The sequence below is a fragment of the uncultured Mailhella sp. genome (assembly GCF_963931295.1).
In the GTDB taxonomy this organism is placed as follows: domain Bacteria; phylum Desulfobacterota; class Desulfovibrionia; order Desulfovibrionales; family Desulfovibrionaceae; genus Mailhella.
Window position 1 is genome coordinate 1,725,465 of record NZ_OZ007001.1, and the last position, 115,343, is coordinate 1,840,807.

The 115,343-nt window shown below is 61.6% G+C and carries 92 protein-coding genes, 2 tRNA genes and 2 pseudogenes (1 of these 96 only partly in view); 33 read left to right on the top strand and 63 right to left on the bottom strand.

Going from position 1 to position 115,343, the window contains the following annotated elements; all coding sequences use genetic code 11:
* The 5 genes from panF to ABGT79_RS07120 all read left to right on the top strand — a co-directional run.
* A protein-coding gene (gene panF / locus ABGT79_RS07100) for a sodium/pantothenate symporter (protein ID WP_346665609.1) crosses the window boundary here: on the top strand, positions 1-765 show its 3' portion. Its footprint begins 705 nt before the window's first position; the window shows 765 of its 1,470 coding nt (coding positions 706-1,470); its start codon lies beyond the left edge, outside the window; it ends in the stop codon at positions 763-765.
* Between the two features lie 331 nt (positions 766-1,096).
* On the top strand, positions 1,097-1,825 hold the full coding sequence (locus ABGT79_RS07105; protein ID WP_346665610.1) for an amidohydrolase family protein: 729 nt from the start codon (positions 1,097-1,099) through the stop codon (positions 1,823-1,825).
* Between the two features lie 45 nt (positions 1,826-1,870).
* On the top strand, positions 1,871-2,812 hold the full coding sequence (locus ABGT79_RS07110; protein ID WP_346665611.1) for a LysR family transcriptional regulator: 942 nt from the start codon (positions 1,871-1,873) through the stop codon (positions 2,810-2,812).
* 2 nt (positions 2,813-2,814) lie between these two features.
* Complete coding sequence (locus ABGT79_RS07115; protein WP_346665612.1) at positions 2,815-4,290, top strand: SLC13 family permease; 1,476 nt, start codon at positions 2,815-2,817, stop codon at positions 4,288-4,290.
* A 66-nt stretch (positions 4,291-4,356) separates the two neighbouring features.
* Positions 4,357-5,199, top strand: a complete 843-nt coding sequence (locus tag ABGT79_RS07120) for an amidohydrolase family protein (RefSeq protein ID WP_346665613.1) — start codon at positions 4,357-4,359, stop codon at positions 5,197-5,199.
* Positions 5,200-5,276: 77 nt separating this feature from the next.
* On the opposite strand, the gene ABGT79_RS07125 is transcribed toward ABGT79_RS07120, so the two are convergent.
* From ABGT79_RS07125 to ABGT79_RS07150, 6 genes are all read right to left on the bottom strand, one after another.
* The gene (locus ABGT79_RS07125; protein WP_346665614.1) at positions 5,277-6,311 is read right to left on the bottom strand and encodes a beta-eliminating lyase-related protein; all 1,035 of its coding nucleotides are present in this window, start codon (positions 6,309-6,311) and stop codon (positions 5,277-5,279) included.
* A gap of 5 nt (positions 6,312-6,316) precedes the next feature.
* Positions 6,317-7,078 (bottom strand): ABC transporter permease, encoded by a 762-nt coding sequence (locus ABGT79_RS07130; protein ID WP_346665615.1) that lies wholly within the window; start codon positions 7,076-7,078, stop codon positions 6,317-6,319.
* Entirely contained in the window at positions 7,075-7,830 is a 756-nt protein-coding gene (locus ABGT79_RS07135; RefSeq protein WP_346665616.1) for an ABC transporter ATP-binding protein, read from the bottom strand. Before ABGT79_RS07135 ends, ABGT79_RS07130 begins: the two co-directional genes overlap by 4 nt.
* Positions 7,827-8,780, bottom strand: coding sequence for an ABC transporter substrate-binding protein (locus ABGT79_RS07140; protein WP_346665617.1), 954 nt, complete (start codon positions 8,778-8,780; stop codon positions 7,827-7,829). The genes ABGT79_RS07135 and ABGT79_RS07140 overlap by 4 nt, the downstream gene beginning before the upstream one ends.
* Positions 8,781-8,889: 109 nt before the next feature.
* On the bottom strand, positions 8,890-9,318 hold the full coding sequence (locus ABGT79_RS07145) for a C-GCAxxG-C-C family protein (protein ID WP_346665618.1): 429 nt from the start codon (positions 9,316-9,318) through the stop codon (positions 8,890-8,892).
* A gap of 12 nt (positions 9,319-9,330) precedes the next feature.
* Positions 9,331-10,419 (bottom strand): LacI family DNA-binding transcriptional regulator, encoded by a 1,089-nt coding sequence (locus ABGT79_RS07150; RefSeq protein ID WP_346665619.1) that lies wholly within the window; start codon positions 10,417-10,419, stop codon positions 9,331-9,333.
* A 326-nt stretch (positions 10,420-10,745) separates the two neighbouring features.
* On the opposite strand from ABGT79_RS07150, the gene ABGT79_RS07155 reads away from it, so the two are divergent.
* Both ABGT79_RS07155 and ABGT79_RS07160 read left to right on the top strand, forming a co-directional pair.
* A complete protein-coding gene (locus ABGT79_RS07155) occupies positions 10,746-12,077 on the top strand; it encodes an MFS transporter (RefSeq protein ID WP_346665620.1) in 1,332 nt (443 codons plus the stop codon).
* Positions 12,078-12,313: 236 nt separating this feature from the next.
* Positions 12,314-13,138: a phosphodiesterase gene (locus ABGT79_RS07160; protein WP_346665621.1), complete on the top strand. Its 825-nt coding sequence runs from the start codon at positions 12,314-12,316 to the stop codon at positions 13,136-13,138.
* A gap of 138 nt (positions 13,139-13,276) precedes the next feature.
* Here the strand turns inward: ABGT79_RS07160 and ABGT79_RS07165 are convergent, their stop codons facing one another.
* From ABGT79_RS07165 to ABGT79_RS07200, 8 genes are all read right to left on the bottom strand, one after another.
* The gene (locus tag ABGT79_RS07165; protein WP_346665622.1) at positions 13,277-13,888 is read right to left on the bottom strand and encodes a hypothetical protein; all 612 of its coding nucleotides are present in this window, start codon (positions 13,886-13,888) and stop codon (positions 13,277-13,279) included.
* Positions 13,885-14,964: a LacI family DNA-binding transcriptional regulator gene (locus ABGT79_RS07170; RefSeq protein ID WP_346665623.1), complete on the bottom strand. Its 1,080-nt coding sequence runs from the start codon at positions 14,962-14,964 to the stop codon at positions 13,885-13,887. Before ABGT79_RS07170 ends, ABGT79_RS07165 begins: the two co-directional genes overlap by 4 nt.
* A 147-nt stretch (positions 14,965-15,111) precedes the next feature.
* A complete protein-coding gene (locus ABGT79_RS07175; protein ID WP_346665624.1) occupies positions 15,112-16,797 on the bottom strand; it encodes an FAD-binding protein in 1,686 nt (561 codons plus the stop codon).
* Positions 16,794-17,045 carry a ferredoxin family protein gene (locus tag ABGT79_RS07180; protein ID WP_346665625.1) on the bottom strand — a complete coding sequence of 84 codons (252 nt, stop codon included), beginning with the start codon at positions 17,043-17,045 and terminating at the stop codon, positions 16,794-16,796. The genes ABGT79_RS07175 and ABGT79_RS07180 overlap by 4 nt, the downstream gene beginning before the upstream one ends.
* A 60-nt stretch (positions 17,046-17,105) precedes the next feature.
* Positions 17,106-18,788, bottom strand: a complete 1,683-nt coding sequence (locus ABGT79_RS07185; protein WP_346665626.1) for an FAD-dependent oxidoreductase — start codon at positions 18,786-18,788, stop codon at positions 17,106-17,108.
* Between the two features lie 9 nt (positions 18,789-18,797).
* On the bottom strand, positions 18,798-19,028 hold the full coding sequence (locus tag ABGT79_RS07190) for a ferredoxin family protein (protein WP_346665627.1): 231 nt from the start codon (positions 19,026-19,028) through the stop codon (positions 18,798-18,800).
* A 24-nt stretch (positions 19,029-19,052) separates the two neighbouring features.
* Positions 19,053-20,960, bottom strand: coding sequence for a TRAP transporter large permease subunit (locus ABGT79_RS07195; protein WP_346665628.1), 1,908 nt, complete (start codon positions 20,958-20,960; stop codon positions 19,053-19,055).
* A gap of 201 nt (positions 20,961-21,161) precedes the next feature.
* A complete protein-coding gene (locus ABGT79_RS07200) occupies positions 21,162-22,247 on the bottom strand; it encodes a TRAP transporter substrate-binding protein (protein ID WP_346665629.1) in 1,086 nt (361 codons plus the stop codon).
* Positions 22,248-22,480: 233 nt separating this feature from the next.
* Between ABGT79_RS07200 and ABGT79_RS07205 the strand changes: the two genes are divergently transcribed.
* Positions 22,481-24,049 (top strand): sigma-54 dependent transcriptional regulator, encoded by a 1,569-nt coding sequence (locus ABGT79_RS07205; RefSeq protein WP_346665630.1) that lies wholly within the window; start codon positions 22,481-22,483, stop codon positions 24,047-24,049.
* Positions 24,050-24,102: 53 nt separating this feature from the next.
* Here the strand turns inward: ABGT79_RS07205 and ABGT79_RS07210 are convergent, their stop codons facing one another.
* The 9 genes from ABGT79_RS07210 to ABGT79_RS07250 all read right to left on the bottom strand — a co-directional run bounded on the left by ABGT79_RS07210 (position 24,103) and on the right by ABGT79_RS07250 (position 32,570).
* Positions 24,103-25,092 carry a metallophosphoesterase gene (locus ABGT79_RS07210; protein WP_346665631.1) on the bottom strand — a complete coding sequence of 330 codons (990 nt, stop codon included), beginning with the start codon at positions 25,090-25,092 and terminating at the stop codon, positions 24,103-24,105.
* A gap of 556 nt (positions 25,093-25,648) precedes the next feature.
* Positions 25,649-26,164, bottom strand: coding sequence for a TonB family protein (locus ABGT79_RS07215; RefSeq protein ID WP_346665632.1), 516 nt, complete (start codon positions 26,162-26,164; stop codon positions 25,649-25,651).
* A 4-nt stretch (positions 26,165-26,168) separates the two neighbouring features.
* The gene (locus ABGT79_RS07220) at positions 26,169-26,582 is read right to left on the bottom strand and encodes a biopolymer transporter ExbD (protein WP_294485630.1); all 414 of its coding nucleotides are present in this window, start codon (positions 26,580-26,582) and stop codon (positions 26,169-26,171) included.
* On the bottom strand, positions 26,579-27,166 hold the full coding sequence (locus ABGT79_RS07225) for a MotA/TolQ/ExbB proton channel family protein (RefSeq protein ID WP_346665633.1): 588 nt from the start codon (positions 27,164-27,166) through the stop codon (positions 26,579-26,581). The genes ABGT79_RS07220 and ABGT79_RS07225 overlap by 4 nt, the downstream gene beginning before the upstream one ends.
* Positions 27,167-27,241: 75 nt before the next feature.
* Positions 27,242-28,975 (bottom strand): CobW family GTP-binding protein, encoded by a 1,734-nt coding sequence (locus ABGT79_RS07230; protein ID WP_346665634.1) that lies wholly within the window; start codon positions 28,973-28,975, stop codon positions 27,242-27,244.
* 48 nt (positions 28,976-29,023) lie between these two features.
* Positions 29,024-30,175 (bottom strand): twin-arginine translocation signal domain-containing protein, encoded by a 1,152-nt coding sequence (locus ABGT79_RS07235; RefSeq protein WP_346665635.1) that lies wholly within the window; start codon positions 30,173-30,175, stop codon positions 29,024-29,026.
* A gap of 8 nt (positions 30,176-30,183) precedes the next feature.
* The gene (locus ABGT79_RS07240) at positions 30,184-31,584 is read right to left on the bottom strand and encodes a hypothetical protein (RefSeq protein WP_346665636.1); all 1,401 of its coding nucleotides are present in this window, start codon (positions 31,582-31,584) and stop codon (positions 30,184-30,186) included.
* A gap of 15 nt (positions 31,585-31,599) precedes the next feature.
* Positions 31,600-31,929: a hypothetical protein gene (locus ABGT79_RS07245; RefSeq protein ID WP_346665637.1), complete on the bottom strand. Its 330-nt coding sequence runs from the start codon at positions 31,927-31,929 to the stop codon at positions 31,600-31,602.
* Positions 31,926-32,570, bottom strand: coding sequence for a GntR family transcriptional regulator (locus tag ABGT79_RS07250; protein WP_346665638.1), 645 nt, complete (start codon positions 32,568-32,570; stop codon positions 31,926-31,928). The genes ABGT79_RS07245 and ABGT79_RS07250 overlap by 4 nt, the downstream gene beginning before the upstream one ends.
* A 308-nt stretch (positions 32,571-32,878) precedes the next feature.
* Here ABGT79_RS07250 and ABGT79_RS07255 point away from each other — a divergent pair, with 308 nt between their 5' ends.
* On the top strand, positions 32,879-34,060 hold the full coding sequence (locus ABGT79_RS07255; RefSeq protein ID WP_346665639.1) for a hypothetical protein: 1,182 nt from the start codon (positions 32,879-32,881) through the stop codon (positions 34,058-34,060).
* Between the two features lie 201 nt (positions 34,061-34,261).
* Positions 34,262-34,337: transfer RNA gene (locus ABGT79_RS07260), tRNA-Ala, on the top strand.
* Positions 34,338-34,550: 213 nt separating this feature from the next.
* Here ABGT79_RS07260 and ABGT79_RS07265 read toward each other — a convergent pair.
* The 11 genes from ABGT79_RS07265 to ABGT79_RS07315 all read right to left on the bottom strand — a co-directional run bounded on the left by ABGT79_RS07265 (position 34,551) and on the right by ABGT79_RS07315 (position 51,064).
* A complete protein-coding gene (locus ABGT79_RS07265) occupies positions 34,551-36,086 on the bottom strand; it encodes a carboxylesterase family protein (RefSeq protein WP_346665640.1) in 1,536 nt (511 codons plus the stop codon).
* A gap of 404 nt (positions 36,087-36,490) precedes the next feature.
* Positions 36,491-37,771, bottom strand: a complete 1,281-nt coding sequence (gene serS / locus ABGT79_RS07270; RefSeq protein WP_346665641.1) for a serine--tRNA ligase — start codon at positions 37,769-37,771, stop codon at positions 36,491-36,493.
* Positions 37,772-37,941: 170 nt separating this feature from the next.
* A complete protein-coding gene (locus tag ABGT79_RS07275) occupies positions 37,942-39,324 on the bottom strand; it encodes an SLC13 family permease (protein ID WP_346665642.1) in 1,383 nt (460 codons plus the stop codon).
* Positions 39,325-39,549: 225 nt separating this feature from the next.
* Positions 39,550-41,220, bottom strand: a complete 1,671-nt coding sequence (locus ABGT79_RS07280; protein ID WP_294485657.1) for an FAD-binding protein — start codon at positions 41,218-41,220, stop codon at positions 39,550-39,552.
* Between the two features lie 77 nt (positions 41,221-41,297).
* Positions 41,298-41,552, bottom strand: coding sequence for a ferredoxin family protein (locus ABGT79_RS07285; RefSeq protein WP_346665643.1), 255 nt, complete (start codon positions 41,550-41,552; stop codon positions 41,298-41,300).
* A 1,032-nt stretch (positions 41,553-42,584) separates the two neighbouring features.
* On the bottom strand, positions 42,585-43,310 hold the full coding sequence (locus ABGT79_RS07290) for a Crp/Fnr family transcriptional regulator (protein WP_346665644.1): 726 nt from the start codon (positions 43,308-43,310) through the stop codon (positions 42,585-42,587).
* 184 nt (positions 43,311-43,494) lie between these two features.
* Complete coding sequence (locus tag ABGT79_RS07295; protein WP_346665645.1) at positions 43,495-44,967, bottom strand: SLC13 family permease; 1,473 nt, start codon at positions 44,965-44,967, stop codon at positions 43,495-43,497.
* A gap of 29 nt (positions 44,968-44,996) precedes the next feature.
* Positions 44,997-46,721 carry an FAD-binding protein gene (locus ABGT79_RS07300; protein ID WP_346665646.1) on the bottom strand — a complete coding sequence of 575 codons (1,725 nt, stop codon included), beginning with the start codon at positions 46,719-46,721 and terminating at the stop codon, positions 44,997-44,999.
* Positions 46,714-46,986 (bottom strand): ferredoxin family protein, encoded by a 273-nt coding sequence (locus ABGT79_RS07305; protein WP_294485667.1) that lies wholly within the window; start codon positions 46,984-46,986, stop codon positions 46,714-46,716. Before ABGT79_RS07305 ends, ABGT79_RS07300 begins: the two co-directional genes overlap by 8 nt.
* Before the next feature lie 589 nt (positions 46,987-47,575).
* A complete protein-coding gene (locus tag ABGT79_RS07310; RefSeq protein ID WP_346665647.1) occupies positions 47,576-49,267 on the bottom strand; it encodes an FAD-dependent oxidoreductase in 1,692 nt (563 codons plus the stop codon).
* Between the two features lie 129 nt (positions 49,268-49,396).
* Positions 49,397-51,064, bottom strand: a complete 1,668-nt coding sequence (locus tag ABGT79_RS07315; protein ID WP_346665648.1) for an FAD-binding protein — start codon at positions 51,062-51,064, stop codon at positions 49,397-49,399.
* A gap of 211 nt (positions 51,065-51,275) precedes the next feature.
* Between ABGT79_RS07315 and ABGT79_RS07320 the strand changes: the two genes are divergently transcribed.
* The 5 genes from ABGT79_RS07320 to pbpC all read left to right on the top strand — a co-directional run bounded on the left by ABGT79_RS07320 (position 51,276) and on the right by pbpC (position 63,136).
* Complete coding sequence (locus ABGT79_RS07320) at positions 51,276-52,253, top strand: LysR family transcriptional regulator (RefSeq protein WP_346665649.1); 978 nt, start codon at positions 51,276-51,278, stop codon at positions 52,251-52,253.
* 211 nt (positions 52,254-52,464) lie between these two features.
* Complete coding sequence (dnaX, locus tag ABGT79_RS07325) at positions 52,465-54,393, top strand: DNA polymerase III subunit gamma/tau (protein ID WP_346665650.1); 1,929 nt, start codon at positions 52,465-52,467, stop codon at positions 54,391-54,393.
* A gap of 48 nt (positions 54,394-54,441) precedes the next feature.
* Positions 54,442-54,753, top strand: coding sequence for a YbaB/EbfC family nucleoid-associated protein (locus ABGT79_RS07330; protein ID WP_294485677.1), 312 nt, complete (start codon positions 54,442-54,444; stop codon positions 54,751-54,753).
* Between the two features lie 423 nt (positions 54,754-55,176).
* Complete coding sequence (locus ABGT79_RS07335) at positions 55,177-60,753, top strand: MG2 domain-containing protein (RefSeq protein WP_346665651.1); 5,577 nt, start codon at positions 55,177-55,179, stop codon at positions 60,751-60,753.
* 55 nt (positions 60,754-60,808) lie between these two features.
* Entirely contained in the window at positions 60,809-63,136 is a 2,328-nt protein-coding gene (gene pbpC, locus ABGT79_RS07340) for a penicillin-binding protein 1C (protein WP_346665652.1), read from the top strand.
* Between the two features lie 261 nt (positions 63,137-63,397).
* Here the strand turns inward: pbpC and ABGT79_RS07345 are convergent, their stop codons facing one another.
* Positions 63,398-64,360, bottom strand: coding sequence for an RluA family pseudouridine synthase (locus ABGT79_RS07345; RefSeq protein WP_346665653.1), 963 nt, complete (start codon positions 64,358-64,360; stop codon positions 63,398-63,400).
* 216 nt (positions 64,361-64,576) lie between these two features.
* On the opposite strand from ABGT79_RS07345, the gene ABGT79_RS07350 reads away from it, so the two are divergent.
* The 4 genes from ABGT79_RS07350 (at position 64,577) to ABGT79_RS07365 (ending at position 69,306) form a co-directional block, all read left to right on the top strand.
* Positions 64,577-66,283, top strand: a complete 1,707-nt coding sequence (locus ABGT79_RS07350; RefSeq protein ID WP_294485685.1) for a 30S ribosomal protein S1 — start codon at positions 64,577-64,579, stop codon at positions 66,281-66,283.
* A gap of 128 nt (positions 66,284-66,411) precedes the next feature.
* Complete coding sequence (locus ABGT79_RS07355; protein ID WP_346665654.1) at positions 66,412-66,912, top strand: CYTH domain-containing protein; 501 nt, start codon at positions 66,412-66,414, stop codon at positions 66,910-66,912.
* A 136-nt stretch (positions 66,913-67,048) separates the two neighbouring features.
* The gene (gene hcp / locus ABGT79_RS07360; protein WP_346666658.1) at positions 67,049-68,590 is read left to right on the top strand and encodes a hydroxylamine reductase; all 1,542 of its coding nucleotides are present in this window, start codon (positions 67,049-67,051) and stop codon (positions 68,588-68,590) included.
* Positions 68,591-68,793: 203 nt separating this feature from the next.
* Complete coding sequence (locus ABGT79_RS07365; protein WP_346665655.1) at positions 68,794-69,306, top strand: DUF721 domain-containing protein; 513 nt, start codon at positions 68,794-68,796, stop codon at positions 69,304-69,306.
* Between the two features lie 147 nt (positions 69,307-69,453).
* Here the strand turns inward: ABGT79_RS07365 and lptB are convergent, their stop codons facing one another.
* From lptB to ABGT79_RS07385, 4 genes are read right to left on the bottom strand one after another with little or no spacing between them, the layout of a single operon-like run.
* Positions 69,454-70,182 (bottom strand): LPS export ABC transporter ATP-binding protein, encoded by a 729-nt coding sequence (gene lptB / locus ABGT79_RS07370; RefSeq protein WP_294485694.1) that lies wholly within the window; start codon positions 70,180-70,182, stop codon positions 69,454-69,456.
* Position 70,183: 1 nt separating this feature from the next.
* Entirely contained in the window at positions 70,184-70,720 is a 537-nt protein-coding gene (lptA, locus tag ABGT79_RS07375; RefSeq protein WP_346665656.1) for a lipopolysaccharide transport periplasmic protein LptA, read from the bottom strand.
* Entirely contained in the window at positions 70,717-71,421 is a 705-nt protein-coding gene (lptC, locus tag ABGT79_RS07380) for an LPS export ABC transporter periplasmic protein LptC (RefSeq protein ID WP_346665657.1), read from the bottom strand. The genes lptA and lptC overlap by 4 nt, the downstream gene beginning before the upstream one ends.
* Positions 71,418-72,005 carry an HAD hydrolase family protein gene (locus ABGT79_RS07385; protein ID WP_346665658.1) on the bottom strand — a complete coding sequence of 196 codons (588 nt, stop codon included), beginning with the start codon at positions 72,003-72,005 and terminating at the stop codon, positions 71,418-71,420. The genes lptC and ABGT79_RS07385 overlap by 4 nt, the downstream gene beginning before the upstream one ends.
* Before the next feature lie 211 nt (positions 72,006-72,216).
* Here ABGT79_RS07385 and ABGT79_RS07390 point away from each other — a divergent pair, with 211 nt between their 5' ends.
* On the top strand, positions 72,217-73,155 hold the full coding sequence (locus tag ABGT79_RS07390) for a hypothetical protein (RefSeq protein ID WP_346665659.1): 939 nt from the start codon (positions 72,217-72,219) through the stop codon (positions 73,153-73,155).
* Positions 73,156-73,322: 167 nt separating this feature from the next.
* Here ABGT79_RS07390 and ABGT79_RS07395 read toward each other — a convergent pair whose 3' ends face one another.
* The 5 genes from ABGT79_RS07395 to ABGT79_RS07415 form a co-directional block, all read right to left on the bottom strand.
* Positions 73,323-74,942 carry a polysaccharide biosynthesis/export family protein gene (locus ABGT79_RS07395; protein ID WP_346665660.1) on the bottom strand — a complete coding sequence of 540 codons (1,620 nt, stop codon included), beginning with the start codon at positions 74,940-74,942 and terminating at the stop codon, positions 73,323-73,325.
* A gap of 76 nt (positions 74,943-75,018) precedes the next feature.
* Positions 75,019-75,369: a DVU3141 family protein gene (locus ABGT79_RS07400; RefSeq protein WP_346665661.1), complete on the bottom strand. Its 351-nt coding sequence runs from the start codon at positions 75,367-75,369 to the stop codon at positions 75,019-75,021.
* Between the two features lie 335 nt (positions 75,370-75,704).
* Positions 75,705-76,694: a UDP-glucose 4-epimerase GalE gene (gene galE / locus ABGT79_RS07405; RefSeq protein WP_346665662.1), complete on the bottom strand. Its 990-nt coding sequence runs from the start codon at positions 76,692-76,694 to the stop codon at positions 75,705-75,707.
* Between the two features lie 306 nt (positions 76,695-77,000).
* Positions 77,001-78,326 carry a glycosyltransferase N-terminal domain-containing protein gene (locus ABGT79_RS07410; RefSeq protein ID WP_346665663.1) on the bottom strand — a complete coding sequence of 442 codons (1,326 nt, stop codon included), beginning with the start codon at positions 78,324-78,326 and terminating at the stop codon, positions 77,001-77,003.
* A gap of 185 nt (positions 78,327-78,511) precedes the next feature.
* The gene (locus tag ABGT79_RS07415) at positions 78,512-80,230 is read right to left on the bottom strand and encodes an FAD-dependent oxidoreductase (RefSeq protein WP_346665664.1); all 1,719 of its coding nucleotides are present in this window, start codon (positions 80,228-80,230) and stop codon (positions 78,512-78,514) included.
* A 965-nt stretch (positions 80,231-81,195) separates the two neighbouring features.
* On the opposite strand from ABGT79_RS07415, the gene ABGT79_RS07420 reads away from it, so the two are divergent.
* The 6 genes from ABGT79_RS07420 (at position 81,196) to ABGT79_RS07445 (ending at position 90,316) form a co-directional block, all read left to right on the top strand.
* Positions 81,196-82,200, top strand: coding sequence for a TRAP transporter substrate-binding protein (locus tag ABGT79_RS07420; RefSeq protein ID WP_346665665.1), 1,005 nt, complete (start codon positions 81,196-81,198; stop codon positions 82,198-82,200).
* Between the two features lie 61 nt (positions 82,201-82,261).
* Complete coding sequence (locus ABGT79_RS07425) at positions 82,262-84,127, top strand: TRAP transporter large permease subunit (RefSeq protein WP_346665666.1); 1,866 nt, start codon at positions 82,262-82,264, stop codon at positions 84,125-84,127.
* A 141-nt stretch (positions 84,128-84,268) separates the two neighbouring features.
* Positions 84,269-86,782, top strand: coding sequence for a pyruvate formate lyase family protein (locus tag ABGT79_RS07430; RefSeq protein ID WP_346665667.1), 2,514 nt, complete (start codon positions 84,269-84,271; stop codon positions 86,780-86,782).
* 142 nt (positions 86,783-86,924) lie between these two features.
* Positions 86,925-87,854, top strand: coding sequence for a glycyl-radical enzyme activating protein (locus tag ABGT79_RS07435; protein ID WP_346665668.1), 930 nt, complete (start codon positions 86,925-86,927; stop codon positions 87,852-87,854).
* A gap of 41 nt (positions 87,855-87,895) precedes the next feature.
* Positions 87,896-88,735, top strand: a complete 840-nt coding sequence (locus ABGT79_RS07440) for an amidohydrolase family protein (protein WP_346665669.1) — start codon at positions 87,896-87,898, stop codon at positions 88,733-88,735.
* A gap of 180 nt (positions 88,736-88,915) precedes the next feature.
* Complete coding sequence (locus ABGT79_RS07445; RefSeq protein WP_346665670.1) at positions 88,916-90,316, top strand: sigma 54-interacting transcriptional regulator; 1,401 nt, start codon at positions 88,916-88,918, stop codon at positions 90,314-90,316.
* A 7-nt stretch (positions 90,317-90,323) separates the two neighbouring features.
* Here the strand turns inward: ABGT79_RS07445 and ABGT79_RS07450 are convergent, their stop codons facing one another.
* Positions 90,324-91,193, bottom strand: coding sequence for a DMT family transporter (locus ABGT79_RS07450; RefSeq protein WP_346665671.1), 870 nt, complete (start codon positions 91,191-91,193; stop codon positions 90,324-90,326).
* 272 nt (positions 91,194-91,465) lie between these two features.
* Here ABGT79_RS07450 and ABGT79_RS07455 point away from each other — a divergent pair, with 272 nt between their 5' ends.
* Positions 91,466-92,194 carry a sulfite exporter TauE/SafE family protein gene (locus ABGT79_RS07455; RefSeq protein ID WP_346665672.1) on the top strand — a complete coding sequence of 243 codons (729 nt, stop codon included), beginning with the start codon at positions 91,466-91,468 and terminating at the stop codon, positions 92,192-92,194.
* A gap of 141 nt (positions 92,195-92,335) precedes the next feature.
* Here ABGT79_RS07455 and ABGT79_RS07460 read toward each other — a convergent pair whose 3' ends face one another.
* From ABGT79_RS07460 to ABGT79_RS07475, 4 genes are all read right to left on the bottom strand, one after another.
* Positions 92,336-93,487, bottom strand: coding sequence for an alanine--glyoxylate aminotransferase family protein (locus tag ABGT79_RS07460; RefSeq protein ID WP_346665673.1), 1,152 nt, complete (start codon positions 93,485-93,487; stop codon positions 92,336-92,338).
* A gap of 431 nt (positions 93,488-93,918) precedes the next feature.
* Positions 93,919-95,106: a class I SAM-dependent rRNA methyltransferase gene (locus tag ABGT79_RS07465; protein ID WP_346665674.1), complete on the bottom strand. Its 1,188-nt coding sequence runs from the start codon at positions 95,104-95,106 to the stop codon at positions 93,919-93,921.
* A 264-nt stretch (positions 95,107-95,370) separates the two neighbouring features.
* Positions 95,371-95,745, bottom strand: a complete 375-nt coding sequence (locus tag ABGT79_RS07470) for a diacylglycerol kinase (RefSeq protein ID WP_346665675.1) — start codon at positions 95,743-95,745, stop codon at positions 95,371-95,373.
* Between the two features lie 2 nt (positions 95,746-95,747).
* The gene (locus tag ABGT79_RS07475) at positions 95,748-96,311 is read right to left on the bottom strand and encodes a hypothetical protein (RefSeq protein ID WP_346665676.1); all 564 of its coding nucleotides are present in this window, start codon (positions 96,309-96,311) and stop codon (positions 95,748-95,750) included.
* A gap of 212 nt (positions 96,312-96,523) precedes the next feature.
* On the opposite strand from ABGT79_RS07475, the gene ABGT79_RS07480 reads away from it, so the two are divergent.
* From ABGT79_RS07480 to ABGT79_RS07500, 5 genes are all read left to right on the top strand, one after another.
* Complete coding sequence (locus tag ABGT79_RS07480) at positions 96,524-96,901, top strand: hypothetical protein (protein WP_294489275.1); 378 nt, start codon at positions 96,524-96,526, stop codon at positions 96,899-96,901.
* On the top strand, positions 96,901-97,206 hold the full coding sequence (yjgA, locus tag ABGT79_RS07485) for a ribosome biogenesis factor YjgA (protein ID WP_346665677.1): 306 nt from the start codon (positions 96,901-96,903) through the stop codon (positions 97,204-97,206). The genes ABGT79_RS07480 and yjgA overlap by 1 nt, the downstream gene beginning before the upstream one ends.
* A gap of 81 nt (positions 97,207-97,287) precedes the next feature.
* A tRNA-Ala gene (locus ABGT79_RS07490) sits at positions 97,288-97,363 on the top strand.
* Positions 97,364-97,423: 60 nt separating this feature from the next.
* A complete protein-coding gene (locus tag ABGT79_RS07495; protein WP_346665678.1) occupies positions 97,424-98,098 on the top strand; it encodes a phenylalanine--tRNA ligase beta subunit-related protein in 675 nt (224 codons plus the stop codon).
* Positions 98,098-98,973 carry an EamA family transporter gene (locus ABGT79_RS07500; protein ID WP_346665679.1) on the top strand — a complete coding sequence of 292 codons (876 nt, stop codon included), beginning with the start codon at positions 98,098-98,100 and terminating at the stop codon, positions 98,971-98,973. The genes ABGT79_RS07495 and ABGT79_RS07500 overlap by 1 nt, the downstream gene beginning before the upstream one ends.
* A gap of 66 nt (positions 98,974-99,039) precedes the next feature.
* Here the strand turns inward: ABGT79_RS07500 and mgtE are convergent, their stop codons facing one another.
* From mgtE to der, 14 genes and pseudogenes are all read right to left on the bottom strand, one after another.
* Entirely contained in the window at positions 99,040-100,425 is a 1,386-nt protein-coding gene (gene mgtE, locus ABGT79_RS07505) for a magnesium transporter (protein ID WP_346665680.1), read from the bottom strand.
* A gap of 800 nt (positions 100,426-101,225) precedes the next feature.
* Positions 101,226-101,963: a 1-(5-phosphoribosyl)-5-[(5-phosphoribosylamino)methylideneamino]imidazole-4-carboxamide isomerase gene (hisA, locus tag ABGT79_RS07510; RefSeq protein ID WP_294489258.1), complete on the bottom strand. Its 738-nt coding sequence runs from the start codon at positions 101,961-101,963 to the stop codon at positions 101,226-101,228.
* A complete protein-coding gene (locus ABGT79_RS07515; RefSeq protein WP_346665681.1) occupies positions 101,960-102,595 on the bottom strand; it encodes a nucleoid-structuring protein H-NS in 636 nt (211 codons plus the stop codon). Before ABGT79_RS07515 ends, hisA begins: the two co-directional genes overlap by 4 nt.
* Positions 102,595-103,197 carry an imidazoleglycerol-phosphate dehydratase gene (locus ABGT79_RS07520; RefSeq protein WP_346665682.1) on the bottom strand — a complete coding sequence of 201 codons (603 nt, stop codon included), beginning with the start codon at positions 103,195-103,197 and terminating at the stop codon, positions 102,595-102,597. The genes ABGT79_RS07515 and ABGT79_RS07520 overlap by 1 nt, the downstream gene beginning before the upstream one ends.
* Entirely contained in the window at positions 103,197-104,474 is a 1,278-nt protein-coding gene (tatC, locus tag ABGT79_RS07525) for a twin-arginine translocase subunit TatC (protein WP_346665683.1), read from the bottom strand. The genes ABGT79_RS07520 and tatC overlap by 1 nt, the downstream gene beginning before the upstream one ends.
* Positions 104,475-104,559: 85 nt before the next feature.
* A pseudogene (gene tatB, locus ABGT79_RS07530) lies at positions 104,560-104,760 on the bottom strand (Sec-independent protein translocase protein TatB); the annotation flags it as partial.
* Positions 104,761-104,871: 111 nt separating this feature from the next.
* Entirely contained in the window at positions 104,872-105,186 is a 315-nt protein-coding gene (locus ABGT79_RS07535) for an MGMT family protein (protein ID WP_346665684.1), read from the bottom strand.
* Complete coding sequence (locus ABGT79_RS07540) at positions 105,183-105,704, bottom strand: GNAT family N-acetyltransferase (protein ID WP_346665685.1); 522 nt, start codon at positions 105,702-105,704, stop codon at positions 105,183-105,185. The genes ABGT79_RS07535 and ABGT79_RS07540 overlap by 4 nt, the downstream gene beginning before the upstream one ends.
* A 34-nt stretch (positions 105,705-105,738) precedes the next feature.
* Positions 105,739-107,100, bottom strand: a complete 1,362-nt coding sequence (locus ABGT79_RS07545) for an MATE family efflux transporter (RefSeq protein WP_346665686.1) — start codon at positions 107,098-107,100, stop codon at positions 105,739-105,741.
* Between the two features lie 244 nt (positions 107,101-107,344).
* Positions 107,345-108,904 carry a glutamine-hydrolyzing GMP synthase gene (gene guaA, locus ABGT79_RS07550; protein ID WP_346665687.1) on the bottom strand — a complete coding sequence of 520 codons (1,560 nt, stop codon included), beginning with the start codon at positions 108,902-108,904 and terminating at the stop codon, positions 107,345-107,347.
* Positions 108,905-108,964: 60 nt separating this feature from the next.
* Complete coding sequence (gene guaB, locus ABGT79_RS07555) at positions 108,965-110,422, bottom strand: IMP dehydrogenase (RefSeq protein WP_294487750.1); 1,458 nt, start codon at positions 110,420-110,422, stop codon at positions 108,965-108,967.
* A gap of 475 nt (positions 110,423-110,897) precedes the next feature.
* Positions 110,898-111,380, bottom strand: a pseudogene (locus tag ABGT79_RS07560) (DUF1269 domain-containing protein); the annotation flags it as partial.
* A gap of 162 nt (positions 111,381-111,542) precedes the next feature.
* On the bottom strand, positions 111,543-111,980 hold the full coding sequence (locus tag ABGT79_RS07565; protein WP_346665688.1) for a GNAT family N-acetyltransferase: 438 nt from the start codon (positions 111,978-111,980) through the stop codon (positions 111,543-111,545).
* A 308-nt stretch (positions 111,981-112,288) separates the two neighbouring features.
* Positions 112,289-113,713, bottom strand: a complete 1,425-nt coding sequence (gene der, locus ABGT79_RS07570) for a ribosome biogenesis GTPase Der (RefSeq protein WP_294487745.1) — start codon at positions 113,711-113,713, stop codon at positions 112,289-112,291.
* A gap of 297 nt (positions 113,714-114,010) precedes the next feature.
* Here der and ABGT79_RS07575 point away from each other — a divergent pair, with 297 nt between their 5' ends.
* The gene (locus ABGT79_RS07575; RefSeq protein WP_077071475.1) at positions 114,011-115,276 is read left to right on the top strand and encodes a phenylacetate--CoA ligase family protein; all 1,266 of its coding nucleotides are present in this window, start codon (positions 114,011-114,013) and stop codon (positions 115,274-115,276) included.
* Positions 115,277-115,343 lie beyond the last annotated feature (67 nt).

The window sequence follows — 115,343 nt, forward strand, 5'->3', positions numbered from 1 at the left end:
ATTCCGGCTCCCATGCTCTTTTCCTTCTGGATTCTGGTGGGACTCGGCATTCTCGGTCTGCCGCAGACCACGCAGCGCTGCTTCGGATACAAGGATTCGCGCTCCATGCACGACGCCATGATCATGGGCACGCTCATCATCGGCTTTCTGCTGCTGTTCATGCATCTGTCGGGCGTGCTGGGGCGCGCCGTCATGCCCGGGCTTACGTCCGGCGATCTCATCATTCCGTCGCTCATTCTCGAACTTCTGCCGCCGTTCTGGGCCGGCGTGTTTGTGGCCGGTCCGCTTGCGGCCATCATGTCCACGGTGGACACCATGCTGCTTCTGGTTTCGGCGTCCATCATCAAGGATCTCTACATCCGCTATCGGCTCAGGAACGACGCGTCGAAGATATCGGCCTCGAAAATAGGACGCATGAGCTTCTGCTGCACTCTGGCCGTGGGCGTGCTGGTGTTTCTCGCCTCGTTTGATCCGCCGGATCTTCTGGTATGGATCAATCTGTTTGCCTTCGGCGGCCTGGAAGCCGTGTTTCTCTGGCCCATCGTGCTCGGTATGTACTGGAAGAAGGCCAACGCGTCGGGCGCGCTCTGGTCCATGGTGATCGGGGTGACGACGTTCGTGCTGCTTTCCGTGTTCAAGGTTCCGCTGGGCGGGGTACACGCTATTGTGCCGACCTGCGTTGTTTCTCTGCTGGCGTTCTGGCTGGGGAACCTTCGGGGTCGTGCCGTGCCCGACGAGGTGACGCGGCTGTTCTGGGAAGACTGATTCTCGAAAATTTTTTCGGATGTCAGGATGGGGGCGTTTTGCAGAGAGTGCTGCAAAACGCCCCCTTGCGCGTTAAAGCGTTGCGGATGGCTCTTGTAATGCCGTCTCCGGTTTATGCGGCAACAAATAATTTTTGTAGCTTGCTCCATCATTAATAAAAATATTTGTTGGACTTTATTTCTCCGTATGGGCATTGCTGAAATATTATATTGGTTAATGCGGAGGAATCATGAGTATAGATTTCAGGGTGAGGCCGCCTATTCCAAGCTATAGGACGGCAGAGTTCTACAACAATATTGAGGATGTCACGCAGCGTGCGGCGCGTTTCGGCATGCATATTTCTCCCTGCGCGCGCACCTTTTCCATGGAAGATCTCATAGCGGAAATGGACGGCTGCAACGTGACGCAGGCCGTGGTTCCCATCCGCAAGGGATGCGGGGGGAACAACGAAGACTTGCTGGACCTGTTTGAACGCTGGCCCGGACGCTTCATCGGTCTTGCAGGCATTGCTCCGCTCATGGGCATGGACGAGGCCATGGAAGAGCTCGACCGGTATGTGATCCACGGTCCCTGTGCGGGCATTGCGCTGGAGCCCGCCTTTGATCCCGAGCACTGGAAGGTGGACGATCCCAGGGTGTTTCCTCTGTATGAGCGCTGTCAGGAAGCGGGAGTGCCCGTGGTGTTCACCTACGGCGGCATTTTTACTCCCGGTCTTGAGTACTATACGCCTCTGGCTCTGGACAAGGTGGCCGGAACCTTTCCCCGCATGCGCATGGCGCTCAGCCACGGCGGCTGGCCGTTTGTGACGGAAGTGTGCGAAATTGCATTCAATCGCGGCAACGTCTATATTGCTCCGGATATGTACATGCTCAATGCCCCCGGCAGCAGCGATTACATTACGGCGGCCAACGGACTGCTTTACGACAGAATGATCTTTGCTTCCGCCGCGCCCATCATTTCCATGGCGGACGCGGAGCGGCACTGTCGTTCCTGCGGCGTGAGGGCGGAGCGGCTTCCGTACCTCATGGAGGAAAACGCCCGTCGTTTTCTCGGGCTGTAGTTCCTTTTCCCGAAGCGCTGGTGTCCGGCAGGAAAAGGAGAATCCATGAGACTGGAACAGCTTTCTTCGTTTCTTGAGGTTGCCAAGCACAGTTCTCTGGCCAGCGCCAGCAGAAATCTGCACATGACGCAGCAGGCGCTGAGCGCCTCCATCAAAAACATGGAGGCGGAACTCGGCGTGACGCTGCTTCGCCGCTCGTCGCGGGGCGTGGCCCTCACGTCGGAGGGGCGGCAGCTTCTGGCCTTTGCGGCGGACGTCATTCCCCGATACCGGGAACTGACCGCCGGATTCACGTCCGCAAGCGGCGACTGCCTTCGCGGCACGCTGCGCGTGTACGTGAACACGGCGTTTTATCTGGCAAGGCTTTTCAGCATTGTGGAGCGTTATTGCGCGCGTTATCCGCGCGTGCGGGTGGTGACCTCAACGCTCAACGCCGACGGCATCCGCGAACGGATGCTGAGTCCCGCGGAACCGGACACATACAGCATAGGCATTCTTAATGTTCCCGTCACCGCGGAGGGGCGTCCGGATCCGTCGTTTCTTGCCGACGAGCGTCTGACGTTCCACCCTCTGGCCGAGGGCGGGTATCACGCCTGCGTGGGGCAGACGCATCCGCTGGCGCGGCGTCGCTCCGTTTCTCTGCGCAGGCTCATTCGGGAACCGATCATAGGCGGGGCGGCCGACGAAATGTGCAACACCCCTCTCTATTCTCTGCTTTCCCGCTACGGCAGGCCCAACATCGTGCTTGCCACGACATCGCTGAATCTTTGGAGTCACTCCATAGCCAACAACGTGGGCATAGGCTTTCTGCACGACATCTTCCTTGACGGCGCCGAACCCTTCCGGACCTACCTTCAGGGAATAACGACCATCGACATCAGAGAAAGCATGACCGCCGTGACGGGCTATCTTCTGAACGGAGAGCCTGGAGAGATTCTCAAATCGTTTATTTCGTTCCTCCCGAGAGGAAACGAAGAGGAGACATGATTGTGCATGCATCTGCAGTGAAATCCAGAGACAATTACTGGATTCATACCGTCATATATTTTCTGCTGACCTTCGGCTTTCATTATATTCCCTTCGACGGCATTTCGCCGTTCGGCATGTCCATTCTCGGGGTGTTCATCGGCCTGCTGTACGGCTGGACGTTTATAGGCTTCATCTGGCCCAGCATGCTGAGCATTTTTTCTCTGGGCCTGTGCGGATTCTTCAAAACCCCTCAGGACGCCTTTGCCAGCGCCTTCAGCAATCATCTGGTCATCTTCATGCTGCTCGTGCTGGTGTTCACGTCGTTCTGCGAAAAAAGCGGCATCAACAGAAAGATGTCGAGCTGGTTTCTGAGCCGCAAATGTCTGGTGGGACGGCCGTGGACGTTCACGTTCATGGTGCTTATCGGCTCTTTTGTGGTGAGCTTCCTTGTGGACGGCAACGCCGTGGTCTTCCTCGTGTGGAACCTGCTGTACAGTATTTTTGAGGAAACGGGCTACAGGAAGGGCGAACGCTATCCCGCGTTCCTTTGCGCGGGCGTGGCCATCACCGCCGTGCTTTCCTTCGGCTGCAAGCCCTGGTGCAACGTGTGCATTCTGGCCATCGGCGCGCTGGAATCCTCGTCCAAGGGCGCGCTGACACTTGACTATCTCACCTTCATGGCCGTGACCATTCCGCTGTGCCTGCTCTTTGTCGTGGCGTATTTCCTGGTGATGAAGTATATCTTCCGCCCGGACGTGAGCAAGCTCATGAACCTTTCCGAAGAATATCTGGAAAGCATGCGCCGCGAGCTCAAGCTGAACACCAAAGAGAAGGTTGCCGCGGTCGCGCTGGTGGTGTTCATGGCGCTCATGCTCATTCCCAACCTTATGCTGGGCAATGCCGGCGCTCTGGGCATGCTCGGCAAGTTCAACTTCCTTTCGGCCGTGGCGGTGGTGCTCATTGCGCTTTGCGTCATGCGCCTGGAAGGCCGGCCCATTCTGGATTTCGACGTCTGCGCCCGCGACGGCATACACTGGAACGTGTTCTGGATTACGGCGGCGGCCATTCCCGTGTCTGCGGCGGTGAGCAGCGACGCGGCGGGCATTACCGCGTGGCTTGCCTCCGTCATGAGCTCGAGCCTTGAAGGCACGAGCGTGGTGGCCTTCCTGATTCTGTTCTCTCTCATCATCAACGTGGCCACGCAGTTCACGCACAACGTGAGCCTTGTGCTCATCGCCGTGCCCATCGGCTATCAGGTGAGCCAGATGCTCGGCCTCAATCCCGTGGCGCTCACGGTGCTGGTCATCATTGCCGCGGCCTGCGCCTACGCCACGCCCGCGGCGTCCACCTGCGCGGCCATCATGTTCTCGAACGTGGAATGGATAGGCGTGCGGACGGCCTTCAAGGCCGGATCGTTTGCCGTGCTGGCCGGACTTCTGTTCCTGTTCGTGTTCGGCTTCCCCGTCATCGGCATGGTGTACGGTTTCAGCATGTAGCGTGTACGCCGGAAGCGGCCTGTTTCGACGGCTTCCGGCAACGACAAACGACGCAGAGGTGCGACCATGAAAATATTCGACATGCGCATTCGTCCGCCCTTCCGCAGCATCTGCGAAGGGATGTTCAACAATCCCGGCCGGGAGCTTTTCGAGCCGGAATCCTTTGCCCGGCGTTTCGGCATGACCATAGGCGAATCGGCGAGGCAGAAGTCCATGGATCTTTTCATCAGGGAAATGGACGAGGCCGGCATCTCCTCGGGCGCGGTGCTGATACGCAAGTCCACGGGCATGGACAATGCGGATCTTGAAGAACTGAACCGTCTCTGGCCGGGACGCTTTGTCGGCGTGGCGGGCATTGATCCGCACGACTCCGGAGCCCTTGACGAAATCGACCGCTTTGTGCTGCGCGGCTCGGCCCGGGCCGTGCTGGTGGAGCCGGGCTTCTGCCGTCCGGCGCTCCGGGCGGACGACAGAGCCGTGTATCCCATCTACGAAAAGTGCCAGGCGGAGAACATTCCCGTGTTCATTTCGTTCGGCGGATTCGTGGCCCCGGATCTCAGCTACACCGATCCCATGATCATCGAACGGGTGGCTCTGGACTTTCCCAAACTGAAGCTGGTCATTGCCCACGGCGGCTGGCCCAACGTCGGCGGCATCTGCCATGTGGCCTTTGAGCGCGAAGGCGTGTACCTGGCCCCGGACCTCTACACCATGAACGTGCCGGGCAACCGGGAATATCTGGATGCGGCCAACTACCTTATTCCGGAAAAGTTTCTGTACGGTTCGGCGTATCCGTGCGTGGATGTGCGGCAGGCCGTGGAATACTATAAGCACTGGGGGCTGCGCCCGGAAGTGATGGAAGGCGTCATGTACGGCAACGCCGCGCGTCTTCTTGGTCTGGACGATTAGCGTTTTTGTTTCGGAGCACAAAAGGGCCGGATGTTCTATGAGGAACATCCGGCCCTTTTGTGTGCGATGCGGGAGGCTCAGAGCGCGCGGATGTCGCTGATGAGCGCCTCGACGGCCTCTTCGGACGTGGCCCAGCTCGTGCAGAAGCGCACGGCGCTGTGCGTTTCGTCCATGGTCTGCCAGAAGCCGAAGGAATATTTGTCGGCGAGGCGTTTGAGCCCGGCGTCGGGCACTATGGGAAACTGCTGATTGGTGAAGGAATCGTAGAGCAGCGGCCAGCCCTTTTCCGTGAAGGCCTGCCGCAGACGCATGGCCAGCTTGTCGGCGCGCCCGGCAATGCGGAAGTACAAATCGTCCCGGAACAGGGCGGCGAACTGGATGCCGAGAAGTCTTCCCTTGGCAAGCATGGCACCGCGCTGCTTCATGAGGTAGCGGAAATCCTTTTTCAGGGCGGGGGAGACGATGATCACGGCTTCGCCGAAGAGCGCGCCCACCTTGGTGCCGCCTATGCTGAAAACGTCGCACAGGCGGGCGTAGTCGGCAAGGGTCAGGTCGTTCGCCTGGGACATGAGGCCGTAGCCCATGCGCGCGCCGTCCACGAACAGGGGCAGGCCGAGTTCGCGGCAGGCGCGGCTGATTTCTTCCAGTTCGGCTTTGGAGTACAGCGTGCCGAATTCCGTGGGCGAGGAGAGGTACACCATGCCCGGCTGCACCATGTGCTCGTGGGAGTCGTCGGCAAAGTGCCGGGCGCAGGCTTCGCGAATCTGCCGGGCGTTTATTTTGCCGTCTCTGGCGGACAGCGCCAGCACCTTGTGGCCGGTGGCCTCCACGGCGCCGGTTTCATGCACGTTGATGTGGCCGTTGTCGGCGCAGAGCACGCCCTGCCAGGGCCGGAGCGCGGATTCGATGACGATGAAGTTCGTCTGCGTGCCGCCGACCAGAAACTGCACGTCGGCCCCGGGCGCGGCGCAGGCGGCGCGAATGAGGTTACGGGCCTCGTCGCAGTAATGATCTTCGCCGTAGCCGGGCGTCTGTTCGAGATTGCTTTGGGCGAGAAGTTCCAGAATGCGCGGATGCGCGCCTTCTTCGTAGTCCGATTCAAAACGAAGCATGGGTGTCATCTCCTGTTTTCCAGTCGCTTCCAGCGGCAGAGCACCCTTTCGGCGACATGGCAGATTTCATAGACGGCTAGGCCGAGCAGGCTCATGGACAGAATGCCGCAGAACATTTCCAGCTGATCGCCGCGACCCCAGGCGTCCATGATGAGAAAGCCGAGACCGCGCTGAGTGGCGAAGGATTCGGCCATGAAGAGCACGGCCACGGCCGTGCCGCTGCTGACCTTGAGGGCCGTCATGGCGCTGGGCAGGGCGGCGGGCACGAGCACGTGGCGCACCAGCTGGGCCGCGGTGCCGCCGAGGGTTCGGAAGGCGTCGAGATAGCGGGCGTCGAGCTGGCGGATGCCGTCGCGCGTGACCACGAGAATCTGATAGCCGGTGGTCAGGGCGATGATCAGAATTTTGGAAAGGTCTCCCAGGCCGAACAGCGTGAGGAACACGGGCAGCAGCACGATTTTGGGCAGGGGATAGGTGAGGAAGACCATGGGAGAAACGTAGCGGTCGATGCGTCTGCGGTAGCCGAGCAGAATGCCCAGCGGAAAGGCGACGAGAAAGGCCAGCGCCATGGCCGCGGCCACGCGGAAGGCGCTGCTTCGGATGTGCTCCTGCATGACGGCATCGCCGAGGGACTGCACCCAGGCGTCAAGCACGTCGAGCGGCGCGGGCAGAAGATACGGGCCGAGCGCCCACGCACCCGCCTGCCAGAGCAGCAGAAGGGCGAAAAAGGCCACGACGTAGCGGAAAAGAATGTCGAGAATCTTCATGACTGCGCCGCCTCCGCGCTGCGGGAGTCCGGATCTTCCAGCACCTCGTGAACGCTTCGGATGAGAGAGAAGTAGGCGTCGCTGTTCCGGCAGGAGGCGTCGCCGAAACAGGGATTTTCCAGCCACAGCTTTTTTGTGGCCGGGCGGCCGCCGAGCACCATGATGTAGCGGCCGAGAAAGACGGCTTCCGCCACATTGTGGGTGACCAGCATGAAGCTCATGCGTCGGCGCTGCCAGACGTGAAGAAGCAGATTTTGCAGGTGCTCGCGGGTGATGGCGTCGAGCGCGGCGAAGGGTTCGTCCATGAGCAGAAGGTCGGGGCGGGAGACGAGGGCGCGGCCGATGGCCACGCGCTGACGCTGTCCGCCGGAAAGCTGCACCGGAAAGCGCTGCTCCAGCCCTTCCAGACCGAGTTCCTTCAGCATGTCGGCCACGGCGGCGGCCCGTTCCTTTCTTCCTGCGCCGCGAAGCTGCAGGGGCAGCGCCAGGTTGTCGCGCACGGTTTTCCAGGGAAAGAGACCGTAGTCCTGAAGAATGAAGGCCGTTTTCCACTGCGGGGGCAGCGAGGCGCTGCCGCAGCTTGCCGGAGTGAGCCCGGCAATGACGGAAAGCAGCGTGCTCTTGCCGCAGCCGGAAGGCCCGATGATGGCCAGAGACGCCCCGGCGGGCAGGGCAAAGGAAACGTCGTCGAGCACGACGTTGTTTCCGAAGCTCTTGCCCAGCGAGGCGACGCGCAGCATCTCTTCGCTCATTTCTTTTCCTGAAACACGATGTCGCTCAGGGCGGGAAGGCCCTTTTTGAGCAGTCTGTTCTGCTGCATCCACTCGGCGTAGCGCTGCAGATCCTCTTCCGAGGGCAGGCCCAGCGGCGTGAAGGGTTCTTCAAAACGGAGCATGGCGTAGTGTTCCGCGGCTTTGGGCGCGAGCAGACCGAGCTGCTGCATCATGGCCTTGTAGGCGTCGGGCGCGGCGTTGATGCGCTCGGCCTCTTCCTTGAGCGATGCGCGGAAGCGCTGAATGCGGTCGGCAAAGGCCGGATCGTCGGCATTGCCCGGCTTTCGCAGCGCAATGACGGCAAGCGGCAGATCGAGCTTTCTGTCGTCGAGGAGCACGCGCGCGCCCTGACCTTCCACCAGGGAGAGCAGAGGTTCGGGCAGGAGCGCGGATTCTATCTGCCCGGAGAGCAGCATCTGAAGCCGCACCGGAATCTGCCGGATGTCGCGCTTTTCCAGCGAACCGGCCGCGCCTTCCTGCGCGAGCAGCGAGTCGAGCACGAAATCCACGATGGTGGCCCGGCCGATGGAACAGGTTTTGCCCTTGAGATCGGCCAGCGACTCGGCGGAAGATTTCGGGCTGACGGCCAGGCCGAAGAAGCGCGCCTTCGGCGAAGAGTGGGAGGTGGTGGCCACGATGATCTGCGGCGCGCCGTTTTCGTTCTGCATGAGCACGTTGATGATGTCGCCGAAATGGCCGTCGAGCGAGCCTGCGCGCATGGCGGCGCCGAGTTCCAGAGCGCTCTGGAAGGACACGACTTCCACGTCGAGACCGTGGGCGGCGAACACGCCGTCTTTTTGCGCGGCGTGCAGAATGAGCGAGTCCGCGGCGGGCAGGGAGCCTATTTTCAGGGCGTCGGCGGCCGGGGCGGAATGGACGCAGAACAGGGCGAGCGTCAGGGCGAGGGCGGCTTTTTTCAGTATGGACATGGGCGTTCCCTTGAGTGTTGAAGGTTGAGCGGAACAGGGCGGAGTCGGCAAAAAGGGGACGTGCGCGGCCGTCGGCAGGCCGGGCGAAGTTTTGCCACGTGTGCGGAAGTCAGTCCTGCTGAGGGCGGAATCCGGCGTCGGCAAGAAAGCGTTTGGCAAAGTCCACGGCTTCCACGGTGACGCCTTCGCAGGCGTGGGGCGGATCGGAAGGCTGAAAACCTCCGGGCCGCAGATCGCGGCAGAGCAGGGAGCCGAAACGCGCCGTGAAGGCTTCGGCAAAGCTGCGGCAGAGCGTTTCTATGTCCTTTTCCGTCTTGCCGCGCTCTGTGCCGAGAATGCCGATGAACATGAGCGCGCCTTCCACGAGGCCGCACTGGGCGCGGAATCTGCCTGCGCCGTGCATGCCGACGGCGGCGTGGAAGGTCTGCGGAGCCACGGTCACGCCGAAGGCCTCGCCGAGACAGGCGAGCATGGCGCGTGCGCAGTTGATGTTGCTGTTCCAGTAGAGGTCGTGAACGCGCTGCACGGTCGTGGTCATGGAGCCTTCCTTTTAAAGGACGGAATCAGTTTTTTCCCGGGAGGGATGGAAGGGCGCGGTGGAGCGGTTTTCCAGCAGATGATGGGAAAATTCCACGCGCGTGATGTTGTTGGGCGTGCTGTTGCCGGTCATGCGCTCGTAGAGAATGGTGAAGGCGTTTCTGCCTTTTTCCTCGATGTGATGTTCCACGGACGTGAGGCCGACGTTCCAGAAGCGGGAGGCGGAGAGATTGTCGAAGCCGCACACGCTGTAGTCGTCCGGCACTTTGAGCCCCTTGTCCTCCAGCGCGTCGAGCACGCCGTAGGCCACGAAGTCGTTGACCGCCACGATGCCGGAAATGTTCGGGCAGCGCTTCAGGCAGTCCATGGTGAGTTCGTAGCCCGTACGGTGTTCTATGCCGATGTCGTTCAGTTCCTCAAGAGGCGTGATTTCGCGGGCGAACACCTGCACGGATGTGTCCGGCTCCTGGGCATAGACGGCCCGCACGCCGTCGAGCCGGCGTATGCGTATGGCGTTGGCATTGTTGAGCGTGGTGGAAATGAAGGCGATGTGCCTGTGCCCGAGCCCGAGCATGTGACGCCCCACCAGCATGCCTGCGCTGTAGTTGTCGAGCTCCACGGTATCCACGTTGAGGCTGGTGTTCCTGTCGCCGATGACCACGATGGGCAGGCTGCGGTTGACCTTTTCCAGCTGCTCCACGCTTTGCGGCATCATGGTGAACACCATGCCCGAAGCGCCCATTTCCAGCGCCATGTCGAGGATTTCCTTTTCCTTTTCGGCGTCGCGGTAGGTGGTGAAGATGAGCGTGGAAACGCCGTGCTGCTCCGCAGACTGCTGAATGGCCTGCACCATGTTGGCATAGTAGGCGTTGCCGACGTTGGGGCTGACGATGAGCACGAGCTTTCTGGAAGACCGCGGACGGCTTCTGCGCCGCACGGGCGCGCGATAGCCCAGAACGTCGGCCGTGCGGCGCACGTTCTGCACTGTTTCGGGGGAGAAGGACACGTCCGGCCTTCCGCTGAGTATCATGGAAGCAGTGGTCAGCGAAACGCCGGCCGTCCGGCTCACGTCTTCCAGGGTGATTCTTTTTTTCGTCGTCATGGGAGCTCTCTCCAGGCAGCAGGCTAACGGCAAGGCGGAATTTCGTCAAACGAAGGAAGAGAGTTTTACTAAAATTTTAAAAATAATTTTTGAAAAATGAAAAGACTCGATTTAAAATATTAAATTTTTAGCTTTTAGAAAAAATGATAATTTCCCTTGATTAATTGCTGGAATAGCCGTACAAGGAAAAAACATGAACCGCAGCTGTGTGGAAATTTTATTAAAATTTTAATTAAAATATCAGAAAACTTTTAATTAAAATTTTAATAAAATTCTCTGCAAGGCCCGGGGAAAAACTTTCCTCAATCTTCATCAGGAGCTTTATTATGAGCGCGCCCAGCAAAAAAGAAATCCGCAAGGTGGTACTGGCCAGCCTTCTCGGAGCCACCATTGAATGGTACGACTTCTTCCTGTACGGCGTTGTCGCGGGCATCGTCTTCAACAAGCTGTACTTCCCCACGGAAGATCCCTTCATCGGCACGCTTCTCGCCTACAGCACCTTTGCCATCGGCTATCTGGCCCGTCCCTTCGGCGGATTCGTGTTCGGCCACTTCGGCGACAGGCTGGGCCGCAAGAGCATGCTCGTGCTCACCATGCTCATCATGGGTCTTGCCACCATCGGCATCGGTCTTGTACCCACCTACGCGCAGATAGGCATTGCCGCGCCCATCATTCTGCAGACGTTCCGTCTCTGCCAGGGCCTCGGCCTCGGCGGCGAATGGGGCGGCGCCGTGCTCATGACCTATGAATACGCCAGCAAGAAGGAACGCGCCTTCTACGCCAGCATCCCGCAGATGGGTCTGGCCACGGGCCTGTGCCTGTCTTCCGGCGTGGTGGCCCTGCTCTCCTGGGGCCTCACCGACGAACAGTTCCTCGCCTGGGGCTGGAGACTGGCCTTCCTCGTGAGCGTGCTGCTGGTCTGCGTGGCTCTCTACGTCCGCATGCACATCCTTGAAACCCCCGACTTCCAGAAGGCTCAGGAAAAGGCCCATCAGGACAAGGAAAAGAAGACCCTGCCCATCGTCAAGGTGTGCAAGGAACATCCCGGCAACATCGCTCTCGGCATCGGCGCCCGCTGGATCGACGGCGTGTTCTTCAACGTGCTGGCCGTGTTCGTCATCACCTACCTCGTGCAGTACGTGAACGTGCCGCGCACCGAAGCCCTCTCCATGGTCATGATCTCCGCTCTGGTCATGTGCCCCTTCATCCTCATTGCCGGACGTCTTGCCGACCGCTACGGCCGCGGCCTGGTGTACGGCGTGGCCAGCATTCTCTGCGGCCTGTCCATCTTCCCCTCCTTCTGGCTCATGGGCGCGAGCGAAGGCAATCTGTTCATGATCGGCATCGCCATCATCGTTCCCATCAGCGTGTTCTACGCCGGCGTGTTCGGTCCTGAAGCCGCCCTGTTTTCCGATCTCTTCCCCGCCGACGTGCGCTACACCGGCATTTCCATCGTGTATCAGTTCCCCGGCTTCCTCGTGGCCGGCATCGTGCCCGGCCTGTGCACCTACTTCATCAAGGTTGCCGACGGCGATCCCATCTACGTGTGCCTCTACACCATGCTGGCTGCGGCCACGAGCGGCATTTCGGCCTTCATCGTGCAGCGCAAGCACAACGCTGCGGTCCGCCGCCTCGGCGACGACGTGGAGCACGTATAGCGATTGTCGGGAGGGGATTTCCCCTCCCGGTTCGTTTCCGGAGCATCGTTTTTTTTTCGTCCGAAGCCCCGCCCGGATTCCGGACCGGGCGGAAGGCAAAACGACGTCCGTCGTCCGCGCCTGCCGCATCGGCGAGCTCCGGCTCGCAGGCGCGACGCTGTTCGCCCCCGGGTGGCGACATGGAAAACATCTGACCCGGACGCGGAAGGGATTCCCCCTGCCGCAAGGAACTTATCATGCGAGTACTTCAGATTTCAGATTTTCATCTCCGCGGAGACGGTCGTCTTTCCTTTCGCGTGGTGGACACCCCGAAATGTCTTGAGACGGCGGCGAAGCATCTTTTCGGCCTGGCCCAGAAGCCGGACATGATGGTCATTACCGGAGACCTAGCCGACAGCGGCGACGAGCACGCCTATCACATGCTCTACGACGCGCTCTCTCCCCTGAACATTCCCATCTACGCGGTTCCCGGCAACCACGACCGGCGCGACAGAATGCGTTCCATCCTCAAGGGCTGGTGCCCCGAAAACGCCGAAACCGAACCCTGGCTCTGCTACGCCGTGGAAGAGGACGAAGTGCGCTTTCTCATGATGGACAGCATGAGCCCCGGCTCTCATTCCGGACACATGCCGGAACCGTGCGCCGCGTGGCTGGAAAAGGAACTGGCGCGTCGCCCCGGCGTGCCCACGCTGGTGTTCATGCATCATCCGCCCTTCGTCACGGGCATGGGCGCCATGGACGAGCCCTATGAAAACGTGGATCGTCTGCGCGGCATTCTGGAAAGGGCTCCCTGGGTGCGGCTGTGCTGCGGTCACATGCACCGCCCCATCTTCACGCAGTGGGGCGGAGTGATGGCCCTGACGGCGCCCGCCGCCTCCATGCAGATCGATCTCGACTTCTCTCCCGAAGGCGGCGACACCTTCGTGATGGAAGCCCCCGGCTATCTGCTGCACGACTGGCGCGACGGCGCATGGAACACCCATGTCTGCCAGATCTACGGCACGCCCACCTACGCCGGTCCGTACCGCTTCCTCGATTCCGTGAATCCCACGGAAGAATAAACGTTTCCGCGCCCGGAGGTTTCCCCGAAGGGCGCGCAACTGCCAGGGGTCCCCTGTCCCTGTCATTCCTCCTCGAAAAGGCCGCCGCTTCTCACGAAGCGACGGCCTTTTTGCGTAACCATGTGTTCCTTTGTTCCGTCAGCGGCAGAGCTTGTTTTCCGTGGCGGTGTTCCAGGGGCGGCAGTGACCGAGATCGCAGGCTTTTTTCAAATCGGCGCAGGCGTCGCCGTTGCGCCCGTCGAGAAAGGCTCCCGCAGAGCGGTACACGTAGATGAGCGGCTCGTTGGGATTGATTTTTTCCGCGTAGGCGAAGTCGCGCTGCGCGCCTTCGGGCTGATGCTGCTTCAGGCACACCAGACCGCGCGTGGCGTAGGCTTCCGCCGTGGGAGAAAGACGGATGGCCCGCGTGGCGTCGTCGAAGGCTTCGTTGAAGTAGCCGAGATCGCTCAGGGCCAGGCTGCGCATGAGGTAGGGCGCGGGATCCAGCGGATCGGCGTCCACGGCTTTGTCGAGCAGAGCGGCGGCGCGTTCCGGATTCGTGCATTCGCCGGAGGGCGTCCAGTATTCCATGGCCTGCGAAAGATAGGTCTGCGCTTCCGGCGACACGCCAAAGGTCGGCTTGCGGTCGGGAGATTTTTTGGCTGTGGCGGGGGGCTGCGTGCCGTCGTCGTCGCCGAGGAAGGGCAGAGACGACATGCTGCAGCCGGAGAGCAGCGCGAGGCAAAGAACGCACAGAGCGAGATTCTTCATGATTTCTCCTGCAGAGACTGCCGGGCCGGAGCCGTGGAACGGCGTTCCAGCAGATGATGGGTGTATTCCATGCGGGTGAGGACGCTGACGGCGTCGCCGCCGCAGATGCGCTCGTAGAGAATGTCGAAGGCGCTGCGGGCTCTGGCCTGCGTCTGCTGTTCCACGGTGGTGAGCCCCACGCGCGAAATGCGGGAGGAGGACAGATTGTTGAATCCGCACACGCTGTAGTCTTCGGGCACGCGGAAGCCCTTGTCCGCAATGGCGTCGAGCACGCCGTAGGCGATGAAGTCGTTCACGGCCACGAAGCCGGAAATGCGGCTTTTCTTTTTCAGGCATTCCGCGGCGAGCTCGTAGCCTATGCGCTGTTCCAGATCGATGCTGTTGAGCTCCTCGTGCGGAGTGTAGTCTCTGGTGAACACCTGAACGGAACAGCCGGGGTTTTCGGCATAGACGTCCTTCACGCCCTGCAGCCTGCGCAGGCGTATGGCGTTGGTGGCGTTCATCATGGCGGAAATGAAGGCGATGTGTCTGTGGCCGAGGTTCAGCATGTGACGCGCTATGAGCACTCCGGCGCTGTAGTTGTCGAGCTCCACGGTGTCGATTTTGGGGCTGGAGTTCTTGTCGCCCATGACCACGACGGGAATCTTGCCGTTGAGTTTTTCCACCTTGCGCAGGCTTTGGGGAGTGAGCGTGAAGATCATGCCCGCGGCGCCCAGCGCCAGGGCCATGTTCATGACTTCCTCTTCCTTTCTGGCCTCGCGGTAGGTGGTGAAGATGAGCGTGGAAAAGCTGCGTTCCTCGGCGGCCTGCTGAATGGCCTGCACCAGCCCGGAATAATAGGCGTTGGCGATGTTCGGCGTGACGATGAACACCACGTTTCTTCCCGGCAGGCGGCCTTTGGCGCGCCGCGAGGGCGCGCGGTAGCCGAGTTCCTTGGCGGCCTGACGCACCTTCTGCACCGTTTCCGGGGAAAAGGACACGTCGGCCCGGGCGTTGAGGATCATGGAAACGGAGCTCAGCGACACGCCCGCGTTGCGGCTCACGTCTTCCAGCGTCACTTTTTTCTTGGCATTCACGGTGGTTCTCCAGAAAAGGAAGCTAACGGCAAGCCCGTTTTTCGTCAAATGGCCGAGAGCGTCTTTTTGGGAAAAAAGAAGGGCCGGGATGACGGAACTCCCGGCCCTTTCGCGGATGAACGCGGGGGAGCAGGCTCCCCCGTGCCATCAATGTTTCATGTTGCGCCACGAGGTGACGACGGAGCCGTCGTCCTGTTTCGTGACGTCGAGCATCTTGTCGGCAAGAAGCGGATTGGTGAAGGTGTAGTCCGCACGCTTGTGATTGCCGCGGGTTTCCTTGCGCTCCAGCGCGGAACGCATGATGCATTCGGCGCAGTCGAACAGGTCGAGCACTTCCGCCGCGCGCATGAGGGTGTGGGAGCAGGAGGCCTTCATGCTGGCATTCGTTTCCTCGCGCAGCTGGGCCAGGTAGCCGAGACCGGCCTTGAGCAGCGTTTCGGAACGCACGTTGTAGGGGCCCACGTTGGCGTAGTCGCTCATGATCTGGGTGAGGGCGATGTTGGCTTCCTGCCATTCCGCGCCTATTTCTCTGTCCATGAAGGAGGAGAGCAGCTCCATCTTGGCCTTGATGGCGGGATTGGCGGCAAGATCCGCGCTGCCCTTGGCCGAAGCGGCGTCGGCCGCGGCGGCGTGACCGGCTCTCCAGCCCATCCAGGCGGCGAGGCCGAGACCGCAGCCCGCGTTGCCCACCATGTCGCCCGCGGCGTAGAGGCCGGGCACGGTGGTCTGTCCGTTCTTGTCCACGTCGAGGCCGCGTCCGTGCAGAATGGGCTCGAAGCGGGTGAATTCCACGGCATGTTTGGCCGGGTCAATGCCCTTGGCGTCCATGTAGGCGATGAGGGCGGAGAGGCCTTCGTCGAACATGGCCTTGCGCATGTAGGCCAGAGTTTCGGGCGTGTTCTCCGAGCAGTCGAGGTAGGCGGGGCCGCGTCCGTTGTGCATGACGTCGAGGAAGGCGGAGTTCCAGATGTCGGAGGTGACGTCGCCGTATTCAGGATCGGGCTTGGTCACGAAGGGGCCGAGCGGCTTGCCGTCGGGGTAGCGGTACACGCCTATCCACGTGGCCTTGCCTGCGCGCTGCAGGTACTTGGTGCCGGCGTGGGTGTAGGGGATTTCCATGTTCACCATGCTCGCGCCGATGCGCCAGCCGAGGGCCTGACCGCCGGCGTTGTTGGGGCAGTGGGCGGTGTTGAACAGATAGTTGGGCGTGGAGCCGTTGACGTAGAGCCGATGGGTGAGACCCGTGGACAGAATGACGCAGGGAGCGCTCACCAGCACGAACGAGGGTTCGGGCTTGCCGGCGTCGATGGCGAGCGCGCCGCAGACGCGTCCGTTTTCCTTGGCGAGCTCCACCACGGGATGGTGATTGAGCACGGTGACGCCGTGTTTCTTCATCTGTTCGGCGAGCACGGCCTTCTGCTTGCGGCCGTCGAATTTCAGGAAGGCGCGGGGCTTGCCGGGCAGGGCGTGTCCCTGGAAGTTCCAGCGTCCGAGGGGACGCATGTTGATGCCCCATTCTTCCCACTTCTTCACGATGTCGAAGCTCTCCAGAAGGTGCAGGCGCATGAGTTCCACGTCCTTGGCCTGTCCCACGAGGCTGTTCATGAGGGCGGTGAGCACGGGTTCCACGTCGTCGCCGTGGACTTCGGGAATGTAGCAGCTGAAATGATCGTTGCCCGTGGCCCCGGAGCCGGAACGCTTCACATGGCACTTTTCCAGCACGATCACGCGCTTGGCTCCGCCTTCGGATGCCGCAATGGCGGCCATGGCCCCGCCGATGCCTCCGCCAACGATGACGACATCGGCTTCAATAGTCTTGGAAACAGGAATCATGACTTCGCCTCCTGGGGTTTGAGAGAGTCGGCATCGACGTGCAGCAGCGTGAACGCCAGAGGAATACGGAGCGTGATGGCGCCCTTGGGACAGTCGAGCACGCAGGAGTCGCAGTGCCAGCATTCGTCCGAGAATTTGACCTGAGGCATTTTGTCCTTGGAGCGGTCGAACACGAAGATATTGGAGTTGCAGATGTCGGCGCAGGTTCCACAACCTACGCATTTACTGGGATCAATAACGGGAGGCATGACGTTTCTCCTTTGATGTGCGGGGAGCGCCGCCCCTCGGGGCGGCGCTGCAACAGGGGGCTAATTCCAGCACTGACGCCATTCGGTGCGGACGGTGCCGTTTTCCTGCCAGACGTCGAGGAACTTGTCGGAGAGCAGGGGGTTGGTGAAGGTGTAGTCGGAGCGCATGTGCATGCCGCGGGTTTCCTTGCGTTCGAGGGCGGCGTGCATGATGATTTCGCCGTTGTCCATGAGATCGAGGGTTTCGATGGCTCTCATGAGGCTGTGCGCGTCCGGCACGGAGATTTCGTTGATCGCGTTCTTGCGCAGATCGGCCATGTACTTCAGGCCGGCGGTGAGCAGCGTGGCCGAACGCAGACGATGCGGACCCGCAGCGGCGTAGGAATCCATGATCTGCTGCACGGCGAGGTTGGCTTCCTTCCAGGCCGCGCCGCTTTCGCGTTCCATGAAGCTGCTGTAGAGCTGCGCGCGTTCCGCAACCCAGGGCGAAGTTTCGGCATTCTTGAGCTCGCAGGAGGCGGCGGAAGCGCCGGCGTGACCGCCCGCAATCCAGCCGTACACGGCCGCGCCAGCGATGTCGGCGCGGAAGTTGCCCACCATGTCGCCCGCGGCGTAGAGGCCGGGAACGGAGGTCTGGCCGTCGATGTCGATTTCCAGGCCGCGGCCGATGATGTGCGGCTCGTACTGCATGAATTCCACGGCGTGCTTGGAAACGTCGAGGCCGGTGCGGTCCATGTAGTCCACCAGCGTGGTAAGTCCTTCGCTGATCATGCCCTCGCGCATGAAGGCGAGGTCTTCGGGCTTGGTCTGGGTGCAGTCGATGTAGGCGGGGCCGCTGCCGTTCAGAAGTACGTCGGTGTAGGCGGAGTTCCACACGTCGCAGGTGATGTCGCCCACATAGCGGGTGGCTCTGTCCACGAAGGGGCCGAGCAGCTTGCCGTTGGGATAGCGGTACACGCCTATCCACGTGGACTTGCCCGCGCGGGCGAAGAATTTGGGCCCGGCGTGACGGTTGGGCATTTCCATGTTCACCATCTTTGCGCCGATGCGCCAGCCCTGCGCCTGCGCCGCGCCCGTGCAGGCGGGGCAGAAGGCCGTGTTGAACGGCCAGCCCGGCGAGCCCGCGGCCGGATACAGACGGTTGGCCGTGCCGGTGGAGAGCACCACCTTCTTGGCGCGGATGACGGTGAAGGACGGCACGTCTTTGGACACGTCCAGCGCGAGCGCGCCCGCGATTTCGCCGTCGATCTTGATGAGGTCGACGACGGGCATGTGGTTGACGATTTCCACGCCTTCCTTTTTGGCCTGTCTGGTGAGCACCTGCTTCTGATTGTGACCGTCGTACTTGAGCCAGATGCGCGGACGGCCGGGATAGGCGTGACCCATGAATTCGTAGTCGTCGCCGAAGGGCTTCATGTTGATGCCCCATTCCTGCCAGCGGTCCACCATGTGGATGCTCTCTTCCAGGAAGCGCAGGGAGAGCTTTTCATCGTGGTAGGCGCCCACGAGGCTCTGACGCAGTTCCTTGAGAATGACGCGGATGTCGCTGCCGTGGGCCTTGGGGTAATAGCAGGCAAAGTGGTCGTTGCCCGTGGCGCCGGAACCGGAGCGGCGGGTGTCGGCCTTTTCGGCCACCATGGTCTTGGCTCCGGCGCGGGCGGCGGAAATGGCCGCGCACAGACCGCCTATGCCGCCGCCGACAACCAGGACATCAGTGGAAAGGGGAGGATTGAATGCAAGCATGGCTGTCTCCTAGGCGTGCAGGGTGTCCGCATCGACATGCAGAACCATATAGTTGAGGGGAAGGCGCAGTTCCACGGCATGAACCGGGCAGTCGAGAACGCAGGCGTTGCAGTGCCAGCACTCTTCCGGGTAGGCCACCCGGGGAGTCTGCCCTTTTTCATGCTTGAAGATGTTCATGGGGCAGATGGTCGCGCACATGCCGCAATGAGTGCAGCGGTCGGCATGGATAATGGGAGGCATGGAAATCTCCTTGATGCGGTTGGCCTACATGAGGCTGGGAATGAGGAGGGAAATCGAAGGGAAGGCGATGATGAGCGCAAGGCAGAGGAACAGGGCCAGCACAAAGGGCATGGCCGCCCGGAAGATGAGTCCGAGGGGCACGTCCGCCACGCCTTTCATGACGAACAGGTTGATGCCGAACGGCGGCGTTATGGACGCCATGTTGTTCAGGATGGCGAAGATCACGCCGAACCAGACCAGATCCCAGTGGAAGCTCTTGGCGATGGGCAGGAAGATGGGCACCGTGATGAGGATGAGGGGAATGGCGGGCAGAAAGCAGCCGAGCACGCACATGACGATGACGATGACGCACATGACCACGATGGGAGCCACGTCGAGCGAGGCGATGGAGTTGGCGAGCATGGTGGGCATGCGGGACATGGTCATGAAGTAGCCGAGAATGGTGGCGCCGCCGAGCAGGGTGAAGCACATGGCGGTGAAGCGGCTGGATTCCTCCATGGACTTGCGGAAGTTGGACCACTTCAGTCTGCCCATGACGAGGCCGAGAATGAGGGTGCCCGCCGCGCCGATGGCGCCGCCTTCGGTGGCGGTGAACAGGCCGCCGTAGATGCCGCCGATGACGAGAATGAACAGCAGCACGATGGGCAGACCGCCCTTGAGGGAGGAGACGCGTTCGGCTAGAGGCGCTTTTTCGCGGCGGGGAGCCAGATCGGGATTTTTGAGCACCATGAGCCATATGATGCCCATGAAGCAGACCATGCAGAGCAGGCCGGGCAGGATGCCGGCCATGAACAGGTCGCCGATGGACTGTTCGGCCAGCACGCCGTAGAGAATGAAGGTGGTGGAAGGCGGAATGAGCGAACCGATGGTGCCCGAGCAGGAAAGGGTTCCGAGGGCGAGCTTGTCGTCGTAGCGGGCCTTGCGCATTTCGGGCAGGGCGATGGCAGACATGGCGATGGTGCCGGAGAGCGTGTCGCCCACCACGGCGCCGAAGAGGGTGCAGGCGGCCACGGTGCCGATGGCGAGGCCGCCGCGCATGTGGCCTATCCAGGCCGTGCCGAGTCGGTAGAGATCTTCGCCGAAGCGGCTGTAGTAGCAGGCGTAGCCCATGAGCATGAAGGACATGAGGGGCGCCCAGGTATAGTTGGATACGGTGTTGAACCAGGAGTTGCCGAACATGTTGATGCCGGCCAGCTGTCCGCGCAGCACGCAGACGAAAAGCAGGCCCGTGGCCATGAGGGCGAAGCCGATGGGCATGCCGAGGAAGAAGAGGGTGAACAGCACGACGATGCCCACGATGCCCACATGCAGGCCGCTCAGGCCCATGATGCGGTGGGTGCCGAAGTACCAGGCCACGAGCAGGGGAATGACGGCGAGCGCCACGCCGATGATGATTTTCGTACTTCCGGCCTGACGCAGCATTTCCAGCAATGTGACGAGGGTGTCGCGCACGAGGGCGAGGAAGAGCAGGCACACGCCGGCCACGCCGAGAAAGATGAAGGGCGCGTAGGGAATGCCGAGAATGGGGGTCGCCTTCTGGTTGGTCATGCCGTAGCGGGTCATGGCGTAGATGCACATGGCTATGGTGAACATGGACCATACCGTGGTGGCGAATTCCAGCGCGGCCTTGGTGTCGGGCTGGAGCTTGTGGGTGATGATGTCCATGTTGATGTGCGTTTTCGTGTACTGGGCGTAGCCGGTGTACGAGAACACGATCATGGCCATCATGAGGCCGGTGATTTCCACGGTGCCGTCGAGCGGCCTGCCGAAGAAGTAGCGGAGAAAGACGTCCACAAAGGTGATGACCACCATGAGGAAGAAAAAGAAAATACCGACGTTGCCGCACCAGCGCAGCGGCTTTTCAATGAACGCGCTGGAGGCGCATATCTTTTCGAGCAGGGGGTATTCGCGGGGCATCGTTGACGTTGACATGGGCTCTCCCGAAAAAAGGCGAAGACGCAGACTGAGCGCGCGGTCGGCGCGGAGGGTCGGAGAAGAAAAAGGCGGAGCGGGCCTCGGAAAGTCGCAGCTGCCGGGAGTTCGGCGGCAGGGAGGAGAATCCGGGCCGCGCTGTCCGGGGCAAGCCTCTCCCGGGCATGATCCGGCAGCGCCGGCCCGCTCCTTGGGGATGCATTATTTTACGGTTTCCAGATATCCCTTGTAGATGGGGGAATCCGTCCACTTGATGCCGAGCTTGCCTTCCAGTTCGTAGAAGGTCTTCTTGATGTCCGCGCCGGGGAGACCTTCCTTGTTGAGGGACTCGAACCATTCGTCGACCGGAGGCTGCATGAGTTCGCGGGCCTTGGCGTAGTCGGCGTCGGAGAACAGAATGAATTCCTTGCCGCCCATGTCGGCTCTCCACTTCTTGGTGGCTTCCACGTCCACGCTTTCCCAGTAGTTGGCGAAGGCCTTGTCGGCAAAGTCGCCGGAAACTTCGTCGAGCACCTTGCGCAGATCTTCGGGCAGGGAGTCGTACACGTCCTGATTGATGACGCAGTAGAACAGCGTGTTCTGCACGGCGAGCTCGGTGACGTACTTCAGGCAGTCGCCGTAGCGGCGGGAGACCAGAAGTTCGGGAGACATGGTGGTGCCTTCAATGACGCCCTGCTCCATGGCGGAGTAGATGTCGGAAAGAGGCAGGGACACCACGGTGACGCCGAGCTTCTTCAGGCGTTCGGCGATCATGGCGCTGTTGGCGTTGATCTTGAGGCCCTTGAGGTCTTCGAGCGTGCGGATGGGCTTGGTGGTGGTGCCGATGACGAGCGAGCCGCTTGCGTGGGTGAAGAGCAGCTTCACGCCGTCGAGTTCCTTGAGAGCCTGGGGATACTTGGCGTACAGGCCCTTCACCAGGGCGGTGCCGTCTTCGAGATAGAGTTCGGGGGAGGAGATGGAAAGGATGCCTTCGTGGAAGGGGAACTGGCCGGAATTGGCCTCGTAGGCGCATTCGGTGATGTCCGCAATGCCGGACTTGACGGATTCAAAGGCTTCGGCGCGGGGGCTGAGGGCTTCGGCGAAGTAGGGTTCGATCTTCAGTCTGCCCTGGCTGCGCTTTTCCACTTCCTGCACCCAGGCCTGAAGGGGGCCCTGCCAGCGGGTGTGGATGGGCGGAATGGGAAGATTGAGGCTCAGCACGTATTCGGGAGCCGCCTGCGCGGATGCGGGAATCATCATGCCCAGAGCCAGCAGGGCGGAACAGAGAAACTTGCCAGCGTTGTTCATCGAGACCTCCGGGGCGGTCGCGGAAAATCACGGCTTGAAGTGTTTTCCGGACGCATTGGAATGAGTAAGAAAAGCTTGCTTGTTATTTAATTAGCAATAACTGTGCCATATTATAATATTTTGTAATTACAAATAGTTACTCAATAATATCGCTTTTGATTTATTGTAAAAACAGCATATTTATGCTATAAATACTAAGTGAAATTGTCATATTTTTGGTGGGGAGGAACAATATGGGAGATTCGGGCTTTTATTCGGAAACGGCGGCAAAATCCTGTCTGGTCATGTACCGCATGGGCGGCCTCAGGCATGTGCTTCTTTATCTGCACGACCTTTTACGGGGCAGGCTGCCCGTGGTGCGGATCAACACGATCTATTGCGACAAGGACGCCCGGTACATCGTCAATATGGCCGACACAAGCACCGTGAGCGTTTCCAACAAAGCGGCCGGATCCGCAAGAGCCCGGCCGCTGGTCATGAGCGAGATGATCGCCTCGCCCATCATTGTAGGCGATCTTTCTCCCTATCAGCACGATCCCGAAGTGCTCAGCAATCCGCAGTGGACCGACATGCCCTATCTGCATCACGTCTCCCTGCTGCGGCTGCCGCTCTTTGCCAACAGCACGAGCGTGTTTCTCATCAATTTCTGGTCGGATGAAAAGGGAGCTTTTTCGCAGAGAGATCAGCGGGCGCTCTCGCGTCTTCTGAAGCCGCTGGCCGAAGAGCTGAGCATCAATCTGTCGGACATGAAGATGCACGGCGCGCGGCCGCCGATGAAATCCGAAGTCACGGGCATGGACAAGCTCAGTCTCAGTCCCGGACTGGTGCGCGTGCGGCAGATTGTGGAAAAGGTGGCCCGCAGCGACGCCACCGTGCTGATTCTGGGCGAAACCGGTTCCGGCAAGGAAGCGGTGGCCGACGCCATTCAACAGACCTCGGCGCGGAGGGGCGAGCCGTTCATCAAGGTGAACTGCGGCGCCATTCCGGAAGATCTGGTGGACAGCGAACTGTTCGGGCACGAAAAGGGATCGTTCACCGGCGCGGCGGGAACCAAGGCGGGCTACTTTGAAATGGCGGACGGCGGAACCCTGTTTCTGGATGAAATAGGCGACATGTCGCTGTCGTCGCAGGTGCGTCTTCTGCGCGTGCTCGACACGGGGCTGGTCCGGCGCGTGGGCGCGGTCAGGGAAATTCCGGTGAACGTGCGCATCATTGCCGCCACGCACGACGATCTGCCGCGCAAGGTGGTGGAGGGGCGGTTCCGCCGGGATCTGTGGTATCGGCTGTCGGTGCTGCCCATTTCCGTGCCGCCGCTGCGGGATCGGCGCGACGACATTCCCATTCTTGTGGAGCATTTCATGCAGATGAAGGCGCACAGGCTCGGTCTGCCTTACCTGCCGCACGTGCCGGAAGAGGAAATGCGCGCGCTGCTGCGCTACGGCTGGCCGGGCAACGTGCGCGAGCTGGAACACACCGTGGAGCGGGCGCTGATTAAATTCAGTCTGGAGTCCGCGGCGAAGAGCGTGCATTTTGAGATCATTTCCCTGCCCGATCCCTTGTCGGAGCAGCAGGGCGGGGCAGGGCGGACGCTGCGACGCCGGGACGAGTGGCCCACGCTCCGCGAAATGGAGGAACGCTACATCCGCGAGGTGCTGGAACATTGCGGCGGCAAGCTGACGGGCACGGATTCGGCCACGAGCCTGCTGGACATCCACTACACCACGCTGCGTTCGCGCATGCGTCACATGGGGCTTCTCGATGACGACGAAGGCTCCGTTTCCACGGGGAAAACGGAGCCCTGAAGTCTGCGGCGGGGAGAGCGAGGGAGGCGGAAGCGCGAAGCTTCCGCAGAGAATCAGAGGGTTCTTTCCAGACGGTAGCTGGGCTGACGGCCGCGACCTTCAAAATTGAGCTTGTAGGTACTGCCCTTTCTGGTGACTTCCAGAATGCAGAACTGATTGTCCTTGTGGATGTCGAGGCCCTTTTCCGCGCTGGTGACGTCCCAGGTGCGGTAGTCGTTCACGCCCACGTTGCCGTTGAGCACCACGTAGTGGATGCCCTTGATGTTGGAATAGCCGCCCTGATGATCGTGACCGGAAATCACGGCCAGCACCTTGCCGCTTTCTTCCAGCACGGCGCGCACGGCCGAGGCGTTCTTGATGTTGTGATCCTGCGTGTCCACGCGGTCGAGCGTCTGATGGCTGAACACGAGCACGGGCTTGTCGGTCTTGCCGAGATCGGCCTTGAGCCATTCCATCTCCTGCGGAGGAATGATGGTGTCCACCCAGGTCCAGAAGGTGTCTTCCGGGGTGTTCATGTCGTAGGGACGGAACTTGCCGGGCGTGTAGTCGGCGTCGAGCACGATGCAGTGAACGCCGCCCGCGTCGTAGGAGTAGTAGGTTTTGCCCTGCTCGATGCCGGTGTTGGTCACGCCGGAAAGGAAGGCTTCTCTTTTGAGATTGTCGAAGTCATGGTTGCCGAGCACGTGATAGGCGGGGCCGCCGAACGAGGTGAACAGGGATTCTATTTCGCGGAGGTTGGCGGCGGGATCGGTGCCCGGGGCGAGGGTGTCCACGAAGTCGCCGAGCTCGATGATGAAGGCGGGCTTTTCCTTCTTCATGGCGTCGATGAAGACTTTCATCTTGTTCATGGAGGCGGAGTACACGCGGGTGGTGCTGTCGGCCTTGGTGGTTCTGTGCATGTCGGTGATGATGCCGGCCTTGAGCAGACGCTTTTCGTCCTTGGCTTCGGCGGCGGAGGCTCCGGTCAGAATGCCGGCGGCGGCGCAGGCCGTGGCGGCCATACCCATCTTCAGAATGTCGCGGCGGGCAATGTTGTTTGCCATGCTTTATCTCCCGTGATTGACGTTGTTGTCCTGTATGACGAAATTTTTTGTTTTAATTTTAAGAGAAGGCGACCTTCAGGCGGGCCCGGCCGTCGCGTTCTGCAATCGGACCTTCTTTCCGGAGTACGCAGAGCGTCGGCATCGCAGGACTTGTAGACTACATGAAACGTCCCGTCCTGAAGGAACTTGCCCTCGATGCGTATTGAGCATCAGAATCATGAAGGCATGATGTCGGCAGTATGGAGATATGGTAACGCCGGAAACAGTTCGGGGCAGGCGCTGCGGGAGAAGCGCCGCGCGGCGGGCGTCGCGCTTTCAAACACGCGCGGGGCTGGCGGCGGCTTCGGCGTTTGCGAAGATGAGAAAACGGCGCTTTTCGAAGATCGGAAGCGCCGTTTTCAGGGGAGCGATGATCGGCCGCGTTGTGAACAAGGCGGAGCCGTAATCGGGGAATGGCGGAGGCCTTGCAGAACACGCTCCCCGGTCGGCAGGGAACGACGGGGAGCGTGCGGAAGGGAACCGTCCCGTCCGGAACGGTCGCCGGAGGAAGACGCGGTCATTGCAGGCCGTACTGATATTTGACGGACAGGGAAACGTGGATGGGGTCCGTTCCCAGAATGTCCGGTCGGCGGACGACGCCGCTTGCGGCGGCGACGGCGCGAAGGGCGGAGGCGTCGAGTTCCGGCCTGCCCGAGGAAACAACGATGCGCGCTTCGTGAAAGGTGCCGTCGGCAGCGATGGTGAAGGCGCACAGCGCCACGCCTATGAGCGAGGTGTTGCCGGCGTCGAGCCTCCGGGCGTGAACGGCGTTGTCCACGTCGTCGAGATATCGCAGGTAGATGCGCCGCTTGCGGTCGAGCTTTTCCGCTTCTTCCCTGTCGCTTTCCGCGGAAGATTGAAGGCCGGTGCCGGGCAGCGAGCCGCCGCGGGCGAGGGTGGATTCGCTTTCCATTTCCAGCACCGCGCGGAAGGCCGGGGCCTCCTCCTGCGGCGAGGCGTGGATGAGCGTGAGGGAAAAGTGCAGAAAAAGCGACAGCGCAATGCCCGTCCAGAGTCGTTCGCCGTCCGTCATGCCGTTACCTTTCTTCCGGTCGCGAGGTGGCCACCATGAGTTTTTCTCCGCCGAGCATGCGCACTTCGTCCACCACGAAAACGAGCGCTTCCACCGGAGCCTTCGGGCTGGCCTTGAGCACGAGCTGTCCCGGTTCCTTGCGGAAGCCGCGCACGATGTCCTGCAGCTTGTAGCGCAGAAATTCCCGCTCCACGGGCACGCCGTCGCAGAAGAAGCTGCCGTCCTCCTCAAGGCGCACTTCCACCACCTTGCCCGAGAGCGCCCGGCTCGATTGCGCGGGGGGCAGGTCGATGTCGAGCCCCCGCACGGCAAAGGCCGAAGCCACAATGAAAAAAATGAGCAGAATGAAGATCACGTCCATCACGGGCGTGAGGTCTATGTCGGTGTCGGGGCTTTTGCGCGGACGCAGATTGATCATCGACCGTCCCCTTCCGAGGCGAGCACGGCGTTGGCCGTTTCCGACAGGGCCTCGGCCGCCTGCTGCACGCGCGTTTGAAAATAGTGCAGAAAAAACAGCGACGGAATGGCGATGACAAGGCCCGCCGCCGTGGTGATGAGCGCCTGCCAGATGCCTCCGGCGAGCTGATTCATGTTGACGCCCGCCTGTGCGTTCGCAATCTCGGAAAAGGTTTCGATCATGCCGAGCACCGTGCCGAGCAGACCCATGAGCGGCGCGAGCCGCGCCAGAATGGAAAGCAGCGGAAGACGCGCTTCCAGCGCCTTCACCACGGACTCGCCCTCGATGCGCAGCGCGGCCTCCTTTCCCGGGCCGTCTGCCGAAAGCAGGGAGGCGAAGCGGCGCAGACGCTCCACCTTTTCCAGTTCCGCGAGCAGGGGCGCGCGGTTGCCGCGCACCGCCTCTTCAAGCAGCGCGGACGCGCTTCGCGGAGGAAAGCGGAATGAGGAGAAGAGCAGCAGGCGCTCCACGATGATGGCCGTTGCCGTGATGGAAATCAGGGTCAGCGGCCACATCATCCAGCCGCCCATCAGCAGTATGTCCATGGGCCTCTCCTCGCGTATGTCCGCCTGCGTCGGCGGAGGGCGGCGCGAAGCGTCGCGCCGGAAATGTCGGATCCGTCAGATCCTGAGCCCGGAGCCTATGATCGCAAGATCGCTGATCTCTTCTCCGGGAGCCGGCGTTATTTCAAGCTGTCCTGCGGCGTATTGTACGACGCACGCGCCCTGTCCTGCAATGGAAATGATGCCCTTGGCCCGGCAAAGTCCCGGTCCGGCGTCGCGCAGCACGGCTTCCAGATCTTCGGCGGAAACCGGCCCTTCGAAGGTCAGGGCCCTGGCCTCGAAGCCTTCGTCGGCGTGCGTGACGGCGCGCTCGCCTATGCGCGCGAGTCTCGGCGCGTGGGAGGGCAGACGCGTTTTTCCGTGGGCGTCTATCCACGCGTCCAGCTCGGCAAAGGGAATGCTGCCGTAGTGCGCGGGCAGAATGAGCGCCTTGTCGTTGAGCGCCCGAAGCCGCCCGGCAAGCGCCTCAAGCGCCTCGGAGGAAATCATTTCGCTTTTGTTGAGAATGATGACGTCGGCCCGGCGCAGCTGCGCCTGCCGGATGCCCGATTCTTCGGGATGTTCGTTTCCTCGGCCTCTTCCTGCCAGATCAAGGGCGTCGGCCACGGTGATGACGAGCCCGGGCTCGATAAGATCGCGCAGGCCGCCGAGCGCTTCCATGATGTTGTCGGGATTGGCGAGCCCCGTGGTTTCCAGCACGAACTGTTCGGCGGGCATGGCCGCAATGATGCGTTCAAGCCCGGGCCGCAGACTGTCGGCCAGAGAACAGCACACGCATCCTTCGTCCAGTGCTTCCACGAGCGTGTCGCCCTTCATGAGAGCGGCGTCGAGCTCCACCTTGCCGAATTCGTTCTGAATGACTCCGGTGTAGCGCTCCCGGCCGTGCAGAAAGTCCAGCCAGCGGCGCAGAAACGTGGTCTTGCCTGCGCCGAGAAAGCCCGTGAGCACGTGCAGCACGGGGCGGTCGAGCTTTTCGAGCTCCTCCGGCCGGTGCTTTGCGGGAATGTCGTGCAGGAGATGAAGGCGCTCGCCGTCCAGAGCCAGGGACGGCCCGAAGGCGGCGGCGATGTTGAGAAGATATTCCTTATCGTCGTCATCCTCCATGCTCCCGTCGGCATGAAAGAGGCGGCGCGATACGGCGCAGGCCCCGCGGGAGACCGCGGCCTTTTCGCCGAGCTGCTGCTGCGCCGTGCAGGCGAGAACGGCGAAGAGCCGGAGAAAGAGGCTGAAGGCGGGAACGTCGCATTCCGGTTCGCCCGGACGCACCAGCCAGCCGTCTTCCGCGGCAATGCCGTCGGCGGCGATGACGCGGTGTCTGGCCGGAGCTTCGAGGGTCAGAGCCAGCGCGTCGCCCGCGAGGGAGACGTCGAGGCGGAGCTGACCGAGCAGGAAGGGAAGAAGCTCCCTTTCGCTGCCGGAAAATTCCCGGACGGCGTGTTCGTAGTCCGGGGAAAGGGCGAAGCGCAGGGCGTCGAGCGGAAAGACGTCCAGCAGCGGAGACTGCGCCGGGGGAAAGACGTAGAGGCTGAAGTAGCCGCGAAGGCACGGAACTCGGCCGGGAGTCTCGTCCTTGGTTTCGCCGTCGAAGCGCAGCCCGAACACGTTTTCCGAGCCGGCGACGCGGCACGTCCACGCCGGATGGCTGGAAGCGCAGGGGCGAACGCCGCGCCAGCCGAGCGCCCGCGCCCTGGTGCGTTCAAAGTGGGCGGCCATGACCAGCGACGTGAAGATGCTGGCGCAGTCGGAATCGCTGTCGCCGAGGGCCCGGGGAAGAATGCTTTCCAGTTTCATGGCCGATCCTGCGCCGGAGCGCGCGTTTGCGCGCTCCGGTCGAAGGTTTTAACCGGGGAAGGTGATGATGTCGCCGTTGCCCAGGTAGTTTGTCGTCTTGGAGCGGAAGCGCGCCGTGCCCTTCACCACCGGGTATCCGGCGTCGACGAACTTCTGTGCCGTGATGAGACCCGTGCAGTGGTTGCAGCCCACGCGCTGAAGGTTCCACTTCTTCAGGCCGATGACGAGGTCGTCGTACTTGGGATCCCAGTCGTCGAACGGGGAGATGTGCAGGCCGCCGTAGAGGCCGTAGAACTTGTCGTTTTCGTACTTGAGTTCCTTGTAGGCCGTGTCGGCGAACAGAATGATGCCCTGATGGCAGCAGCCCGTGATGCTCACAAGGCCCACGTCCTTCACGTTGCAGTACAGCGACATTTCGCCGTACACCTTGAAGATGATGGGGCATTCAAACTGATACAGCGCCACGCCCGGCTGCAGCGGATACAGCCCCTTCTTGACCTCGGTCCATTCGCCCACGTGACCGGAATCCTTGAGGTACTGCTTGCCCTGCGGATAGAAGGTGTTCGGCGTGTACACGTGGATGTTGGGGGCATACTTGGCCACCACGGGGAAGGCCCAGTAGTGATCCATGTGTTCGTGCGTCTGAATGAATCCGGCAATTTCGCCGTTGGCGAGCATGTTGTCTATGCCTTCGCGCTTGAAGCTTTCCTCCATCCAGTCGTAGTTCCAGCCGCAGTCGAACAGATACTTGGTCTTGGTGCCGTCCATGGCCTCGATTTCCACGAGGCAGGAAAATCCGCCCGCGTTGTCGGCGTCCACGGAGTTTTCCTTGGCGACGGCCCAGGCTTCGTGGAGCTGCCCCTTCTGAAGGTAGGGCTTGATCTTGGCCATGCCTTCGTCATAGGTGCCCTTGCCTATGCCCTTGCCGTTGCCGAACGGGGCCCAGTTGTAGGTGTACTGATCCACGAGCAGACCGCCCGCGCCGGTGACGTTCTGCATGAAGATGCCGTTGTCGAACCAGCTGGTTTCCGAAATGTTGGTCACCTTCACCGACTTGCACACGCCGAAGTCGGACATTTGACGTTCCACCTTGGGCAGAAAGGCCCTGCGCATGGGCGTGTAGGAATAAAGCCCCATGGCTCCAAGCGCGCCGGCTCCGATGCCGAGAGATGCGCCTTTGAGAAATTCGCGTCTGTTCATAAGGACTCCTACTTCACCAGAGTGAAGGTTGCACTGCAGATGGGCAGCAGCCAGACGATGAGGAAGTACAGGGCCACGCCGACGAGAATGCCGAACAGCAGGCCGGGCTTCATGGCGGGGTTCCAGGCGTGATCCACTTCGATGTGGCGCTTTTCTGCGGCGAGTTCTTCAGCGGTCTTGAATTCGCGCCGCCATCCGGGCCAGCCGTCCATGAACCACCAGTTGATGAGCCAGATGTCGATGAGCCAGATGGTGGGAATCATGGGGAACTGCTGCGGATGAGAGAAGCCCTTCTGCGTGCCGAGAATGAAGTGGGCGTACTGATAGTACAGGCAGTAGAGCACGATGCCGCCCACGATGACGAGGCCGGTGCGGATGAGAATGTTGACGGGAGTGCTGAACCTGGTGGGCCAGTTTTCACAGTAGAACTGCACGAAGAGCGCGGGCACGAGGAAGAAGATGGCGGTTTCGCCCACGTGCAGCCAGCGCCAGTCGGGAGCGGCGTCGCGACGATGACCGCGGATGGCGTCGCCCCACACGAGTTCCTGCATGTACCAGAAGAACAGGCACAGCGCCCAGGCGATGACGATGATGCCCACGAACAGCGCGATGCGGCGGGGCCAGTCGCGCTTTATCATGGTGAAGGGATACCGTTCCCAGATGCCTTCCACGAACCACACCACCACGGTGCAGCACATGATCCAGGCCACGTGGAAGTTGGCGGACACGGTCTGCGCGAAGTCTTCCCAGTAGGGCGGGCAGATGGCCGTGAAGTACTGCCAGGGATAATACAGGATGCCCATGTGGTTGTGCATGGTCATGAAGTAGATGACGAGACTGAGACAGAATGTGCCGAGCCAGATGCTGAAGCCGCGCACGGGCTGGGAGGCGTTGGCCCAGGGCTGACCTTCGAGGGCGACCACCCAGGCGGGGCTGATCCAGGAGGCGATGACGGCGAACATCATGCAGGCCTGCGCCGCGTATTCGGTGGAATAGAATTCGGTGAGTCCGAGCTTCTGGAGATGTTCGGGATTGAAGTAGGCGAAGGCGAAGTTGCCGAGCACGGCTTCAAAGAATCCGTGGATGAAGAAGATCATGGTGCCTACGGAAATGAGCGCCAGCACAAGACCCTTCTGCAGAGGATGGGCGTTGCGGATCCAGTCTTTCTTGAAGGGCCAGAAGTCGAAGGTGTAGGCCATCCAGATGAGGATGATCAGCCACCAGCGGCAGTAGTTGTAGCCCACGTAGGGGGTGTAGAAGCGCATGATGCCGCGCGGATCCTGAAAGATCCACCATGTCACCGCGAAAATCAGCAGCGTGAACGCCAGGTTCATGAGCGCGGGGATGGGGCCTCTCCACCTTTTGACGAGCTTGCGCTCTTCAAGATAAGGAAGCTGTTCCTGAGACATAGGTTCCTCCTTGTTTCAGTCGGGGGGCTTCCGCTGTTCCTCCTGAGCGGAGCCCGGGGTCCTACGCCCTTGAGCGTTCAGGGCGTCTTCGCCGTACATGGCTTTGACAACCAGCGCGGCCATTTCATTGCGCGACATGCCTGCGGTGTCACCTCCGATCCTGGCAGCCTCCAAATCCAGCATGACGCCCGAAAATTCGGGAGGCAGCATGGACAGGTAGTCTGGTTCCGGCGAGGTCTCGTCCCCGTTTCCCTGCCGCGGGGAGGATGGATCGCCCTGTGCTGCGACGGAACGAAATATTCCGTGCAGAAATTCCTTCCGGCTTATGACGTTGCGCGTGCTCATGAGTTTTCCGTCAGCGTCCGGAGGGTGGAAAAATAGGCCTGCGCCGCAGCTTCGGCGTCGGCGGCGTCGGCGTGGCGCACGGCGCTCAGTATTCTTGCCAGATGCGCGAACGCCTGTTCCTTCTGTTGCAGGTCGCAGGCGTTGAACAGTCGTATCAGCGACTTGCCGTCGGGCAGACAGGCGGCCAGCGCCGAACTCACGCTGGCGTTGTTGATGAAGCGCGCCGTTTCCATGAAGAACTGTATGTTCGCCTGCGCAAAGGCCTTGATGTCGTCGTTGCGCAGCGCCGTGCCTGTCACGGGCAGAATGCGTTCGAGCCTGAGCACCTGCGAGGGCCGGATGACGAGCGACGAGGCGCGGATGATGGACGGTATGATGAGCAGACTGGCGTCTATTCTGTCGATGAGGGGGCACTGCGCGGGATGCTCGGAAGGCAGAGCGCGCACGCGCGTGCCGCTGCCGTGCGTGGTTTCGAGAATGCCGCGTCCGGCAAGGGCGCTGATGGCGGCCCGCAGGGTGGTGCGGTTCACGTGCAGCTCGTCGGCGAGCTGCCGTTCGGCGGGCAGACGCTCGAACAGCTTCCAGCGACCTTCCATGAGGGCCTGTTCCAGCTGCTGCTCAATCATTTTCTGCTTGCTCATGCCCGAACTCCCGCGGTCATTTCGCCCTGTATCCATGATACTAGTTTTGCGCTGTTGCTCCAAAAGACTCAAGGCTTTTCAGAAAAAAAGAAAAAAAATGATAATACCTTGAGTTAATGCGGAAAAACATGAAATAATGGTTCATCCACTGCTGTTTTTCCTTGTAAAAAAAGATTGTCGACAACGAGTTTCTAGCGAATTGCCGCGTTGTTTCAGGCAAATGAGAAAAATTGGTTTATCCAATTTACAATGAGACTTTTTTTCCGTAGAGTGAAAAGGCATCTTTCAGCACTTCGCGGAGGCGCGCTATGGATTTCTCTCTTTGGGCGTCAGGTTTTCCCGGCTTGTTGTGGGAGATAGAACATCGCCGTTCGCGCATCCGGCTGCTGAACGACTGGAAGCTCCCTTCACTCGGCGAGCACACGTCGAGACTTCTCAAGGACGCGCAGTTCCGCAGACGCTCGGTCATGAAATCGGATCACACGCTGATCGGCGAATTCTGGGAAATGGTCACGGGTCGTCAGCCCGCCATGGTGACGTTCCGGCTTGAGGGCAGCCCGCACCGCGCCTATCTTCTGCAGGGCTGGCCGGATCCGCAGGACGCGGGAAAATATTTCGGCATGCTCAAGGATTCCGTGCTGCCCGCCACCTTTGTGGCCAACGGCGCGGCGGGCACCTGTCAGCTGGCGCTGGGGGGCTCGGAATATCCCGTGCTGGTGCTCAGTCTCGATCAGAAGGAAATCGTCACCTGCAACGAGGCCGCGCAGACGCTCTTCGACGGCGCGGCCAGGGGCGGCGGAGAATTCATGCTTGAAGACATTGCGCCCGGCGAGATGGGCGAAACGCTGCTCGGCGCTTCCCGGCGCGCGCTGGAAGACGGCATCTGGGCCGGAACGCTCATGCTCCGCAGCGGCACGGGGAGCATACTCGGCTCCAAGGTGCGCGTGTCGCCGTGCTCCACGGGCGCGGACATCGTGCGCATCGCGCTGCTCAACATTCCCGATGCTCCGGCCGTCTGCGCGTTGTCGCCCAGCGTGGAGCCGGGAAGTTCGCCGTTCTCCCTTCAGGAGGGGCTGGAGGATCTTCTTGCCGCCTGTCCGGGCGTGGAGGGGCTCATGTTTTCGGATATTCAGTCTGCGCGGGGCAAGGTGGAAGTGTACGGCGTGGGCCGGCTGTTTGCCTCGCTGGAATGGGGAGCCGCGCACGCCTACGAGGGAACCATCGCCCAGGACATCGAGCGTTTCAGTCTGGAATCGCTCATTGTGGAAGACACGCTCGACAGCATCAAGTCCATCGACTGGGCCATGTTCATTCCCTGCGGCGTGCGTTCGTATTTCGCCAAGCCGTTCTATTCGGCCGAAGGGCTGCACGCCGTGCTTATTTTTGCGTTCAGTCAGCCGTCGCCCGGCGGCGTGAGCGAGGCTCCGTTCCGCGCGCTTTACGAGCCCTTTGCCTCGCTTGTGGCGCGCTGGCGCGCCGATCGCGCCTGAGCCGTCCTGCCGGAAAACGGCGCGTCGGAAGCGGTGCAGCCCGCGCGGGGAGGTTTCCAAGCGGCAGGGCGACACGTGAGATGTTTTGTGACGCGAAATCGACGCGAGGAAGATTCCGACCGCGCTCCGCGGCCTTTCCTGAAAAATACGCATTTTTTTCTTGACTATCGCGGCCCATTCTGGCAGAAATGACTCCGCAACGGGGATGTAGCTCAGTTGGGAGAGCGCTTGAATGGCATTCAAGAGGCCAAGAGTTCAATTCTCTTCATCTCCACCAGAATTTGAAAAGGCTTTCGGCAAACGTCGAGAGCCTTTTTTCGTTTAACAGTTCCGAAGTCCGGGGGGGGGGCGGCGTCGGCGTTTTGGGAGCGGCGCTTGTCCCGCCGCGGAAGGTTCGTCCGAAGAAAGAAGGGCGGAGCGCAACATGTGCGTTCCGCCCTTTTCTATGGCGTTGTTAGGCGCGCAGGGTGACCCGGCGCGAGGAATCGAATTACTTCAGCGGCATGTTCTCGCGTTCCGTCTTCCACGGATCGGAAACTTCTTTGCTTTCCACGTCGAAGCGCATGGTCATGCGGCGGTCGAGATCGAAAGGCGTCCAGCCGGGGTTTCCCGTGGAGGCAAAGCTCACCCAGGCGCGATGCATGGCGTTTGCCAGCGCATCCGGAGGATTGTCGCCGAGGGTGTTTTTCACGCGCTGTGAGTCCTTGTGCAGCGTCTTGAACACGAAGGGCAGATCCACGCTGTGGGCCGCGCCGAGTCTGCCGTTGTAGCAGGGGCTCCTCCAGGCGAAGGAATAGGCCCAGGCCTTGCCGCCGGCCTTCTTCTGGCTTTCCAGCACCTTGTTGGCGGGCATCCTGAAGATGAGGTCGGACTGGAGGGCCGTGAACAGATCGCCGGTGGTCTCGCCGCGGCCGGCCTTGCGGTAGCGTTCCACGATGTCGGCGGGAAATCCCGTCGTATACACGAAGTTCTTGAGCGCGTCTTCGCCTATCTTGTCGATGGCTCCGCTCGGCACGGTGTAGTAGCGCCATTCCTGTTCGGCGGAGCCGACCATGATGTCCAGATCCCTGGCGGCGCCGTCGGCAATGGCGTCAACGGGGCGCTTCATGAGAATGTCGCCGTCAACGTAGGGCTTGAACACGGAAACGTTGCCCTGAAGCATGCGGCCCCATTCGGGATCCTTGGCCTTGGCGGAAGCGAAGGCGGAGAAGGTGAGCAGCTTTTCCGGCGAGAGGGCGGCCACGGCTTCGCGGCTGTCTTCAATGCCGTAGAAGGCCAGCAGATCGGCGGCGGCCACGGAAGCCTGTTCGCTGGTGTACTGCGCAATGGCCGAGGGGCTCTGCAGAATGGCGCGGCGGAAAAGGCCCTTCGACTTGCCGGAAGAAATGAGGGAGGTGATGTGCGTGGCTCCCGCGGACTGGCCGAACACCGTGACCTTGTCGGGATCGCCGCCGAAGGCGGCAATGTTGTCCTGCACCCAGCGCAGGGCGAACATCATGTCGCGCAGGGCAAGGTTGGAAGGCACGCCCTTGATTTTGAGAAAGCCGTCCACGTTCACGCGGTAGTTGATGGTGACGAGCACCACGCCGTCCTGCGCAAAGGCCGTGCCGTCGAAGCGCACGTCGTTGTTGTCGCAGCGGGTGCTGCCGCCGCCGGGAATATAGACCATGACGGGACATTTCGTCTTGCCGGGAGCGGGGGTCCAGATGTTCAGGCGCAGGCAGTCGCCGCCGCCCAGAATTTTGCCCTTGCCGCCGGGCTGGAGCGGAATATCGCCGGGCTTGACGGCATCGACGACGCCGTTCCAGGCCGGAACGAATTCAGGCAGGGCCAGACGGTATTTTCCTTCATAGGGAGGCATGCCGCAGGGCACGCCTCTGAACACATGCACGCCGTCCATGACAAGACCGCGCACGCTGCCTTTGGCCGTTTTGACCACGGGGCCTTCGGTGGCAAAGGCATGGAAGGGCACGGCGCCCGCAAGGAATGCGGCCGCGCTTCCATACAAAAACTGACGTCTGTTCATGTGAAGCTCCTGATATATTCGGTGATGGAAAATGCGAACATCCGTCCAGGAGAGAGGATGATTCGGCTTTCAGGAAAATAAAAAGACGACAAAAAATAAAGCTCAAAATTTCACATTGTTGTTCTAAGAAAGGCAACAAGAGGAAAAAAATATTGATGATGTGCGCGAAGCGGCAGGACGCGCAGGGGCAAAAGGCGCTCACAAAGCGGCAGGCGGGCGAGCCGCACGGTCAGGCGGCAATGCTTCGGAATGGCTGGAATTTCGGCGCGCGGCGCGTGTTTTTTGAAGGGCCCCGGCCCGCGGGGTTTCGGCGGCGCGGGCGTTTGTTTTCGAGGCTGAAGGCAAGAAAACAAAGCGGGAGACGGCAACGCCGTCTCCCGCCGGAGCGATTGGGAACAATCCGACTACATATCGGGAGTAATGACCTCAAGGCCGCCCATGTAGGGACGCAGCACGGTGGGAATGACGATGGAGCCGTCTTCCTGCTGGTTGTTCTCGATGATGGCCACGAGCGAACGGCCGGTGGGCAGACCGGAGCCGTTCAGGGTATGCACGAATTCGGGCTTGCCGCCGCCTTTGGGACGGAAGCGGATGTTGGCGCGGCGGGCCTGGAAGTCCACGCAGTTGGAGCAGGACGAGATTTCGCGGTAGGTGTTCTGACCGGGCAGCCAGACTTCCACGTCGTAGGTCTTGGCGGAACCGAAGCCCATGTCGCCGGTGCACAGGGTGATGGTGCGATAGGGAAGTTCCAGCTTTTCGAGCAGGATTTCGGCGCAGCGGCGCATGTGTTCCAGCTCTTCCCAGGACTTGTCGGGATGGGCGAAGCGCACCATTTCCACCTTGATGAACTGATGCTGACGGATGAGACCGCGCACGTCCTTGCCCGCGGAGCCGGCTTCGGAACGGAAGCAGGGGGTGCCGGCGGTGTAGCGCAGGGGCAGCTGATCCTCTTCGAGAATTTCGCCGGCGTGCAGGTTGGTGACGGGCACTTCGGCGGTGGGAATGAGGTAGTAGTCCCAGGCGGGCATTTTGAAGAGGTCTTCCTCGAACTTGGGCAGCTGGCCGGTGCCCTGCATGGTGGCGGCGTTAACCATGAAGGGAGGCAGAATTTCGGTGGCGCCGAATTCGGTGGTCTGGGTGTCGAGGTAGAAGTTCATGAGGGCGCGTTCCATTCTGGCGAACACGCCGTGCGACACGCAGAAGCGCGAACCGGCGAGCTTGGCGCCGCGTTCAAAGTCGAGGCCGCGGCGGGCCGCGCCCACTTCAAAGTGCTGCTTGGGCGGGAAGGTGAACTCGCGGGGCGTGCCCCAGCGGTGCAGTTCCGGATTGTCGTTTTCGTCGAGGCCGACCGGCACGGAGGCGTCGGGGATGTTCGGCACGCGGAGCATCCACTGATAGACCTTGTCCTTGATCTCGGAAGCTTCGGCGTCGAGTTCCTTGATGCGGTCGGAGAGCTTGCCGAGATCGGCCAGAAGTTCGGAAGCGTCTTCACCGGCGCGCTTTTTGCGGGCCACTTCGGCCGAGTCGGCATTGCGCTTGCTCTTGAGCGTTTCCACTTCGGTGAGCACGGCGCGGCGACGTTCGTCCATGGCGAGGAAGTCGTCGACGGAAATGTTGGAATGGCGGTCGGCCAGGGCCTTGGCCACCACTTCGGGATGTTTCTGAAGAAGTTTGAGATCAAGCATGGCTGATTTCCTCGAATCTGCGTGATATGCGGCAGGGCGTGATGCCCGGGCATTTGAAAGGAACGAACAGTCTAGCCCGACAGCGGCGGAGCGTCAATCGTGACCGGAAGAGGCGGCAGGGCCCGGCGGACGAGTCCGCCGGGCCCTGTGTTCTGCATGGATTCGAGAATTTACATGATGCCTACGAAATTCCACCACGGAATGGCCACCAGAGCGAGCAGCACGCCGCAGATCAGGGTTCGCGCGGCGAGCGCGGGAATGACGTGGGAGAGCGTGACGCGTCCGGTGATGAAGATATAGAGGAAGTACACGGCTTCATAGGGCAGGATGTACTGATCCACGCCGTACTGGAAGGCATAGAAGAGCGGCAGCGGATTCATGTTGAGGGCCTGACCGAGTTCGCCGATGGCGGGGGTGAAGGCGGCGGTGGCGGCAAGGGGCGTCAGCAGGAAGTTGACGACCACGCCGGAGAGGTAGGCGATGATGACCGACATGCTCTCGCCCCAGCCCTGAAGCACGGGCAGAATCTGCTGCACGGCCCAGGCGTTGAAGCCCACGGCTCCGCCCACGAAACCGATGGACATGCAGCCGGTGATGAAGATGAGGAACATGATTTCCAGCTTGCCGATGCCCTCATTGGGCAGAATGTTGATGCCGGGCATATAGCAGAGCATGGCCAGCACGGCGAACACGAACACGGGATCCACGCCGGTCCAGGGCTGAATCATGAAGGCGAGCACCATGCCGAGCACCAGCACGAGGAGAATTTTTTCCTTGGCGCTGATGGGGCCGAGTTCTCTGCTGCAGTTTTCAATGAAGGCGCGGGCGTTTTCCATGGAGGTGAGCTGCTCCTTGCCCTTCACCAGCCAGACGACGCCCATGGACGCCATGGTGTAGATGACGGAGAACAGGGAGCCGTGCCAGGCGTACTGCCAGAAGTCCACGGTGGTGCCGTCCTTGAAGAGCATGGTGAAGGCCCAGATGAAGCTTTCGGAGGTGTGCAGGAACAGAAACTGCGGCGCGGCCGCGGCCATGAAGGCCATGAGAATGATGGCCGAGGACATGCGTGATTTGTGATCGAGCTTCAGGGTGTCCACGATGCCGGAGGCGATGGCGCACAGCACGACCATGCGGGCCAGAATGGAAGGCAGCACCAGGGCCAGCGCCAGGCCGCCGATGAAGAAGCCCCACACAAGGCCCATGAAGCTGCCGCCCGCAAGGGAGAGGCAGCTCAGCGCCAGGCGTCTGGCGAGACCTGTTTTGTCCATGGCCTCGCCGATGACCACCGCGGCAAAGGAAATCCAGGGCAGCACCGTGGCCCACGGGCCGAAAATGACTTCCATGGGAGCCACGTTGCCGAGCACGTAGCCGAAGGTGAGCAGCGCGGCCACGCCGATGGCCGGAAACACGTTGAAGGCCCAGGCCAGCACGGCCATGCTGGTCATGGCCATGAAGAGCGGCGCTTTCGGCGAAATGTCGGCGGGCGCGGCAAAATAGACGATGAAGGGCAGAATGAGGGTCAGAGGCCAGCGGAGCATGGGCAGAACTTTCATGGTTCCTCCGGGTGTGGCGGATGTTCCGGGCTGAGCCGGAAAAAAGTTCACGAAGGGAGAGCGCGTCGACCGGGGGCGGAAACAGGGCGACGTGTCGATGCACGTCGGAGAAGCGGAAAAGGAATGCCGCGGAATGAGAGCGGAAACGGCGGACGGCGCGGGCGTTAAACAACGCCATGCCCCGGTTTCCGCAGAGGGAAACCGGGGAGAGGGGGGAGAGAAAACTCAGATGAGGCGGTCGCGCCAGGCGGTTTTCACTTCATCGCCTTCCTTCCATACGCGCAGGAACTTGTCGCGCAGGAGCGGGTTGGTGAAGGTGTAGTCGGAGCGGATGTGACGGCCGCGGCTTTCCTTGCGTTCCCTGGCGGAGATCATGAGGGCCTGACCGAGATCGAGCAGGTTCACCACTTCGGCGGCGCGCATGAGTTCGTGGGCGTCGGTGGCGTACATCTGCGTTTCTATCTTTTTGCGCAGGTCGCCGAGATACTTGATGCCCGCGGTGAGCATGGTGTCGGAGCGCACGCGGTGCGGACCGCAGTCGGCGTACTCGGTCATGATCTGCTGCAGGGCGAAGTTGGCTTCCTGCCACGAAGCGCCCACCTTGCGTTCGTAAATGGCGCTGTAGAACGCCATGCGTTCCTCGGCGTTGTCCGGCGTGCCTTCGGCAAGGGCGAGGGTCTGGTAGTCCGCGGCGTGATGGCCGGCAATCCAGCCGTACACGGCCGCGGCGCCGATGTCGCCGCTGATGTTGCCCATCATGTCGCCGGCGGCGAAGAGTCCGCGCACGTTGCTCTCGCCGTTGATGTCGATTTCTATGCCGTTGGTGACGAGGTTGGCTTCATACTGGCCGAATTCCACGGCGTGCTTGCCGGGATCGATGCCTTCCTTGTCCATGTAGTCCAGAAGCGCGGTGAGGCCTTCGCACTTCATGGCCCAGCGCATGTGTTCGAGATCTTCCTTGCTCGCGCCGGAGCAGTCCATGTAGGCGGGGCCGCGGCCGCTCAGCTTGAGATCGGTGAAGGCCGAGGACCACACGTCGCTCGTCATGTCGCCCGTTTCCACGTTGGGCTTCGTGATGAACGGGCCGACGGGACGCCCGTCGGGGTAGCGGTATACGCCTATCCAGGTGGCCTTGCCGCAGCGGGCGAGGAAGCGGGGCCCGGCGTGACGGTAGGTTTTTTCCATGTTCACGAGATAGGTGCCGATGCGCCAGGCCTGCGCAATGGAGTCGCCGGTGCCGGAGGGGCACATGTTGGTGTTGAACATCTGGCTCGGCGTGGGATCGGTGGTGAACAGGCGGCTCACGTAGCCGGTGGCGGCCACCACGGCCTTGGATTTCACCATGATGAAGGAAGGTTCGTCGCCGGACACGTCGAGGGCCAGCACGCCGGTCACGCCGTCGGCGTTGCGGAACATTTCCAGCACGGGCGCGTGATTGAGAATCTTCACGCCGCGCTTCTTGGCCTGTTCGGTGAGCACCTTTTTCTGATTGTGGCCGTCGTACTTGAGGAAGATGCGCGGACGGCCGGGATAGGCGTGTCCTTCAAAGTGATAGTCGCCCGTGGGCTTCATGTTGATGCCCCAGTCGTTCCACATGTTCACGATTTTGGGGCTGGTTTCCAGAAAGCGCATGACGAGCGGGGTGTCGTTGCTGGTGGCGTTCTGGCTGTCCATGAATTCGTTGTACACCACGCTGATGTCGCCGTGCTTTTCGGGAATCCAGCAAAGGAAGTGATCGTTGCCCGTGGCGCCCGCGCCGCTGCGCTTCGTGTTGGCCTTGTCCAGAAGAACCACGCTTGCGCCCTTGTCCGCCGCCGCGATGGCGGCCATAAGACCCGCTATGCCGCCGCCGATGACGGCCACATCGGCTTCATGCTGTTCTTTAAGAGGAATCATGGAGTACCTCCAGAGAAAATGTTTTGAGTGGGAGAGAGAAGATCCCGAAGGGGACACGGCTGCCGAAAGGCGCGTTTTCAGCGCACGGGCAGATCTTTGGGCTTCAGGGTGTCGGCATCCACGTACAGGAGCATGTGCGTGAGCGGCAGACGCAGTTCAATGGCGTGGGCCCGGCAGTCCAGCACGCAGGCGTTGCAGTGCCAGCACTCGTAGGGGCGCTTGACTTCGGGCGTCTTGTCCTTGCCTCTGTTGAAACTGAACACCTGCAGGGGGCACACGTCGGCGCATACGCCGCAGCCAAGGCATTTTTCTCTGTCGATTACCGGAGGCATATTCCTTCTCCTTCGCAAAAATAAGATTCGCGCGGTGGGCGTTGTTGACCATCGATGCGTACAGGTTTTCACAAGCCGGGAAGGGAAAATATCGCGCATGCGACATTTTGAATATTTTTCGGAAAGAAAGAAAAAAGATAAAAGAATAACAGAGAGATGGCGAAGAAAAAATAATGTTTCTTCTGCGGAAAAGAAGGGAGAGAGCAAATTGCGGAGCGTCGCGCGGAAAGGCAGGGCTCTGCTCAAGAGGGCACGCGTCCGAAAAGAGTTGCGGGGAGGGGGCGAGTGCAGATGCGGGCCGACAGAGGCCGGCGACGGACGGCAGTTCGGAGTTTTGATTAAAGAATTATTTCACAAATAAAATTAAAAACAGAAAAAAGGTACGAGTCGGTTCTGTTTTTCGCAGGCGCTGCCGGGCATTCCGGCGTTCCCGGGCTGAGAACCGGGAGGGGCGAGAGGGAGGGGGTCAGGTGGGTGAGGCATCGGGGCTTGAGTCGGGGCGTGTCAGGGGGGGAAAAGCTGATCCAGACGTTGCGTCGGCGTCGTGCGGGGGCTTGGCGGCTCTGAGCCGGACGTGAAACCGGTGCTTTTCGGGAGTGGCACGGAGGGCTTCCCGGTCGTTGCCCGGAGCCGGTTGTCCCCGTTCGCCGGGCCGAAGAGGCGATTGTTTCCGGCGCTGCGCCGGAGGGGCGGCTTTGCGGGGAAAGCTGCGGGAGGCATGTGCCGCCGGGCGTCGGCGGGCACTGTGACCGGGGATTGCGGAAAAGTTTTCGTCGGGCTGCGGGCCGGAGGGCGGGGCGTTGCGCCGGAGCTGCATGGAACATTTGAGGTTGAACGGCGCGCGGAGCGGAGGCGTGCAAAAGCGTCCTGGAGCGCACAAGGCGGGCGCGCCGTACACGGAGTTTCGCATTGCGGATGAGGGCGTTTTGGCCTGTGCTTCGTGCGGATGCTGCGATTTTCTCCCGGCCTCTGCTTTTTCGGCGCAGCGGGGCGCAGAACGCGGTTTCTCGCGCGAGGAAAACGGATGCGCGACTACATGCCCGCAAGAGCGCGCAGTCTGTCCGGATCGAGAATGTGGACCCGCCCCCGGCGGAAGCATTCGATGACGCCGTTTCTCTTCAGATACTGGATGGCCCGGCACAATGTGGCGCGATGCACGCCCAGCATGGCGGCGCAGCGCTCCTGCGTGATGCCGAGGGGAAATTCCGCGTCGCCGTGCCGCGTGGCGAGCGAGAGCAGATAGCGGCAGAAGCGGATGACGAAGTCGTCCATGAGCATGTCGGAAAGAAGGGTGCTGTGGATGAGCGCCACGGTTCCCATCTGGCGCAGGGCGTAGGCGGCGAGGGCCGGGCAGGCGGTCACGCCGTTTTCGTCCTTGAGCACGGTGCCGGGCACGCGCCAGATCACGCTGTTGCGCACGCACTGGTACTGCCCGGAAGCGTCCTTCTGCGTGAGCGCGCAGGCCAGGTTGAAGATGCCGCCGGGCTCGAAGGTCATGAGGGCACGCTGTCTGCCTTCCAGGGTGTCGAACACGATGCGCACGCTGCCCTTTTCCAGACAGTACATGTCGAGCAGATGCTCGCCGGAGAGATCGATGAACGTACCGGCGCGAAAGACGAGACGCGTGCCTTCGCGGCGGATTTCCTTCCACACGGGGGATTCGACGTCGGTTTCTCCCTGCACCACGGGCACGGCGAAGGGCATGAAGCCGGGCAGAGGCCTGGACGGACGCCGTTCGGAGAGGGTTGTGACGGGCATGAATGCGCTCCCGGCGGAAAAAGGGACGGATGCCGGCGGGAAGTGTCGGCGTTCTGAGAACAAGCTCTAGCAGGGATGCGGGGAAGAAGGCAAGAGGCGGAAAAAGCCCCTTTTCGCGGGGGCGAAAAGGGGCTTCGGGGCCGGGCGCGTGCCCGGCCCTGGTCAGACCTGCGGAGGCTGACCGTTAGAAGAGCATCGAGCCCATGATGGTGATGACGGCACTCATCAGTATCCAGGAGAGCAGGATGACGATGGGAGAGGACTTCCAGATGCTCTTGGTGCTGGCCCATTCGTTGCCGTGCAGCAGTGCGGCGCTGGAGCTCGCGGCAGGAGTGAGGAAGGCCAGATGCACGCCCATGACCACCATGATGACCGGCAGTTCGGGGCCGACGCCGAGGTTGGTGCAGTAGCTGAAGATGATGGGCATGAGGGCCACGCCCACGGCGCCGTTGTTGATGAACTGGGTGAGGATGGTGGCCAGAAGGCCCATGCAGAGAGCGAAGAACAGCGGGGAACCGGATCCGAAGAAGGGTTCGAGCACGGACATCAGGAAGGGAGTGATGCCGCTGGCGGGGTTGGCCATGGCGCCGGAGAGGGGCTGAACCATGGCGAGGATGAAGATGATGCCCCAGGCCACGCCGTCGTCCACCATGGCCTTGAAGCGGAGCAGCGGCTTGCCGTTGACCTTGATGAAGCACATGATGCCGACGAGGAACATGCATATGCCGGTGTTGCCGATGCTCTTGAGAAACTTGACGACGGCAAGATTCGCAGGCAGGAAGGCGGGAATGAGCAGCAGGGCGACGAGGGCGAAGAGGAAGCCGAGCACGGACTTCTGCACGCCGGAGAGGGTGAGGCTCTGATCCTTGTCGAGCTTGCTGGCGTCGAGATCGGCGAGCTTGCTCACGTCGGGACGGAAGATGTACTTGCCGATGAGCAGGAAGAGCAGGGAGCAGAGCGCGCAGGCGACGATGGCGATGATCATGTACTTGGCGTAGTCGATGTGCGTGCCGGACATGGTTTCATAGGCGCTCATGACGGTGAGGGGGGCCTGCTTGAAGGGAATGATGGCCATGCCGACCTGAGCGGCGTACACGATGCCGAAGACCATCATGGTAGGATAGCCGTCGCCCTTCTTGTATCCGCACACTTCGCACACGCCGTACAGGATGCTCCAGCCGATGACCGCGGCGGGAGAGGCGCTGGTGAGGCCGCCGAGCAGCATGATGGAGGCGAGGAAGGTGTAGGTGAACAGCCAGGGTTTGCCGGCCACGGCCTTGCGGGTGATGAACCACAGCGAGATGAACTTGGAGAGGCCGTAGTAGTTGATGGTGGCGCAGAACACGAAGATGAAGAACATCATGACGACGATGGGGTCGCCGAAGCTCTTGTTGAGCAGCATGCCGGGCTTCATGCCGCCGATGAGCATGAGCGCGAGCAGACCGGCGATGCTGGGCCAGATGATGTCGATGAAGATCCAGCCGTAGAGCACGCCGAGGAAGATGCCGATGAGGTTCATGCCCAGCGGAGTGAGCGGTTCAATGGGGGACAGCTGCCCGACGCCGAACATGATGACGAGGCAGATGATGGTATGTACGAAGTACATGACGTTCAGTTTCTTGGGAGCAGCGGGAGCAGTTCCGGTGGTAGCAGCCATGATAAGGTTCTCCTGGTGGAAACGGAGTATTAGTGTTCTTCCGAAACGAAGCGGAAATTGTCCTGATAGTACCGCGTGATGGGATGGCGATAGCGTTCGAGGGGAACGCGCTTTCTGCTGAAGGCCATCTTTCCGTCGTCATCGCGCTGAATGAGAATCCAGGCGAGGCCGTCTTCGGCGCGCTGGGGATAGTCTTCGCGGAAATGTCCGGCGCGGGATTCGCGGCGTTCCAGCGAGGCGCGCAGATACAGTTCGCTCACAAGGGCCATGCCGCGCACTTCGCGCAGCTTGAGCAGGTAGTGAGGATCGGCGGCGGCCATGTTCGGCACGTCCTCTTCGCGGATGCGCGTAATTTCGTCGAGCGCGCGCTGCAGGGAGGCTTCGGTCTTCAGGATGGAAACGTCGTAGGGGAACATGGCGGTCTGAATCTTTCTCAGCACGTCATGGGGCGCGAGACCTTCGCGTCCGAGAGGCGCATAGACGGCTTCGGCGAGGGCGTCGATGTCTTCATCCACGGCGTCGTCTTCCACGGGGGCGGCGGATGCGAGGAATTCTGCCGCGCCTTCGCCGGCGAGATGACCGGTGACGGACGTGCTCATGAGCGCGAATCCGCCGGCGTACACGCCGGGTTCGGTGCTTCTGGCCGTGCCGGCGGCGAACAGACCTTCAAGGTTGGTGGTGCCCTTGATGCCGGCTTCCATGCCGCCGTAGGAAATGGTCATCTGCGGCAGCCATTCGGTGTTGTCGCGGAACAGATCCATGCCGAGCCTGCAGAGCTTCTCATAGTTCATGAGCTGCCAGCCGTTCTGGGGCTTGAGCAGGATCAGATCGTCGGGATTGATGCGGCTGATGTCGAAATAGATGGGGCCGCGTCCGGCGCGAATCTCCATGGCCATGGCTATGGTGATGAAATGCGGGTCGGTATTCACGCCGAGCACGGGGGAATACTTTTCCATGAAGGGCTCACCCTTGGCGTTCACGAAGCGCGCGCCCAGGGGAATGAGCTTGGTCTGTCCTTCCCAGCCGAAGTAGCGGGGCATGTTCCACACGCGGCTGAACTCGAAGTCCTTGAGCCTTGCGCCGGCGTTCCACACCATTTCCACGCCTTCGCCGGTGGGGGTGTTCTTGCCGTAGGAGGTTTTCCAGCCGCCCACGCCCGTGGCCGCAATGACGGCCTGCGCGCGGAAGCGGTAGAAGTCGCCGCTTATGGAGTCGAAGCCCACGGCGCCGACCACGCGGCCGTTCTTCTTCAGAAGATCGGTCACCACGATGCGGCCGAGGCTGGTCAGATTGGTCTTGCGGAGCTGGCGCACGAGGCTGCGCACCATGTCTTCGCCGCCGCGGCCCACAAGCTTGGCGGGATACAGCTTGACGTGAGGCAGGCCGCGCTGCGGAATGCTCTTGAGCGTGCCGTCTTCCTTGCGGAAGAATTCACAGCCGTAACGCTGATAGTCTTCGAGGCGTTCATGGGAGCGGCGGAGAATTTCTTCTATCTGCTCCTGATCGCAGAGGCCGTCGAAGTAGTAGATGAAGTCTTCGAGCCAGGCATCGAGGTCGTCGCCGGGCATGACGGCGTCGAAGTCGCCGCCGGCCATGGACATGAGTCCGCCCCATTCCTTGGGGCCCTTGTCCACGATGACGACCTTCTTTTCGGGCATGAGTTCGGTGAAGCGCTTGGCGGCCCACAGGCCAGCGGAGCCTCCGCCGATGATGAGCAGGTCGCTTTCCACGACATGAGTAGTTCTGCTAGGCATGATAGACCTCCTTGTCTCTGAGGTCGTTGCCTTCCACGGCTTCGTACCGGGGACCCGGAAAGACCGGGGGCAGCTTCTCCTTGAACGGATGAACAAAAATGGCTCCGGCGGGGCAAAGTCTTTCACACACGAAACAGGTCATGCAGTCGTCGGGATACGCGATGAACGCCTTTCCCTGTTCGTTGAGACGAATGGTGTCCAGAGGGCACTTTTGCACGCATACGCCGCAGCCGACACACTTAGCGTCGTCGATATGCTGTATCATTGCCATCGTCCTCGCCAGACGTCCGCCCCCCGGCGGCGCGCCTGGAAAGTTCACGGTGAAAAAGAGAACATCCGGAAATTCCGTCATATTCCAGATGAAAAACCTTTGGCCTTGCGTCTCCGGGGTCTTCCGTCCCCATGGAAAAGGCATTGCGCCGCCCCGGATGCGCAGAAGATGCACTTAAGTTGATAGAAAAATCACATTTTAACCATCGGAAGTCAAATCGATAATTTTTTATTTTCGTTTGATAAAATCACACATCTTCGCACGGCATTGTACGACGGGAGAAAAATGATGTCGATAATCTCAAAGCATGTTTGCGAGCTAGGAGTTTTATCCAATAAAATAGATAGGATATAATATAGCATCAGCAAGAGTGCCCTGCGGCCGCGCCGGCGTTTCCTTGGCCTGACCAGGGCGTTCAGAGCGGAGAAAAAACGCGCAAGCGAGCGAAAAAAGTTATGAAAAAACGAAGGATTTTCAAAAGATACGGCCGGATTGTTCTCTTTGTAACAAGAATCTGACAAAAAGCGCCCTGTCCGGGGGAGTCGGACAGGGCGCCGTTTGCTTGTTCAGTTCGCCGAGGCTCTTACACCTGCATGCGCAGCGGGAAGCGGAAGCCTATGGCGCCGGTGGGGCAGCTCGTGCGGCAGTTGGCGCAGTGCCAGCATTCGTCGCCGTGAGCCACTTCGGGGCGGTCGAGGCCGTTCTCGAGGTGCTTGAGTTCGAGCACGTAGCCGGGGCAGTCGTCCACGCAGGTGCCGCAGCCCTTGCAGTGTCCGCAGTGCATGCAGCGGGCGGCTTCGAGCTGGGCCTGTTCGGCGGTGTAGCCGGCGTTGTTCTCGGTGAAGTCCATGTGGTTGGTGCAGGCCTGTTTCTGAGGTTCGGTCTTCTCGTACTGGAGAATGCCGTAAATCTCTTCCATGGGCACCACGTAGGGTTCCTTGGTTCCGGCGAGATCGTCGCGGGCAACGATGGTGTTGTCGTCGCCGATGGCGTACACGCGGGAATTTTCACCGGTCAGATAGGCATGCACGCCGAAGGCGGCGCGACGGCCGTTGCCGATGGCGGCAGCAATGGAGGCGGGGCCGGAGGCCACGTCGCCGGCGGCGAAGATGCCTTCCACGGAGCTGGCCTGCTTGCCGTCCACCACGATCCAGTTGCGGGGGGTGAGGTTGACGCCGGCTTCGGCCATGAAGTCGAGGTCGGTCTTCATGCCCACGGCGAAGATCACGGTGTCGCAGTCGAGGGTGTGTTCGCCGCCTTCCACGGGCACCAGGGTCAGATGGCCCTTTTCGTCGAAGCGGCATTCCTTCACTTCAAAGTAGTCCACGCCGGCGGTCTTGCCGTCCTTGGTGCGGATGGCGGACATGGTGCAGGAATTGTGGATCTGGATGCCTTCTTCGGCGGCCTGTTCGAGGTCTTCCGCGGGAGCGCGCATTTCGCCGGCCTTTTCGAGGCAGACGACATGCACTTCTTCAGCGCCGAGGCGACGGGCCACGAAGGCCGCGTCGAAGCCGACGCCGCCGCCGCCCATGACGACCACGCGCTTGCCCACTTCGGGGCGCAGGCCGAGAGACGCGGCGCGGAGGAATTCCACGGCCTTCACCGCGGTTTCGGAACCGGGGATGGGCAGGCTGTTTTCCTTGGGGGTGCCGGTGGTGACGATGACGGCGTCGTGCGCGGCGCGCACGTCGGCGAAGGAGATGTCGCGGCCGACCATGGTGTTGACGCGGGCGCGCACGCCGACTTCGAGGATCCAGCCGATTTCGCGGTCAACGACGTCGCGGGGCAGACGGAAGTCCGGCACGCCGTAGCGGGTCATGCCGCCGAGCACGGGGTTGGCCTCGTACACGGTGACGTCATGGCCGAGAAGGGCGAGGAAGTACGCGGCGGTGAGGCCGGCGGGGCCGCCGCCGATGATGCCGACGCTCTTGCCCGTGGCGGGACGGCGCTTGAACAGCGCGGAGCCGTAGGGGGCGTAGTCGAACACGGCGCGTTCAAGGGCGCGGGTGTTCACGCAGGCGTCGTATCCGGCGCGGTTGCAGTTGGACTGGCAGAAGTGGGGGCAGACGCGGCCGGTGACGCCGGGAAAGGGGTTTTTGGCGCGCAGGTAGCGCAGGGCTTCACCGAATTCGCCCTTTTCCACAAGCGCCTGCATCTTCTGGATGGAATTGCCTGCGGGGCAGAAATGCTCGCACGGCGAGGTGCGGAACTGCTCCTTGAGGCTGTCGCCCATGACTATGGGCAGGGTGATTTCACGACTATATCTAGGCGGCATGATAATACTCCTTGAGTGACTGATCCGCTCCCGGAGAACCGGGAGGGGGGCGTCGGAACGCTGCGCCGACGCCGGGAAACCGTCGCGGGGCGTTGCCGCCCCGGCGGACAGTTTCAGACGGAAAGGGCTCTACAGAAGAGGGGCCTTGCCCCAATGGTACTCGGTGCCGTTCTTGCCCTTGAGGAGAAGCAGGGGCTTCGCCATGTCGGGATTGAGATTGGGGTAATCGGTAATCTTGTACACGCAGCGGCCCGTTTCCTTGCGTTCCATGGTGGCCTTGATGGCCAGTTCGCACACCTTGAGAACTTCGCACGATTCATGGCAGCGCATGAGGTCGCGCAGGGTGTCGGCGTGGAGCTGAGGAATCTGTTCTTCAAGGAAGGTGATCTTTTCCAGAGCGCGTTCCATGCCGGCCATGGAGCGACGGAAGCCCATGTAGTACATCATGACGTTGCGGGCGGCCTCTTCCAGTTCCTGATAGGTGAGTTCCTGATCGTTGCCGAGCGGGGCAAAGATGCTGGACTTCACCTTGGCGGCGAGATCTTCGTCGATCTTGCCCGCTTCGGACATGCCGGCAGCCTTCATGGCGGCCTGACGGCCGGCCTCGAAGCCGCCGCACATGGCGCCGGAGCAGTACAGGAAGATGCTGCCGCAGAACAGGCCGGGAACGGTGGTCTCAAAGTTGTCGTTCACCGCGATGGTGCCGCCGAAGATGAGTTCGCCGATTTCCACTTCCAGCAGCTTGTGCTGGAAGTCGGTGCCGGTGCAGTCGGCCCAGTCGCCGAAGGTGGCCTTGTCGCCGGGCATGAGGATGTACTGCAGTTCATGCACGACTTCGGGGTCGACATGACGCATGTCCATGTAGAAAGGCGGGCCATTGCCCTCGAGCTGTTCCTGGTAGGTGCCCTGAATCTGGTTGTTGCGCACGCCGTTTTCCCACATGGGGTCGTACTTGCCCATGAAACGTTCGCCGATGGCGCTGATTTCGTGAGCGCCCGAGCTGTTGATGCCGTTCATGCCGGGGCAGCCGTAGCCCTTGGGCTCCATGGTGGCGCGCTGATAGGTGTCGAGTTCGGTGACGGCGGCGCCGGCGTCATAGCCGAGCACCACGCCCGCACCCGTGTTGTAGGGGTACATCCACACGTTGTAGGGGTTGTGCGTGGAGTTGTTGTAGCCGCGGGTGGAAGAGCGGCCCTGAGCGGACACCACGGTCTTGGCGCGGATGATGACGTACTCGCCGGTGGACACGTTCCAGCCGATGGCGCCGCAGGCCTTGCCTCCGTCGGTAAGGATCTTCATGGCCATGATGCGGTCAAGGACATGGACGCCGGAGTCGCGAACGATGCGTGCCATGACGCGCTTGATGGTCATGCCGTTGGCAATGTGAACCCACCACGTGCCGGGCTGACCGAAGCCCTGGGTGCGCTTGTAGGTTCCGTCGGGGTTCTTGCTGAACTGCACGCCGCGGTCTTCGAGGCGCTTCAGCATGTGGTACATGTGATTGTACCAGCCGTTGACGATCATGGCGGGGGAATAGCCGGTCAGAGGCTTGGAGTAGAACTTCACGAGATCGTCTGCGGTGTCGAAAGGCGCGCCTTTTTCGTTCAGGACGGCCATGTAGTGGTCGTTGCCGCCACCAATACAGCCAGAACTTTCCAGCTTGCCTTTATCCAGCAGCACGACATCCAGACCCTGCTCGCGGGCTCCGAGGGCCGCGCCGCAGCCGGACGCGCCAGAGCCGATGACAAGCACGTCCGTTTCGATCAGCGTGCCAAGCGGATGAGTTGAACTTTTCATGACTCCTCCCTGATTCTGAAAATACATCGGATGGGAAAGAGAGCGCGGCTTCGGGCGGGGACAACGGAATGGGGGCCGCGCCGGAATCATTCCCGTCGTGTCAATGATTTCACAAAAAAGACTTCTATTGTCAAATCGAAAAAAAATTTTTATTGTTTGATAAAATCACACATTAACACGACGACTCGCTCAAAGTCCGGGGGAAGGTGCCATGATTGAAGAATTGGGAGGCGATTTTTTCCAACATTTACGCGGGTTTTACTTTACCGCCAAAACGGGAAGCATACGCAAGGCGGCCCAGCTCATGAATCGGAATCCCTCCACCATCAGCTGGCAGATCAGACAGCTCGAACAGCAATTAGATACAGTGTTGTTCGATAGATACATGAAAAGGCTGCGTATTACTCCGGAAGGTGAAAGATTGCTCTCGTGGACCATCTCCACCTTCGAGCTTTTGCGCAGCATGAAGTCGGACATCAGCTCGCCGTCGGGAATCCTGCGCGGAACGATCACCATTTCCAGTAATTTGCCCTTTTCTGCACGAGCGGTGCGCATCATTGCCGCATTTCGTCGGGAACACCCTGAAGTTCGTATTAAAATTCGTCGTGCGCTGCCGTACGAAACCGTGGACGACGTGGTCAGTTCCCGCGTGGATTTCGGCCTGACGGGCGTGACCAGAGAGCCTCCAAACTGCGTTCTTGAGGAGCTTTTCACGTCGCAGCCTCTGCTCATCGCCCGGGAGGACAATGAATTCCATCTGCCCGAGCGTCCCACGGAAGAGGATCTCATCCGCCTGCCGTTCATTTCCTTCCTGGCCGAGAACATGGAAGAGGGCGGCGATCCGTACTTCGACACGTCGCTTGCGTCGCTCTCCCAGCCGTTGCAGACCGTGCTTAGCGTGAACAACTATCATCTCATGCTGCGCTACGTGAAGCAGGGCATGGGCGTGGCCGTCATGGACGAGCTGTGTCTCATGGCCAGCAAGTACGGCAATCTCGGCGAGGGGCTGCGTTCGTACCCGCTGGAAGGCATTCTGCCGCAGGTTCACAACGGCATTCTGCTGCGTCATCACAAGCATCTGAGTCCGCAGGCCGCCGCGCTCATCGAAAAGATACGCACCGAGCTCAAGGACGATCTCGGCGGCGCGGAAAAGCAGGTGACCGCGGAAGCCGCGTACAAGAACGCGTGAAGACGCGGCGAGGCGCTCCCGATGAAGAAAGGCCAGCCGGAGCATCGTTTTCCGGAAGCAGCCGTGCCTGCGCGTTTTTTCTCCGCGCTTGACCGGAGGACGGGCAGGCCGTAAGGTTTTCGTGAATTTTTCTGTACCTGACGGGCCCCGTTTCGGGCCTCATGATCTGCCGCGTTCTTTCTGCACGAACGCGGCCCGGAGCGGATACATTATGGCAGCAAACGCATCCCTCGCGGCTTTGTACCGGCCGCAGACCTTTGCCGAGGTGGTGGGGCAGGACATGGTGAAGTCCATTCTTTCCCGCGCCGCCCGTGAAGACCGCGTGGCCCCGGCCTACCTTCTCAGCGGCACGCGAGGGGTGGGCAAGACCACCATAGCCCGCATATTCGCCAAGGCGCTGAACTGCGAACACGCGCCCACGGGCGAACCCTGCAATGAGTGCGAGGCCTGCCGCCGCATCACGCAGGGCAACTTCGTGGATGTGGTGGAAATAGACGGCGCGTCCAACCGCGGCATAGACGACATCCGCCGCCTGCGCGACGCCGTGGGCTACGCGCCGCTGGAAGGCCGCTACAAGGTCTTCATCATCGACGAAGCGCACATGCTCACCAAGGAAGCCTTCAACGCCCTGCTCAAGACGCTGGAGGAGCCGCCCGCGCGCGTGACCTTCATCATGGCCACCACGGAGCAGCACAAGTTCCCGGTGACCATCGTGAGCCGCTGTCAGCATTTCGTGTTCCGTCAGATTCCCGAAGCCACGCTCGAAGCGCATATCTGCGACATTCTTCAGCGCGAGGGGCGTCCCTTTGAAAAGGAGGCCGCGCATCTCATCGCCCGCCGCGCGGCGGGCAGCGTGCGCGATTCCATGTCGCTGCTCGGGCAGGTGCTGGCGCTCGGCTGCGCGCCGGACGAACCGCTCACGGCAAAGCAGGCCCGCGAAGTGCTGGGGCTGGCCGGTCAGGAAGTCATGGACCGCCTGCTCGACGCGCTGGCCGGTCAGGACGCCGCAGCCATCGCCGTGCTCGTGCGCGAACTTCTGGCCCAAGGCGCGGACATGGGCTTTTTCCTGCGGGAACTGTGCGGCCTGTGGCGCAATCTTTTTCTCATCAAACAGGCTGGCCGGGACGCCGCAAAGGAACTCGACATGCCTGAGAGCGAGCAGGAACGGCTGCTCTCCATGGCGTCGCGTTTTTCGCTGACCTACATCCACGCCGCGTGGCAGATGACGCTCGATTCGCAGCGCCGCATTCTGACCAGCCTTGAGCCTTCGGCAGGCCTTGAGCTTCTTCTGCTGAATCTCGCCATGCTTCCCCGCCTGCTGCCGCTCGAAGAGCTGGAGCCGATCGTTGCGCCCGCGTCCGGCATTGTGACGCCGCAGGGCTCCGCGCCGCTCTCCGGAGGAGCCACTGGTTCTTCTCCGGCTGCCTCCGCCTCGTCTGCATCTTCCGCGCAGAGCGCTGCGCCGCGTCCGGCCGCCGCGCCTGTCGCCTCGCCCGCGCCTTCATCTGTGCCTTCGGAGTCTCCCGCGCCGGTGCAAAGCGCCCCGTCGCCGTCCTTCGTCCGGAGCTCTCCGGCTTCCGCGTCCGTTCCTTCGCCCGTTTCCGCGTCTGCGGCGGCATCTTCTCCCGTGGCGGCCACGGCCAGGGAATCCGCTCCGGCCCCTGCGGCAGAGCCCGCTCCCCAGCCCGCGCCGGAGCCCGCCCCGCACTTGACGGAAGCGCCGAAACCTGCTGAAACTCGGGCTCCGGTCTCCCGCCGTCCTTCCGCGGCATGGAAGGACGTTCCGGTGGATCCTTCCCTGACCTGGGACACCTTTCTCGACGCCTGTCGGGACAACCACGACATTCCTCTGCCCATGCTCCGTCAGGTCACGGGCGAGGTGCGGGGCGACTGGCTCGTGCTTCAGGCGCTCTCGCAGGTCATCGGGCAGCAGCTTCAGCGGCCGGAAAAGCTCCGCGTGCTGGAGTCGCTGGCGGCTTCGTGGGCGGGACGTCCTTTGCAGATCGCCTTTCGTCCTCCGCAGAGGATCGTGCGCACCGAGGCGGAGCTCAAGGAAGAAGTTCAGTCGCATCCCGTCATCAAGAAGTTTCAGGACGCCTACGACGCCCGACTGGTACGCTGTACCCCCATCAACCGATAACACGGCGGCAGAAGGGCTGCGCGCCCCCGCCTTTCAAGGAGACATGGCATGAAGAACATGAACGACCTGCTGCGTCAGGCGCAGGTGATGCAGAACAAGATTGCGAAGCTTCAGCAGGAAATGGCCGAGAAGGAAGTGGAAGCTTCCGCCGGCGGCGGCATGGTGAAGGTGGTCATGAACGGCCGTCAGGAAATGAAGTCCATCACCATCGACAAGTCGGTGCTGGAAAGCGGCGACACGGACATGCTGCAGGATCTCATCATCACCGCGGTGAACGAGGCCGTGCGCATCGGCCGCGCCAATCTCGACCGCGAAATGGCCAACATTTCCGGCGGCATCCATCTGCCGGGCATGTTCTAGTCGCTTTTCGCGCCGCGGCCTCGGCCGTCGGCGCGGCATCGCGCAATTTTCGGCGGACGCGGGCATTGCCCGCGTCCGCCTGCATTTAAACGCCACGCCCGAAGCGACAAGCGCAGGTCGGCGTTTTTTGCGGAATTCGGCGCGTCCTGCGTGCCTCATCCGCAGCAAACATTTCGCCGCGTGCGCCTTCACCATATCCGGAGAGTCACAGGCAGAGCGTTTGCCGCATGAGCGTTTCTCCTCTGCCGGGCGCACCGCGTGCCGCCCGTTCCCGGATGCTCGGATATTTTTCAACGTGCTTTTCCGCGGCGCGGAACGTTTTTCGTGCTTTGCCCGCCATATCGGCGTCCCGGGCATTTTTCCTTTCTTGTCGGCAGGAAAGAAGTTTTCTATGATAATGAAAACTGCCCCTGGAGGATGCCCATGTCGTATCGGGTCACCCTGCTGCCGCTGCTTCTTTTGTGTTTCGTCGCCACTGCCGCGTTCGGTGCGTCGGAATCGTCGCCAGCCTTTGTCCGCGTGGTGGTTTCGCCCCCGCCGGAGGGAAATGCGCCGCTCACGCTGCTGTTCGATTCCGACGAGGCGTTGTGCAAAAAAGCCTACGGAGAAGAGTGGGCGGGCCGCTGCTTCGTCGTTCCCGGCAGAGAGGGCGAAAGAGTGCGCGGCGCGCGTCTTTCGCCCGATGTTCCCGGCGAATGGCGCTGGGACGACGGCCGCACGCTTTCCTTCCGACCGAAAAAGCCGTGGCCTGCGGGGCGGAACTTTGAAGTTTCCCTCGGGAGCGTGCAGCTGCCTTCGCGCGTGAAGCTCTCCTCCTCCCGCGTGAGCTTTGCCACGCCGCCTCTGGCGCTGCTCAACCTGAACGCCGACGTGTGGATTGATCCCGATCCTGGCGGCGAGCGGGCCGTGAGCTTCGACATGCGCTTCACCACGCCGCCGGATCGCGCGCTGGTGGAACGGGACATGCGTCTTGAGGTTTCCGACCCTGCGCTGAAAATAGGCAGGCCGGAATTCGTCTGGGGTGAGGACGGCAACTGCCTTGTCCGGGCCCGCGTGCTTGCGCTGGGAAGCCTGCCCGCCGTGACGACGTTTTCTCTTCCCGGCGTGGCGGGGGAGGTGCGCGCGAAGGGCGCGCGCTGGGTGATTCCCAAGGGCCGGGAAACGGCCCGGACGCAGGTGACCGTGCCCGGTTCGACCACGATTTTTTGCGTGAAGAAGGCGTCGCTGGAATCTTCGCGCGACGAACGGCTTGTCGGAGAGTACCGGCTGAATCTGGAAACAAGCCTGCTGGTGCGTCCCGACGAGCTCCTGCGCTCCATGAAGGCGCTGCGTCTGCCCCGCGCGATGAACGAGAATGCCGTGTCCGCCACGGTGTGGACGGCGGCTCCCGTCATCGACGAGGAAACGCTCGCCCGCGCCGTGCCCGTGGCTCTGGAGCCCTTGCAGCAGGCCGACGTGCCTTCCGGAAAAATAAGTTTCCGCGTGAAGGCGGAGCCGGAGAGCTATCTGCTTTTTTATCTGCCGCAGGGCTTCGGCCCTTCCCGCGAATACGCGCTCTCTTCGCCGTGGCATGAGGTGTTCCATGCCGCGCCGTTCCGGCCGGAACTTGAGTTCCTTCAGCCCGGCAACGTGCTCGCGCTCGGCGGAACCCGCAGGCTGGACGTTCATTCCAGCGGCCTTACCGCCATCCGCTGGCGCGCTTCGCGCGTGCTCGATTCCTATCTGGGCCTGGCGGCCGCGCAGCCTGCGCCGTTCACGGCCGCGGGCATTCCCTTTGACGTGCTTTCCGATTCGGCCTCAGGCGAAATTTCCCTGCAGCGCACCGACCCCGGCGTGCCGCAGTTTTCCTCGATCGACGCAGCTCCCATGTTCAGAAACGGGCGCGGCCTTGCCTACGTCGAACTCACGGGCATGGACGACGATAGGGAAGTGGCCTCGGCCTCGCGTTTTCTGCTTTTGACCGACATGGGGCTCATCGTCAAAAAAGGAGCCGCAGGCGGGCGCGACGTGTTCGTGTGTTCGCTTTCCGGCGGCACTCCGGTGTCCGGGGCCGTGGTGCGCATCGTGGGCGTCAACGGTCTGCCCGTGGCCGAGGCCGTCACCGACGCCGAGGGCCGCGCCGTGCTGCCTTCCGTGTCCGGTCTGGAGCGGGAGCGCCGCCCCATTGCGATCACGGCCTGGAAAAAGGGCGCGGGCGGCGAGGACATGGCCTGGCTGCCCCTGGCCGACGAGAGCCGCGTGGTGGATTTGTCCCGCTTTTCCACGCAGGGGCAGACCAGCGAGGCCGACGGCGTGAACGCCTACGTGTTCAGTCAGCGAGGCATGTTCCGTCCCGGCGAGACGCTGCGTTTCGGCGTGCTGGTGAGACGGGGCGACTGGAAGGCGCTTCCCGCCGACATGCCGCTTTTTGCCGAGCTTGTGGATCCTTCGGAACGCACCATGTTCCGGCGGCTGTTCAAGGTGGGGGCCGACGGCATGGCCGAGGTGAGCTGGCAGGCGCCGGAAAGCGCGGCGTCGGGCCGCTATCGTCTCGACGTGCGCACGCCGGACGCCCGCGGCATGGACGTGGTGCTCGGTTCGGCGGCGGTGCGGCTGGAGGAATTTCAGCCCGATTCCATGGCGCTTTCGCTTGCTCTTCAGCCTGCGCCCGGCCGGGGCTGGCTGGAGGCGTCGAGCGCGAGCGCCGCGGTGACGCTCCGCAATCTTTTCGGCATGCCTGCGGCGGACCGGCGGGTGCGCGCGCAGCTCTCGGTGTGGCCCACGGCGCTGTCCTTCCCCGGATATGAGGATTTTTCCTTCCACGACGCCATGCCCTACAAGGGCTCGCCGCTCACGCTGGAACTGGGCGAGACGCGCACCGACGCCGAAGGTTGCGCCGTGCTGCCGCTGCCTCTGGACAAGCTGCGCGGCGGCACGCTGCGCTGTCGGCTTCTGGTGGAAGGCTTCGAGCCCGGCGGCGGGCGCGCGGTGACGGAAGAGAAGGAATTTCTTGTGTCGCCGCTCGGCTGCGTGCTCGGCTTCCGTCCGACGGGTGCGGCCGGCAATCTGGATTTCATTCCCGAAGGCAGCGAGGCCGCGCTGGAATTCGTGGCGCTCGGGCCCGATCTTGCTCCCGCCGATCCCGGAGAACTGTCGTTCCGGGTGTCGGCGAGGCGCTACGTGACGTCGCTCGTCACGGACAGGGACGGCCGCTACCGCTACGAGGATACGCCCGTGGACAGCGTGATTGCCGAATCGCGCGCGGCCTTCGGCCGCAACGGGCGGGTCCGCTGGAGCGTTCCTACCGGAACGTGCGGCGAATTTCTGCTGGAAGTGCGCAACAGCCGGGGGCTTGTCATGGCTTCCGTGCCCTTCACCGTGGCCGGCAACGCCGATCTGCGCCTTGCCGGGCTCTCCGCGCTTCCTTCCGGCTCTTTGCGCATGCATCTGGAGAACACTTCGAGCGCTTCCGGCGGACGCATCCGGGCGTTTATTTCCTCGCCCTACGAAGGCGCGGGCCTCATCACGCTGGAGCGCGACAGCGTGGCGGCGTGGCGCTGGTTCCGTGCGCCTGCCGGAGACAGCGTGCAGGAAATAGAGATTCCGCGCGACTTCGAGGGCCGCGGCTACGTGAGCGTGTCGCTGGTGCGCTCGCTCTCTTCGCCGGACGCCTTCATGAATCCCTACGTGTTTGCCGTGTCTCCCGTTTCCGTGAATGTGGAGCGGCGCGACATGCGCCTTCGCGTGGAAACGCCCCGCGAGCCGGTGCGGCCCGGAAGCGCCATTCCGGTGACGGTGGAATCCGGCCGGGCCGGGCGGGCGCTGCTTTTTGCCGTGGACGAAGGCGTGCTCAGGCTGACCGCCTTCCCCACGCCCGATCCGCTGCGCTATCTGCTGAACGACAGGGCGCTGGAAGTGGAAACGCGTCAGATGTTTGATCTGCTCATGCCCGATCACGGAACCTTCCGCGTTCCGGCATTCGGCGGCGACATGGGCATGGCCGGAAGCCGCTTCCACAATCCCTTCAAGCGGCGGAACGAGCCTCCCGTGAGCTGGTGGTCCGGCCTCGTGGAGCTTGCGGCCGGAACGAACCGTTTCGACATTCCTGTGCCGGGCTACTACAGCGGCACGGTGCGGGTGATGGCCGTAGCTGCCTCGCCGGATGCGGCGGGCAGCGCCTCGGCCGAGGCGCTGGTGCGCGGGCCGGTGGTCGTGACGCCGCAGCTTCCTGCGCAGGTCTCGCCCGGCGACAGATTCGAGGCGGCCGTGGCCGTGGCCAACAACGGCGACGGTCCGCTTCACGCGACGCTTTCGGTGAAGACCGACGACGCGCTGCGCCTGCTCGACGCGCCGCCTTCCGAAGTCACGGTGGCGGCGGGCGAGGAAACGGTGCTGCCGTTCCGTGTGGAGGTTGCGGATCGTCCGGGAGGCGCGGAAATCTCGTTCACGGTGTCGGCCGACGGCGTGAACGTGATGCGCGCAGGCTCGCTGTCCGTGCGTCCGGCGTCGGCGCTGCGCGCAAGCGCGAAGGTTGGCGTCGCCGCGTCGTCCACAACGCTGAGCACGGGGCGCACGCTCTATCCCTACGGGGCCGAAGGTTCGGCCTCGGTTTCCGCGCTGCCTCTGCCTGCGCTGCGGGGCCTTGTGCGCTATCTCGACGCCTATCCCTACCCCTGCGTGGAGCAGCGCATCAGCCGGGCCATGCCGTACGCGCTTTTTCTGAAGCGTTCCGCGCTGTTTGCGGAAAACGGCAATGCGGATGAGGCGCGCCGGGTCGCACGGGAGAGGGTGGACGACGCGCTGCGCGCCGTGGAATCCGCGCTCAGCTGGCGCGGCGTGTCCCTGTGGCCCGGAGAGGAACCGGATCTTCTGGTGACGGCCTATGCCGCAGACTTTCTGCTGACGCTTCAGGAATGCGGCCTTTCCGTGCCCGGCGGCATGCACACAGGCGTGTTCAACGCGCTGGAGCGTGCGGCGGACAAGGTTCCCGCCTCTCTGGAGGAGAGCCGCGAGCTGGCCTACGCGCTGTGGGTGCTCACCCGCGAGGGACGCATCACCACGCAGGCGCTGGAACAGCTTTTGCTCCGCCTGGAAGATTTTCCCGGCTGGCAGCAGGATGTGACGTCCTCGCTGATTGCCGCGTCCTGCGCCGTCATGCGCATGAAAAATGCGGCGCTGCCGCTTCTTGACCTCTATCGGAAGCCGGGAGCGGAATTTTGCGCAACGCGGCTGGACGCGCTGGCCGCGCTCAGTCTGCGCGCGTCCGTGCTGGCGAGGCATTTCCCCGACCGTCTGGACAAGGCGCGGGAAGAGATTGTGGAGGAACTTTTCGACGCGACGAACGGCGGTCGGTACGTGACGCTTTCCGCGGCGCTGGCCGTGCGGGCGCTGTTCGACATGGAAAAGGCCGCGCCCGTGCCTGCGGGCGTGTCGCTGCGCTGCGCGGAGGTGCAGCCCGGCTTCGCTCCGGGCGACCGGCAGCCGCAGACTCTGGAAAACATGCTCACGCTGTCGGCTCCCGGCTGCGCCTCCTATGCGCTCGACGTGCCCGCAGGCGGACAGACGCTGTACTGGGAGGTTTCCGATGCGGGCTTCGATCGGAAAGCGCCGGAAGGCGCGCTTTCCGAAGGCATGGAGGTGACGAGAACCTATCTTGACGCCGAAGGGCTTCCCGCAATGAAGATTCGGCTGGGCGACCTTCTCACGGTGAACGTGACGGCGCGCTCCTACGGCGGTCCCCTCAAGGACGCGGTCATCGTGGATCTTCTTCCCGGAGGCTTTGAAATGGATCTTTCCTCTCCCGTGAGCGCGTCGGACGCTTCGTCGGAAGGGCTGATCGTCGATCGCAGGGAGGATCGGATGATTCTCTTTGCGCCGCTTGAGTCCGAGCCTTCCGTGTTCACCTACCGCATCCGCGCGGTCAGCCGGGGCACCTTCACCCTGCCGCCCGTGCAGGCGGAAGACATGTACCGCCGCGACGTTCGGGCTTTCTCCTCGGGCGGAGAGGTGAATGTGGAATAGCAGGCGGGACTTTTCCTTCCCTTGGGGAGGGAGAAGCCCTGCGGCGGGAGGTGGCATGCGCGCCGTGGTGTGGAAAGTCGTTTTCGGCCTGATGGCGCTGCCGCTGATTCTTTTCTGGCTCTGGCTTGCGGCCGCTCCGAAGCCGCCGCTTCTGGACGGCGTGGATTTTTCGCCGCTGGTGCTGGACAGGGAGGGAGAGCCGCTCCGCATGGGCCTGACGCGCGACGAGAAGTTCCGGCTGCGCGTGTGTCTGGACGAAATTGCGCCCGAAGCCGTGAACGCCGCGCTCCGGTACGAGGACAGGCATTTCTACCGGCATCCCGGCGTGAATCCTTTTTCCATGCTGCGGGCGGGGCTCTCCATGCTGGGCGGCTCGCGGCGCATGGGAGGCTCCACCATCACCATGCAGGTGGCAAGGCTGCGGCTCGGGCTTTACACCACCACGGTGGCGGGCAAGCTTGAACAGATGGCCCGCGCGCTTCAGTACGAATACCACTACGAAAAAAGCGAGATTCTCGAAGCCTACTTCAATCTTGCGCCCTACGGAGGCAACGTGGAAGGCATCGGCGCGGCCGCGCGGGTGTACTTTCATGTTCCGCCTTCGCGCCTGTCGTTTTCCGAGAGCGCGGCGCTTGCTGTCGTGCCTCAGAATCCCGTACGGCGCAGCCCGCTGAACGGCCCGGATTTCGAGTCCGCCCGCGCCCGCATGGTGCGTCTTGTGCTGCCGGGGCGGGACGCCGCGGAGAAGGGCGGAGCGCTCGGCCTGCGCGGTTCCGGCGAGGGGAAGCTCCCGCCGCTTCGCGTGTACGCTCCGTCTTCGCTGCCTTTTGACGCGCCGCACGCATCGAGCGAGCTTCTGCCCCTTTCCCGGGAAGGGCGGCCCGTGCGCTCCTTTGTGGACAGGCGTGTTCAGAAGATTCTGGAACGGGCCGTGCAGGGCTTTGCCGCTCGCGGCAGAAGGTACGGGCTGAACAACGCCTCCGCGCTGCTCATCCACTGGCCGAGCATGGAGATCCGCGCGCTGGTCGGTTCGGCGGACTTTTTCAGCAGCCCCATTTCCGGGCAGGTGGACGGCACGAGAGCCAGACGCTCCCCGGGCTCCACGCTCAAGCCCTTCATCTACGCTCTGGCCCTCGATCAGGGCCTCATTCATCCCCGCACGCTTCTTGAGGATTCGCCCCGCAGCTTCAGCGGCTACGATCCGGAGAACTTCGACCGCGTGTTCCGCGGGCCGCTCCCCGCCGAGGAGGCGCTGCGTTCAAGCCGCAACATTCCGGCCATTCTGCTGGCCTCAAAGCTGCGGCCCGGGTTGTTTTCCTTTTTGCAGCGGGCGGGCGTGGAGTTCGCCTTCAGCGAGGAGCACTACGGCCTCAGTCTGGTACTCGGCGGCGCGGAAGTGACCATGCGCGAGCTCGGCGGCCTCTACGCCATGCTGGCGAATCGGGGCGTGTGGCGTCAGAGCCGGCTTTTTGAGGGAGAGAAGGCGCATCCTGCCGTGGCGCTCCTGTCGCCGGAAGCGGCGGTCGTCACGCTGCGCATGCTGGAAGACGGGGCGCATTTCGTGCGCACTTCCTCCGGCCCGGTGCCGCTGCGCTTCAAAACGGGCACGTCCAACGGCTTTCGCGACGCGTGGACGGCGGGCGTGGTCGGCCCCTACGTGCTCGTGGTGTGGGCGGGCAATTTCGACAACCGCGCCAATCCGCTGCTGGTGGGCGGCGAGGTTGCGGCTCCCCTTTTTGCCGACATCGCCCAGGCGCTGGCCTTTGCCGAGCCTGACTTCGCCGATCTTGTGCCGCGCATGCACGAAGGGCTCAACATCACGCGCGAAAAGGTGTGTACGGCCACGGGCGACATCGACACCTCCCTGTGCCGGGAAGTAACGGAAACCTGGTACATTCCCGGTCGTTCGCCCACGCGCTCTTCGGGCGTGTTCCGCACCATTCTCATCGACAGGGAAACCGGGCTTCGCGCCTGCGAACCCGTGCCGGGACGCACGGAGGAAGTGGTGTGGGAATTCTGGCCTTCCGATCTGCGGGCGCAGTTTCTGCGCGCCGGCGTGGTCAAGCCTTCGCCGCCGCCCTTCGGGCCGGGCTGCGGACAGACGCCTGTTGCGGGAACGCCGCCGCGGGTGATTTCTCCCAAGGAAGGCGTGATCTATCAGCGCCGTCTGTCCTCGCCGGAAACAACCGCCATTGCGCTGACGGCGAGCGCGGACGCCGACGCCAGGGCCGTGTTCTGGTTTGTGAAGGAACGCTTCATCGGCCGCGCCGCGCCGGGCGAAACGCTGCTCTGGCAGCCGGAGGACGGCGTGCATGAACTGCGGGTGGTGGACGATAGGGGCCGCGCCTCGTCGCAGAAGGTGACGGTGCGCACGCTGCCGTGAGCGACCGGAGCGGGCGGCGAGTCCGCGTTTTTCGGAAAGCCTGGACGCGCTTGCCTGCGCGGCGGGAAAGGGCGTTCGTCGGGCACGTCCTGCCGTTCGGCGTGCTCTCTGCCGCGGGCAAGCGCCGGGCCTGCGCTGCCCGGTTCAGCTGCGCCGATTTTTGGATTTTCTGGAAATGGCGGGGCGGGGATCAGGCGAACAATCGCTCGGCTCTGGCCGGGCGTCGGATGCCTGAACACGCCGGGCGGGCCTTTGCCGCGCCTAGGCCTTTTTCTCTTCCGGGTGGCAGCGCCACGGCCCCTTCCACGGGGGCGCGAGCTCGAAATGCTTCGTCCCGCCGCCGGGAAGCGGCAGCGAAAGACGGAAGGCGTGCAGTTTCAGGCCTTCGCGCGGCGCGGATTCGGCGTTGCCGTACCACGGATCGCCCACAATGGGATGACCGCGCGAGGCAAGCTGCACGCGTATCTGATGCGTGCGGCCGGTGATGAGACGGATGAGCAGAAGCGTGTGCGCGCGGCCGCGAATCGTGCGTTCCTCAAGGGGCGTGACCACGCAGCGGGCTTCCCTCGCCTCGTCGCTTTCCGCATGAGCGGAGGCCTTCACGCGCTGCTCGCGCCTGTCGCGGGTGAGAAAGTCCCGCAGCTCTTCAGGACCGCGCTTTTCCCATCTTCCTTCCACCCATGCCAGATATTCCTTGCGCGGCCGCTCTTCGCCGCGCCCCGCGAGCGCGTCCGTGAGCAGACGCACGGCGGCGTAGGTCTTGCCCGCCACAAGAAGCCCGGAGGTGTCCTTGTCGAGCCGGTGGACGGGAGCAGGCACGAAACTTGCGCGCGCCCGTTCTTCCGCAAGAATGGAGGCCACGCTCTCCCTGTGCCCCGTGCCGCCCTGCACGGGAAGTCCCGCAGGCTTGGCGATGACAAGAATATCCTCATTTTCGAACACGACGGCAAGTTTTGATTGCGCGTCCCCGGCTCTCGCCTCCGTGCGGGGTTCTTCTCCCGCAGGCAGGCGTTCGGCAAAGGGCGGCACGCGCACGAGATCGCCTTCGTTCAGACGGTCGAAGGCCTTCGACCGCGCGCCGTTGACGCGCACCTGTCCGGTGCGTATCCAGCGGTGCAGATCGCCCGCGGGCGCGCTGACGCGGCGTTGAAGAAAATTAAGGAGTTTCTGCCCCGATTCCGCCCTGCTGACGGAAAGAGCCTTTGTTTCCTTTGCGTTACCCATGCTTTTGAACGGTCCTTTTGCAACGCGCGTCGCGTGTTTTACTTTGATTCAGCATAAAATTTTTTTCTTTTTGCGTCCAGATTGCTGACGAGCAAGAAAAAGCCCGTTTTTCCGGAAAGGACGAAAGAAACGACTTGTGTATCCAGGGTATTCCTGCTATGTAGAGAAACCTGCCCGACGAGGGCAGAAATCTGTTTGTTAGGTTGGAGGATCCGTATGGCAACTGCCGAAAACATGGAAAACCAAATCGATTCCGAAATGAGCTTTGCGAGCGCACTCGAAGACTATCTCAACCCCGACATGGGCGACCTTGAAGAAGGTTCCATCGTCAAGGGCGAAGTCGTGCGCGTGGACGACGATACTGTGCTGGTGGACGTGAACTTCAAGTCCGAAGGCCAGATCCCCGCTGAGGAATTTCGGGACGCTCAGGGCAATATAACGGTCAAGGTGGGCGACCGCGTCGATGTGTACGTTGTCCGCAAGAACGAAATGGATGGCACCATCACCCTTTCGTTCGACAAGGCCAAGCGTATGCAGCTGTTCGACCAGCTCGAAGACGTGCTGGAAAAGAACGGCACCATCACCGGCACCATCACCCGCCGCATCAAGGGCGGCTACACCGTCGATCTCGGCGGCGTGGAGGCCTTCCTGCCCGGTTCTCATGTGGACCTCCGTCCTGTTCCGGACATGGACGCTCTGGTCGGCCAGCAGTTTGAATTCCGCGTTCTCAAGATCAACCGCCGCCGCAGCAACGTCATCGTGTCCCGCCGCGTGCTGCTCGAAGAAGAACGCGACACCAAGCGCGCCGCTCTGCTCCAGACCCTGGCCGAAGGCCAGATCGTCAAGGGCAAGGCCAAGAACATCACCGAATACGGCGTGTTCGTGGACCTCGGCGGTCTCGACGGTCTGCTGCACATCACCGACATGTCCTGGAAGCGCATTCGCCATCCCCGCGAAATGGTCTCCCTCGGTCAGGAACTGGAACTCAAGGTTCTTTCCTTCGACAAGGAAAACCAGAAGGTTTCTCTCGGCCTGAAGCAGCTCGTGCCCGATCCCTGGCAGGACATCACCGCCCGCTTCCCCGAAGGCTCTCACCACGTCGGCAAGGTGACCAACCTCGTTGACTACGGCGTGTTCGTGGAACTCGAACCCGGCGTCGAAGGCCTCGTGCACATTTCCGAAATGTCCTGGACCCGCAAGCTGCGTCATCCTTCCCAGATGGTGCATCAGGGCGACGAAGTTGAAGTGGTCATCCTCGGCGTGGACAGCGAAAAGAAGCGCATCTCCCTCGGCATGAAGCAGGTCAAGCCCAATCCCTGGGAACTCGTGGGCGAACGCTTCCCCGAAGGCACCGTCATTGAAGGCGTCATCAAGAACATCACCGAATTCGGCATGTTCATCGGCATCGAAGACGGCATCGACGGCCTCATTCACGTGTCCGACATCTCCTGGACCAAGAAGATCCGTCATCCCGGCGAACTGTACAAGGTCGGCGACGTGGTGCAGGCCAAGGTTCTCACCGTGGATCAGGAGAACGAAAAGTTCACCCTCGGCATGAAGCAGCTCACCGAAGATCCCTGGAGCACCGTGCCCGCCCGCTATCCCGTGGGCAACATCATCACCGGCACTGTGACCAACGTGACCGACTTCGGCCTGTTCGTTGAAGTGGAAGAAGGCATCGAAGGCCTCATCCACGTGACCGAACTCGGCAAGAAGGTGAAGTCTCCTTCCGAACTCTACAAGGAAGGCGACGTGGTCCAGGCCAAGATCATCCATGTGTCTGCCGATGAACGCCGCCTCGGCCTGTCCATCAAGCAGATCAAGGACGACGAAGAACGCCGCAAGCCCAAGGATTATCATTCCGGCGACAACAGCATCAGCCAGACCCTCGGCGACCTGCTCAAGCAGAAGTTCAACGACTAGTCGCTGATTCTGTATGAATGTACGCGGGGCGGAAAGCACAGCTTTCCGCCCCGTTTTTTATCACCTCCCTGAGGAAGGGATCGCTGGTCCGGCGCCTGAGAGCGTCGGCGGCGAAAGGCGGGAGAGCCATGAAACAGCAGGAAATAGAACGCAAATTTCTGGTGAAGAGCGACGGCTGGCGCGGCAAAGGCTCCACGGAACTGTTCAGGCAGGGATACATTGCCCGCACGCAGGATCGCACGGTGCGGGTGCGCGTGGCGGGCGAGCGGGGCATATTGACCATCAAGTACCGCGGCAAGGGTATTGCGCGGAACGAGTTCGAGTACGACATCCCGCTCGACGAGGCTCAGGCGCTGCTGGATGGTCTGGATCCCGGCGAAATCATTGAAAAGCTGCGTCATACCTTCACCTGCGAAGACAGCGTGTGGGAGGTGGACGAATTTCTGGGAGCCAATGCGGGGCTCGTGGTGGCGGAAATCGAGCTGGAGTCGGAAGATCAGCCCTTTGTCCGACCGGAATGGCTGGGCGAGGAAGTGAGCAAGGTTTCCCGCTATCTCAATGTGGAGCTTTCGCGACTGCCGTACACGGCCTGGACGCGGGAAGAAAAGGCCGGACGGAAAAATAGCTGAACCTGACGGGAAAACATGACACAGTGTGACTGCAAGCACAGTTTTTGAGCGGAAAGACTCTTAACTTCAGGAGACTTGAAACTCTGTCTGCACGTTGTTGCATGAATACTATTGTGGAGGGAAGGCTATGAGCGAAATGTTCTGTTTTCAGTGTGAGCAGACGGCGGGCGGCAAGGGCTGCACCAAAAGCGGCGTGTGCGGCAAGAAGCCCGGAACCGCCATGCTTCAGGATATGCTGGTCGGCGAGCTTGTGGCTCTTGCCGGCGGGGAGGGATTCACCCGCACGCCCGAGCTGGACACGCTGGTGGAAAACGCCCTGTTCACCACGCTCACCAATGTGAATTTCGACGATCTTTCTCTGGCCGCGCTGGTGGAGAAGGTGCGCAAGATACGCGAGGAAAGCGGCGTGGCCGACGCCTGGGACATGAACAGACTGTGGACGGCGTCGGAAGACGTGCGCAGCCTGAAGTCGCTGCTGCTTTTCGGCATGAAGGGCATTGCGGCCTACGCGAGCCATGCGCGCGTGCTCGGCAGAAGCCGCGAGGAAGTGACCGGCTTCCTCTACCGCGGCCTGGCGCTGCTTGCGGCCGACGCCGGCAAGGAAACCCTGCTCGACGCCGTGCTTGAAGCGGGCAAGGTCAATCTTGCCTGCATGGAGCTTCTGAACGACGCCAACAGAACCTACGGCACGCCCGAACCCGTTGCCGTTTCCCGCACGGTGGAAAGGGGCCCCTTCATCATCGTCACCGGTCACGACCTGCACGATCTGGCGCTGCTGCTGCGTCAGACCGAGGGCAAGGGCGTGAACGTGTACACCCACGGCGAAATGCTTCCCGCCCACGCCTATCCCGAACTCAAGAAGTACGCGCACTTCAAGGGCCATTTCGGCACGGCCTGGCAGAACCAGCAGAAGGAATTCGACGGCGTTCCCGCGCCCGTACTCTTCACCACCAACTGCATCATGCCCGTGAAGGAAGGCTATGCCGACCGCGTGTTCACCACGGGCGTGGTCCGTTTCCCCGGCATGGTGAACATCGATGAAAACAAGGACTTTTCGCCCGTCATCGCCAGGGCGCTTGAGCTCGGCGGCTATGCGGAAGACAAGTGTTTCCCCGGCATCAACGGCGGCGAAACCATGACCACGGGCTTCGGCAGCGAAGCCGTGCTCTCCCACGCCGGAACCATCGTGGAGGCCGTGAAGGCCGGAGCCATCCGTCATTTCTTCCTCGTGGGCGGCTGCGACGGTGCCAGACCCGGCCGCAACTACTACACGGAATTCGTGAAGCAGACCCCCGCCGACACCGTGGTGCTTACCCTGGCCTGCGGCAAGTTCCGCTTCAACGATCTCGATCTCGGCAACATCGGCGGCATTCCCCGTCTTCTGGATATGGGACAGTGCAACGATGCCTATGGAGCCATTCAGGTGGCCCTCGCGCTGGCCGGAGCCTTCAACTGCGGCGTGAACGATCTGCCGCTTACGCTCGTGCTTTCCTGGTACGAACAGAAGGCCGTGGCCATTCTGCTCACGCTGCTGTACCTGGGCGTGAAGAACATTTATCTCGGCCCCTCGCTGCCGGCCTTCGTGTCGCCCGCCGTACTGGACTTTCTGGTGAAGGAATTCGGCATTCGTCCCATTTCCACGCCGGAAGCCGATCTGGCGGCCATTCTCGGCAAATGATTCGGCAGCCTGTCGCCAGCCTTGAGCATCGCGCCTTGTTTTCTGCCGTCCCGTTCGGGGGCGGTCGGCAAAGGCTGAGCCGCAGAGCGGCTTTTGTGTGATGCATGAAGGCGGACAGACGCCGTTTTCCCTTTGATGAAGCCCCCGTGCGCTCACTGCGGCGGGGACTTCTCGTTTTTTCGGAAGTCTGGTAGCGTTGCCGCATGGAAAGGAGAAAGCATCACGGTCGTTTTGCGGGATTCGATCTCGCCAGACGCAGCGGCAAAACCTCGGCGCTCAGCGACGGGCTGGAAGGCTGGCTCTCCGCGCACGGCATGAAGCCGCAGCACTACATGCTCACGCAGCTGTGGAAGAACTGGGAAGTCGTCATGGGGCCGGACATCGCCGCGCTGGCGCATCCGCTGGGGCATCGCAACGGCATACTGCTTGTCGGCGGCGACGATTCCTGCGCCATGCAGGAACTCTCCTATGCCGCGCCGGAAATTCTGGAGCGCGTGAACGCCTTCATGAACGAGGACTATTTCCACAAGGTGGAGCTGCATCTGCTCATGGGCAAGGAATCCCTGCGCCGCGTGGACATTACGCAGCCGCCGAAGCTCCCCCCGCCGCCCCGGCCGCCGCGTCTCGGGCATCTGAAACTGCCGCCGGATTCTCTCATCGCGGCCTGCTATGAAGCGTACGTCCGCTGCTTCGACGGGGACAAGGAAAAAACATAGATCTATTTGCGGACGGCGCGCTTCCGGACGCGGGAATTTCGGAAAACGCAGGCCGTTTTTTAAGACTTGCGGAAGAGAACAGAAAAAGAGCGGAGCGGACAGTGTCCGCTCCGCTCTTTTGATGACGGCGGCGCGCAGCGCTTCGGCTCAGCCGAGATGGAAGTCCGAGCCGAGATAGACTTCTCTGGCGCGCTCGTTGTTCACGATTTCGTCGGGCGTGCCGGAAAGAATGATGTTGCCCTGGAACATGAGATAGGCCCTGTCGCAGATGGAAAGGGTTTCGCGCACGTTGTGGTCGGAAATGAGCACGCCTATGCCGCGTTCCTTGAGGCCGCGGATGAGCACCTGAATGTCGCCCACGGCCAGCGGATCAATGCCGGCAAAGGGTTCGTCGAGCAGAACGAAGAGCGGATCGCGGATCAGGCAGCGGGCGATTTCCAGACGACGGCGTTCGCCGCCGGAAAGATAGGAGGCGTAGGACTTTTCCAGTCTGGTGAGGCCGAATTCCTCCATGAGCTGATCGGCGCGTTTTTTCTGGTCGGCGCGGGAAAGGCCGGTGTGTTCGAGAATGATCTGCAGGTTCTGCCGCACCGTGAGTCTGCGGAAGACGGAGCTTTCCTGCGGCAGATAGGAGAGACCCACCCGGGCGCGGCGGTACAGCGGCCAGGTGCTGATTTCCTGCCCGTCGAGCATCACCTGCCCAGCGGTGGGCTTGATGATGCCGGTGATCATGTAGAACGACGTGGTCTTGCCTGCGCCGTTGGGGCCGAGAAGGCCGACGATTTCTCCCTGCTGCATGGCGACGGAGACTTCGTGAACCACTTCCTTCTGACCGTAGCGCTTGCACAGGTGCTGAGCGGAAAGCGTGGAACTCATGCTACTTGCCCTTTTTGTCGTTGGAGGAGAACACGGCGTGAACGCGCTGCTTGGGGCTGCCTTCCACCACGCTGCGGTTCTCATCGACGAAGTAGCGGATGACGTTGCCGCGGATGGAGTTGTCGCCGTCGTGCAGAATGGGATTGCCTTCGAGTACGAGCAGATTTTTGGCGGAATAGTAGGTGGCCTTCTGCGCGGAACCCGTCTGCGTGCCGTTCTGGAAGCGCACGTTGCGTTCTGCAACGATGCGGTCGAGATCGCTGCCTTCCATGGCCGAGGTGGTGGATTTCTTGTTTTCCTGACCGGCGTTGCCGCGGGATTTGAGGTAGAGGGTCAGGGTTTCCGACCACATCTTGAACTCGCCGCGCACGGCTTCCACGCGTCCCTGAAAGACGACGGTGTTCTTGTCCGCGTTATAGACCATGTTGTCGGCGGTGACGTCCACGGGCAGATTGCTGTCGCCTCCGGGCAGGGGCGCGGCCAGAGCGCCGGTCGTGCAGAGCGCCAGGACAAAAAGGGAGAGAAGAAGTTTTTTCATGAATGGCTTTCCTCCTGCGCGGCCTTCGGCGCGGCATCGGATGAAGTATCGGCGTTCGCGGCGGCTCCGTCGGCGGGCGCGGAGTCGGAAGGCGTCCAGCGCATGCGCACGCCCTGGTCGCCCGTGAGAATATTGGTGTTGAGATCCCAGACAAGACGGGTGGCCGTACCGGAAAGCGTGGGCCCGTCGAGCACGGCCCCTTCGGGGAAGGTGAGCGTGCGGTCGGAGTTGAGAAACACGGCCAGATTGCCGGTGAGCACGTTTTCCTCGTAGGTGGCCTTCACGCTGCCGGACATGGAGATTTTCTGATTGCCGTCCTCCACGCGTCCTACTTCGGACACGGCGTGAATGATGCGTTCCGGCTGATTTTCCGCGCCTTCCAGCATGTAGTGAATGTCGGGATCGCGCACGGTGATGGCTCCGGAATCCTGATTCAGGGTGGCCCAGTCGGCATTGAGATCAAAGCTCTTGCGGCCTTCGTGGCCCTGGGAGAGAAGAATGCCGCGCACGGCAAGATCCACGGCGTTCTTCACTTCTTCCGGAGGGTCAGACAGCAGCTTGTTCAGATCGGCCGAGCGGACCACGTTTTCCATGGCTTCCAGCGTCTGACGGGTCTTCCAGCTCTGCCAGCCGTACCAGCCGCCCCACACGACGGCGCCGAGCACGACGAGCACAAGGGTTCTGCGCAGAGAATCGTTCATATTTTGGCCGGTCCTGTGGCCTTCGTCCAGAGGTCTGCGGGATTTTTTCCGTCCCTGCGGGCGGCAAGCAGAAATTCAACGGCTTCGCGCACGGCGCCTTCGCCGCCTCGGGCGGCGGTGACGTATCTGGCTTCCTTCTTCACCTGCGCCACGGCGTTGGCCACGGCCATGGGCATGCCCACGCTGCGCATGGGATCAAGGTCTATCCAGTCGTCGCCGAGATAGGCCATTTCTTCCTTTCTGAGACCGTACTTGCGGCGGATGGCTTCGAGCTTCGGCAGTTTGGATTCAAAGCCCGCGTAGTAGTCCTTCACGCCGAGCTGCGACATTCTGGCGAGCACGCAGGGATCGTTTCTGCCGGTGATGATGCCGACGCCGATGCCCGCCAGAAGGGCCGTCTTGATGCCTATGCCGTCCTGTGCGTGGAAGCATTTCAGCGGGTGGCCGTTTTCCTGAAAGTACAGCTTGCCGTCGGTGCATACGCCGTCGACGTCGAGCACGAGAAAGCGCACGGCGGCAGCCGCGCGAAGCACATCCTCGCTGACGGACTGACCGGGGAAGAGAGAAAATCTATCTGAGGACATACCTGCTCCGAAGGGTCGTGTGGAATCGTTGACCAGTTCTCTTTTATATCCGTGTTTCCCTCGTGAGTCAAAAGGAGAGCCTGCGTCGCCTTGGCTTTGTGGGAGGGGTATGGTATAATCTTTGAAAACTCGCGGGAGATTGTTTATGGCCACCATGAAAGTTGCGGCACTTATTCCTTTTCGCAATGAATCTAGAATGTTGCCTTGTTGCATGGAATCTCTTCGCGGGGTGGCCGACATGGTTGTTGGCATGGATGATCACTCTTCCGATCACTCCGGCGACATTGTGAGGGACAAGGGCGGCATTGTACTGGAAACGCAGGGGGAACTTTCGGGCTTTTCGCAGGGCAAGGAAAAGGTGATTCGACAGACTTTGGTGGATGAGGCTCGTCGTCGCGGAGCCACGCATTTTCTGTGTCTGGACGCCGATGAGGTGCTTACTGCGCCGTTCCGCCGCTACGGCCGTCAGCTCATGGAAGAGCTGAAGCCGGGACACAAGTTGTCGTTGCGCTGGCTTACGCTCTGGGGCAGTACGCGTCTTTACCGCGATGGAGATTACAGCAAGTTCCATCGCATTTACCGGGGCATCATTGTTCGTGACGCTCCCGATCTTCCTCCCTATGGAGGATTTCTTCATATGCCACGTACTCCGGGCTCCGACTCTAGGAACAACGTGACGAAATGCCCGCTGGAAAAGGGGGCCATACTGCATTTTACGGCGGCGGATCTGTTGCCTTATCAGCTGAAGATCGCATGGTATCACTGTGTCGAGCTGGCTCGTCGTCCGGATGAGGCGGAACGCATCAATCGTTTTTATTTCCGCGACTGGGATGAGAAGCATATTCGGCTCGCTTCCGTGCCGGACAGCTGGGTGGAAGGTATTCCGCTGACGGAGATGAAGCCATGTCCGCCGAGTTGGCAGTGGAAGGAAATGCTGCGTCTTTTTGACGAAAAGGGCATCGAGTTTTTTGAGCCGTTGGAAATCTGGCACATTCCGATGCTCAGAGAGGAATTTCAGCGCCGGACCGGAAGGCTGCCCCGCGGCATGGACATGATGACGCGTATCCGTCGCAGCTGTCGTCGGGAGCGCAAGCGGCTGGATCGCTGGTTTGTGGACATGTGTCGAGAGCTGCGCGGCGAGGAAGATTAGCGTCCTGCCGGGAAGGTTTTCCGAAGCTCTGCTCCGAAGGGGGACGTCTGTCCGCGAACATGAATAAAAAAGTCTCAAGGCCCTGACCTTCTTGTTGCAAGTGCAGGGCCTTGAGACTTTAAACGCTCGCGCGGATCTGCTCGGCGTTCGTTCTGCGGGTGTGCAGACTACAGATCGAGAATGACCTTGCAGGCCACGGCCACCTGATAGAGGATTTCGGAAACTTCCTTGACGGCCTGCATGTTCTTGGAATCGACGCGGGGCAGCACGAGAATCTGATCGCCGGGCTGCACGCTCTTGGCTCTCGGCGTGACTTCGCCGTCGGGATGCACCACGAGAAGGTTTTTCGAGTCTGCGCGGTTGCTGAATCCGCCCGCGCTCTTGATGTAGTCGTCCATGTCGCGGTCTTCGTTCCACACCACGGCCTGCGGCATGATGACTTCGCCGCTTATCATGACGACGTCGGTCTTTTCGGGAATGACGATGACGTCGCCGTCTTCCAGGGCGATGTCGGCAATCTTGCCGCCGCTGCCCACCACCACGATGCCTTCCGGCTCCACCTTGCGCGCGCGGTTGATGAAGCTTGAGAGCATTTCGGCTTCCTTGGCGCGTATCTGCGCTTCGTCGTTGCTGGAGGAGGTGGCCGTGTAGGCGTTGTGTTCCAGGCGGTTCAGGGCGTCTTCAATGGCCTTTTTCTGCTGTTTGGCGGTGCTCAGGCGCTTGATGTACAGGCCGGAGAGATTGGCCCGGTCGGGATCCACGGAAATGTAGCTCAGCACTTCCTTGAGGCGGGCGTTGCGGCGCACGGGGAAGCGCGACGAGCCGAGAATGGCGCCCTGCGCTTCCACCATGATGGTGTTGCCGGCGGTGTCGGCCTGAAAGCGCACCTGATCGTCGTTTTCAAGCTTGAGCTTGTTGAATTCCTTGAGCGACAGATACTGATTGTAGGGCACGCCGTTGCGGAAGCCGGAAATGCTCACGTGGGAGGCCCTGGAATTGGGATCGGCGAGTTGAACCAGGGCTTCGCCGGTCATTTTTCCCTTTTCAAATTCAAAGCGGGCGGCGTTGCGCACTTCGCCGCTGGCGGAGACGGTGGGGCCTTTTTCGCCCACCACGATGGTGTCTCCGTCATTGAAGCGGATGGAAGGAATCTGTCCGCGCAGGATGAAGGGATACAGATCCGCCGTGGCCAGCTGCTGCTGATTTCTCAGCACGCGGATGTCGCGATAGCTGCCCCGCCGGGAGTCGATGCCTCCCGCCTTGTCGAGGAAGGAGAGGATGTTGTCGGACGCCGTGCCCTGATAGCTGCCGGGATGATTGACGAATCCCGTGACGAACACGGAAACGTTCTGGGTGTCCAGCGGACGGGCGTACACCTGTACGTCGTTGATGCCGGAAACGTTCAGCTTGCTGACAATGGACTGCTGAATCTGGGCGGCGTCGCCGCGGGGCAGGCCGAAGAGCGGAATGCTGCCTATTTCGGGCAGATCCAGCGAACCGTTCTGGGAGACGGTGAACACGTCGTCGAGGGTGCGGCCGCCCCACAGGCGGACGAGAATGCGGTCGCCGCTCTGAATGGTGGCTGCGGAGCCGCCGGAGGAAAAGTTGCCCTGAAAGAGGTTGCTGCCGAAGGGATGCGGCTCCTGAGTGGAGGGCGTGGTGGAAGAAGCCGAGGCCGTGGCTGTAGCCGTGGCGGTGGCGGTGGCGGTGCTTGCGGAATCAGCCGCGTGAAGCGGCGAGGAGAAGGCAAGCATCATGACGAGAGAAGCAAGAAAAAGACGCAACATAGTCACCTGCCCGAAGGCTGGAAAATTTCATGCTGAAAGTTCGGCTGAACGGGGGATCGTCCGACGACGGGCCTGCTCAGTCAAGACCGTTGCCCCAGACGCGGGGCATGAGCTCCCATCCTTCGCCCTGACGGCAGAGGACGACGATTTCCGCTTCATGCGGAGGCTGGCTGACCACGGCGCGGCGGCAGTCGCGGCCGGAGGCTGAGGTGAACGAGCCTTCCACCATGACGTCCACAAGGCCGCCGAAGGCGGGGTCGTCGATGGAGGCCTGCGCGCCGGCGTTGTTCATGGAAATGAACTGGGGCACGGGGGAAAGCGGAGTTTCGGGTATGGGAGTTTCGGGAGCGTCGGGCGTTCCGAAAGGATTGGCAAAACAGCCGCTCAGAAGCATGCAGAGAGCGACGGGAACAAGGAAGATTCGCATGGGGCTATCCTTATGAAAAATTCCGCGGATCAGTCCGCAGGAATAATATATGTCCGGGGGGCTTGTCCTGTCCAGAGGGCGTTGTGCGGGAAAAATTCGTGCGCCGTGTTGCAGCAGCGTGCGAAAGAGGGCGCGTTTTGCAGAGGCGGCCGTTTTCTGGGGATGAAAAAGCCCCTGCGCCCGATATTGTTTGCGACGTCGTCGTGAAAATTTTTCGGGCGTTGCGGAGCATCCGGTCATGCCGGCGAGGGCGTCCCTTGCGAGAAAGCGCGGCTCTGCCGCGAAAAAGGAAGGGCGGACGCCGGATGTCCGGCGTCCGCCCGAATCTGCGGGATTCAGTGTTTTTTTGCTTTGTCGATGCAGTACCAGTTCCAGGCGTCGCGGATGATGTCCTGAACGTTGGAGTGCTCCGGCTTCCAGCCGAGAACGCTGAGCGCGCGCGAGGCGTCGGCTACGAGACTCGGCGGGTCTCCCGCCCGGCGGGGGCCCGTGGCGCAGTGCAGGGGCAGTCCGGTCGTCTGTTCCACGGCGTTGAGAATCTGCCTCACGGAAAGGCCGGTTCCGGTGCCGAGGTTCAGGGAAAGGCCCGATCCGTCCTTTTCCTGAAGCAGGCGCGCTGCGGCGCTGATGTGGGCCGAGGCCAGATCGCTCACGTGAATGTAGTCTCGTATGCAGGTGCCGTCCGGGGTGGGGTAGTCGTCGCCCATGACGCAGAAGTCGGGGAGGCAGCCGTCCGCAGCCATGAGAGCGCGAGGAATGAGATGGGTTTCCGGCGCGTGACGCTCGCCGGTCTCGCCGTCGGGATCGCCACCCGCCGCGTTGAAGTAGCGCAGCGCCGTCCAGCAGATGCCGTGGGCGCGGGCAAAGTCGGCCAGCATCTGTTCCATGAACAGTTTGGTTTCCCCGTAGGGATTGATGGGCGAAGCGGGCGCGTCTTCGGTGATGGGCATGGTTTTCGGCGTGCCGTACACTGCCGCCGAGCTGGACACCACGATGTTGCGGACGCCCGTGTCGCGCATGGCTTCAAGAATGCTCAGGGTCCCGCCCACGTTGTTGCGGAAGTACTTGCCGGGATTTTGCACGGATTCTCCCACCAGAGAGAAGGCGGCGAAATGGAGAATGCCGTCGGGACGCGTTTTGCGCAGACACGCGCGCAGGCTCTCGCCGTCGAGAATGTCGCCCTCGAAAAGCGGGCCCCATTTGACGAGATCCCTGTGACCTGTGGAAAGATTGTCGTACACGGTGACGCGGTGGCCGGCTTCGGCCAGAGCCTTGCTGGTGCAGCTGCCGATATATCCGGCCCCGCCGATGACGAGAATGTTCATGCCTGTCTCCAGAAAAGCGGGACGGCGAAAACGGCCGTGTTCCCGAACCGTTGCGGTCGGCGGGCGTCGGCGGAGTCCGGCGCTGTCGGCGCGCAAGCTTTCCGGAGCATAGCCTGCGAGGGCCGGAAAGAAAAGGGGAAGTTGTGGTTTTCTAAGTCCTGCCGTCCGACGGAAGATGCGGGCTTCAAGCCTGTTCGGACGCAAAGGCGCGCGGAACAGTGATGTGCTCGGCGCGAAAGGTCGGCGTTGTTCTGTCCGTTGCCGTGGCGTTGCCTCGCCTTGCGCAATAGGACGCGGGTGGCGGGGTCAGTCCGCGTTCAGCGCTTTTTCTATGTTCTGCGCCGTGGTCGACGCGCCGCCGAGGCGAGGCTCGAGCCATTCCCGGAAGCGCGTGCGTACGGACATCCTGTCTCGGGTGGCGGAGGCCTGTTCGAGCATGATGTCGATGACTTCCTTCGGATGATGCGCAACCCGAAGCAGTCCCGCCTGCTCCAGAGACGGCATGGAAGGCTCTCCGTTTCCCATGGCCCAGAGAAAGTTGTGCGCCGAAGGGCCGATGCAGGGAATGCGTCCGGCTGAGAGGGCTTCCAGAAAGTTTTGTCCGCCCTGACCGAAGCTGCCTCCCACAAACACGGCGCGCGCCGCGGCGTAGAGCCTGGGCAGATCGCCGAAGCGGTCCCACACGAGCACGTGCCTGCGCGGCAGGCAGCGACCCGCGGGCATTTCCGAAACCAGCACGGGCATGAGCGCGAGATCTTCCAGCACGCTCTTCCATGCGGCCACGCGGTGCAGATGCCGGGGCACGACGACCACGGCCGCGTTGGGAACGGTCTTGTACAGGCGCGCGAGCTGCCCGGGAATGCGCGTTTCCTCGCACTGACGCACGGAGGCGAACAGAAACACCGGGCCGCTCACGCTGAAGCAGTGATTGTGGGCGGGAAGCGGCGCGTCCAGAGCGCGGGAGGCAAGATCGAACTTGATGTTGGGCATTCTGTCCACCGTGCAGGGGAAGATGCGGCTGAAGGCCTTTTCGTCGTAGCGGGAAATGGCGTGTACGGCGACGGGCGAAATTTCCGCCATGAGCGAGGAGAACAGACGGCCGAAATGCGCCGTGGAACTGTTGATGCGTCCGTTGAACACCTGCACGGGAATGCGTTTTTCCCGGCAGGCGGCCAGCAGTCCGGGCCACAGCTCGGTTTCCAGAAGCGCCACCATGCGCGGCGAAGCGACGGACAGCGCGCGGCGCACGATGTCGGGATCGTCGAAAGGCGCAAAGCGCACGACGACGCGAAGCGCGGGATGACTTTTTTTCAGATTTTCGAGAGCCCGTTCTGCAACGTCGCGGCCCTGCCTGGTCCAGGTGGTGATGAGCACTCGAAGCGGGGAAGAGGGAGAAAACTGTTCGCAGACGGCCACGGCAAGGCGGGCTTCGCCGCCCGACGCGGCCTGAAGCCAGAGATCGACGGCATGGCCGCCTGCGGAGGCGTATTCCGGGGGGAGCCAGTCGTCCGGGGCCAGTCGTTCCTTCCACCCGTCGGAGAGGCGTGAGCTGCGCCTGAGCAGCGGCCGCGCGAGCTTCCAGAGAAGCCGGTACGCGCGGAAAAACGGACGGGAAAAAAGATCTGCTGCCATAAAAGCCCCTTTTTTTCACTATGCTACAGACGGACGGGCCATGCAAGATGCCTGCGGCAAAGAAAAAACGGCGGGAGAGACCGCAGCAGAGCGGTCTCTCCCGCCGAAAGGGCGGACGAGGCGGGGCGTTTTGAACATGTCGGAACGCCCCGCGCGTCGCAGTCCGGCGCATGCCGGTGCGACGGTTAGAACTTGTCTTCGTCGCCGCGCTTGCGCAGAGCGGTGTGGCCGCCGGCGGAGTTCACGGTTTCAATGCCCATTTCGCGCAGCTTGAGCTGAGCTTCGTAGGCGCGGGTGCCGGTGTTGCACACGAGGGCCACGGGGCGGTCGGTGGGAATTTCCTTCTTGGCGCGGGCGTTGAATTCTTCCAGCGGCAGGGAGAGGTACTGACCGGGATGACGTTCCTCGATGGGCTTGCCGGCCTTGGCGGGACGGATGTCCACGAAGAGGTAGTTGTTTTCGTCGCGATGATCCCACAGATCGACGAATTCGTCGGGGGTGATCATGTGATGATAGCCGTTCACCACGTTGTCGGCCACGTTGCCCGCGGCGTTGATGACGTCCATGGCGGAGGCGAAGGGCGGCGCGTAGCAGACTTCGAGGTTGGAGAGATCGTTCAGCGTGGGACGGGAGACCTGAAGCATGGCGGCCACGGCGTCGGTGCGGGCCTTCACGGCGGAGCCGTCGGTGCTCATGCCCTGAATGCCGAGCACGCGGCGGGTCTGCTTGTCCACCACCACGTTGATGCTGGTGTTGGTGTGGCCGGGATAGAAGTGGGCCTTGTCGGAGCCTTCCATGCTGACTTCGATGGCGTCGAAGCCGGCCGTGCGGGCCTGATGCAGGGTGAGACCGGCGCCGGAAGCGTACATCTTGTTCAGCTTCACGCACCAGGAGCCGACCACGCCTTCAAAGGTGGCCTGACCGCCGGCCAGGTTGGTGCCGATGACGCGGCCCTGTCTGTTGGCCATGGAGCCGAGGGGCAGATAGGAGAGGTCGCCGGAAATGAGGTTGCGGACCACCACCACGTCGCCGCCGGCGTAGATGTCGGGATCGGAGGTCTGCATGTGGGTGTTCACCAGGATGCCGCCTCGCGGATGGCAGGCAATGCCGGCGTCGGAAGCGATCTTGGAGTTGGGCGTCACGCCGATGGAGAAGATGACTTCGTCGGCTTCAATGGTGCGCTTGTTGGTCACCACTTCGCACACGGCGCCGTCCTTGCCCTTGAGTTCCTTCACGGCTTCGCCGGTGAGCACGGTGATGCCCAGATCTTCGAGGTCGTGCTTGGCCATCTGGCTGAAGTTGTAGCACAGCTGGGCGGGCAGCACGTGATCGACCATTTCAATGACGGTCACCTTGATGCCCCACATGTCGGCCAGAGCCACGGCCATTTCCAGACCGATGAAGCCCGCGCCGATGATGACGGCGTGATTGATCTTGCGGGCGGCGCACTGTTCCTGAATGGCCTTGGCGGCTTCAAGGCAGGTGACGGAGGTGACGTTCTTCAGATCCGCGCCCGGAATGGGAGGAATGCGGGGGCTGCTGCCCGTGGCGATGACCAGCTTGTCGTAGGGCATGTCGCTCTTTTCGCCGGTCTGGGTGTTTTCGACGGTGACGGTCTTTTCCTTGCGGTTGATGGAAAGGGCACGCGTGTGGCAGATCGCGTTGACGCCCTTGAGTTCCTTAAAGAAGGCTTCGTCGCGGACGACGCCGGCGTTGGTGGTGCGCAGACCGTTCATCTGGGGAACGTCGCCGCCCACGAAGTAGGGGATGCCGCAGCCGCCGTAGGAAATGTAGGTGCCCTGATCGATCATGGTGACGTTGCTGTCGGGCATGAGACGCTTGGCGCGAGCGGCGGCCTTCGGGCCGAGGGCGACGCCGCCGATGATGAGAATATTGAGAGCCATGGTGGGAAAACCTCCAGAGAATAAGGTTCATGACGCCGAAAGAAAACTATCGGCAGACACTTTATCAGAATATAGTCGGTAATTGCAAGATAATTACGCGGATCCGCGAGCTCTTCACAAGTCGATTTTCCGGGAGCATTCCGTGGTTTTAAAAGCGAAGTGAAGTAAATACGGCATGTTGAACATTCACATGCCGACGGAAGGGCACGTTGTTAAAGTTTACGCGCGCAAGCTTCCGGCGGGCGCCCTGATGAGGAGCGTCCGCCGGAAGCGATGCTGAGGAGGAGGAAAAAAGACGTGTTTTCAACCCGGCGAACCTTTTGAAGAAAGACTTGTTATATTTTATACAAGCTTAAAAATCAAGGCAAGAAGCCCGTGATCGGGGAAAAGTCGGGACGGAAAATGCGCTTTTTTCAAGGGTTCTCTTTTTTTGTCGGACCTTGTCGCCGACGTCCCGGGAAGAGCGTTTTGTCTTCCACGCCTGAAGAAGAGCGTCGTCAAAACGCCTGCATATGCATTTCAGCATAATGAATAAAAGCTCACATGCAAGACTGCATAAATAAAAATATAATAATTTTAGGTAATAAAGCGATGTATACAGAAAATAATATGCAAGTATGCATATTATGCAAAATAGAATAATACAATAGCAAAATTATAAAAATCACAAATTAAGATAATATATTGAAAAATTTATATATTTATGAATTTCAGTGAAAAAAATGCAGGGTGCGGGCGTTTTTGTGGATAATACTCGAACAACTAACAACTATTTGTATTTAAACAATAAAATTTTTAGAGCTCAAAAATGTGACCATTGGCACGATTCTTGCTTATTGGAAAAAGTGTGCAGCCTCGAACCCTATTTAGAAATGAGATTGCACCAAAAGGTTCAAATCGAAGACTTCGTTCCAGGGAATATGCCGGATGCCCGGCTAATCGTATAAAACTGTGAAGGAGAAGCTATGAAACTTTTTCGTACGTTGCTTTGCGGTGTCGCCGTTATCGGTCTGATGGGCGCCTACGCTCCTGCTGAAGCTGCACGTCCCCTCACCCTGCGCCTCGGTCATCCCATGGCTCCGGGCAACAACGTCACCGTCGGTTACGAAAAGTTCGCAGCCCTGGTCAAAGAGAAATCGGGCGGCAAGATCAGAATTCAGATATTCCCCAACTGTCAGCTCGGTTCCGACCGCGTGACCACCGAAGCCGCGCAGGCCGGCACCCTCGACATGTCTTCGAGCTCCACTCCCAACCTGGCCAGTTTTTCCAAGGACTACATGGCCATCGACCTTCCCTACGTGACCTCTCCCAAGTATCAGCAGAACCTGTACAAGGCTCTTGACGAAGGCGAACTGGGCAAGGCTCTGGACAAGGTTGCTGAAAAGTGCGGTCTCAAGACCATCATGTTCAGCGAATACGGCTACCGCAACTTCGTGAGCTCCACCAAGCCTCTGGACACCGTGAAGAGCCTCATGAACCTCAAGGTGCGCACCACCGACTCCCCCGTTGAAGTGGCCGTGGCCACCGAACTCGGCATGAACCCCGCCCCCGTGGCCTGGGGCGAAACCTACACCGCCCTGCAGCAGGGCACCGTGGACGCCGAAGGCAACACCTTCTCCCTGCTCAACGACTCCAAGCATACCGAAGTTCTGAAGTATGCCATGAACTCCGAGCACAACTACTCCATGCACATTCTGCTCATGAACAAGGCCAAGTGGGACAGCCTCACCCCCGAACAGCAGAAGATCATCATGGAAGCCGCCCGTGAAGCCACCGACTGGGAACGCGCCGAAACCGTGAAGCTCGAAGAAAAGGCCTGGCAGGCCTTCCGCGACAAGGGCATCAAGATCCACATGCTCACCGATGCTGAAAGAGCCGAATTCTACAAGCTCACCCAGCCCGTGCGCGATCAGTTCTCCAAGGAAATCGATCCCAATCTGTTGAAGCTCATTGCTGACACCCAGAAGTAATGCCGCCTGCGGGCGGAGAGATCTCCGCCCGCTTCATCCTTATCTCTGAGGCTTGAAATCCATGAGCACCGACACGAAAAAATCTTCCGGCATTCTGCACTGGCTTGACGAGAACTTTGAAAATATTTTTCTGGTTTCAGGCCTTCTTGCCATCATTTTCTTCATCACCTGGCAGGTCATCTACCGCTATTTCATCACGCCCCTCGTCGAACGCGCCGGCGCTGCGGTATGGACCGAAGAAATTTCCCGCTACATCTTCATCTGGATCTCCTACATTGCCGTGAGCGTGGCCATACGCAAGCGCAGCTCCATCCGAATCGACTTCGTTTATCAGATGCTGCCTCCGCGTCTCCAGCGCATCAGCTGGATCTTTGTGGAACTCATCTTCCTCATGCTCACCCTTACCATCACCTATTACGGATGGGGCCAGATCGAACGTCTCCAGCGCTTCCCCCAGCATACGGCGGCCATGCGCATTCCGTTCCTCATTCCCTATCTCATTCTGCCTCTCGGCTTCGGTCTCATGAGTCTCAGACTCGTGCAGTCCATGATCAAGCAGATCAAGGTCACGGGCATTCTGGATTCGCTCATCGGCGCGGTCGTCGCCGTGGTGGTCATGCTGCCCTGCGTGCTCGCCGAATACATTGATCCCGTTCCCGCCCTGTTCGGCTACTTCCTCATCTTCTGCGTCACCGGCGTGCCCATCGCCATCGGCCTCGGCATGTCCGCGCTGACCACCATTCTCTGTGCCGATACGCTGCCCATCGAATATCTGGCCCAGGTGTCCTTCACCTCGCTGGACAGCTTCCCCACCATGGCCATTCCGTTCTTCATCGCCGCCGGCGTGTTCATGGGCGCGGGCGGACTTTCCCAGCGCCTGCTCGGACTCGCCGACGAACTCGTGGGCGGCATGTACGGCGGCATGGCGCTGACCACCGTGGCCACCTGCATGTTCTTCGGCGCCATCAGCGGCTCCGGCCCCGCCACCGTGGCGGCCATCGGCGCCCTGACCATTCCCGCCATGGAAGAACGCGGCTACAGCAAAACCTTTGCGGCGGCCATTGTGGCGGCCGCAGGCGCCATCGGCGTCATGATTCCTCCCAGCAACCCGTTCGTGGTGTACGGCATTGCCGCGCAGGTCTCCATCGGCGACCTGTTCATCGGCGGCATCGTTCCCGGCGTGCTCACCGGCGCCGTGCTCATGGGCTATTCCTACTACGCCGCCCGCAAGAACAACTGGCGCGGTTCCGCACGCACCCGCACCGTGGGCACCGTGACCCGCGCCGTGTGGGACGCCAAGTGGGCTCTGCTTGTTCCCGTCATCGTGCTCGGCGGCATCTACGGCGGCCTCATGACCCCCACCGAAGCCGCGGCCGTGGCCTCCTTCTATGGCCTCATCGTGGGCGTGTTCATCTACCGCGAACTGGATTTCCGCAAGGTGTGCGCCTGCTGCGTGGAAGCCTGCGAAACCTCGGCCGTCATCATCGTGCTTATGGCCATGGCCACCCTGTTCGGCAACATCATGACCATTGAAGACGTGCCCGGCACCATCGCCCGCGCCATCCTCGGATTCACCAGCAGCAAGTTCGCCATCCTGCTCATCATCAACGTGCTGCTGCTCATCGTGGGCGTGTTCATGGAAGCTCTGGCCGCCATCGTCATCCTGGTGCCCATCCTCCTGCCCATCGTGACCGGCGTGGGCGTGTCGCCCCTGCACTTCGGCATCATCATGGTGGTGAACCTGGCCATCGGCTTCCTCACCCCGCCCGTGGGCGTCAACCTCTTCGTGGCGAGCGGCATTTCCGGAACCCGCATCGAGCAGATCGCCAAGGCCAGCCTGCCCATGATCGCCCTGATGATCGTCGTGCTGCTGCTCATCACCTACATCCCGGCCATTCCTCTCTGCCTGGTCGGCGGAGCGGGATAGTCCCGGCAAACCCGGCAACCTAAGGACCTTCCCGGGAAAATCCCGGGAAGGAGTCTCCCTCCTCACCTATTTCAGGAGCCCTATGCTCCCGGAGCCTGCGCCCGAAAGGCACGGTCCGAAACGAACCTTCAAGGAGTTCACATGAGTGCCATTGAAATGCTCAACCCCGAAGCCTGTGAATGCCATTCCCCGCAGGAACAGCGCATCTTTGACGAACAGAAGGGCAAAAAGGACAAGTACTATGACACGCATGCCCGCGTGTTCGACCTCATCGCCAAGTTTGAAGGACAGACCCCCGTCATCGACGTGGAACGCGCCCTGTACTTCACCCAGTCCATGAAGGAAACCGAAGGGCAGCCCCTCGTGCTCCGCTGGGCCAAGGCGCTCATGCACATCGCCAAGAACATGACCGTGGAAGTCGAAGACGGTCAGCTGCTGCTCGGCCGCGCCGGTTCCAAGATCGGCCGTTACGGCATCCTGTATCCTGAACTCGACGGCGACTTCCTCGACATCGCCGTGCGCGACCTGCCCACCCGCGAGCAGTCCCCCGCCACCATCAGCCCCGAAGACGCCAAGATCGTCATGGAGGAGATCGCTCCCTACTGGAAGGGCAAGACCTATCACGAAGCCCTGAACAAGGCTCTCCCCGAATGGGTGCACAAGCTCACCTACGTGGACGATGAAGGCCTCATCTCCCGCTTCGTGGTGAACGAAACCTCTTCCTTCCGTTCTTCCATCCAGTGGGTGCACGACTACGAGAAGGTGCTCAAGCGCGGCTTCAACGGCATCAGGGCCGAAGCCGAAGCCAAGCTGGCCGCCCTTGATCCCGCGAGCCCCGTGGATCAGGCCGACAAGCGTCCCTTCCTGGAAGCCGTGGTCATCGTGTGCGACGCCATCGTTCTGTGGGCCCGCCGCTACGCCGCCAAGGCCCGTGAAGTCGCCGCCGCCACCACGGATCCCGTGCGCAAGGCCGAACTTCTGAGAATGTCCGAAATCGCTGAAAAGGTGCCTGCGGAACCCGCGAGCAACTTCTATGAAGCCGTGCAGTCCCAGTGGTTCGTGCAGATGTTCTCCCGCATCGAACAGAAGACCGGCACCACCATTTCCAACGGCCGCATGGACCAGTACTTCTATCCCTACTACAAGCAGGACATGGAAGCCGGCGTGCTCACCGAAGAAAAGGCCATGGAACTTCTGGAATGCATGTGGGTCGGCATGGCCGAATTCATCGACATGTACATTTCTCCTCAGGGCGGCGCCTTCAACGAAGGCTATGCTCACTGGGAAGCCGTGACCATCGGAGGACAGACCAAGGACGGCGTGGACGCCACCAACGAACTGACCCACCTGTTCCTGCGCTCCAAGCGTGAATTCCCCCTGCACTATCCCGACCTCGCCGCCCGCGTGCATTCGCTCTCTCCCGACGAATACCTGTGGGACGTGGCCGAAACCATCAAGTACGGCTCCGGCTTCCCCAAGCTCTGCAACGACGAAGAAGTCGTGCCGCTGTACGCCTCCAAGGGCGGCACCTTTGAAGAAGCTCTGGACTACGCCGTGTCCGGCTGCACCGAAACCCGTATGCCCAACCGCGACACCTACACCTCCGGCGGCGCGTACACCAACTTCGCCGCGGCTCTGGAAATGGCTCTGCGTCAGGGCAAGATGAAGAAGTACGGCGACGAGCAGCTCGGCGTGAAGACTCCCGATCCCCGCACCTTCAAGACCTGGGACGACATGTGGGAAGCCTACAAGGCTCAGCAGGACCTGTTCCTGCGCGCCACGTTCACCCAGCAGTACATCGTCACCAAGGTTCGCGCCGAACACTTCGCCCAGCCCATGGGCTCCGCTCTGCACGATCTGTGCATGAAGTACTGCCTCGACCTGCACACCCGCATCATCCCCGAAGGCGCCAACTTCGGCTACTTCGAATTCATGGGCTTCGGCACGGTCATCGACTCCCTGGCCGCCATCAAGAAGCTGGTGTTTGAAGAAAAGCGCATCACCATGGATCAGCTTCTGGAAGCCATGGATCACAACTGGGTGGGCTACGAAGACATCCAGCAGCTCGTGAAGAGCTGCCCCTGCTACGGCAACGATGATCCCTATGCCGACGAAATCGGCAAGGCCATCGACCGCATCTGCGTGGAATTCGCCCAGAAGTACTCCCCCGAAATGGGCATCAACAACGACGTGCGCTACGTGCCCTTCACCTCCCACGTGCCCTTCGGCAAGGTGGTGAGCGCCACGCCCAACGGCCGCACCGAATGGTTCCCGCTGTCCGACGGTTCTTCCGCCTCCCACGGCGCGGACGTGAATGGTCCTACCGCCATTCTGCTCTCCAACTACAAGACCAAGAACTACGGCCTGCGCAACCGCGCCGCCCGCCTCCTGAACATCAAGTTCACTCCCAAGAGCGTGGAAGGCGAAGCCGGCACCGAAAAGCTGGTGCAGTTCATCCGCACCTGGTGCGACCTCAAGCTGTGGCATCTGCAGTTCAACGTGCTCAATCAGGAAACCCTGCTTGCCGCTCAGAAGGATCCGCAGAAGTACCGCAACCTCATCGTTCGCGTGGCCGGTTACAGCGCCTACTTCGTGGACCTGTCGCCCGACCTTCAGAATGACCTGATCGCTCGTACCGACCACGACGATCTGTAGTAGACAAGGGGCCTGACGCCCCGCCGGCTTCTCCTCCTTGCCGGGGAGGAGCCGGTTTTCTTTTATCGGAACGCGTCCGATTCCGGGCGCGGCGTTTCCGGAGGGCAGACCGCCCCTTTTCGCAGCCGCACGCGAGGTTATCATGAGTACGTTTGAGGACAGAAAGGTCACCGGCCTGGTGTTCAACATTCAAAAATATTCCGTTCACGACGGTCCGGGCATCCGCACCATAGTGTTCACCAAGGGCTGCCCTCTGGCCTGCCGCTGGTGCAGCAATCCCGAATCGCAGAAACCGCAGCCGCAGATGGCCTTCAACCCCACCCGCTGCATTTCTCCGGCCAAGTGCAATTTCTGCATTCCCGCCTGTCCCTACGGCTCCATCCGCGCGGTCAACGGCGCGCTCGACATCGACTGCACCCACTGCAACGACTGCGAAACCATCGCCTGCGCCTCGGCGTGTCCCGCGCAGAGCCTCATCGTGTACGGCAAGAACCGCACCGTTGAGGACGTGCTTCACGTGGTGGCTCAGGATTCCATTTTTTATTCCCGTTCCGGCGGTGGCATGACCATTTCCGGCGGCGAGCCGCTGTTCCAGAAAAAGTTCGCCCTGGCGCTTCTTCGCGAGGCCCGCAGACGCCGCATCAAGACGGCCATCGAAACCTGCGGCTGCGTGCCGTGGGAAACCATGGAAGAGGCGGCTCCGTTCCTCAACAACATCCTTTTCGACGTCAAGCACACCGACTCCGAAAAGCACAAGTGGGCCACGGGCAGAGGCAACGAGCTTATTCTCTCCAACCTGAAGAAGCTTTTGGAAACCTTCCCCGACAAGCCCGTGCTGGTGCGCACGCCCGTCATCCCCGACTTCAACGACGATGACGAAACCGCCCGTTCCATAGGCCGCCTGCTCAAGGGCTACGCCAATGTTTCCTATGAAGCGCTGCCCTACCATCGCCTGGGAACGCAGAAATACATGTTCCTGGGAAGAGAGTACCCCATGGGCGAAGTTTCCCTGCCCGCCGGCGTCGCCGCGCGCGTTCAGGCCATCGTGGACGAGGAACGAGGCGCTAAGTAGCTCCTTTTTATGCATGATCCTTCAACCAGGGAGGACTGGTGATGAAGATTATCGACTTTCGTTTTCGGCCTCACACCGAGGCCATTCTGAACGGCATCAAGAACAGCACCATGTTCAAGGCCAGCTGCGAAGCCAGCGGCTTCGACAAGTGGAAGCCGCAGACTCTCGACGAGATCGTGGCGGACCTCAAGGCCCGCGGAGTGACGCGCTGCGTCATTACCGGCCGCGACTGCCAGACCACCTACGGCTTCCCCGACAACAACGGCAGCGTGCTGGAATTCTGCCGCGCCTATCCCGACATGTTCCTCGGCTTCTGGGGCATTGATCCGCACAAGGGCATGGGAGCCGTGCGCGAAGTGGAAAAGGTGGTGAAGGAATACGGCATGAAGGGCATCGCCACCGATCCCTATCTTGCTCACATCAGCCCCTGCGAAGCCCGCTACTATCCCATTTACGCCAAGTGCTGCGAACTGAACGTGCCGGTGTTCATCACCATGGCTCCGCCGCCTCAGGTTCCCGGCGCGGTGATGACCTACACCGATCCGCGTGACGTGGACGTGGTGGCCCGCGACTTCCCCGAGCTCAAGATAGTCATGAGCCACGGCGGTTATCCGTACGTGCATGAGGCCATTTACGCCTGCTATCGCAACAAGAACGTGTACATGGACATTTCGGAATATGAAGTGGCGCCCATGTGCGAGACCTATATCAGCGCCATGAAGTCCATGATCGCCGACAAGGTGGTGTTTGCCAGCGCTCATCCGTTCGTGGAGCAGGGCGAATGCCTGGCCAACTATGCCGCCATGGATCTGCCTGAAGACGTGCGTGAGAAGATCATGTACAAAAATGCGTGCAAAGTACTGGAAATCCCTGAAGATTAATGTTTCGTCAAGGGGCCGCTACGAAAACGCGGTGTAAATAAGGGGCCGCCGCGTTATCGCGGCGGCCTTTTTTGTACCCAGCCACGGCATTCCCCTTTTTGGGAAAGTATTGTGAACAGGATTAAATTATTGCAAAATGACTGGGCAGGCAGAAATTTTTATCCTTATTTCGGGTTATCCATGGATTCCGTGCTTCTTGAATATATGGAACAGGCTTTCGACGTTTTCCAGGACGGCATCTGGATAAGCGATGCAGATTCCACATGTCTTTTCGTCAATAAAAAGTACGAGGAGCTGAGCGGATTTTCCAAGAAATGGATGATGGGACGCAAGGCGACGAGCATTGTGGCCGAAGGCATTTTCGACGTGGCCGTCAATCCCGAAGTCATCAGTTCCGGCCGCCCTGTCTCAAAAATACAGACGCTTTCCAACGGAAAGCATCTTTCTCTCGACGGTTTTCCCATTCTGGACAGAAACGGCAAGGTGGTCATGTGCATCACCTTCATCCGCGACATCAGCACCATCGTGAACATGGAAAACAAGCTGGCGCATCAGCGCGATCTTTTGAACACCATGGTGCGGATCAACAATTCCAGTCTGCAGACCGTGGAGGACGGAAGCAATTTTATTTTCAGCTCGGCCATGGAATCCTTTCTGGCCAAGGCGCGCATCATGGCGCAGACGGACATCTCCGTGCTCATACTCGGCGAAACCGGCGTGGGCAAGGACGTGATGGCCCAGCGCATACACGCCATGAGCCGCAGGGCCGACAAGCCGTTCATCAAGGTGGACTGCGGCAGCATTTCCCCGAACCTCATCGAATCCGAGCTGTTCGGCTACGTGGGCGGAGCCTTTTCCGGCGCGAACCGCAGCGGCCGCATAGGCTTTATTGAAGCCGCGGCCGGGGGCACGGTGTTCTTCGACGAAATAGGCGAACTTCCCCTGCCGCTTCAGACAAGACTGCTGCGCTTTCTGCAGGACGGCGTCATCGTCCGTGTGGGAGCCAACACGCCCAAGAAGGTGGACGTGCGCGTGGTGGCCGCCACCAACAAGGATCTGGAAAAGGCCGTTGCCCGCGGGGAGTTCCGCAGCGATCTCTACTACCGGCTGAAAATCGCGGTGCTGAACATTCCTCCGCTGCGCAGGCGAAAGGAAGACATCATGCCGCTGGCCAATTTTTTCCTTCAGCAGTTTTCCAGAAGATACAACAGAGTGATGACTCTGGGCGACGACGTGGAGCCGCTGCTGCTGTCCTACGACTGGCCGGGCAACGTGCGGGAGCTCAAGAGCATGATGCAGGAAGCCGTGGTCACGTGTCCGAAGAACGTGGTGCGGGCCTACCATCTGCCCATCAGCTCGTCGTCCTCGCTGCGGGAGCCTGCTCCCGCGTCGGCGGAGTTCGACTTCGAGGGCAAGGACTATCACGACATCATGCGGGAAATGGAATGCCGCATGCTGCGCGCGGCCGTCGCCCGTTTTTCCGGCAACATGACGGCGGCTTCCAAAATGCTGCGCATGGACAGAAGCACCATGTTCCGCAAGATCAAGGATCTTGAGAAACATGGTCTGAAGGTTCTGTAGCGGCTCTCTAGGCTTTTTGCCTGGAAACGAGCGCCAGACAGATGCCGCCGAGAATGGGCACGGAGCACAGGGCAAGGCGCAGGGTGATGGGTTCGTTGAGCAGCAGCACGGCCAGCACCGCAGTGATGAGCGGCACGCTGAGCTGGATGACGGACGAGCCGGTCAGGCTGTAGCGCGGAACGATGACGTACCACAGAACATATCCGGGCGCGGAGGCCACGGCGCCGGCGGCCAGAGCGCAGGCCCAGGCCGCGGGATGCGCGGGGCCCTCAAGCATCATGGCGGCGCATGCGGTGACGACGCCCGCAATGGCGCAGCGGAAGAAGTTGCCCGCCGTGGCCAGCGAGGCGGAAGACGCGCCGCGGCCGCAGATGCTGTATCCGCCCCAGGAGAGACCGGAAATCACCATGAGCAGGGCGCCGACCAGCGGCGGAGCGGTCAGACCGGGAGAGAGCAGGGCCAGAAGGCCGGCAAAGGCCAGGGCGAGACCTGCCGCCTGCATGCGGGTGAGCCGCACGCCTTGGGCGAGGCCCCATCCTACCATGCCGAACTGCACGGAAATATTGAGGATGAGCGTTCCTGCGGCCGAAGGCATGGTCAGATAGGCGAGGGAGAAGCACAACATGTACAGGAAGAGAAACAGGGAACCGGCCCAGGAGCTTTCCTTCCAGGCCTGTTTCCACACGGAGCCTTTGCCGGGCGCGCCGCGCACCACATGAAGGGCGCACAGCAAAGCCAGCATGACCGCGGCGGAAAGGCCGCGTATGGCGGTGTACTGGAGCGGCTCCATGCCCCAGACGACCAGAGCCGCACGGCACAAGATGGAGTTGAGAGCAAAAAGCGTCAGACAAAAGGCGGTGGCAAGAAAAAGTCGCATGATTTATCTCACAGGTCTGTTTGTTTCATCAGGGATGCAATGCATGTTTCATGCCAGAGCGGCTTATGCCGCTGAAAAACTTTTTTACTATTGATATCGACATATTGCTGAATATGCCGGTGAGATCGGACAAGGGATGCGGCGACGGCATCCGCAGGAGACCGCAACGTTGTGCCATACGGCATAGGCGAAAATGCACAGCGTGAAGCGGGAGCGCGTCGCGCCCTGACGACGGGGGAAGACCGTCGGGCGTTCGGTCATGGGGACGGAGTATGACGATTTCTCTCATCATCAGTTTTGTAGTCGTGGGCTTTCTTTGCGGCGCCACCAGCATCGGCGGCATTCTGCTCATTCCGGCCATACAGTACGGCACGGGCATGCCGCTTTCCCTGGCGTCGGGCACGGCGCTGTGCAGCTTTTTCTTCACCGCCGCAGTAGGCACGTTCCTGCACTGGCGGCGCGGCAATCTGAAAAAGGAGATTGTGGTTCCTCAGTGCATCGGCGCGCTGCTGTTCAGCTGCTTCGGCGCGCTCACCAAGCACGTGGTGGGCGACGTGGCGCTCAACGCCATTCTGGCCGTGCTCATCATCATTTCTGGCGCGGCTGCTCTGCGTCAGCCCCATCCCATGCGGAGCATGGAAACGGAACGCGGGCGCTTCCGCTACCTGCTCTTCGTCGGCTCCTTCGTCGGATTCATGGCCGGCCTCACCGGCATGGGCGGCCCGGTGCTTTCCGTGCCCATGATGATCGTCATGGGCTTTGCTCCCTTCGCCACGGTGGCGGCGGCGCAGCCCTTCCAGATGTTCGCCTGTCTTTCCGGCAGCATCGGCAACATCATCATCGACCAGATCAACTGGAATATTGCACTGATGTCCGTGGTGCTTCAGAGCGTGGGCGTCTGGGCGGGCATACGCGCGGCCAGCCACATGAACACGGCGCTGCTCAAAAAGGCCATTGCCTTCCTGTGCATGTTTACCGGCGTGTTCATGCTGCTGCGCTGAGACGTCCTTTGCCCTTCATGTGAAAGAACCGGCCTGACAAGTTCAGGCCGGTTCTTTTTTTGTGAAAAGGCGTCGGCAGCCGCCTCGGGTGCGCTGGTCTGGACGCGTGTTTGAGGCTTTTTGGGGATGTGCGTCTGCCGATTATTCTCCGAGTGCCGCGTGATAGGCGTCGAGTGCGGCTTCGAGATAGGCTCCCTTCGGCTTTTCCGGCAGGCTCCAGGCAAGCGCGTGCAGACCGGCGGCGAGATCCGCCCAGTCTATCCAGCCCATGTGGGCGAGGCGAATCACCTTGTCCTTGAGGTCGCCCTGACCGGCGGTGAGAATGACGCCGCAATCCTTGAAGGCCTTGGCCACGATGGGACCGGCGGGCATGTCTTCGGGCATGAGAACGCTGGTGAGGCCCCAGGTGTAGCGGCCTTCTTCCTTGACGAACAGGTTCATGCCCATGGCGGCAAGGCCGGTTCTGGCCATCTGCGTGAGGGCCCACTGCTTCTTGAACACGTTTTCCATGCCGAACTCATGCAGCATGGTCAGCGCTTCGTGCAGGCCCATGAGCAGGCTGATGGGCGAGGTGTAGTGAGTCTGATTCTTGGCGCAGCTGGCCCGTTCCTGAATCAGATCGAAGTAGTAGCACTGGGGGCGCACTTCTTCGGCGCGCTTCCAGGCGCGGGGCGAGAGGGCGATGAAGGCCAGACCGGGGGGCAGCATGAGGCCCTTCTGCGAGCCGGTGATGAGACAGTCGATGCCCCATTCGTCCATGCGCACGGGCGAGATGGACACCGCGGAAATGCCGTCGGCCACGAAGAGCACGTTGCGCTCGCGGGTGATGGCCGCCACTTCCTGCACGGGATGAAGCACGCCGGTGGACGTTTCGGAAATCTGCATGAACACGCCGCGGATGGCGGGATCGGCGTCGAGCATGGCGCGGATTTCCTCGGGATCGAAGGACTTTCCGGCGTCCTTGCGCAGCACTACGGGGGTGAGGCCGCGCATGGTTGCGATGTCCACCCAGCGGTTGCCGAAATATCCGGCCGTGGCCACGAGCACCTTTTCGCCGGGTTCAAAGAGATTGAACGCGGCGGCGGTCATGCCGCCTGTGCCGGAGCTGGCCAGCGGAATGACGGGAGATTCCGTGCAGAAGAGCTTTTTGAGCATGATCTGGTTTTCGGCCAGAATGGTCTTGAAGGCGTCCTTGCGGTGATGAAGCAGGGGGGAGGCCATGACCAGACGAACGCGGTCGGGAATGGGCGTGGGGCCCGGGGTAAGCATACGGGTAGCCTGAATGGATGACATGACAAAAACCTCTTGTGCCGGCGGCGCGCCGGAATGGGTGGCGCGGAAAATGCGCGTTTTTCACGGTATAGAAAAAAGAAGCGCGCAGCAAGCGCAAGTCGGGCCCGGCGAAGATAAGCTGCCGGGAGCAAAGGTCGTTTTCGGCAGGAGCGCTCCGGCGGCGAGGGCAATTGCAGAATGGCGCAGGCCGGGATTCGAGGGCACGGCGTCTTTCGGAAAAAAACGGCAGGCAAAAGAGCGCAGCGCCGGTCGGGCGGACGCGTTGCGGCTTCTTCGGCGGGAAAAAGCCGTCTGTCGGGCGCGCCGGGCAGGGGGGGACATGCCGGTTGCCCGTCCCCGCCGCATTGCGCGAGGCGTTCACGTTTTTCCTGGCGGGGAAAGCGGCGTTTCGGGCGTAAAAAAGGGCGGCCTGAAAAGGTCGCCCCTGATGCCTATTCCGGCAGATGGAAAAGGAAGGTCTTGAGATAGGCCGTTTCGGGCATGGCCGGATGAATGGGATGATCCGGCCCCTGAAAGCCCTGGAACAGCAGCCGGGCGTGACGGCGTCTTTTGCCTGCCGCGCGGGTGACCAGATTGCGCAGGGCGTCGGCTTCCAGATGATGGGAGCAGGAGCAGGTCATGAGCATGCCGCCGGGACGCACGAGATCGAGGCCCAGTTCGTTGACGCGCTGATAGGCTTCGAGGCCCTGACGGGCGTCCTTTTTGCGCTTGATGAACGCGGGCGGATCAAGGCACACAATGTCGAAGGTGCGGCCTTCGCGGCGAAGATCGGCGAGCAGAGTGAGGGCGTCGCCCTGAAGGGATTCCGTGGCCGTGCCGAACTGTCCGGCGTTGCGTTCGGCGTAGGAGAGCGCGTGGGCGGAAGCGTCCATGAACGTGACTTTTCCCGCGCCGTTTTTGGCCGCCAGCGCGCCGAATCCGCCGGCGTAGCAGAAGGCGTCCAGCACGGTGCAGCCCGGCTGCGACTGCACGAAGGGCGCAAGCGCGGCGCGGTTCAGGCGCTGATCGTAGAACCAGCCCGTTTTCTGACCGCCGCGCAGAGCGACGGCATAGCGCATGCCGTTTTCTTCCACAAAAATTTCGTCGGGCGCGGAGCCCAGGGCGACGCGCTGAAAGCGTTCGAGGCCTTCAAGATCGCGGGAAGCCACATCGTTGTCGAGCAGAATGGAGGCGGGGTGAAGCAGCTCGTCGAGCACGGCAACGAGTTCGTCGGTGTGCGCGTCCATGCCCGCCGTAGTGATCTGGCAGACGAGGTGATTGCCGTGCCTGTCGGCGATGAGTCCCGGCAGAAAGTCGCCTTCGCCGTGGCAGAGGCGGTAGAAGGGCGCATGGAACATGCGTTCGCGCAATGCCAGAGCGTCGGAGAGGCGGCGGCGCAGCAGATCCGCGTCGAGCGCTTCATCCGTCTTGCGGCTCACCAGGCGCACGGCGATGAGCGAGGCGGGATTGACGTAGCCCGTGCCGAGCGGACGTCCGCCGCAGTCGGCCACGAGCACGGACTGCCCCGGCGCAAACGACGAAAGCGGCGAACGTTTGACGTCTATTTCGTTGCTGAACACCCAGAGGTGTCCCACGCGCAGGCGGCGGTCTTCGCCTTTTTTGAGAAAAACGGTTTCCATGGGCGTTTCCCCGATGCGTTGAAGGAGTGCCGCAGGAGAATGCTGCGGAGAGAAATCGGAAGGCTCTGCCAGTGTTCGGATTGCGGGCGCGCGTCGCCTGATCGCTTGATCGGAGCCGGTGTTGCGGCGCTCTCCGGACGTGTCGGGCACGTCAGGTCGCCGGGCGCGAAGAGCTTGCGTTCATACGCTGCCGTGTTTCGGCAGGTGGCAGGGCATGCGCGGAAGGCGGCGCGCTTTGGAGAATGAGAACGCGCCCCGTCCGGCTCAGAACAGTCCCAGAATGAAGATGCAGAACCAGAGCGCGGCGTTGAGCGCCAGCATGAGGAACACGGCGGCGGAAGCCATGTCCTTGGCGTTTTTCACCGCAATGTTGTAGTCGCGCGTGATGAGGTTGAGGGCCTCTTCAATGGCCGTGTTGATGAGCTCCGCCATCATGACGAGCAGCCACGCCCCAAGCGCGATGAGCCACGTGGTCAGGGGCTTGCCGCACGCGGCGAGCAGCACGATGAGGGCGATGAAAACGCCGCATTCCTGCCGGAAGGCAAGACTGAGGCGCACGCCCGTTCTGAGACCGGCCAGAGAGTAGCCCGCGGCCTTGAAGATGTGGAAGAAGCCTTCCTTCAGACGTTCGCGGTCCATGACTAGGCCTGCTGCTGCGGATCGCCGCCGATTTCAAAGGAGCGGAATTCGCTGGACTGACCGTTGGCCTTGGGGCATTCCTTGCGCAGATAGCAGATGTCGCACGCGCCGTGGAAGGGGAAGGGCGTGAGCACGCTGAACTTGGGCAGCATGGAATGCGTGACGTCCTGATAGTCAAGGCCTTCGGCGGCCAGCGCTTCGCGGAGCGCGGCCGTGGGCTGGGGAGCGGGCGCGCAGCCGGCGTCTTCCACTTCGGGCATGAGCTGATAGACGGCGCACTGGCACATGGTCTGGGCAAGGGCGCTCAGGCGGAATCCGTATTCGGCGGATTTTGCCCATTCTTCGTCCACTTCCTTTTCCACGTCCTGATCGAGCCAGAGCGCGAGATAGCGACCTTTGCCGGTTTCCAGCTTGATGGCGTGCAGCTTGGGCAGCCAGCGTTCCCACGCGTCGGCCAGCTCTTCGAGCACCTTGCCGCCGAGCCGCTTTTCGGAAAGCAGACTCAGCAGCAGTTCAAAGTCGAAAATGGGGCGGACTTGCAGCGTTTCCTTGGTGTAGCTGTTCATAAAAATCCTCTCGGAGTGATGTCGGACCGGCCGGGGTTCCCGCCTGAGCCGTCAGGAATGTTTCAATGTGCCGCGAGGCCGCGGTTCCGTCAAGTGTCGGCCGGTCAAAACGGCCCGGAGGGGGGAGGATATTCTTTACTTGCCGGGCAAGGCGGGATATGAAAGGAAATTCGGGTTCGTCCGAGAGGCGGCCCCATTTTTGAGAGGTCCTCATGAGTCAGATCAGATATCCCAGCAGGGTGCGTTACGAATACACTCAGGATCCCGACTGTCGTCTGCAGTACACGCACGGCGTGTGGGGCGGCATCAATCCGCAGGGTGAAATAGAAGTGAATTTCTATGTGGAAAGCGACAAGCTGCCGTCGTTTTCCGAAAGAGCCGTGGAGCCGGACGGCGCCTTCGGAGCGGAAGTGGTTCCCTTCGACGAAGAGGAGCGCGTCATCACGCGACACATCCATTCGCGGGTGCTCTTCAACTATCACACGGCCCGCGCGCTGATGGAGTGGCTGGAAGAGAAAATCGACACGCTCGAAATGGAAGAGAGCGCCAATTTCAATCCCGACGAGAGCGGCCCCGAGGTGCAGCAGTAATGCCCCGCAAGAACCGGTATCAGATAGGCGGCGCGGAGGAAGAGGAACGCGTAAGCCGTTCGCAGAAAAAACGCGACAGCGCCGCGCTTCAGGCCGTGGGGGAAAAGCTGGCCAGAATTCCCGCCGTGAAGCGGGCCCGTCTGCCGCTCCCGCCCGATCTCAAGGACGGGCTCGACGAGTACGACAGGCTTTCCGGCTTTGAGGCGAAAAGGCGTCAGCTTCAGTACATCGGCCGTCTCATGCGCGAGGCGCAGGAGGAAGGCACGCTTCAGCCCGTGCTCGACGCCCTTGACGTGCTGGAATAAGCTTTCGGCAGGAAAAACGGGGCGTATGCCGCTTTTTTTCTTGACGGATGCTGCCGAATCTGGCAAATGTACATGTGCAACGGGGATGTAGCTCAGTTGGGAGAGCGCTTGAATGGCATTCAAGAGGCCAAGAGTTCAATTCTCTTCATCTCCACCAGAATTTCAGCCGCCTGTACACACAGGCGGCTTTTTTCATATCTGAACCGGAGCGTGCCTCATGAAGCCGGATTTGCGCATTGACGACGATATGCATGCCTGCTGCCCGGACTGCCGTCTGGGCTGGCTGATCTATGACGCGGAACCTCGTGAATCCGACGCGTCCGTATGGAACGCGGTGGAGGAGCTGCTGCCCGCATTGAAGGCGCAGCTGGATTCGACGCCCCTTGCCGACATGCCGAACCTCGGCGAGTCGCGCCGCGCGTACCGCGCCTGCGGCAAGGATCCCGGCCGCTGGAGAGTGTCGTCCGAAGCCCTGTACCGGCGCGTCCGTCAGGGACGGGACTTGTACCGCATCAATGCCGTGGTGGACGTGAACAATCTCGTTTCTCTGGAAACGGGATTTTCCCTCGGCTCCTACGACAGGGATCGTCTTGAGGGGTCCGTCGTGCTGCGGCGCGGAAAGCCCGGGGAATCGTATCCCGGCATCGGCAAGGACTCCGTGAATCTGGAATGCATGCCTCTTCTGGCCGACGAAGCAGGCCCGGTGGGCAGTCCCACGAGCGATTCCACGAGGGCCATGGTGACTCCGGAAAGTCGCCGTCTGCTGACGGTGATCTATTCCTTTTCCCCGAGGGCGGAACTGGAAAAGGCGCTTGCGCTGGCCGTCGACCGGTTCGGAACGCTGGCGGGCGCATGCAATCTTGAGTTCGGCATAGTGGAGAGAATCAGTTAATGAAGCTTAATTTCAGTGATCGCGGATTCTGGCTCGGCACGGCGTACTGCGTGCTTGCCGCTCTGGCGTGGGCCATCATCGGGCCCGTGTCCCGCGTGTGCTTTGCGGAAGGCATGGAGCCTGCCACCGTGGCGTTCTGGCGCATGGCCATTTCCGGCGTGTGCTTTCTCATTCACGCCATGCTCGTGGGCGGCCTGCATGCCGGAAGGCGCGACCTCGTGAGCATGATGCTGTTCGGCGCGATCAACGTTTCCCTCGTGATTCTTTCCCTGCAGATTTCCATTCAGAAAAGCGGCGGAGCCATCGCCATCATTCTCATGTTCACGGCTCCGGCGTGGGTGGCCTTTTTCTCGCGCATTCTGTTTCATGAAGCCATCAACTCGGCTAAGATCACGGCCCTGGCGCTGGCCATGGTGGGCACCAGTCTGGTCTGTCTTTCGGGCGGAAGCTTGGGCGGCGAGGTGTCGTACGTGGGCATAGGCTGCGGCCTGCTTTCCGGCTTCACCTACGCCTTCCAGTTCCTGTTCTTTGCCTGGTACAAGGATCGCTATTCCACGCAGGCGTTGTTTGCCATGACCTTTCTTCCCGCGGCGGTGGTGCTTTCCTTCTTCGCGCATTTTCGGCCCATATCCATGCATGCGGCGGGAGCGCTGTTCATTCTCAGCTTTGTCTCGACCTATGTTTCCTATTTCTGGTACGGCCAGTCGCTGCGCTATCTGTCGCCGGTTCAAGCCGCCATTCTGGGCAATCTGGAACCGGTGGTCGGCACGCTGCTGTGCTGGTGGCTCTGGAACGAGAATTTTTCCTTCATCGGCTGGGTGGGCTGCGCGCTGGTCATCGGCTCCGTGCTGCTTCTGACCATGAAGCGATCCTGATCTTTTCCGGCAGCGCCGGACAGCGCCGAAACGTCTCCCGCGCGGGGAGGCGCTTCGGCGCTTTTTTTATAGGAGCGCGGCCGCGAGCGCGTCGCCGAGGAAGAGGTAGGCGAAGCCGAAGTAGATGAACACCCCGAGCAGATCCATGACGGACGTGATGAGCGGGGAGGAAAGCGTGGCGGGATCCGTGCCCATGCGGCGGGCGAGGAAGGGCAGAGCGAGGCCGATGAGACCGCCGGAGGCCGTGCAGACGAACATGCTGAGTCCCACGGTGAGCAGCACGGGCGCATCGACGCCCTTGGAAACCCAGGCGAGCGAGCCTTCGATGAGGGCCACGGTGAGCCCGAGCGCGCAGGCCACGGGAAGTTCGCGCCGGAACACGCGCCACAGCTCCCTCATGCCGGGGGTGACGTCGCCCACGGCCATGGCCCGTATCACCAGCGTGGCGGACTGACTTCCCGTATTGCCGCCCATGTCCACGATGGGCGCGATGAAGGCCGCGAGCACGATGACACGCGAGAGCATTTCTTCCTGCGCGGCCACGAAGTTGCTCGTGACCACACCGAACACCGTGAGAAAGACGAGCCAGAATGCGCGCACCTTGAACATGCTGAACAGAGGGGATTTGAGCAGATCGAGTTCCGTGTCCCCGGCCGTGGCGGTGCCGCCGAAGCGGGCAAGCTGGGAGGCGTCCTGTTCCTTTTCCACATCCATGGCGTCGTCCACGGTGATGACGCCCATCATTTTGTTGTGTTCGTCGGTGACGGGCAGGGCCAGCAGATCGTAGCGGCGAATCATTTCCGCGGCGCGCTCCCGGGGCCAGGACGCGCGGGCGCACACCGGGTGACGGCGCATGACGTTTTCCATGAGCTCGCCGTCGTCGGCGAGAAGCAGGTCCCGGAGCGATGCCGCGCCGAGCAGACGCTGCTCCCTGTCGAGCACATAGACGACGTAAATGGATTCGCATCGGCGGGCGGCGGCGCGCACGGTCTTGAGCGCCGCGGCCACGCGCGTTTCGGGCAGCACGGAAATGTATTCGGAAGTGGCGACGGAGCCGGTGCTCTCTTCGGAAAAGGCGGAAAGGCGCATCAGATCGCGACGCACGTCTTCGCTCAGAGCGGCAAGCAGAGCCTGCTGAGCCTGCGGCGAAAGCAGCGCGTAGAAGTCGGCGCGTTCGTCGGCGGGCAGATGTTCAAAGAGGCGCGCCGCCTCGACGGGCGGCAGGCCGTGAAAAATTTGCGTCTGGAGGGACTCGGAAAAATAGCCGAAGAGGGTTGCGGCGATTTCGTCGTTCAGTTGTTTCAGAAGCGTGAGTGTCGTGGAGACAGGCAGTTCGGCAAGCGCCTCTGCGGTGTCGGAAGGATGCGCCTTTTCGACGAGTCTTGCAAAGTCGCGGGTGTTGCCGGCATGGGACAGTTCGCAGATGAGACGCAGAATTTCCTTATGGGTCATGGCTGTTTTCCTCTGTGATGTCGGAAGAAGGGGAAAGAAGAACGGCGACGGACGGACGGTTCGTCGGACAGCTGCTGTGGTTGTCCATGAAGATCTCCTTTTGAGTGTGTGGGATGATGTTTTGGGAATGAGGGGCGCGGCGTTGCCGTGCGCTTTGAGGCTGCCTTGAGCGCAGTTCGGGCCCGGGCGGCGCAGCGGCCTCAAGACGGGCGACGGCAAAGACCGAACTGCTCAGGAACTAGCGCAGCGAGAAAGGGCAGGGAGGCGTGAAGAATCGCAGGAACGCGAAGGGGAGGCCCCGCCGGAAGAGGCGGGAGAGGGAGGGAAAAAACATGGGGAGCTCCTCGTCAGGCTGTCCGGCCTGCGGGGAGAGGGGGCGCAAGGTCGGTCAGCTCAGGGGGTTGAAGGTGAAGCAGCGTTGACTGGGACTGTCGGAGGACATGATGACTTCCTTGCGTAATAAATGGCGTTGATGGGGCAGCAGTAGCCCGTAAAGCGTCGCACTGTCAAGCGTACCGGATCACACATTGAGGGAACATACCGGGAAATTGCGGAGAATGTGCAGGCGTTTTTTGTCTCAAACGCGTTGTCCGGGAAGGTTTTTGCGGTCTTGTTGCGAGAAGAAAAAAAGCGATGCCGCAAGTTGCGGACGTGAGAAAAGAGGCGAGACGCACGGAAGGACTGATCGCCTCCTGCGCGCCTGCGCGGAAGGTGTTGCTTTCAAGGGCTGCCGGGGCGTTACGCGCGACCGAAAAAAGCCCGCATTCCTGCGAATGCGGGCTTGTCGGGCAGAGAGAGGCTCAGGCCTTCTGGGCCTTGATCCAGGCCATGGCCTCGGGCAGATTCAGCGTTCCTTCGTAGATGGCGCGTCCGGAGATGGCGCCCTGAAGGTTGGCTTCCACGCTGAGGGGGTAGAGCTTCTTGATGTCGTCCAGCGTGGCCACGCCGCCTGCGGCCACCACGGGCACGGGGCTTGCGTGCGCGAGGCGCGAGAGCATGGGCATGTTCACGCCGCTCTGCATGCCGTCGCGGGCGATGTCGGTGTAGATGATGAAGGCCGTGCCGTCGCCCACGAGGCGGGGCATGACTTCATCCACGGTGAGTCCGGCGTCGGTCACCCAGCCGCGGGTTTTGAGGCGGCCGTCCACGGCGTCGAGGGAGACGCCGATTTTTCCGGGAAAGAGCGAGCAGAGCCTCGCGTATTCCCGGGGCTTTTCCAGCGCCATGGTGCCGATGATGAGCCTGGCGACGCCGGCGTCGAACCACATGCGGGCGGCGTCTTCGTCGCGCACGCCGCCGCCGAGCTCGATGGGAATGTCGAGCGCGCGGCTGATGCGGGCCACGAGATCGGCGTTGACGCTTTTGCCCTGAAACGCGCCGTCGAGATCAATGAGATGCAGCCATTCGGCACCCTGCTCCTGCCAGTGCAGGGCGGCGGCCACGGGATCGTCGCTGAAAATGGTGGATTCGTCGGCCTTGCCCTGCTTCAGACGCACGGCCTTGCCGTTCTGCAGATCGACTGCGGGAAAGATGATCATAGTCCGAACGCCTCCACGGCCTTGTCCATGCCTTCGGCCGCGAGTTCCTGCGCCGTGACCCAGCTTCCGCCGCGCTTGAAGAAGGTTCCTATTTTGGTGATGTCGCTGGCCAGGGGCTTCTGTTCTTCGGCGAAGTGGCAGCGCATGACGAGCATCACGGGATTGCGCGCGTCGATGAGGTAGAAGTCCTCGTTGACGGCGGCGGCGGAAACCACGCCGGCCTTGCCGCCCACGCGCTCCTGCATGGTGATGACCTGCGGTACGATGATCATGTCCGCGCCCGCCTTTCTGGCGCGCTCGGCCCAGGTGACGAGGGCGTTGCGGCGGCCGCGTTCGTCCTTCGCCATGTCGCCGCTGATGTCGGCGTCGCTCAGGAACACGTAGGGATGCAGGTTGGGATGAAGTTTTTCACGGAACAGCGCGTCCAGACTTTTCAGCGTCTGGTCGGAGATGCGCTTCTGGTCTTCGGGAATGAAGCCGGAAAGCAGTTCCGCAGTCTGCGTGGGCTGCGTGAAGGGCGCAACGGCCACCACGAGATCGGGCATGATGAGGCGCTGCTGTTCCTCGGCTTTCTGGCAGCCGGCCAGCAGGCACAGACTGAACAGAACGAGAAGAAAATGACGGAAAGGCATCAGTCGAGACTCCCCTTGGTGCTGGGCATGCGGTCGTCGCTGCGTCGTACAGCCTGCGCCAGCGCAAGGCCCAGTCCCTTGGCGGCGGATTCCAGCAGGTGATGTCCGTTTTTACCGTACTGGAAGCTAATGTGAAGATTGCACTGTGCCGCCGAGGCCAGCGCCTTGTAGAATTCCCGCCACACGTCCTTTTCCTCGCCGGCGATGACCGGAGGCAGCAGCTCGTCGCCGCGGAATTCCAGCCAGGGGCGGCCCGAAAGATCCACGGTGACGTCGGCCAGGGCTTCGTCCATGGGCACGCGGGCCCAGCCCGTGCGGGCTATGCCCTTTCTGTCGCCGAGGGCGTCGCGCAGGGCCCTGCCGAGGCACAGCGCCACGTCTTCCGTGGTGTGATGCGCATCGACGTGCATGTCGCCGGAACAGGTGAGGCTAAGGTCGAATCTGGCCCAGAAGGCCGTGAGCGTGAGCATGTGATCGAGCATGCCGAAGCCCGTGGAAACGGTGGTCTCTCCCCTGCCGTCGAGGCGAAGTTCCAGCCTGACCGAGGTTTCTCCCGTGGAGCGCGAAAGCGTTGCGCTGCGGGGTTCGTCATTCTGCGACATCAGGCCTCCTCCTTGTCTTCGTCGTCGCTTTTTTTGTCTTCCTTTTTCTTGTAGGCTATGGCCGACACGTAGATGCTGACCTCATAGAGCACCAGCATGGGCAGGGCCATCAGGCACTGGGAAAACACGTCGGGCGGCGTCAGTATGGCGGCCACGATGAAGATGGCCAGAATGGCGTAGCGGCGGGAGCGCCGCATGAGATCGGGCGTGAGAATGCCGAAGCGCGAGAGGAAATACGCAAACAGGGGCATTTCAAACACCAGGCCGAAGGCCAGCAGCAGCTTGAGCGCGAAGCTGAGGTATTCCTCCACCGAGATCATGGGCACGATGGTGTCGGTGGCAAAGCCCATGAAGAACTGGAAGGCGATGGGGAACACCAGGAAGAAGCAGAACGCCGCGCCGGCCAGAAAGAAGATGGAGGAGAAGAAGGCGAGCGGAAGCACGGCCCTTTTTTCCTCGCGGTAGAGGCCCGGCGCGATGAAGGCCCACAGCTGATAGAAGCTGAAGGGACTGGTGCCGAACAGCGACGCCACAAGCGCCACCTTCATGTAGGTGAAGAAGGCTCCCTGAGGCGAGGTGTAGATGAGCTTGCTGCCCTCGGGCATGCAGGCCTGAAGCGGCGCGGACAGGAAGGCGTACAGCTGTTCGGACACGCCGTAGAAGGCCACGAAGCCGAGCACCACGATGATGACGATGCGGAACAGACGCCGACGCAGCTCGTTGAGATGCCCGAGAATGCTCATGGGCACGTCGTCTTCCGCGCCTTCGGGTTCGTCATCGTCGTCGCGATCGTCGTTTTTTGCCGGAGCCTGAAACGCGGCAAAGGCGGGCGCGTTCTCGTAGGGCGGCGCGGGTTCCTTCGGCGGAGTTTCCTCTGTCTGAGATTTGTCTGCTTCCGGTTCTTTTCCGTCGGCGTTGTCTGCCTCGGGCGTCTCGTCAGCCTTGCCGGCGTCCGGCGTCTCTTCGGCGTCGGGGCCGGATGCGTCGTCGCTGTTCAGCGCGTCGTCGCCTGCACTCTCGGGTTCTTCGGCGCGGGAGTCGTCCGAAAAAAGATTGAGGGGGCCGTGCGGGCTGCCGTCTTCGGAAATGTCGGAAGGCTCGTCGTGCTTTTCCGCCGGAGCGTCGTCTGCGGGCTGATCGGGACGGAATTCGTGGCCGGTGGCTGCGGCTCTGGCCGCGGAAGCGTAATAGGAGGCAAGGTCCGGCTTGGCGTCTTTGGCGTCGTTCTGCTTGTCGTCCCCGTCGATCGGGGTCTGGGAATAGTCTTTATCTTCCATACCGGTGATCCGTTCAGGCCTTGTTTTCCGTCTCCGAAGCGGAGCTGCCGGTCGAACCGGAAGTCGTCTTTTCACGTTCCGCCGCCTTTTTCGCCTTGGCTTTTTCCTCTTCTTCCTCAAAGGCTATTTCCGTATTGAGGCTGCGCTGAAACTCCGTGGACACGCGGCGGAATTCTCCCATGGCGCGGCCGAGCGTGTGCGCTATTTTGGGCAGATTCTTGGGTCCGAGAACGAGAAGGGCCACGACCAGGATGACCAGCAATTCTGTGCTGCCGATGCCGAACATGTATAAAAACTCCTCAAGCGGGTTATCTCTCCGTCAGCCTTGGACGGTAGCATATCGTTGTGGGGCCTTCAAGTGCATCCTTGTCTTCCGCGGGCTTGGCAGAAGGGGCGTTTACGCCTCGTCGCGCGCGGAAAGACCGTCGCCGAAATGCCCGCGTATCACGCGTCCGCGCGAGTCGAAGGCTACGCCTTCGGCCTCCAGCAGGGCGCGCTGACGGGAGGATCCGTCGGGCGGCAGGGGAGCGAGGCTGCCGTCCTTCCGCACCACCCGCTGCCAGGGCACGTCCGGCGGGCAGACGTGCAGCGCCCAGCCGACCTGCCGGGCCATGCGCGGATTGCCGGCCAGAAACGCCACCTGCCCGTAGCTGATGACCTGCCCGGGCGGAACGGCACGCACGATGCGATAGACGAGCTCAAAGAAGTTCATGAGGAAGCGGGGTTGATACGAGTCTCTTTGAGGCGTGAAAGGGGGAGAATCATGACAAGTTCGCCTTCCTGCTCGCAGGCGACGCAAAAGCCCAGGCGGCGGTAGAGACGAACGGCGGGATTGGCCTTCTGCACGGAGAGCGAGACCTGCGCAAAACCCGCGCGTCTGAGCCGGGCGATCAGGGCGCGCAGAAGGGCGGAGCCGACGCCTCGGCCGCGATGAGCCTTGAGCACGGACACGGCAAGTTCCGGCGTCTGGTCGTCGATGCGGCCGAATCCGGTGCTCAGCCGGGCCCATGCGGCGCCGATCACGCGTCCTTCCGATTCCGCGCACAGGCAAAAATCGTCCCTGCGCCTGCCGAGATCCTGTATGTAGACGCGAAGCTCCGGAGCCTCGATGATGTTTTTCGGCGCGGGCTTGTTTCCCGGCATCTGAAAGACGGCTTCGCAGAGGAAGTCTTCAAGAAGCGGATATTCTTCCGCATTCATGGGTCTGACGACAGCGTTCACGGCGTTCATCTGGGAATGTTCTGGACGGCGTTTTCGGTTGCGATCAGGCCTTTGCCGCAACGGTGCAGCCCTTGCGGAGAGCGTCGTTCATTTTCCACCAGGCAATCATAAAGATCAGGGAGCTCAGTATCCATGTGGCGGGATAGATCCAGTAGATGGTGGAAATGGTGGGAAAAATCGTCATGAGCGTGGAAAGTGTGCATACGCGCACGGCGCACCAGCAGATGAGAATGACGGCCATGGCGAACATGGGGCGTCCTGCGCCGCGGAAGGCGGCGGCCAGGCCGTGCGTGCAGGCGGGCAGCAGATAGAAGGGCGCGGCCACTTTGGCGTATTCAGCCCCGAGGCGGATGACGTCTGCATCGGGGCTGAATACGCTTATGAGTTCCTCTCGCCAGACAAAAACGCCGAAACCGATGATTTCGGCCAGAATCATGGATAGCGTCAGACCGAACTTCATGCCTGCGCGCACCCGCATGGGATGATGCGCGCCGGTGTTCTGCCCCACGAAGGTGGCGAGGGCAAGGGCTATGCTCATGATGGGAATGAGGCAGAAGCCCTCTATTTTCTGATACGCGCCGCAGGCCGCCATGGCAGCTGCGCCGAATGTGTTTATATAGCTCTGGATGACCACGTTGGACAGACCGATGACGCAGTTCTGCATGCCGGAGGGAAAGCCGTACACGGCGAGCGGGCGCAGGCAGTGTGCGTGGAAGCGGATGTTTCGCAGGGAAAGATGACAGGGAGTGCTCGTGCGGCACAGGACGACTCCGCAGAGCACGGCGGAGAGCAGCTGGGAAATGACGGTAGCCGCGGCGGCCGACCACACGCCCCAGTGGCAGAGACTGATGAAGGCAATGTCGAGCACGACGTTGACCGCGGAGGAAAGGATGAGAAAATACAGCGGATAACGGCTGTTGCCCACGGCCTGAAGAATGCTTGCAAGCACGTTGTACACGACGAGGCCGAGAGCGCCGGCGAAGTACACACGCAGGTACTGGGCGGTGTCGGCAAAGACGTCGGCGGGGGTGTTCATCCAGCGCAGTATCTGCGGGGTGAAGGCGACGCCGAAGATGGTGAGGGCGAGTCCCGCAACGAGTCCGAAGGCCACGAGCGTATGAATGGAGTGACGCATGTCCCGAAAGAGGGAGGCTCCGAACTGCTGGGCGATGACCACTCCCGCGCCGAGGCTGATGCCGTTGATGAAGCCCACGAGCAGAAAGATAAGATTGCTTGTGCCGCTGACGGCGGCGAGCGCCTTGCCGCCGAGCAGGTTGCCTACGATGAGGGAGTCGGCGGCGTTGTAGAGCTGCTGAAAGAAGTTTCCGAGAATCAGCGGTATGGCAAAGAAGGTGATGGCCTTCCATATGGAGCCGCCGGTCATGCTGTTTTTGGGCGTGCGCATGGAAAATGTCCGCAAAACGACGAGTTGGAGCGTTCGGCCGGAAGGGGCCGCTTTGCCCGGCAGTGGGCGGGGGTCAGAAACAGGGAGGGCGCGGGTGCGCGCGCTGCGTCGCAGAGTAGAGCAGATTGAGAAAAAAGAACAGGGGGCATGGGCGACGCGGACGCGTCATGGGGAGAACATCGGAAAATTCGTCGGATGCGGAGATAAAAAAAGCCCCGGAAGCGGGCTTCCGGGGCAGAGAGGTTTATTCCCACTCGATGGTGGACGGCGGTTTGGAGGAGATGTCGTACACCACGCGGTTGACGCCCTTCACCTCGTTGATGATGCGGCCGGAAATTTTGGCCAGCAGATCGGCGGGCAGGCGCGCCCAGTCGGCGGTCATGGCGTCTACGCTCTCCACGATGCGCAGGGCGATGACGTGCTCGTAGGTGCGGCCGTCGCCCATGACGCCCACGGTCTTGAGCGGCAGAAGCACGGCGAAGCCCTGCCAGACCTTGCGGTACCAGCCGGAGGCGCGGAGTTCTTCCATGACGATGACGTCGGCCTTGCGCAGGATTTCCAGGCGCGGCTTCGTCACTTCGCCGATGACGCGGATGGCCAGACCCGGTCCGGGGAAGGGATGACGCCACAGGATGGATTCGGGAATGCCGAGTTCGGCGCCCACGGCGCGCACTTCGTCCTTGAAGAGTTCGCGCAGGGGTTCGATGAGCTTCATGTTCATCTTTTCGGGCAGGCCGCCCACGTTGTGATGGCTCTTGATGACGGCGCTCGGTCCCTTGTAGGAAACGGATTCGATGACGTCGGGGTACAGCGTGCCCTGAGCGAGGAACTTCACGTCGTGCCCGGCGGCCTTGATGGCCTGGGCTTCCTTGTCGAAGACGTCGATGAAGGTGTGGCCGATGATCTTGCGCTTCTTCTCAGGATCGTCCACGCCGGCCAGCAGGCCGAGGAACAGATCGGAAGCCTGAATATACTTAAGATTCAGGTTGAAATGTTCGCGCAGGTAGCCCACGACTTCTTCGCCTTCGTTCTGACGGAGCACGCCGTTGTCCACGAAGATGCAGTGCAGCTGCTGGCCGATGGCCTTGTTGAGCAGCACAGCCACCACGGTGGAGTCCACGCCGCCGGAAAGGGCGCAGATGACGTGGCTGTCGCCCACGGTTTCGCGCACCTGCTTGACCACGCGTTCCACGAAGGAACTCATGGACCAGTCGGGCGTGATCTTCGCCACCTTGAAGAGGAAGTTGCGGATCATCTGCGCGCCGTCTTCGGAGTGATGCACTTCGGGATGGAACTGCAGGGCGTAGATGCGGCGTTCGTCGCAGCTCATGGCGGCCACGTCGAGGGTGGCGGTACGGCCGGTCACGATGAAGCCGGGGGGAGGAGTCTGCACCTTGTCGCCGTGGGACATCCACACGCGGGAGCTTTTGCCTTCGGCGAGGGAGGCAATGCCGTCCCACAGGGGGCAGTCGGCCACCTTTTCAAAGTCTGCGGGGCCGTATTCGCGGGTTTCGGACTGGGCGAGCACGCCGCCGAGCTCGTGGGCGAGAAGCTGCATGCCGTAGCAGATGCCGAGCACCGGCACGCCGAGTTCAAGCAGGCCCTTGTCGAGACGGGGAGCGTCCTTTTCGCCCACGCTGGCGGGGCCGCCGGAAAGAATGACGGCGTCGGGATGCATGGCGGCCACGGCCTCGGCGGAGGTGACGCAGGGATGAATTTCGGAATAGACTCCGGCCTCGCGCACGCGGCGGGCGATGAGCTGGGTGACCTGGGAGCCGAAGTCGAGAATGATGACTTTGGACATGCGATTTCCAGAGATGTTGAGGCCCTGCTCCGCGGGTAGGGCGAAGCAGGGCCGTGACGGTTAGTTTTCGACCTTGTAGTTGGGGGCTTCCTTGGTGATGATGACGTCGTGGACGTGGCTTTCACGCAGGCCGGAAGCGGAGATTTCCACCATGTGGGCCTTCTGATAGAGCTCGTCCAGGGTGGAAGCGCCCAGATAGCCCATGCCGGAGCGCAGGCCGCCCACAAGCTGGAACACGGTGTCGGAAACGGGACCGCGGGCGGGCACGCGACCCACGATGCCCTCGGGCACCAGCTTCTTGGTGGGGTTCTGGAAATAGCGGTCGGCGCTGCCGGCGCGCATGGCGTCGATGGAGCCCATGCCGCGATAGGTCTTGTAGGCGCGGCCCTGATAGAGAATGGTTTCGCCCGGGCTTTCGTCGGTGCCGGCGAGCATGCTGCCGATCATGACGGTGTGCGCGCCGCAGGCGAGCGCCTTGACGATGTCGCCGGAGAACTTGAGGCCGCCGTCGGCGATGCAGCAGCGGTCGGCTTCACGGGCGGCGCGGCTGCCTTCCATGACGGCCGTCACCTGCGGAACGCCGACGCCGGCGACCACGCGGGTGGTGCAGATGGAGCCGGGTCCGATGCCGACCTTCACGGTGTCGGCGCCGGCCTTGATGAGGGCCTTCGCGCCTTCATAGGTGGCCACGTTGCCTGCGATGAGCTGGCAGTTCGGGAAGGTGGAACGCAGCATTTCCACGCTGCGCAGCACGTTGGCGGAATGGCCGTGAGCGCAGTCGAGCACGAGCACGTCCACGCCGGCGGAGAGCAGTTCGGAGGCGCGATATTCGCAGTCCTTGCTGATGCTCACGGCGGCGCCCACGCGCAGACGGCCCTTGTCGTCCTTGCTGGCGTTGGGGTACTGCTGCACCTTGTCGATGTCCTTCATGGTGATGAGGCCGCGCAGCTGGCGGTTTTCATCCACGACGAGGAGCTTTTCGATGCGGTGGGCGTGCAGGTGATGCTTGGCTTCTTCGAGGGTGGTGCCCACGGGCACGGTCACGAGGTTTTCGCGGGTCATCACTTCGCAGACGAGAGTGGTCTGCGGTTCGGTGACGAAGCGCACGTCGCGGTTGGTGAGAATGCCGACGAGCGCGCTGTTCTTCACCACGGGCAGGCCGGAAACGCGGAAGTCGGACATGAGGTCCAGAGCGTGCTGCACCGTGTCGTCGGGGGCGACGGTGACGGGGTCGAGAATCATGCCGCTTTCGGACTTCTTGACCTTTTCCACTTCAAGGCGCTGGCGGGCGACGTCCATGTTCTTGTGGATGATGCCTATGCCGCCCTGACGGGCCATGGAAATGGCCATTTCGGCTTCCGTTACGGTATCCATGGCGGCAGAGATGAAGGGTACGCCGAGCTTGATGCTGGGAGTCAGCCATGCCGACACGTCAACCATGTCCGGCGTGACTTCCGAATATTCGGGAACCAGAAGGACATCGTCGAATGTCAATGCCTTGCCAAGCACAGTGGCCATATGTTTCCTCCGGGGTTGGATTAAAATCGGAAAAAGATAGGTCAGGATATCGAGGTGACATGTGCCTGTCAACCGCCGGAATCACGCCTCTCTCACGACTCCGGCCAGGGGAACGGGCGCGGCGGGAACGCAAAAAAAGCCGGAAAGCGAGCTTTCCGGCCTGGAACCATGCGGAGACAGAGGAAAATCAGCAGCGGAGGTTGGAACCGTGGCTGGAATTGCGGGAAATGGCTTCTTCCGCGGCGTCGCATTCGACGGAGTCTTCGGCGGGCTTTTCTTCGGCCTCGCCGCAGCGCAGATTGGAGTCGCGGCTGGAGTTGCGCGAGATGGTCTCTTCGGCAGGGTCGCATTCCGCGTCTTCGGGCTTGTCGGCGGGGGCGGGATCGGGGGCCGCGTCGCCGCAGCGGAGGTTGGAGCCGTGGCTGGAATTGCGGGAAATGGTGGCTTCGGCGGCGTCGCATTCATGGTCGGCGTCGGCCTTGTCCATGGCGTCGCGCAGACGCTGTTCGTCCTCGTGGGAGAGCGAGGTCTGAATGATGGTGCCGCCCGTGCCCGCGAGTTCCTGCAGGGCCTTGTCCAGGGTGATGCTGCGGAAGAGAATGAACAGCATGGAGCCTCCGGGCTTCAGATTCTGACCCAGCTGCTTCATGAACTGATCGTTGATGCCGACGTCCGCCAGCGCGCCGGAAATGGCGCCGGCCCCGGCGCCTACAGCCGCGCCGAGCAGGGGATTCATGAAAAGCAGACCTATGAGCAGGCCCCAGAAGCCGCCGGAAACGGCCCCGGCGCCGGTGAGGTTGTGGAGCTGAAGCAGTTTGATCTTGCCGTCCTCCTTGCGGACGGCGATGACGGCGTCTTCCAGATCGACAAGATATTCCTGCTGCATTTTGAGAAGTCTCAGACGTACTTCTTCAGCCTGAAACTCGTTGGGATAGGCAACGACGACAAGAGTACTCATGGAACCTCCTTTTTCTTTACAGGTACCATGCGCGCCGATAAAAAGCTATGAGTATTGTGAAGAAAAACTTGGCAGGCGCGAAGTTATTTTCCGCACCAGTAGAGAGCTTATGCGTCGCCGTTGCGACCGCAGTTGCAGAGCCTCATGAGAAAAAAGGCGCGTTCAGGCGAGCTTCAGATGCAGGATGGGAAAGGGAAGGCCGAGGGCGTCGGAGGCGCTGCGTCCCGCGACCTCAAATCCGGCGTGGAGGTAGAATCCGAGACCCTGCGCGTTCTGTTCGTTGACGTCCACGCGGCGCGCGCCGCGCCGGAGGGCCTCATAGAGAAGCTCTCCCCCCAGCCCCCGGCCGCGGTGGGAGGCAGCAACGAAGAGCATGTCCACCATGTCGTCGTGCATGCCGAGAAACGCGACGGGATTGTCGTCCTCCAGAGCAGCAAGCAGCACGGGGACCTTGCGCAGCCCCTCAAGCACGTGCGGGCGCAGCAGAATGATGTCCTGATTGGAAAGAAAGTCGTGCGTGGCCGCCACCGAGGATTCCCAGATCAGCAGCAGGCATCCGAGAATCCCCTCCGGGCGATCCTTGATTTCTTCGATGGTCATGGTGTCTCCTCAGCGTTTGGATGATGCGGACGTTTTTCGGAAGCGTCGCCGGGCCGCAGCCGCTGCGCCTGCCGAGCCGGTGCCTCCGGTAAAGGCGGTCTTGTCGGAGAGGGCCGGGTTCTGAAGTGCGTGGCTTTTCGGTCGTTGCGCCGCTGACGAAGCACACGAAGGCTGCGGTTCGCTTTCGGCCCGGGGGAGGGGGCGTAACTCGTGACGCGCGCGGCGCGCCGCGGGAGCCGCCTGCCGGGTGAGGGGAGCGCGCCGTCATGAAAAAAGGCCATGAGGCAGTTTCCTCATGGCCCGTCGGACTACTTTTTCTCCCGCTTGGCGTGAGAGGATCTCAGATGCAGGCGCATGGGCGCGTGCCGTATGCCGAACATGCGGCGCAGGGAGCGTTCCAGATAGCGGGCGTAGGAAGGCGCCACGCGGTCGGCGTCGTTGACGAAGCACACGAAGGTGGGCGGCTCGCTTTCGGCCTGGGTGAGATAGAAGAACTTGGGACGCACGCGGCGCACCACGGGAGCCTGATGCCGGGTGAGGGTTTCTTCCATGGCGCGGTTGAGCAGACCGGTGGACACGCGGGTGCCGCACTCGGCGTAGATGCGCTCGGCAAGCGGAATGAGCTTGTTCAGGCCTTCGCCCGTGCGAGCCGACGTGGGCACCAGCGGCACGTGATAGCAGAAGCTGAGCTCTTCCTGAAGATCCTTCATGAGGTCGGCGCGGGCCTTGGTGGGAATGAGGTCTATCTTGTTCACGATGATGAGGAAGGGCGTCTTGCGCTCGTCGAGCAGTTCGATGAGGCGCTTGTCCTGCGTGGTGAGGCCTTCGGTGGCGTCCAGCAGCAGGAAGGTCACGTCGGCCTTGGTGGTGCTCTTCAGCGAGGAGTTCACGGAAAAGCGTTCCACGGTGTCGGTGATGCGGGAGCGGCGGCGCACGCCGGCGGTGTCCACGAAGGTGTAGGTCTTGCCGTTCTTCTCCACGGAAACGTCCACGCTGTCGCGCGTGGTGCCCGCCTGATCGCTCACGATCATGCGGTCTTCGCCGATGAAGGCGTTGGTCATGGAAGACTTGCCCGCGTTGGGACGGCCGAGCAGGCAGAGGCGCAGATGATCGGTCGCCTTGCGGCGGCGGATGCCGGGCTTGTCGCGGTCTTCTTCCAGCTCTTCGGAGGCTTCTTCCTGATCGTCTTCGTCGAAGCCGTCGTCTTCCGGCAGCATGTCGCGGATTTCTTCCTCAAGGGCGCGCAGGTTGTGCCCGTGTTCCGCGGAGCAGGCGATGAGGGGAAAGCCGAGGCCGTGGAATTCGGCCAGCATGAGCTCTTCCTTTTCCGCGCCGTCCACCTTGTTGACCACGAGCAGAATGGGCTTGTCGCACTTGCGCAGGTACGAGGCGAGATGTTCGTCGAAGGGCATGAGGCCGTCGCGGCCGTCCACCACCATGCAGATGACGTCGGCTTCCTTCAGCGCGGCCTCGGCCTGACGCAGAATGTCGGCCTCAAAGCCGCGGATGCCTGCCGGACCTTCGGCCACGGCTTCGTGATGATCCAGCGTGATGCCGCCGGTATCGACAATGGCGAAGTCGCGTCCGTAGCGGGAACGCACCACGCCTTCCATGCGGTCGCGCGTGACGCCCGGACGGTCGTGCGTGATGGCGCGGTTGCTGCGGATGAGGCGGTTGAACAGGGTGGACTTGCCCACGTTGGGGCGGCCCAGCAGAACGACTTTGGGCATCATGAGCGCACACCTCGCGAAAAATGGATGTATGGTTAGGCCGGCCGGGAGGCCGCCCGAGCATGAAAAAAAGGAAAATCGTGCAGAACGGAGGCAATCTTTTACGCCGAACTGCCCCGTCTGTCCAACATTTTTAGGATACCCCTTCCGAACAGAGGAAATCAAGCCAAGAAAAATATTAACATAACCATTTGAAATATCATAAAAAATAAAAAAATCCTTGCAATATTCCGTCAATTCGTCTATAAATGCTTACTTTCAGCTCCAGCAAAAGACATTTCCCTAAAACGGAGTCCAGCCATGACCCGCAAAGATCGTACGGAAGGTATCTACAGTCGTCGCGAAGTGCTCGACGAGAGCGAACGCCGTCAGTACAACCTCATTCAGCTCAAGGATCTGCTTTCCTACGCCTACCGCTATTCGGAAGACGTTAAGAAGCGTTTCGACCGCGCGCAGTTCAACGTCGAAAAATTCAAGACGCTGTCCGACCTCAAACATATTCCCATCCTTAAAAAGAAGGAACTCATCTTCCTGCAGACCATGGGACCGCGCCTCGGCGGTCTGCTCACCAAGGACATCGGCGAACTGCGCCGCGTGTTCCTTTCCCCCGGCCCCATCTTCGACCCCGAAGACAGAAACGACGACTACTGGGGATACACCGAAGCCTTCTATTCCGTGGGCTTCCGTCCCGGCGACGCCGTGCAGGTGACCTTCAACTATCACCTGGCTCCCGCGGGCCTGATGTTTGAAGAGCCGCTGCGCAATCTCGGCTGCGCCTCCATTCCCGCCGGTCCCACCGACGCCGCCACGCAGCTCGACATCATGCAGAAGCTGCGCGTTTCCGGCTACGTGGGCACGCCGAGCTTCCTCATGCACCTTGCCCAGCGCGCCGAAGAAAAGGGCCTCAACCTGCGCAAGGATCTCTTCCTGGAAGTGGCCTTCGTGACCGGCGAACGCCTGTCGGAAAAAATCCGCAGCCAGATGGAAAAGAAGTACGACATCATCATGCGCCAGGGCTACGGCACCGCCGACGTGGGCTGCATAGGCTACGAGTGCTTCCAGAAGAACGGTCTGCACATTTCCAACCGCTGCTATGTGGAAATCTGCCATCCCGACACCGGCATTCCGCTCAAGGACGGCGAAGTGGGCGAAGTGGTGGTGACCGCCTTCAACAAGACCTATCCGCTGATCCGTCTTGCCACGGGCGACCTTTCCTACATCGACCGCACGCCCTGCTCCTGCGGACGCACGAGCCCGCGCCTCGGCAGCATCGTGGGCCGCGTGGACACCACCGCCCGCATCAAGGGCATGTTCGTGTATCCGCATCAGGTGGAACAGGTCATGGCCCGCTTCGAGGAAATCAAGCGCTGGCAGATCGAAGTCACCAACCCCGGCGGCGTGGACGAAATGGTGCTCTACGTCGAAGCGAGCAACTTCAAGCGCAAGGAAGAACTTCAGCACCTGTTCCGCGAGCGCATCAAGCTGCGCCCCGAACTGCGCATTCTTGCTCCGGGCAGTCTGCCTCCGCAGATCAAGCCCATCGAAGACAAGCGCGTCTGGGATTAACCCCGGAACGCTTTCCGCCTTCGGAAGGAGGCAAAAAATGGTTGTCAGGGCGGTCGTCCTTCGGGGC

Coding starts and splice junctions, on each gene's coding strand:
- ABGT79_RS07105 (WP_346665610.1), top strand. CDS start 1,097: ATGCATATTTCTCCCTGCGCGCGCACCTTTTCCATGGAAGATCTCATA.
- ABGT79_RS07110 (WP_346665611.1), top strand. CDS start 1,871: ATGAGACTGGAACAGCTTTCTTCGTTTCTTGAGGTTGCCAAGCACAGT.
- ABGT79_RS07120 (WP_346665613.1), top strand. CDS start 4,357: ATGAAAATATTCGACATGCGCATTCGTCCGCCCTTCCGCAGCATCTGC.
- ABGT79_RS07125 (WP_346665614.1), bottom strand. CDS start 6,311: ATGCTTCGTTTTGAATCGGACTACGAAGAAGGCGCGCATCCGCGCATT.
- ABGT79_RS07130 (WP_346665615.1), bottom strand. CDS start 7,078: ATGAAGATTCTCGACATTCTTTTCCGCTACGTCGTGGCCTTTTTCGCC.
- ABGT79_RS07135 (WP_346665616.1), bottom strand. CDS start 7,830: ATGAGCGAAGAGATGCTGCGCGTCGCCTCGCTGGGCAAGAGCTTCGGA.
- ABGT79_RS07140 (WP_346665617.1), bottom strand. CDS start 8,780: ATGTCCATACTGAAAAAAGCCGCCCTCGCCCTGACGCTCGCCCTGTTC.
- ABGT79_RS07145 (WP_346665618.1), bottom strand. CDS start 9,318: ATGACCACGACCGTGCAGCGCGTTCACGACCTCTACTGGAACAGCAAC.
- ABGT79_RS07150 (WP_346665619.1), bottom strand. CDS start 10,419: ATGACGACGAAAAAAAGAATCACCCTGGAAGACGTGAGCCGGACGGCC.
- ABGT79_RS07155 (WP_346665620.1), top strand. CDS start 10,746: ATGAGCGCGCCCAGCAAAAAAGAAATCCGCAAGGTGGTACTGGCCAGC.
- ABGT79_RS07160 (WP_346665621.1), top strand. CDS start 12,314: ATGCGAGTACTTCAGATTTCAGATTTTCATCTCCGCGGAGACGGTCGT.
- ABGT79_RS07165 (WP_346665622.1), bottom strand. CDS start 13,888: ATGAAGAATCTCGCTCTGTGCGTTCTTTGCCTCGCGCTGCTCTCCGGC.
- ABGT79_RS07175 (WP_346665624.1), bottom strand. CDS start 16,797: ATGATTCCTGTTTCCAAGACTATTGAAGCCGATGTCGTCATCGTTGGC.
- ABGT79_RS07180 (WP_346665625.1), bottom strand. CDS start 17,045: ATGCCTCCCGTTATTGATCCCAGTAAATGCGTAGGTTGTGGAACCTGC.
- ABGT79_RS07185 (WP_346665626.1), bottom strand. CDS start 18,788: ATGCTTGCATTCAATCCTCCCCTTTCCACTGATGTCCTGGTTGTCGGC.
- ABGT79_RS07190 (WP_346665627.1), bottom strand. CDS start 19,028: ATGCCTCCCATTATCCATGCCGACCGCTGCACTCATTGCGGCATGTGC.
- ABGT79_RS07195 (WP_346665628.1), bottom strand. CDS start 20,960: ATGTCAACGTCAACGATGCCCCGCGAATACCCCCTGCTCGAAAAGATA.
- ABGT79_RS07200 (WP_346665629.1), bottom strand. CDS start 22,247: ATGAACAACGCTGGCAAGTTTCTCTGTTCCGCCCTGCTGGCTCTGGGC.
- ABGT79_RS07205 (WP_346665630.1), top strand. CDS start 22,481: ATGGGAGATTCGGGCTTTTATTCGGAAACGGCGGCAAAATCCTGTCTG.
- ABGT79_RS07210 (WP_346665631.1), bottom strand. CDS start 25,092: ATGGCAAACAACATTGCCCGCCGCGACATTCTGAAGATGGGTATGGCC.
- ABGT79_RS07215 (WP_346665632.1), bottom strand. CDS start 26,164: ATGACGGACGGCGAACGACTCTGGACGGGCATTGCGCTGTCGCTTTTT.
- ABGT79_RS07220 (WP_294485630.1), bottom strand. CDS start 26,582: ATGATCAATCTGCGTCCGCGCAAAAGCCCCGACACCGACATAGACCTC.
- ABGT79_RS07225 (WP_346665633.1), bottom strand. CDS start 27,166: ATGGACATACTGCTGATGGGCGGCTGGATGATGTGGCCGCTGACCCTG.
- ABGT79_RS07230 (WP_346665634.1), bottom strand. CDS start 28,975: ATGAAACTGGAAAGCATTCTTCCCCGGGCCCTCGGCGACAGCGATTCC.
- ABGT79_RS07235 (WP_346665635.1), bottom strand. CDS start 30,175: ATGAACAGACGCGAATTTCTCAAAGGCGCATCTCTCGGCATCGGAGCC.
- ABGT79_RS07240 (WP_346665636.1), bottom strand. CDS start 31,584: ATGTCTCAGGAACAGCTTCCTTATCTTGAAGAGCGCAAGCTCGTCAAA.
- ABGT79_RS07245 (WP_346665637.1), bottom strand. CDS start 31,929: ATGAGCACGCGCAACGTCATAAGCCGGAAGGAATTTCTGCACGGAATA.
- ABGT79_RS07250 (WP_346665638.1), bottom strand. CDS start 32,570: ATGAGCAAGCAGAAAATGATTGAGCAGCAGCTGGAACAGGCCCTCATG.
- ABGT79_RS07255 (WP_346665639.1), top strand. CDS start 32,879: ATGGATTTCTCTCTTTGGGCGTCAGGTTTTCCCGGCTTGTTGTGGGAG.
- ABGT79_RS07265 (WP_346665640.1), bottom strand. CDS start 36,086: ATGAACAGACGTCAGTTTTTGTATGGAAGCGCGGCCGCATTCCTTGCG.
- serS (WP_346665641.1), bottom strand. CDS start 37,771: ATGCTTGATCTCAAACTTCTTCAGAAACATCCCGAAGTGGTGGCCAAG.
- ABGT79_RS07275 (WP_346665642.1), bottom strand. CDS start 39,324: ATGAAAGTTCTGCCCATGCTCCGCTGGCCTCTGACCCTCATTCTGCCC.
- ABGT79_RS07280 (WP_294485657.1), bottom strand. CDS start 41,220: ATGATTCCTCTTAAAGAACAGCATGAAGCCGATGTGGCCGTCATCGGC.
- ABGT79_RS07285 (WP_346665643.1), bottom strand. CDS start 41,552: ATGCCTCCGGTAATCGACAGAGAAAAATGCCTTGGCTGCGGCGTATGC.
- ABGT79_RS07290 (WP_346665644.1), bottom strand. CDS start 43,310: ATGCCCGTCACAACCCTCTCCGAACGGCGTCCGTCCAGGCCTCTGCCC.
- ABGT79_RS07295 (WP_346665645.1), bottom strand. CDS start 44,967: ATGGCTGCTACCACCGGAACTGCTCCCGCTGCTCCCAAGAAACTGAAC.
- ABGT79_RS07300 (WP_346665646.1), bottom strand. CDS start 46,721: ATGCCTAGCAGAACTACTCATGTCGTGGAAAGCGACCTGCTCATCATC.
- ABGT79_RS07305 (WP_294485667.1), bottom strand. CDS start 46,986: ATGATACAGCATATCGACGACGCTAAGTGTGTCGGCTGCGGCGTATGC.
- ABGT79_RS07310 (WP_346665647.1), bottom strand. CDS start 49,267: ATGCCGCCTAGATATAGTCGTGAAATCACCCTGCCCATAGTCATGGGC.
- ABGT79_RS07315 (WP_346665648.1), bottom strand. CDS start 51,064: ATGAAAAGTTCAACTCATCCGCTTGGCACGCTGATCGAAACGGACGTG.
- ABGT79_RS07320 (WP_346665649.1), top strand. CDS start 51,276: ATGATTGAAGAATTGGGAGGCGATTTTTTCCAACATTTACGCGGGTTT.
- dnaX (WP_346665650.1), top strand. CDS start 52,465: ATGGCAGCAAACGCATCCCTCGCGGCTTTGTACCGGCCGCAGACCTTT.
- ABGT79_RS07330 (WP_294485677.1), top strand. CDS start 54,442: ATGAAGAACATGAACGACCTGCTGCGTCAGGCGCAGGTGATGCAGAAC.
- ABGT79_RS07335 (WP_346665651.1), top strand. CDS start 55,177: ATGTCGTATCGGGTCACCCTGCTGCCGCTGCTTCTTTTGTGTTTCGTC.
- pbpC (WP_346665652.1), top strand. CDS start 60,809: ATGCGCGCCGTGGTGTGGAAAGTCGTTTTCGGCCTGATGGCGCTGCCG.
- ABGT79_RS07345 (WP_346665653.1), bottom strand. CDS start 64,360: ATGGGTAACGCAAAGGAAACAAAGGCTCTTTCCGTCAGCAGGGCGGAA.
- ABGT79_RS07350 (WP_294485685.1), top strand. CDS start 64,577: ATGGCAACTGCCGAAAACATGGAAAACCAAATCGATTCCGAAATGAGC.
- ABGT79_RS07355 (WP_346665654.1), top strand. CDS start 66,412: ATGAAACAGCAGGAAATAGAACGCAAATTTCTGGTGAAGAGCGACGGC.
- hcp (WP_346666658.1), top strand. CDS start 67,049: ATGTTCTGTTTTCAGTGTGAGCAGACGGCGGGCGGCAAGGGCTGCACC.
- ABGT79_RS07365 (WP_346665655.1), top strand. CDS start 68,794: ATGGAAAGGAGAAAGCATCACGGTCGTTTTGCGGGATTCGATCTCGCC.
- lptB (WP_294485694.1), bottom strand. CDS start 70,182: ATGAGTTCCACGCTTTCCGCTCAGCACCTGTGCAAGCGCTACGGTCAG.
- lptA (WP_346665656.1), bottom strand. CDS start 70,720: ATGAAAAAACTTCTTCTCTCCCTTTTTGTCCTGGCGCTCTGCACGACC.
- lptC (WP_346665657.1), bottom strand. CDS start 71,421: ATGAACGATTCTCTGCGCAGAACCCTTGTGCTCGTCGTGCTCGGCGCC.
- ABGT79_RS07385 (WP_346665658.1), bottom strand. CDS start 72,005: ATGTCCTCAGATAGATTTTCTCTCTTCCCCGGTCAGTCCGTCAGCGAG.
- ABGT79_RS07390 (WP_346665659.1), top strand. CDS start 72,217: ATGGAATCTCTTCGCGGGGTGGCCGACATGGTTGTTGGCATGGATGAT.
- ABGT79_RS07395 (WP_346665660.1), bottom strand. CDS start 74,942: ATGTTGCGTCTTTTTCTTGCTTCTCTCGTCATGATGCTTGCCTTCTCC.
- ABGT79_RS07400 (WP_346665661.1), bottom strand. CDS start 75,369: ATGCGAATCTTCCTTGTTCCCGTCGCTCTCTGCATGCTTCTGAGCGGC.
- galE (WP_346665662.1), bottom strand. CDS start 76,694: ATGAACATTCTCGTCATCGGCGGGGCCGGATATATCGGCAGCTGCACC.
- ABGT79_RS07410 (WP_346665663.1), bottom strand. CDS start 78,326: ATGGCAGCAGATCTTTTTTCCCGTCCGTTTTTCCGCGCGTACCGGCTT.
- ABGT79_RS07415 (WP_346665664.1), bottom strand. CDS start 80,230: ATGGCTCTCAATATTCTCATCATCGGCGGCGTCGCCCTCGGCCCGAAG.
- ABGT79_RS07420 (WP_346665665.1), top strand. CDS start 81,196: ATGAAACTTTTTCGTACGTTGCTTTGCGGTGTCGCCGTTATCGGTCTG.
- ABGT79_RS07425 (WP_346665666.1), top strand. CDS start 82,262: ATGAGCACCGACACGAAAAAATCTTCCGGCATTCTGCACTGGCTTGAC.
- ABGT79_RS07430 (WP_346665667.1), top strand. CDS start 84,269: ATGAGTGCCATTGAAATGCTCAACCCCGAAGCCTGTGAATGCCATTCC.
- ABGT79_RS07435 (WP_346665668.1), top strand. CDS start 86,925: ATGAGTACGTTTGAGGACAGAAAGGTCACCGGCCTGGTGTTCAACATT.
- ABGT79_RS07440 (WP_346665669.1), top strand. CDS start 87,896: ATGAAGATTATCGACTTTCGTTTTCGGCCTCACACCGAGGCCATTCTG.
- ABGT79_RS07445 (WP_346665670.1), top strand. CDS start 88,916: ATGGATTCCGTGCTTCTTGAATATATGGAACAGGCTTTCGACGTTTTC.
- ABGT79_RS07450 (WP_346665671.1), bottom strand. CDS start 91,193: ATGCGACTTTTTCTTGCCACCGCCTTTTGTCTGACGCTTTTTGCTCTC.
- ABGT79_RS07455 (WP_346665672.1), top strand. CDS start 91,466: ATGACGATTTCTCTCATCATCAGTTTTGTAGTCGTGGGCTTTCTTTGC.
- ABGT79_RS07460 (WP_346665673.1), bottom strand. CDS start 93,487: ATGTCATCCATTCAGGCTACCCGTATGCTTACCCCGGGCCCCACGCCC.
- ABGT79_RS07465 (WP_346665674.1), bottom strand. CDS start 95,106: ATGGAAACCGTTTTTCTCAAAAAAGGCGAAGACCGCCGCCTGCGCGTG.
- ABGT79_RS07470 (WP_346665675.1), bottom strand. CDS start 95,745: ATGGACCGCGAACGTCTGAAGGAAGGCTTCTTCCACATCTTCAAGGCC.
- ABGT79_RS07475 (WP_346665676.1), bottom strand. CDS start 96,311: ATGAACAGCTACACCAAGGAAACGCTGCAAGTCCGCCCCATTTTCGAC.
- ABGT79_RS07480 (WP_294489275.1), top strand. CDS start 96,524: ATGAGTCAGATCAGATATCCCAGCAGGGTGCGTTACGAATACACTCAG.
- yjgA (WP_346665677.1), top strand. CDS start 96,901: ATGCCCCGCAAGAACCGGTATCAGATAGGCGGCGCGGAGGAAGAGGAA.
- ABGT79_RS07495 (WP_346665678.1), top strand. CDS start 97,424: ATGAAGCCGGATTTGCGCATTGACGACGATATGCATGCCTGCTGCCCG.
- ABGT79_RS07500 (WP_346665679.1), top strand. CDS start 98,098: ATGAAGCTTAATTTCAGTGATCGCGGATTCTGGCTCGGCACGGCGTAC.
- mgtE (WP_346665680.1), bottom strand. CDS start 100,425: ATGACCCATAAGGAAATTCTGCGTCTCATCTGCGAACTGTCCCATGCC.
- hisA (WP_294489258.1), bottom strand. CDS start 101,963: ATGATCATCTTTCCCGCAGTCGATCTGCAGAACGGCAAGGCCGTGCGT.
- ABGT79_RS07515 (WP_346665681.1), bottom strand. CDS start 102,595: ATGCCTTTCCGTCATTTTCTTCTCGTTCTGTTCAGTCTGTGCCTGCTG.
- ABGT79_RS07520 (WP_346665682.1), bottom strand. CDS start 103,197: ATGTCGCAGAATGACGAACCCCGCAGCGCAACGCTTTCGCGCTCCACG.
- tatC (WP_346665683.1), bottom strand. CDS start 104,474: ATGGAAGATAAAGACTATTCCCAGACCCCGATCGACGGGGACGACAAG.
- ABGT79_RS07535 (WP_346665684.1), bottom strand. CDS start 105,186: ATGAACTTCTTTGAGCTCGTCTATCGCATCGTGCGTGCCGTTCCGCCC.
- ABGT79_RS07540 (WP_346665685.1), bottom strand. CDS start 105,704: ATGAACGCCGTGAACGCTGTCGTCAGACCCATGAATGCGGAAGAATAT.
- ABGT79_RS07545 (WP_346665686.1), bottom strand. CDS start 107,100: ATGCGCACGCCCAAAAACAGCATGACCGGCGGCTCCATATGGAAGGCC.
- guaA (WP_346665687.1), bottom strand. CDS start 108,904: ATGTCCAAAGTCATCATTCTCGACTTCGGCTCCCAGGTCACCCAGCTC.
- guaB (WP_294487750.1), bottom strand. CDS start 110,422: ATGGCCACTGTGCTTGGCAAGGCATTGACATTCGACGATGTCCTTCTG.
- ABGT79_RS07565 (WP_346665688.1), bottom strand. CDS start 111,980: ATGACCATCGAAGAAATCAAGGATCGCCCGGAGGGGATTCTCGGATGC.
- der (WP_294487745.1), bottom strand. CDS start 113,713: ATGATGCCCAAAGTCGTTCTGCTGGGCCGCCCCAACGTGGGCAAGTCC.
- ABGT79_RS07575 (WP_077071475.1), top strand. CDS start 114,011: ATGACCCGCAAAGATCGTACGGAAGGTATCTACAGTCGTCGCGAAGTG.